Consider the following 115,343-nt stretch of genomic DNA (forward strand, 5'->3'; position numbering starts at 1 on the left):
CGATCGGCCTCGGCGACACGTCGGGCCTCTACCACGGCACGCAGCAGATCAATCAGGGCCAGATGGACCGCTGGTCGATCGTCACGACCCTGAACTATCTGGCGCATGACGAGGAGGTCGAGATCGTGCTGGCCAAGGCCAAGCACTATCAGAATGCGCAGGGCCGCGACACCGTCAACAAGATGGTGCGCCTCGCCGACCTCACGCGCAACGCCTTCGCGAACGGCGACCTGTCCACCGTGATGAGCCCGCGCACCGTGATCACCTGGGCCGAGAACTCCGAGATCTTCGGCGACATCGGCTTCGCCTTCCGCGTGACCTTCCTCAACAAGTGCGACGAGCTGGAGCGTCCGCTGGTCGCGGAGTTCTATCAGCGCTGCTTCAATGCGGAGCTGCCGGAATCGGCGATCAACGTGGCGCTGAGCTGATTGAAGGCGTCGTCCCGGCCTTGAGCCGGGACCCACGCCGTGACGTTTCGGCGATGCGCCGGAGTTGGCGTCGACGCGATGAGATGACCGCCGGTGGCTATGGGTCCCGGCGTTCGCCGGGACGACAGGCCGCAGGGACAAGATGACCACATCCAACAGCAAACTCCGTCCCGGAACCAAGGAAGCCCCGACCGAGCCGTTCAAGCGCTCGGTCACCGGCTGTCTGCGCGCGATCGCACGGGCGCCCGAGCTCGACGTTTCCTTCGCCGCCGAACGTCCGGGCCTCTCGCCAGGCAAGGCGCGGCTGCCGGAGCCGGCGCGCAAGATGACCAAGCGCGATGCCGCCATCGTGCGCGGTCATGCCGACTCGATTGCGTTGAAGCTCGCCTGCCACGATCCGAAAATTCACCGCAAGCTGATCCCCGGCAATCCTCAGGCGCGCGGCGTGTTCGAGGCGGTCGAGCAGGCGCGGGTCGAGGCCATCGGTGCGCGGCGCATGGCGGGCGTGGCCAAGAACCTGACGGCCATGCTCGACGACCACTTCCATCGCGGCAAATATGACGAGATCACCGACCGCGCCGATGCGCCGCTATCGGACGCGCTGGCGATGATGGTGCGCGAGCGGTTGACCGGGATGGCGCCGCCGAATGCGGCCCGCAAGGTCGTCGATCTCTGGCGGCCGTTCCTGGAGGACAAGATCGGCTCGCGCCTCGATGAGCTCAGCCGCTTCACCGAAAACCAGGCCAAGTTCGGCGACCTCGTCCACGATCTCTTGTCGGCACTCGACCTTGGCGACGAGCGCAATGCCGATTCCGAGGAGGACGAGGACAACGACGACAATCGCGATGGCGACAATGATCAGTCCGGCGCCGAAGGCTCGCCCGATTCCGACGCCGCGCAGGAGATGAGTGCCGACCAGGCGCAGACGACGTCGGACGAGATGTCGGAAAGCGCGATGGAGGCGGCGCAGGCGTCGGCCTCGGATACGCTCGACGATGGCGAGCTCGGCGACGACGAGACGCCGGGCGAGGCGACGCGGCCGAACCGTGGCGGCGCCAACGAGCCGCGCGGACCGGAATATCACGCCTTCGCACCGAAGTTCGACGAGATCATCGCCGCCGAGGACCTGTGCGATCATGACGAGCTGGAGCGGCTGCGCTCCTATCTCGACAAGCAGCTGGCGCATCTCCAGGGCATCGTCGCGCGGCTCGCCAACCGGCTGCAGCGCCGGCTGATGGCGCAGCAGAACCGTGCCTGGGAGTTCGATCTGGAGGAAGGCATCCTCGATCCCGCCCGGCTCTCGCGCGTCGTCATCGATCCCTATCAGCCGCTGTCGTTCATGCGCGAGAAGGAGGCGACCTTCCGCGACACGGTGGTGACGCTGCTGCTCGACAATTCCGGCTCGATGCGCGGTCGCCCGATTACCGTGGCCGCGACGTGCGCCGACATTCTCGCCCGCACGCTCGAGCGTTGCGGCGTGAAGGTCGAGATCCTCGGCTTCACGACACGCGCCTGGAAGGGCGGGCAGTCGCGCGAGGCTTGGCTCGCGGCCGGCAAGCCGGCCAATCCCGGCCGGCTCAACGATCTTCGCCACATCATCTACAAGTCGGCCGACGCGCCGTGGCGGCGCGCGCGAAAGAATCTCGGCCTGATGATGCGCGAGGGGCTGCTGAAGGAGAACATCGACGGCGAGGCGCTCGACTGGGCGCACAAGCGCCTGCTCGGCCGTCCCGAGCAGCGCAAGATCCTGATGATGATCTCGGACGGCGCGCCGGTCGACGACTCCACCCTGTCGGTCAATCCCGGCAACTATCTGGAGCGCCACCTGCGCCACATCATCGAGGAGATCGAGACGCGCTCGCCGGTCGAACTGATCGCGATCGGCATCGGCCACGATGTGACGCGCTACTATCGCCGCGCGGTCACGATCGTCGATGCCGAGGAGCTCGGCGGCGCCATCACCGAGAAGCTCGCCGAGCTGTTCACCGAAACCCACGCGGCGCCGCAGCCTGCGCGGGGGCCAAAGCGCAAGCTGCATTCGTAGACAAGAAGCGGATGCGTGCCTCCTCCGCATCGGAGGAGGTCGTGGGGAGGGGGCCCCGCTGACGATGTCGCTGCATGCGATCGCCGACCGCAGGCGCTTCCTTGCGCTGACCCTCGGCGGAGCGGCGGCTCTGGCATGGTCCCGCAACGTCTCGGCGCAATCGGCATCGCCGCCGGCCCGCAGGCGCGCCGCGGTCGATGAGCATTCCGTCACGTCGGCAGTCAGGATCGAGGTCAAGGCACGGCCCTTGCCGTCCTTCGACCTGCGCGATCGGACGCATCTGCGCTTCGGGATGCTGCAATACCGCAGCGGCGTGGCGCTGACCTCGCCGTTTCCGGGCTTCGGCGGCCTGTCCGGCATCCGCCTCGACGCCAAAGGCGAGCGCTTCCTTGCGATCAGCGACAAGGGCGGCTGGTTCACCGGCCGCATCGTCTATTCCGGCCGCGAGATCGCAGGGCTGGCGGATGTCGAGGCGGCGCCGCTGCTCGCGCCGGACGGACGGCCCATCACCGAACGCGGCTGGTATGATTCCGAATCGCTCGCGCGTGATGGCGACGTCGTCTATGTCGGCCTCGAACGCGTCAATCAACTGCTGCGCTATGACTTCGCCAAGGGCGGGACCGGCGCGCGCAGTGAGATCCTGCCGCTGCCGGCTGCGGCCAGGCGGTTGCCCAACAACAAGGGGCTGGAAGCCCTTGTGGCGGTACCCAAGGGCTTGCCGCTCGCCGGAACGCTGATTGCGCTCTCCGAACGCGGCCTGGATGCGAACGGCAATCTGCTGGCCTTCCTGATCGGCGGTCCAGCTGCGGGGCAGTTCAGCATCATCAGAAGCAATGATTTCGACGTCAGCGATGCCGTGCTGCTGCCATCGGGTGACCTGCTGGTGCTGGAACGGAAGTTTTCGCTGTTCAATGGCGTCGGCGTCCGGATTCGCCGGCTGGCGCTGTCGCAGATCGCGCCGGGCGCGCTGGTCGACGGTCCGGCGATCTTCTCGGCCGATCTCGGCCAGGAGATCGACAATCTCGAGGGCATCGATGCGCATGTGACGCCCGAGGGCGAGACCGTGCTGACCCTGGTCTCCGACGATAATTTCTCGATGATCCAGCGCACCCTCTTGCTGCAGTTCACCTTGGTGGAATGAGCCGCAACCGCGCCGCGATGGTTGCGTTGACCGCGGGCCGTCCTTCGCCGACACTCCCAGGCCTCAGATCACCGCGAAATCCGTCCAGCCTGGAAATCAGCATGAGCGCCCTGTTCACTCCGATCAAGCTGCGCAGCCTCGAGCTCGCCAATCGCATCATGGTGTCGCCGATGTGCCAGTACTCGGCCGAGAATGGCGTGGCCAATGACTGGCACTTCACCCACATCAACACGCTGGCGCTGTCGGGTGCGGCGATGTTCTGCATCGAGGCGACGCATGTCGAGCCGATCGGACGCATCACGCCCGGCTGCCTCGGGCTGTGGGATGATGCGACGGAAGCCGCGCTCGCGCCGATCCTGGCATCAGTGCGCACGCATTCGAAGACGGCGATCGCGATGCAGCTCGCCCATGCCGGACGCAAGGGCTCCAGCCACAAGCCGTGGGATGGCGGCCAGCAGATTCCGCTCGCGGACGGCGGCTGGCAGACGGTTGCGCCATCGGCCGTGCCGCACAAGGCCGGCGAGCTCGCGCCCGAGGCGCTCGATCGCGCGGGCCTGGCCCGTATCCGCGACGCGTTCGTTTCCGCAGCGCAACGGGCGGCACGGCTGGGCATCGATGCGATCGAGGTCCATGGCGCGCATGGCTACCTGCTGCACCAGTTCCTGTCGCCGCTCGCCAATCAGCGCAGCGATGCCTATGGCGGCTCGCTGGAGAACCGGATGCGTTTTCCCCTCGAAATATTCGATGCGGTGCGCAGCGTCTTCCCCGCAGACAGGCCGGTCGGCATGCGCGTCTCGGCGACGGACTGGGTCGAGGGCGGCTGGGATCTCGACCAGACCATCGCTCTCGCGCAAGAGCTCGGGCGCCGCGGCGCCGACTGGATCGACGTCTCCTCGGGCGGCGTCTCGCCCTTGCAGAAGATCACGCTCGGACCAGGCTATCAGGTGCCGTTCGCCGACGCGGTGAAGAAGGCGACAAGACTTCCCATCGTCGCGGTCGGCCTCATCACGCAGCCGCAGCAAGCCGAGCAGATCGTGGCGTCGGGCCAAGCCGACATCGTCGCGCTGGCTCGCGGCATGCTCTACGACCCGCGCTGGGGCTGGCATGCCGCTGCCGAGCTCGGCGGCCAGGTTGCCGCACCTCCGCAATATTGGCGCTCGCAGCCCTCGACGCAGAAGGAGCTGTTCGGCAAGACCAGCTTTGGCGCACGCTGACGTGCAATTGATGAGGCCGTGGCGCGGCTCAGCATTGCAAAAATCTCCGGGTCATCATTCCGCCAGCGACACAGCTGACGATTGTCGCTGTCCAACGAAGTGCTAGACTTCGTAGACCACGTGCGGCGTTGCCGACTCGGTTGGTCGTGTTTCGTCTCGCGTGACGATGAGCGCATCACAAAGATGCGCCGCACTATAAACGCGAGAGGAAAGCGCCATGGAAATCGGATATTTCACGATGCCCTCGCATCCGCCGGAGTGCGGATTGAAGGAGGGACAGGAGTGGGACTTGCAGGTCCTGCGCTGGCTCGATGAGCTCGGCTATCAGGAAGCCTGGATCGGTGAGCATCACACCGCCCCCTGGGAGCCGCATCCGGCGCCCGATCTGATCCTGGCGCAGGCCTTTCGCGAGACCAAGAACATCCGCCTCGGCCCCGGCGGCTTCCTGCTGCCCTATCACCACCCGGCCGAGCTCGCCAACCGCGTCGCGATGCTGGATCATCTCTCCGATGGCCGGCTCAATTTCGGCATCGCCGCATCGGGCCTGCCGAGCGACTGGGCGATGTTCAACGTCGACGGCATGAGCGGCCAGAACCGCGAGATGACCCGCGAGGCGCTCGAGATCATCCTGCGTCTCTGGACCGAGCCGGCGCCGTTCACGCACAAGGGCAAATACTGGACGGTGACCAAGCCCGACGTGATGTTCGACTTCCTCAAGCCGCACATCAAGCCGGTGCAGGCGCCGCATCCGCCGATCGGCGTCGCCGGCCTGTCGAAGAACTCGGACACTCTGAAGCTCGCCGGCGAGCGCGGCTTCATTCCGATGAGCCTCAACCTCAACCCGGCCTATGTGTCGTCGCACTGGGATTCGGTCGAGGCGGGCGCCGCCAAATCCGGACGGACTCCCAGTCGCAACGACTGGCGGCTGGTGCGCGAGGTGTTCGTCGCCGAGACGGACGAGGAGGCCTGGCGCCTGTCGACCGGCGACATGATGGGCCGGATGATGAGCGAATACTTCCTGCCCCTGCTTAGCCATTTCGGCTTCAAGGACTACCTGAAGCATTCGCCCGAGGTGGCCGACTCCGACGTGACCGTGGACTATTGCGCCAGGCGCAACTGGATCATCGGCTCGCCGGCCACGGTGACCGAGAAGATCGAGAAGATCTGGCACGAGGTCGGCGGCTTCGGGACGCTGTGCGTGTTCGGCTTCGACTACAAACACAAGCCCGAAGCCTGGCACAACTCGTTGCGCCTGTTGAAGCAGGAGGTGATGCCGAGGTTGCGCCATCTCAATGCCGACATGACCAAGGCGGCGTAACATTGATGATCGGACCGGCGCCGGCGCGCCGGTCCGATCAGAGAGGCCTCCCATGCGCATTCGTGTCCGCCAATCCGCCCATGTGCTCGAACGGTCGGGTCTTGCCCTGGCGGGAGCGGCCTGCGGCGTGTTCGTCGGCGCCCATGTCGGCTCCAGCGTGCCGTGGCTCACCACGCAGGGCTTCCTGGTGGTGATGATGCTGTCGGGCGCGTTCGGCTTCTATCTCGGCATCGATACGCCCCAGATACCGTTTCACCCGCATGAGGAGGGCACGCCGGCCGAGCGGAAGATCGACGCCGCCGAGTTCCTCAGCGCCGTCGGCACCTTCCTCGCCACCCTCACCGCCTTCTTCGCCGTCGGCATTATCATCCTGCGCGAGGATCCGCACATCGTCTGGACTTCGCTGATCATGGCGGGCTGGGTGATCGGCGTGGTGATGCAGATTGTCGCAGGTGCGATTGCGCGGATGCGGCGCTGATGGCGCCGAGATCGCGTCCTGAGCGGACGGCAAGGCAGGATGCCGCGATCTAACAACCTGTCCAATTTTTGAGCTAACGCTGTCGCGAGTTTCAGCTTGCGATGCTGTTTGCAGCCGTGTGAGCCTCCACGTCGGGGCTTGACCTGTGAGGACCGTCGACCGCTGCGCAACGCACGGCCGATGCAGGTCCTGGCGATGTTTCCAAAGCATCGTCAGTGTGAGGATCGAAGCCCGTTCCATAGCGCTGCGCATGGGCGATCCACCAGTCCATGCACGCAGAGCAGGCGTCACATCAGAAGCCGCATGGCAGGATCGAGCGCATTGGCGCGCTTGATGCATCGTGGCCGGTCGAAACATTTGGGAAGTTCATCATGCTGAAACGGGTATTGCTGGGTGTCGTCGTCGGCTGCGGGCTGTCCGCGGCGCATGCGCAGGAGCCGAAGACCGGTGGTGTGGTCAATGCGGTGATCCAGCCCGAGCCGCCTGGCCTGATGCTGGCAATGGTGCAGAACGGACCGACCCAGATGGTCTCCGGCAACATCTTCGAAGGCCTGCTGCGCTACAGCCCCAAGCTCGAGCCGCTGCCCGGCCTCGCCGAGAGCTGGACCGTCAGCCCCGATGCCAAGGTCTATACCTTCAAGCTGAAGAAGGGCGTCACCTGGCACGACGGCAAGCCGTTCACATCGGCCGACGTGCTGTTCTCGATCGAGATGCTGAAGCAGACGCATGCGCGCGCTCGCAACAATCTGGTGATGGTCGAGAAGGTCGAGGCGCCCGACGATCTCACCGTGGTGTTCACCTTGAAGGAGCCGTTTGGACCGTTCATCGGCATCTTCGAAGTCGGCTCGATGCCGATGGTGCCGAAGCATCTCTATGAAGGCACCGATTACAAGACCAATCCGAACAACAACGCGCCGGTCGGCACCGGCCCCTTCATGTTCAAGGAATGGCAGAAGGGCTCCTTCATCCGCATGGTGAAAAACCCCAACTACCATGAGAAGGGCAAGCCCTATCTCGACGAGGTCTACTGGCAGATCATTCCCGACGCCGCTGCGCGCGCCGTGGCGTTCGAGACTGGCAAAGTCGATGTGCTGCCGGGCGGCTCAATCGAGAATTTCGACGTGCCGCGCGTCTCCAAGCTGCCGGGCGCCTGCGTCACCGGCGCCGGCTGGGAGTTCTTCTCGCCGCTGTCCTGGATGTGGCTGAACAACCGCAACCCGATCCTCGCCAACAAGAAGGTGCGGCAGGCGATCATGTACGCCATCGACCGAGACTTCGCCAAGGACGTGATCTGGAACGGGCTCGGCAAGGTGGCCACCGGCCCGTCCGCGTCGACCATCAAGTTCTACAGCGACGACGTGCCGAAATATCCGTACGATCCCGCGAAGGCCAAGGCGCTGTTGAAGGAGGCGGGCTACAAGGGCGAGAAGATCCGCATGCTGCCGCTGGCCTATGGCGAGACCTGGCAGCGCTGGGGCGAGGCGGTGAAGCAGAACCTGCAGGACGTCGGCATGACGATCGAGACGATCGCGACCGATGTCCCCGGCGGCAACCAGAAGATCATGGAGTGGGACTACGACATCGCCTTCACCTATCTCTACCAGTACGGAGACCCCGCACTCGGCGTCTCCCGCAACTACATCACCTCGGCGATCGCCAAGGGCCAGCTGTTCAACAATGTCGAGGGCTACTCCAATCCGGAGGTCGACAGGCTGTTCGCCGAGGGCGCGACGGCGCCGACCGATGCCAAGCGCAAGGAGGCCTACGACAAGGTGCAGAAGATCCTTGCCGAGGACGTGCCGGTGGCCTGGCTGCTCGAGCTGCAGTTCCCGACCATCACCAAGTGCAAGGTGAAGAGCCTCATCACCACCGGCATCGGCGTCAACGACGGCTTCCGCGACGCCTGGCTCGATAAATGATTGAGGGGCTGTTGCGACGTGTGATCCTGCAGTTCGTTACTCCGTCATGCCCGGGCTTGTCCCGGGCATCCACGTGGTTCTCAGCATGCCGGCCGACGTGGATGGCCGGGCCAAGCCCGGCCATGACGATGTCGAGACAGATGAGCGCAAAGCTTTGATCACGAACGATAGCCCTGTGGGCGCAGCGGTGTGCGCTGTGCCCCCGGTGCTCCACCTGCTTCTTGAGCCGACCACCACGGGCCATTCATGCTCTCCTTCATTGCCCAGCGCGTCGTGAAGGGCGTCATCGTCCTTCTCGCCATCATCGTGCTGAACTTCTTCCTGATCCGGCTGGCGCCGGGCGACCCTGCCGTGGTCATGGCCGGCGAGGCCGGCGCCTCCGACCAGATCTTCGTGGCGCAGCTCCGCGAGAAGTTCGGTCTGGACCGGCCCTTGCCGGAGCAGTTGCTCATCTACGTCAAGGGCATCGCCAGCCTCGACCTGGGCTTCTCGTTCCGCCAGCAGGCCCCGGTCGCCAAGCTGATCGCCGAGCGGCTGCCGGCGACCCTGCTGCTGACGCTGACGGCGTTCGCGATCTCGCTTGGTCTCGGCATCCTGTTCGGCGTGCTCGCCGCGCGCTTTGCCGGCACCATCCTCGACACCGCGATCACGGTGCTGGCGCTGATCTTCTATGCGACGCCGCTGTTCTGGATCGCGCTGATCGCGATCCTGCTGTTCTCGGTCTGGGCCGACTGGCTACCGAGCTTCGGCTATGAGACCGTCGGTGCCGGCTACACCGGCTTGCGCCACGCGCTCGACGTCGGTGCGCATCTGGTGATGCCGGCCGCCACGCTCGGCCTGTTCTTCATGGCCACCTACACCCGCATGACCCGCGCCTCGATGCTGGAAGTCAATCGGCTCGATTTCGTCAAGACCGCGCGCGCCAAGGGCCTGCGCGACGGGATCATCCTGCGTCGTCACGTCCTGCGCAATGCGTTGCTGCCGGTGGTGACCCTGGCCGGCGTTCATGCCGGCACGCTTGTCGGCGGCGCGGTGCTGACCGAGACCGTGTTCGCCTGGCCGGGCATCGGCCGGCTGATGTACGATGCGTTGATCCAGCGCGACTACAATCTCCTGCTCGGCGTGTTCGTGGTCTCCTCGGCGATGGTGCTGATCTTCAATCTCGTCACCGACCTCGTCTATCGCCTGGTCGATCCGCGCATCGAGTACGCGTCATGAGGCAGTTCTGGCGCACCATGCTGCGCAGCCCGAGCGGGATCATCGGGCTGATCATTCTCGTGCTGGCGATCGTGATCGCGGTGGCCGGGCCGTTCTACTTTCCCAATTCGCCGTGGCGGATGGTGCAGCGGCCGTTCGTCCCGCCATTCACGCTGGCGAAGGTGCCGCTCGGCACCGATGCGCTGGGGCGCGACGTGCTCGCGGGGCTGATCTTCGGGGCCCGCGTCTCGCTGCTGGTCGGCCTGGTGTCGACCCTGGTGGCCCTGGTGGTGGGCGTTCCGCTCGGCGCCATCGCCGGCTATTTCGGCGGCCGCGTCGACGACGCCTTGATGCGCTTCACCGAGTTCTTCCAGACCATCCCGAGCTTCGCGCTCGCCATCGTGCTGGTTGCGATCCTGCAGCCTTCGATCTATTCGATCGTTGCCGCCATCGGTCTCGTCAGCTGGCCGCCCGTCGCGCGTCTCGTGCGCGGCGAGGTGCTGAGCCTGCGCACCCGCGAATACGTCCAGGCGGCCGTCGTCACCGGCCAGAGCAATGCCTGGATCATCTGGCGCGAGATCCTCCCCAACGCATTGTCGCCGGTGATCGTGCTGGCCTCGCTGATGGTCGCCACCGCGATCCTCCTGGAATCCTCGTTGTCGTTTCTCGGCCTCGGCGATCCCAACCTGATCTCCTGGGGCTACATGGTCGGCGCCGGTCGCACCGTCATTCGTCAGGCGTGGTGGATCACGGTGTTCCCCGGCGTTGCCATCCTGCTGTCGGTGCTCGGCCTCAACCTGATCGGCGAGGGCCTGAACGACGCACTCAACCCGCGCCTGTCGCGGGAGGGCAGGTGAGGCATGGGTGATCCCGTCGTTTCGATCAAGAATCTCCGCATCGCGCTGCCCAAGGGTGCCGAGCGCACCCACGCCGTGGACGGCGTCTCGTTCGACCTCACCGCGGGCAAGATCGTCTGCGTCGTCGGCGAGTCCGGCTCCGGCAAGTCGATGTGCGCGCATGCGCTGCTCGGCCTGCTGCCGGATACAGTGAAGGTCGAGAGCGGCGAGATCGCCTTCGAGGGACGCGATCTGCTCTCGGTGGATCAGGACGGCTGGCGCGACCTGCGCGGCCGCCGCATCGCCATGGTGTTCCAGGAGCCGATGACGGCGCTCAATCCGTTGATGCGGATCGGCGAGCAGCTGATGGAGGTGTTCGAGGCGCACGATCTGTTGAGCCCGAAGGAGCGCCGCGCCAAGGCGCTGGCGCTGGTGCGCGAGGTCGGGCTACCCGATCCCGAGCGCATCATCCGCGCCTATCCGCATCAGCTCTCCGGCGGCCAGCGGCAGCGCGCGATGATCGCGATGGCGCTCGCGCTCGAGCCGGCCGTGCTCGTCGCCGACGAGCCGACCACGGCGCTCGACGTCACCACGCAGGCGCAAATCCTCAAGCTGATCCGCAACCTGCAGGCCAGCCACAACATGGCGGTCATGTTCATCACCCATGATTTCGGCGTCGTCGCCGATATCGCCGACCAGGTCGTGGTACTGCGCCACGGCAAGGTGGTGGAGGAGGGCACGGCGGAGGCCGTGCTTGGCCGGCCGCAGCACGACTACACCAAGGCGTTGCTCGCCGCCGTCCCGTCGTTCGATCCGCCGTCGCGTCGGTCACGTGAGGATGCGCCGCGGGCGCTGGAGGTGGTCGGCCTCGACAAGACCTACGTGACCCCGACCGGCTGGTTCCGGCCGAAGCGCGAGACGCGCGCCGCGCATGCGGTGAATTTCGCGATCCATCAGGGCGAGACGCTCGGCCTCGTCGGCGAATCCGGCTCGGGTAAGTCATCTGTCGCGCGTCTCGTGATGCGGCTGATCGAGGCCGATCGCGGCACCGTGCGCATCGGCGACGTCGATCTCACGGCGCTGGACGGCCGTGCGCTGCGGACGCAGCGCCATCGCATCCAGATGATCTTCCAGGATCCATTCGCCTCGCTCAACCCGCGCCGCAAGGTCGGCCGCATCATCGCCGACGGCATGGTCGCGCGGGGCACGCCGCTCGAGGCCGCGCTGAAGCGCGCGCAGGAATTGTTAGGTCTGGTCGGACTCGATGCCGGCGCCATCGGCCGCTACCCGCATGAGTTCTCCGGCGGCCAGCGTCAGCGCATCGGCATTGCGCGGGCGCTGGCGCTGGATCCGGAGATCATCGTCGCGGACGAGGCGGTGTCGGCGCTCGACGTCTCGGTGCAGGCGCAGGTGCTGCGCCTTCTCGAGGATCTGAAGGCGCGCCTCGGCCTGTCGATGCTGTTCATCACGCATGACCTGCGCGTCGCTGCGCAGATCTGCGACCGGATCGCGGTCATGCAGAAAGGCGAGATCGTCGAGCTGAAGCCGACGGCCGCCCTGTTCGCCGATCCCGAACATGCCTATACACGCGAGCTGCTCGCCGCGGTGCCCGGCCGCAAGCAGGAGGTGGCGTGAGTGTGCGCCGGCGCCGGCGGGAGGGAGCGACGAAGAAGCACGCCGAATGACTTGCAACATAATCGGCGTATTTGGGTTATAAGCACGGGAGACCATGAGCACGCGGCCGGGCAATCGCAGAGCGGCCGCGTCGACCCCGGGGATCGGGTCCAAGGCAGTCTGGTCCAAGAAAGCCTGGTCCAAGAAAGCCTGGTCCAAGAAAGTTTGGTCCAAGAAAGTTTGGTCCCAGAATTGGCTCAAGAACTCGGCTGGCGACAACGGATGTGCTCCGTCGATCGAGGCCGTCATGGAACCGTGGCTCTCCTGTGCCAGTCTCGCCAGGATGTCGCTGCCGTATCGATCATCTAACGAGGAAGCTCATCATGTCAGAGCGCAAGCCAACGGCTGCCGTGCTCGAGGCTCACAAGGCCTTCAAGACGGCTGCGGTGCAAAGGAATGACTATGAGAAGGCGCAGAGCGCTTTCGATCAGAACCGGGAGCGGCTGAAGGCCGAGCGTCTGGCGCGTGAAGCGGCTGTTCGCGAGAGCAAACAGCCGAAAAAGCTGGCGTGACTGCGAGCTTGATTCGCGGCCGCATCGGCGAGCCGCCGCCGCTAGTTCAGCTGCGCGGAGCTGCAAAGGCCGGCTGACCCTGGGGTCTGTCGCGGTCGGGTCGCGTCGGCGTCGTTGAGGGCAACGCGCCCGGCCGGGCCACGGGGACCTTCTTCACCGGCGCCGGCAGCAGCCCTTCGCGGATCGCCTGCTTGCGCGCAACCTTGCGCTGACGCCGGATCGCATCGGATTTCTCGCGCGTCTTGCGCTCGGATGGCTTCTCGTAGGATCGGCGGCGCTTCATCTCGCGGAAGACGCCCTCGCGCTGCATCTTTCGCTTCAGGATGCGCAACGCCTTCTCGACGTCATTGTCACGAACAAGAACCTGCAAAAGCGTCCTCCTTGTCTTCATCGAGATCGATGAGATCTTGCCGAAGCGTCGTCGACCGTCGCAACGCCGCGGACGGCAGCGCGCACGACAACGCTTCAATGTGATGAGTTGCTCAGATTGTCATGAGACATGGTGATCCCCTCCATGGGAAGGCGGGAGCACGAGACGTCTCTCAGCCAGCGGTGGCCAAGCCGTTACCGATGGTCCTTTGAAGATAAGGGTGATCGGCTGACATTGCCAGCGCGCTGACGCGCTGCGTCGGCTACCGCAAACTATATTTCCCTCGCGGCCTTGTAATTCCACGGAAAGTCTCTACCTTCAGGAGGTTCGATTAGCCGCTGTGCCTTTCTGAATGTGCCTGTGGGCTATTTCCAAAGTCATCGCTCAGTTGAATGAGATCGCGTGATGGTCGCGCGATGAATGATTGGAGATAGACATGCAGGGTACCGTTAAATGGTTCAACGGCCAGAAGGGCTTTGGTTTCATTCAGCCGCAGGACGGCGGGAACGACGTGTTCGTTCACATCAGCGCCGTTGAGCGCGCTGGTCTCGCCGGTCTGGCCGAGGGCCAGAAAGTTACTTTCGACGTCAAGACCGACAAGATGCGCGGCAAAACCAGCGCGGAAAATCTCGCGCTGGTCTGATCGTCCTGATCTGACGTCTTGTTGAATGCCTAGGGCCATTTCACGGATGTACTGAAATGGCTGGTTTGCCCGCTCGATCCTGTATTGAGCGGGCTTTCTGCGTCTCGACGATAACCTGCAGCTTCGAAAGGATCAGTCGCGATGGCCACCAAGAAGACGTCGGAGCGCTCTCCCGAAAGCTTGGCACGTGCAGAGCGCCAACGCGTTGCCGCCGAAGATGGAGCAAAGGCGCGCGCCGAATGGGATCAGCGCGCCGTTGCCGTCCGCAAGAATATGGAGCGGCTGCGCGTGCTGCGGCTCGCGAAGGAAGCGGAGGCAGCGCAAGCCCCTCCTGATGCCGCACCGAAGCGGCGAAAGAAGGTCGCGCGCTGACAGGGCTGATTGGTTCCGATCGGCTGCGTCGTTGTGGTCGGAACTTTCAATCCGCTGCGCGATTTCGAACAGTGTTCCGCGTACAGATCCGACCTTCCGACCGAGGAGGCTGACGTGGCCAAGTCGACCGCAACAGACGTTCGCATTGCCAAGGACAACACCCCAGACAGAGGCCATACGATCGCATTTGCGCTTGCGATCGGGGCAACGCGGCAGGTCTGTCACCTGGAGACCTGCTTCTGCACGCGCAATCAGGCATTCGCCTATCTGCAGAGAAACCGCACGACGTTCGAGCAGATGGCGCGCGAGCAGTTCGCCCGCGGCGAGGTCAAGGACGGCGTCATTCATCTGCGCATGATCTGACGCGATCCGCGTCGGTGGCGTGCGCCGGCGGCTGTGCGGCGCTGACGCGTCTGCGCTGTTAGTCCGCCTTCTGCTTGGCCGGCAGCGCCACACGCTCATAGGACGACGGCAGATTGACCGGACGATAGTCCTTCGACTCGGCGATCCGCATCAGCACGCTCTCGTGGACGAAGGCACCATCGGGAATGAAGCGCGGCTCGCAATTCGGAATGTAGAAGCCGAAATGCACCTTGCGCTCCGGCCATTCCTTGTATTTCGCGCTCTTCGGAACATATTCGAGCAGGCGCCAGGCGGGCGTCATCGAGTTGTGCAGCGGGCCCTGGACGCTCGGCGCCACATAGGAGAACGGGCTTCTCTTGCGTTGCACGCCCCAGGCCAGCTGGTTCACGGTGCGCGGATTGACCGCGAGCCCGGCCTCGACGGCCTCGTCGAGCATCCACAGCAGCGGATATTTCGAGGCGGCCGACTGCGCCTCCGGGTAGCCGCCGCCAACGTCGGAATGCACACCCGCGAACCACACCTGCTTCGCGTCCTGCGGTCCCGCCTGCGCCTTGTTGAAGCGGTTGGGTGTGAAGGTCTGCGGCATGTCCCAGGGTTTCAGCCGGAACATGCAGCGCCGTTCGTCCATCGCCGCCGCCTGGCGGAAGATTCTGACGCTGGGATTCTGAATCGTGAAGGCGAGCTCCTCGAGGCTCGGCAGTGCGAACAGCCGGTCGGTGCGCGGCACGATCACGCTCGCCACCGTGTCCCACACGCCGACGAAATGAATGGTCGGCCAGCGCGTCGAGGTGATGCGCGCGAACTGCGCGGCCTGATCGTCGCGGCTCTCGGGGATCGGGCCTTCCTCCTCGGTGCTCTCGACCTCGGTGGTGATGCCGCGCCCGGCCTTCGGATTGTCGGAGGAGTATTTCTTGTAGGCGATGACGCCGGATCCCGCGAGGTTGATCTGATCGGGCGAAATCAGCCCGACCTTGTGGATCAGTCCTGCCAACACGCGCACGGTGTAGGCGCCGCGCGAGAAGCCGAACAGGAAGATGCGGTCGCCGTCCTGATAGTGCGTGGTCAGGAAGCAATAGGCGTTGATGACGTTGTCATCGAGCCCGTATCCGGTCGCGAGCCCCAGCACGAGATTGAAGTTCGCCTTGAAGCGGTGCCAGCTGTCCGGCTGCGTCAGGGTGCCGACGCCGGGATCATAGAACACGGCCTGATGCGGCGTCGTCTTATCGGTCTTGCGCAGGCAGCGATACAGCTTGAGGACGTTCGAGATGTTCTCGCTGATCTCGTTGCCTGTGCCGTCGCAGCAGATGACAATATTCTTCATGGCAAAGGAATGTCCGCAATAATGCTACCGCAGCGAGTGTAGAGTATCCGGCTGGCGTTGGGGAGGCCGGTCGGCATGACACTTCGTCTCTATTGTCGACGCCGATAAAGCATTCCCTGTCGGCGCGCATCGTTGACCGATGTGCGAACGCTTGATCACGAAGCGCATCGGGAATTCCGCCGAGTACGCGACATCTCCGACGCAATGCAATCGCGTCAGCCGCAAATGAGCGCGTCAGCCGCAAACGAGAAAGGCCGGATCTTGCGATCCGGCCGTTTCGTCGTCTCAATTCGCTAAGCCTGACGCAGGATGCGCCGAGCTTTGGCGATGAAGCTATCGCCCTTCAGCTCGCCTTGGCAACCGGAGCTGCGTCGGCGGCCTTCTTCTCGATGGCGCGCTTCAGCTCGAGGGCACGCGGCGACAGGGCCGCGGCGTTGGCCTTCAGCAGATAGGCGTCGAGGCCGCCATTGTGGTCGACGCTCTTGAGCGCGTTGGTCGAGACGCGCAGGCGCACGTTGCGGCCGAGTGCATCCGAGATGAAGGTCACGTTGCACAGGTTCGGCAGGAAGCGCCGCTTGGTCTTGATGTTCGAATGGCTGACCTTGTGGCCAACCTGGGGGCCCTTGGCCGTCAGTTCACAGCGCCGCGACATGGCAATAAATCCTCTCTCATCCCCGCACCCTTCGTCCGCTCGTGTCGGCGGGCCGCGGGGGTCCAAAACTCGTCCAGCTCGTCTCTGGGAGATGCGGTCCTATAGGGGGGATGCGGCTTTTCGTCAAGGTTTTGAAGGTCGCGGCAAATACAGACGTTCTGACCCGTCGAACCCGGGGGGACCTGGGCCCTGCAGTCGCCCGATCGGGTCCGGGATCGCGGATCAGCACAAAAGCAGGCGTATAATCAACGGTGTAGCCGGCAGTTTAGACCATATAAAGGGCGCATTCGGACGGGATGGATGGTGTCCCGCGGCAGCCCCGAATGCCAGAACGGCGGCATGCTGGCGCGGTCCGGCGGTCGGCGCGTGATTCCGGCAGATTTCGGAGGACCGCTTTCGGAGGCAGTTCTGGCGCAAAGCGCTGGACAAACCGCCATTGTCGGACGGTTCGCGTTGTTCGAAGGCGTTTTTGGCTTAAGTAGCAAGGACGGCGCGCCGGAGGCATCCGGCGCTCAGGCAGGCGGATCGGCAGGATCAATCCTCACGTGACCATCATCTCGGCTTCCTCATTCCTCCCCCGTCGTCTGGTCGCGGCCGGCGCCGCGCTCGTCGTTGTGCTGGTGGCGCAAGACGCACAGGCGCAATCCCGGCTGGATGCGCAATACACGGCTTCGCTGGCCGGTATCCCCGTCGGCAAGGGCACCTGGGCCATCGAGATCGGCGACGAGCAGTACGGCGCCTCGGCGCAGGGCGGCACCGCCGGGCTGCTCAAGAGCTTCTCGCAAGGCTCGGGCTCGGGCTCGGTGCAGGGGCGCGTCGTCAACGGCGCGCTGGTCGGCCAGAGTTACCAGGCATCGACCACTGCCGGGAAGAAGTCCGAGCAGATCCGTATCAATCTGCAGAACGGCAATGTGAAGGATTTCGCCATCGAGCCGGCACCGCCGGTCGATCCCGATCGCATTCCTGTGACCGATGCGCACAAGCGCGGCGTACTCGATCCGATGACGGCGTCGCTGGTGCGCGTGCCCGGCAATGGGGAACTGCTGTCCCCGGACTCGTGCCGCGGCGCTGCGCCGGTGTTCGACGGACGCATGCGCTACGAGCTCAAGCTCGATTACAAGCGCATGGAGAACGTCAAGGCCGACAAGGGCTATCGTGGTCCGGCGCTGGTCTGCGCCGTCTACTTCACGCCGGTCGCGGGCTACATTCCGGACCGGCCCGTCGTGAAATACCTGGCGCAGGCCCGCAACATGGAGATCTTCTTCGTGCCGCTGGCGGGCACGCGCATCCTGGTGCCGTTCCGGGTGGTGATCCCGACCTCGTTCGGCACGGCGATGCTCGAGGCGACCTCCTTCATCACCCAGGCCGCGCCGCACGTCGCCAAGACGCAATAGTCGCGCAGCGCCGGCTGCGATCCTTCTTCACGTGACGGGCCAGCGCGGCACATGCCGGCACGGCCGTGACAGGTCGGCGTTCACGGCTTGCGCCCGTGAATCCGTTTGACTCTTCGCCGATTCTGATTCGACTCGGGACTCACGACAATCGGCCCCAGTTCCCTCGCGAAAGCGTTGCTTGTCGAGCCCGCGAAAACTTGATCTAGTGCCGACTTGATCGCAGAGCGCGAGATGTTGCGGTGAACGAAGCCGGAAAGACGATGGAGTCAGCGATTCCTTCGTGATTCGTTCTCAAGGCGTTCCGAAGCTTAAGCTGCGGCACTATATGCGTCACAATGTGAGACAGGGGTCAGCATCGCAGCCTCTCCAGACACCGCCAAAATTTGCCTTCATCGCGCGTGAACCGCGCGCTTCCAACGCCGGCTTCGAGACCCACATTTAACGAATGGCTTTTTCGTCTTCTTCGGCTGCCTCGCCCTTCGAGCGCATGTCCGACCGTGCCCCTGGAAGCGGCGTCACTGCCGTGCTCGGTCCCACCAACACCGGCAAGACCCATCTCGCGATCGAGCGCATGCTGGCGCATTCGTCCGGCATCATCGGCCTGCCGCTGCGGCTGCTCGCGCGCGAGGTCTACAACAAGATCGCCGATCGCGTCGGCAGCGAGGCCGTCGCGCTGATCACCGGCGAGGAAAAGATCAAGCCGAAAAATCCGCGCTACTGGGTCTCGACCGTCGAGGCGATGCCGCGGGACCTCGACGTGTCCTTCCTTGCCGTCGACGAAATCCAGATCGCATCCGATCTCGAGCGCGGCCACGTCTTCACCGACCGCATCCTGAACCGCCGAGGCCGCGACGAGACGCTGCTGCTGGGAGCGGCGACGATGCGCCCGATCATCGAGCGGCTGTTGCCGGGAGCCTCGATGGTAACGCGACCCCGGCTGTCGCAACTCGAATTCGCCGGCGATCGGAAGATCACCCGACAACCGCGCCGGACCGCGATCGTCGCCTTCTCGGCCGACGAGGTCTATGCGATTGCTGAGTTGATCCGCAGGCAGCATGGCGGCGCGGCGGTCGTGCTCGGATCGCTGTCGCCACGCACGCGCAATGCGCAGGTCGCGATGTTCCAGAACGGTGACGTCGACTATCTCGTCGCCACCGACGCGATCGGCATGGGCCTCAATCTCGACGTCGATCACGTCGCTTTCGCTTCCGATCGCAAGTATGACGGCTATCAGTTCCGCCGCCTGACGCCGTCCGAGTTTGCCCAGATTGCAGGCCGGGCCGGGCGCGCAACGCGCAACGGCACCTTCGGCACTACCGGGCGTTGTGGCCCATTCGAGCCCGAGCTGGTCAATGCGCTGCAGAACCACGCCTTCGATACCGTGAAGATGCTGCAATGGCGCAACTCGAAGCTGGATTTCGCGTCCCTCAGCGCGTTGCAGGTGTCGCTGGCGGTCGCGCCCGGGCATGAGGCGCTGACGCGCGCGCCGATCGCCGAGGATCTGCGCGTCCTCGATCACGCCGCGCGCGACGCCGAGGTGCGCGACATGGCGCATGGCGCCGCGGCGGTCGAGCGTCTATGGGAAACCTGCCAGATCCCGGACTATCGCAGGCTGTCGCCGGCCGCGCATTCGGAGCTGGTGACCACCGTGTTCGGCTTCCTGATGCAGAAGGGGCGTATTCCGGACGCCTGGTACGCGGCCCAGGTCGATCAGGCCGACCGCGTGGACGGCGATATCGACACGCTGTCGGGGCGGATTGCACAAATTCGCACCTGGACCTTCGTGGCCAACCGGCCGGATTGGCTGCGTGACCCGGATTATTGGCAGGGGATTACCCGCGAACTCGAAAATAAATTGTCAGACGCCCTTCATGAACGGCTCACGGAGCGTTTCGTTGATCGTCGTACCAGTGTATTGATGCGGCGCCTGCGGGAGAACAGTGTTTTGAATACGGAAATCGGCAAGACCGGCGAAGTGATCGTTGAAGGGCACGCGATCGGCCGCCTCGATGGATTCACCTTCGCGCCCGACGCCGCCGAGGCCGGCTCCGAGGCCAAGGCCTTGCAGGCTGCTGCCCAGAAGGCGCTGGCCGGCGAGATCGAGGCCCGTGCCGAGAAGCTGTCCAATGCGCCGGACGAGCACATCGTGCTGACGGCCGATGGCACCATCCGCTGGACCGGCGACGCCGTCGCCAAGCTCGTCGCGGCCGACGACGCCCTGCATCCGCGCCTGCGCATCATTGCCGACGAGCGGCTCACCGGGGCTGCCCGCGACAAGGTGCAGGCCCGGCTCGATCTGTGGCTCAAGACCCATATCGAAAAGCTGCTCGGGCCGCTGTTCGAACTGTCGAAGGCCGAGGACATCACCGGCATCGCCCGCGGCATCGCGTTCCAGCTGGTCGAGGCGCTCGGCGTCATCGAGCGCACCAAGATCGCGGCGGAGATGAAGGATCTCGACCAGCCCTCGCGTGCGGTCCTGCGCAAATATGGCGTGCGCTTCGGCGCCTATCACATCTACGTTCCGGCGCTGCTCAAGCCGGCCGCGCGCGCACTGGCCGCGCTGCTGTGGGCCGAGAAGCAGGGCAATGTCGACATGTCGGCGCTGACCGGAGCGCAGCATCTGGCGAGCTCGGGACGCACATCGTTCCCGGTCGACAAGGCGCTGCCGCGCGACGCCTATCGCGTGCTCGGCTACAAGCAGGCCGGTGAGCGCGCGGTGCGCGTCGACATCCTGGAGCGGCTTGCCGACCTGATTCGTCCTGCTCTGGCCTGGCGCGAGAATGCGCAGGGCGAGAAGCCGGCCGGCGCGTTCGACGGCCGCGGTTTCGTGGTGACCCAGGCGATGACCTCGCTCACCGGCTCGGCCGGCGAGGATTTCGCTTCGATCCTCCGCGCGCTCGGCTACCGCATGGACAAGCGCCCGCCGCTGCCGCCCAAGCCGGTCGATGAGAAGCCCGTCGACGAGAAGCCCGTGGCTGAGGCGCCCGTCGAGGCTGCCGTTCAGGTGACTGCGGCTGAGCCGGCGGAACACGAGAACGCGCCCAGCGATGAGGTCGCAGCGATTGCCAGCGAGCCGGCCGACGAGCAGGCTCCCACCGTCGCAGAGGCCGCCGTTGCTCCGGTGATCGAGCAGGTCGTCGCTGTGCCGGACGCTGCCGGTGAGGAGCAGGTCGAGACCGCGCCGGCGTCGGCTCTGGCCTCGCTGCCGACCGTGGATTTCGTCACGCCGGACGCGGCCGGTGAAGCCGCTGCGGCCGAGCCGGTCCCCGCGAGCGTCGACGCTGCGGCCGAAGCCGTGGTGGCGGACGCGCCGCAGCCGGAGACCGTTGAAGCTGCTCCGAGCGAGCCTGCGAGCGCGGGCGATGCTCCGGCGACCGCGCCGGTTGCCGAGTCTCCCGCTGCCGAAGCGGCGCCCGCGGCCGAGCCGGTCCTGATCGAAGTCTGGCGGCCCGGCGGACGCTCGGAGGAGCGCAGGCCGCGTCACGATCATCATCAGCGGGGCCGGCACAATCGTCCGCAGCACGAGCGCGGGCAGGCTGCTGGCACGCCAGCGCCTGCAGGGGCAGCTTCGGCCGAAGGCGGCGAGGCACGCGAGCGTCAGCATCGCGGCCATGGCCGCCGCGACCGGATGAAGGAGTTCGGCAAGGACTTCCGCAAGGGCCCGCCGGAGAGCGGTGCGGCTCCCGCCGAGGGCGCAGCAGCGCCGGCACGTGAGGACCGCGGCCCGCGCCGCGATCACGATGCCAAGGGGCGCGACCAGAATCGCGACCGCAACAAGGGTGGCAAGTTCGGCGGTGATCGCGAGGGACGCGGCGGCCGCGACTTCGGCAAGGGCGGTCGCGACAAGCGCGACAGCGGCCCGGCGCTGCGACCCTATGCGTCGAGCGGCGGGGGCGGTCGTGATCGCGACCGGCCGGTCGATCCGAACTCGCCGTTCGCCAAGCTCGCCGCGCTCAAGGAGCAGCTTGCGGCGAACAACCGCAAGGACTGACCGGCAGTCCGGTTGGCCGTATCGATCGGAAGGACAACGCCCACGTCTGACACTCCGTCAGAGCGCCAGCGTCTCGACAAGTGGCTGTGGCACGCGCGGCTGGTCAAGGCTCGCACCAGCGCCGCGGCGCTGGTGTCGTCCGGCCACGTCCGTGTCAACGGCGTGCGCGAGACCTCGCCTGGACACGGGGTCAAGACCGGCGACGTGCTGACCATCGCGCTCGATCGCAGCGTCCGCGTGCTCAAGGTGACGGGGTTCGCCGCGCGCCGGGGTGACGCAGCATCGGTGCGTGGGCTGTATGATGATCTCGACGGCGCTGAACGAAGCTGACGGGGTTGCGCCTGCGCAACTCCGGTTCAGTTCTTGGTCCTGCTTCCCTTGCGGCACACCACATCCTGCGCTAGTGCAAGCCTGCCGATTTATTGATCCGTTCCGGAGCCCTGGATGACTTACGTCGTCACCGAAAACTGCATCAAATGCAAATACACCGATTGCGTTGAGGTCTGCCCGGTAGACTGCTTCTACGAGGGCGAGAACATGCTCGTCATTCATCCGGACGAATGCATCGATTGCGGCGTGTGCGAACCCGAATGCCCGGCGGACGCGATCAAGCCCGATACCGAGCCGGGGTTGGAGAAGTGGCTGGGCGTCAATGCCGAATACGCCAAGTCCTGGCCCAACATCACCCAGAAGAAGGATCCGCCGGGCGATGCCAAGGAGCACGACGGCGAAGGCGGAAAGTTCGAGAAATATTTTTCGTCGAAGGCCGGCGCCGGAGACTAGCGGGTCGCGTGGCAACCGGCGCTCGCCGAGCGCCGAGCAGGCTGGCCGCGGGACGTCAGCCGGATCGGAATGCCACGCGGAAACAATGGCCTAGGAGGCATCCTGCGGTGCGGGAACAGCCCGTGCAGGAGTGTTCGATTCTGGCACGCTTCACTTAACCCTAACTTCGCGGATCCGTCACAATACCGCCCCTGGAGCCTCTAAATCATTGATTTTTGCGGGAAATGTGCTATATATGGCACATTCTCAGAGCCGAACCCGGCCATGCGTATACTTTTTTGGCCGCCCTTTTAGGTTCCCGCAACATCAAACAGGGGCGTGGCAGTTCCGCGCGCAGGCTGTGTCACAGAAAACGCGTAAAAAGAGTGCTTCCAAGAGTACAAAAAAAGCCGCCGCGGCGAGCCGCAGCGTTTCCAAGGGCCGTGCCCGCGCTCCTGTAAAGGAGATTCGGGCTGCCGCAAAGGCCTCGGCTGCCAAGTCCACCAAGAACAAAAGAAGCGCAATGCCTGAAAAGACTGCCAAGACTGCCGCGAAAGCATCCGCCGCGAAGACCACTCTTGCAAAGGACTCGGCTGCGAAGGACTCTGTGACGAAGACCGTGACTGCCAAGGCGGCGGCTGCGCCGAAGGCCACCAAGACCGCGGTACCGGCTGCTCCTGCCCCCGCCGCCAAGCCGGCGGCTCCCGCTGCGGCCGCGCCGCGCGTCGAGGAGAAGAAGCTGCCGACCCAGCGCCAGGGCTTCAAGACCAACGAATTCGTCGTCTATCCCGCTCACGGCGTCGGCCAGATCCTGGCCATCGAGGAGCAGGAGATCGCGGGCGCCAAGCTCGAGCTGTTCGTCATCAACTTCATCAAGGACAAGATGACGCTGCGCGTGCCGACCGCCAAGGTCGCCAATGTCGGCATGCGCAAGCTGTCCGATCCGGCGCTGGTGAAGAAGGCGCTGGAGACCCTGAAGGGCCGTGCCCGCGTCAAGCGCACGATGTGGTCGCGCCGCGCCCAGGAGTACGAAGCGAAGATCAATTCGGGCGACATCGTCGCGATCGCCGAGGTCGTGCGCGACCTCTATCGCTCGGAGTCGCAGCCGGAGCAGTCCTACAGCGAACGCCAGCTGTATGAAGCCGCGCTCGACCGTCTGTCGCGCGAGATCGCGGTGGTTCAGCACTCGACCGAGACCGAGGCCGTCAAGGAGATCGAGACGCAGCTCGCCAAGAGCCCGCGCCGCGGCGCCAAGACCGAGGCCGACGCGGTCGCCGAGGGCGATGCCGACGCCGAGGGTGACGACATCGACGGCGACGACACCGCCGTGGCGGATGAGGCGGCCTGATCGACCGTTCCAGCGTTTTCCAATTAGTTGCTTACGAAAGCCCGGCCGCGAGGTCGGGCTTTTTGTTTGGTTGTCGGTTTGGTCCGTCTCTGTTGGCGGAGACCGCGCCGCTTCCAATCTCTCCGCTGTCGTCCCGGCGAACGCCGGGACCCATAACCACAGGACGTTGTGGTTTGCGACGGCGGCCGCTCCAGCGTGCTCAGCAACGGAAAACGGCGGCTATGGGTCCCGGCTCAGGGCCGGGACGACACCCTCTCTGAGGCGCAGTCTGCGCCATGCATCTGATTTGTCGCGCAGGCGAGCGCCCGAAGGAGCGTCACTCCACCACGATCTTCACCCGGTCGCGAACCTTGACCTGCGCGCGGGCATCGAGCCCGTTCAGCACCCGGAAGCGTTCGACCGGCCGGTCGACGCCGGTCATGCGGTGAGCGAGGGACTCCACCGTGTCGCCCGGCTGCACGGTGATGACCTTGATGCGCAGCGGCCGGGCGGACTGGATCTCTTCCAGGCTGAGCCGGCGGAACGAGTTGACGGTCTCGCGCGCGTTGCGCTCGCTCTCGGTGGTCTTCTGGCGCGAGGCGAAGATGAAGCGGTAGACGTCGCTGCCAACGCGCAGCGCGTAGACCTTGAACTGCCAGGGATCGCCGCTCGCCGTCGTCGCAGCCGCCGGGAAGCCATTGATGGTGAGCTCCTCGGTCGCCGACTTGTCGACGTTCTCCATCCAGCCCGAATTGAGATAGTCGCCGAGCGTCTGGCGGGCGGGCACGCGCACCACGTCGAAGCGCATCGCCTGGGCGCCACCCTCGCGCACGCCGATGACGGCCTGCGCGGTGTTGTCGAGCGTGAAATTCTCCGGTGCCTGGAACGTGAAGCCGAGCTTGGGGTGCAGGAAGCGCCGGCCGCGCACGAAACCCTCGCTCGGGTCCTCGCCGTAGACGATGTTGTCGACGGCGGCGAGATAGGTCTCGCGATCATGCTCCCGCGCTTCCGGCGAGACGTACTGCTTGGCGATCGCCGCGGCGTTCTGCACCCGCTCCGGCGTCGCCGGATGCGACGACAGGAAGTCCTGCGCGCGCGGGTCGAGCGCGACCTTGCCGGCCTTCAGCTCGGCGTTGCGCTCCATCGAGGACAGGAAACGCGCTGCGCCGTAAGGGTCGAATTTGGCCTTGGCCGAGATGCCGACGCCGATGCCGTCGGCCTCGAACTCCTGGGTGCGCGAAAAGCTGGCCATCGTCATCTTGGTCTTGGCCAGTGCCAGCGCGGTCAGGTCGGGATCGTTGCCCATGTCGGAGACGACGCGCGTCACCACGGCGGCCTGGCGTGCCTGGTCTTCGCGGATTGCGGCGTGCCGCGCCAGCACATGCGCCATCTCGTGGCTCAGCACCGACGACAATTCCGAGGTGTCGTTCGCCAGCGCGATCAGGCCGCGCGTGACGTAGAGCTGACCCGTCGGCAGCGCAAAGGCGTTGACCGCGCCGGAGTTCAGGATCGTGACCTTGTAGCCCTGGTCCGGGCGATCGGACGCCGCGACCAGCCGGTCGACGATCTTTCCGATCAGTCCTTCGAGCTGGGGGTCCTCATAGGCGCCGCCATAGGTTGCAAGAATGCGCTCGTGCTCGCGGTCGCTGGCCGGGGTGGTCTGCACCATCGCCGGCTTCGGTCGCGGCGTCGGCATCGGCGCCGTCGCCTGCTGCAACTTGCCCATGTCGCTGCAACCAGCCAGAGCCAGCCCCAGGCACAGCAAGGCCGGTGCGATCCGCGAACCGCAGTTCATCGCCGTCATGCGCCTTCGAACAGACAGGTTCACGTCGCTACTCACGTACCACCGCGGTCAATTTCCGCTCAAAATCTCGATCTGCGCGATCTGCGTCAGTTCCAGTCTCGGACCCGCATGCGCCTCGATCCAACCGCGCACGCGAACTTGTCGATTCGCAAGTGATTTGACGTCGATGCCGGCACCTTCCAATACCGCGATCATACGCTTTGGAATAATCACAGCGAAGCCCCGTGTCCAGCTACGAGCGAAGTTCAGATAAGTTGTTGTCCCTGTCTGTCGTACGGACAACACCTTCCCTTCGACAACCGTAAATAGCCCAACGCCAGCCAAAATATCGTCTGGACTTTCCGCGTTTTTTATGACGGTCCCCGTCTTCCAGACGCCACGCCGCGACGTGCGCGCGTCGGCCTCCGCCGCGCCCAGGTTGAGGGCGCAATCGCGGTCCGGCAGGTCGATGCCGCGAAGGACGAGGCCCTGCCGGAGCAGCTCGCTCTGCACCGGCTGGTCACCCCCGGGCACGAAGGCAAAGGCCCGCTGCCGGCCGTAGCGGTCGGGGGCATCGTCCTCACCGCGGAGCACGACGTCGCGGCCGCGCAGCAGCGTGCCGAGCGCCTCCATCGCCGCTGCGCTCTGCTCCGGCGGCGCCTCGATGCCGGCGAGCCTGACCTCGCGGCCGTCGCTGAGGCGGACGCTGCGCGCGTCGACGATCTCGCCGACATGCCCTTCGCCGAGCTCGGCGAGCACGCAGGATGCGGCATGGCTCGTCGGCGCAGTCGCGCAGGTCGCGAGCAGCATCAGGCAGAGCCGATGGAGCGAGTGTCTGCAGTCGATCTTGCGTGCACGCGTCATGCTGCATCATCGCACGAAATGTCCATTCCACTCAGCGGAAAACAGCAGCGTGCAACGCCTGTTGCAGGCGCTTGCCGCTGACGTGCGCGTGCGCCATGATGCGAACTATCAACGAGGCCGTCGCCATGTAGCGGCGTTGCCCGGCAGGGAGGTAATCGATGAGCAGGTCCATCTGTGGCGCAGCGGCGTCGCTGTTCATGCTGGCTTCAGCGCTCACGCTGTCCGCGACCGCAGCCCATGCGCAGAGCAAGCCGCCACTGAAGATCGGCGGCATCCTCGACATGTCCAGCCTCTACGCCGACATCACCGGGCCCGGCAGCGAGGCCGCCGCGAAGATGGCGGTGGAGGATTTCGGCGGCGAGGTGCTGGGGCGCAAGATCGAGGTGATCGCGGCCGACCATCTCAACAAGGCCGATCTCGCCGCCAACATCGCCCGCGACATGCTCGACAACCAGGGCGTCGAGATGATCTGGGACGTCGCGGCCTCCGCCACCGCGCTCGCGGCCGGCGAGATCGCGAAGGCGCGCAACAAGATCGTCATCTTCAACGGTCCGGGCTCTGTTCGGCTCACCAACGAGGCGTGCGGGCCCTACACGGTGCACTACGTGTTCGATACGTTCGCACAGGCCAACGTCACGGGCCTTGCCGCGGTGAAATCCGGGCTCGATAGCTGGTTCTTCCTCACCGCCGATTACGCGTTCGGCCAGGATCTGGAGAAGGACACCACCAATGTCGTCGTGAAGTCGGGCGGCAAGGTGCTCGGCAGCGTGCGCCATCCGCTCAACACTTCGGACTTCTCGTCCTTCCTGCTGCAGGCGCAGGCGTCCAAGGCCAAGGTGGTCGGTCTCGCCAATGCCGGCGGCGACACCATCAATGCGATCAAGCAGGCCGCCGAGTTCGGTCTCACCAAGAGCGGACAGAAGCTCTCGCCGCTGCTCGCCTTCGTCTCCGATATCGACAGCGTCGGACTGGAGACTGCGCAGGGGCTGCTCGTCGCGGAAGCGTTCTACTGGGACCTCAACGACGACACGCGCGCCTTCGCCAAGCGCTTCATGGAGCGCACCAAGCGCGTGCCGACCTCGGCGCAGGCCGGCGTCTACTCCTCCGTGACGCACTATCTCAAGGCCGTGAAGGCCGCCGGCACGACCGATGCGGACGCCGTTATGAAGCTGATGCGGTCGACCCCGATCAACGACATGTTCGCCAAGGGCGGCCGCATCCGCGAGGACGGCCGCATGGTGCACGACATGTATCTGTTCGAGGTCAAGAAACCGTCGGAGTCGAAGGGCAAGTCCGACGACTACAAGCTGCTGGCGACGGTGACCGGCAATGACGCGTTCCAGTCCCTGGAGGCCTCGCGCTGTCCGCTGGTGAAGAAGTGACGGTTGAAAGGCCGCCGCGCGGACGCGCCCTCGGCCTCCGTCGTTCCGGGGCAACGCGCAGCGTTGAACCCGGAACCTCGATGTGAGTCCATCATCGCCAGATTCCGGGTTCGACGCTGGGGCGTCGCCCCGGAGTGACATCAAGCATCGACGAACAAGGAGTGCCGGCCATGACCACCAACACGACGGTTCTGCAGCATCTCGACTCCGGCCTGCTCACGATCACGATGAACCGCCCGGAGCGGCGCAATGCGCTGAACAGCGATATGACCAAGGGCCTCGTCGAGGCTGCGCAGCGGGCCGCCAATGATCCGGACGTGCGTGCGGTGCTGCTGAAGGGCGCCGGCGGCACGTTCTGCGTCGGCGGCGACGTCAAGGCGATGGCGGAAGCCAAGACGGCGCCGTCGTTCGAGACCAAGGTTACGACACTGCGCGAGCGCATGGAGGTGTCGCGGCTGCTGCACCAGATGCAGAAGCCGGTGGTGGCGCAGATCGACGGCGCCGCGGCCGGCGCGGGCCTGTCGATCGCGCTCTCCTGCGACCTGCGCGTTGCCGGCGAGTCGGCCAAGATCACCACCGCCTTTGCCAAGGTCGGACTGTCAGGCGATTTTGGCGGCACCTATTTCCTCACCCAGCTGCTCGGAAGCGCCAAGGCGCGCGAGCTCTATCTGACGTCCCCGATCCTGAGCGCGCGCGAGGCACTCGCCCTGGGCATGCTGACGAAGGTCGTGCCCGATGCCGAGGTCGAGGCCGCCACGCGCGAGCTGGCGATGTCGCTGGCGCAGGGGCCGAGCGTCACGCTCGGCTACATCAAGCGCAACATCAACAACGCCGAGACCATGACGCTCGAAGCCTGCTTCGACGCCGAGGCGATGCACCACTCGCGGTGCAGCGACACCGAGGATCACAAGGAGGCGGCGAGGGCCTTCGTCGAGAAGCGCGCGCCGGTGTTTCAGGGACGTTAGCTCCGTACTCCCCGTCATTGCGAGCGAAGCGAAGCAATCCAGGGTTATTGCCTGAGCTCTGGATTGCTTCGCTTCGCTCGCAATGACGACGGTGAGGCCGACGGCTTGCGTCAACAGGTGATACTTCAAAGAGACCTGCCATGCCTTACCTCTACCTGCGCCAGATATGCCTGGTGGCCCCAGCGCTCGAGCCCGTCGTCTCGGATATCGCGGCGATCATGGGCCTGGAGGTCTGCTATCGCGATCCGCATGTCGGCAAATACGGGCTGGAGAATGCGCTGCTCCCGGTCGGCCCGATCCTGCTCGAGGTGATCGCGCCGACGGTCGAGGGCACCGCGGCGGGACGCTTCCTCGACAAGTCGGGCGGCCGCGGTGGCTACATGGCGATCTTGTCCTGTGATGATCCCGACGGCCGCGCGGCGAGGGCCAATGCGCTCGGCGTGCGCACCGCCAACGTCATCGACCATCCGCCCTATCACGGCGTGCAACTGCATCCCCGCGACTGCCGTGCGGCCTTCATCGAGCTCAACCACACCGAGGGCAGCGACGACGTGCTGGGGCCGTATCCGCCGGCAGGGCCGGACTGGACGCGGGCGATCCGCAGTGATGTCACGACGGCGCTGACGGAGGTCGTGCTGCAAAGTCCCAATCCAACAGCGCTCGCCGCGCATTGGGGAAGCATCCTCGATCTGACGCCGACAGCCGAGGATGACGGCGGTTGGCGATTGAGGCTGCCGAATGCCTCAATCCGTGTGACGCCCGGCGAGCGCGAGCTGATGAGCGGCTTGACCTTCCGCGTCACGGATGCCGCGGGCATCATCGACGCCGCGCGTGCGCGCGGCTACGCAGTGTCGGATGTTGGGTTCGAGATGGCGGGCGTGACGTTCACACCGACCACGTAGACTTATGAGCCGAGTCTCGGCTCTCGCGCAGTCGACGCTGCGCTCCCTCTCCCCGTTCTTACGGGGAGAGGGTTGGGGTGAGGGGCAGCCGCACGGGAGGTGCTGATGGTGAAACCTGTATCCCCTCACCTGGATGGCATCCGTCGATGCCATCCGACCTCTCCCCGCGAGAGCGGCAGGGCTATCGCATAGGAAAATACGGCTGTCGCGACAAACAATCCCGACTGTTAGTTACTCCGTCATGCCCGGGACAAGCCCGGGCATGACGATGTGGAGATATACGAACGCGCCACTCCCATCGCAAAATGCGATAGCCCTGGCGGGGCGAGGTGCACTGCGCGCGCCGCAACAGACTACGCGATAGCGTAACCGCTCACCGTCCCTTGAAATTCGCGAAGCGGCGCTCCTCGGTGGCCTTCACGCCTTCCTTGAAGTCCTCCGTCGCGCGCAGTCTTGTCTGCTCCGCGAGCTCGTGCTCGGTCGCGGCCATCACGCGGTCGGCGAGGCCGGCGCGCATCGTGGCGCGGGTCGAAAGCAGGCCGAGCGGCGAGCATTCGGCGATTTCTGAGGCGAGCTTCATTGCAGCGGTGCGCACCTGGTCCTGCGGCACGCATTCATTGGCGAGGCCGATCTTGTAGGCCTCCTCGCCGGTGACGCGGCGGCTGGTGTAGAACATCAGCTCGGCGTTGTTCTTGCCGATCAGCTCCGGCAAGGTCACCGTCAGGCCGAAGCCCGGATGGAAGCCGAGCTTGGTGAAGTTGGCGGAAAAGCGCGCCTCCGGGCAGGTGACGCGGAAATCGGCCGACACCGCGAGCCCGAGTCCGCCGCCGATCGCGGCGCCATGGACGGCGGCAACGACCGGCTTCTTGCAGCGGAAGATCCGCACCGCCTGCATGTAGAGATGGTTGATCGGCCCGAGGCTGTCGGCCGGATCGCCTTTGGCGCTTGCGGCTTCCTGGGCCTGCCGCGCCGGGTCGCCGAAATTGGCGCCGGCGCAGAACGCCTTGCCCTGCGCGGCGAGCACAGAGGCGCGGATCTCGATGTCGCGATCGAAGCCTTCGAGCGCATCCGCGATCTGGTTGATCAGTGAAATGTCGAAGAAATTGAGCGGCGGCCGACGGATCTCGATCAGGCCGACATGGCCATGGATCTCGACGCCGATGTCAGGGAAGTGGGTCATGTGGATCTCCGATGAGCGTCTCAATGATTTCGCGCTGCGTTTGTGACCAGGCTGCCGCGCAGTCGCCGGTCTGCTCCCTCTCCCCGTTCTTCACGGGGAGAGGGTGGGGTGAGGGGCAGACGCACGGGAAGTGTCCGTGGTGAGACCTGTACCCCCTCACCCGGATTGCATCTGACGATGCAATCCGACCTCTCCCCGCAAGCGGGGAGAGGTAAGAAGCACCATCACCGCAGTCCCAGCCCGCGCGCGATGATGCCGCGCAGCACCTCCGTGGTGCCGCCTTGGATGGTCAGCTTCGGCGCGGTGCGGATGGCGAAGGTCAGCTGGTTCTCCAGGGTCTCGCGATTGCCGGCGTCCTCCTCGACGAAGGCGGCGAGGTCGCGGACACGATGCGGCAGCTGCTGCTCCCACACCGTGCCGACGTCCTTGACGATCGAGGCCTCGACCACCGGCTCCTTGCCGGCGTGCAGCATGCCGGCGACCGACACCGACATGCGCCGCATCGCATGCAGCTGCGCCACCAGGCGCCCGATGCCCTCGGCGCTGCGTGTGTCCGGATCGGGACCCACCGCGCGCACCAGCTCGGTCAGCACGTAATAGGTCTCCAGGAAGCGCTCCGGTCCGGAGCGTTCATAGGCGAGCTCGGACGTCGCCTGCTTCCAGGCGCCGTCGATCTCGCCGAGCTGATGATCGTCCGGCACGAAGGCGTCGGTGAAGACGACCTCGTTGAATTCCTTTTGTCCGGTGATCTGCGGAATCGGATTCACCTTGATGCCCGGCGATTTCATGTTCACCAGGAACTGCGTCAGGCCGTGCCGCCGGTTCTCCTTGGTGGCCGGCGACGTGCGGAAGATCGCAATCATGTAGTCGGCCATGTGCGCCGACGTCGTCCAGATCTTGGAGCCGTTGATCAGCCAGCCGCCCTCGGTCTTGGTCGCCCGCGTCTTGGCCGCGAACAGGTCGGAGCCGGAGTTCGGCTCGCTCATGCCGATCGCGAAGCACAGCTCGCCACGGCAGATGCGCGGCAGGATGTCCATCTTGATGTGCTCGGGCGCGTAGCGCAGCAGGATCGGACCGCTCTGGCGGTCGGCGACGAAGAAGCGGCGCACGGGCGCGTTGGCAACGCGCATCTCCTCGGTTACGACATAGCGCTCCAGGAAGGTGCGCTCGTGGCCGCCATATTTCTTTGGCCAGGTCATGCCGATCCAGCCACGCTCGCCGACCCGCCGCGAGAACTCTCGGGCATCGGCGTCCTCGCGCAACGGCTGGAACGGATTGAAGGTGCCGGCGGCGATCTCCTCGGCGAGGAACGCGCGCACCTCCTTGCGCAGCTCCTCGCATTCCCCAGGCAGGCGGATCGGATCGAAACGGAGCGCGGTCATGGGCTATCCTTTTCGTGCAGCTCTCAGCGTGAGGCGACCAGCGGCCACAATTCGTCGGCGCCGCGGGCGGCGACGCGTTGGCCGAGGGCCACGGCCCAATGGCTCTCGGAGCCGAAATCGTCGCGCCAGGCGAGCGCCCGCAAGGAGAAGCGGTGCAGGATGTGCTCGGTGGTGAAGCCGATCGCGCCATGCACCTGATGGGCGATCGCCGCGCCCCTCTCGGCGGCTTCGGCGCAGCGGATCTTGGCTGATGCAGCTTCGAGGAATATCGCGTCGTCAAACGCCTCTCCGCGCGCGATCGCATCCGCGGCGGAGGTCGCGGCAGCGCTCGCCGCAGCGCTCTCGCCGGCGAGGCGCGCGAGATTGTGCTGCACCGCCTGGAATTTGCCGATCGGCTTTTCGAAGGCGACGCGCTCGCCGGCATAGCGGACGCTGATCTCCAGCAACGCATCCAGCGCGCCCGCGATCTGCAGGCCCCGCACGACGCCGCCCATCAGCATCAGGCGGTCCTGATCGAAGCCGGCCGGCGCGCGCTTCATCGCCACGGGTGCGACCTTGTCGAAGGTGACGGTGTCGCTGGGATCATTGGCGAGCGACAGGCCGGCATCGATGCGCAGCCCGGCCGCTTCGACCAGGGCAATCGAGACGTCGTCTCCGTCATGCGCGACCACGGCCACATGCCTTGCATTCTTCGCGAACGGCACGCCGCGCGCGCGGCCGGACAGCGTGCCGTCGGCGTTGCGCGTGATCCGGTCGTTCGGGCGCGCCGGCGCGATTGTCATGACGCCGTCGGGCGAAGCGATTCCGCCCTGCTGCAGCAGCCAGCCGGCCAGCAGCGTCTCGGCGAGCGGCACCGCCACTGCGAAGCGCCCGGCGGAATTGATCACGGCGAAGCCGTCGGCGAGATCGACGCCGGCGCCGCCGAGCTCCTCGGCGACCCAGGCCAGCGGCAGACCGGCCTCGCTCAGGGCCCGCCACAGCGGCGCCGCCCAGCGTCCGTCCTTGTCATGATTGATCGTCTGCGGGTCGGCGAGATCGGCGAAGATCTTCTCCGCGGTCGCAACCACGATGTTGTCAGCGTCCGCCACGGCGTTCCTCGTGCTGATTGTTCTGCCGCACGGCGTCGCAGTTGCGCGCCGCGCCGGATGTTTGCGTCGCATGATGAGCGCAGTCACGGGTCCTGACAAGCGCTGCGCATCGCAGGGCGCCGTCCGTTCGCCGCATGGACCCGGCGATTTCCGCAGCGCGGAGATTGCTTGGATCTTTCAGTCGCGATGGTCTGATCCCTTTGTTTGAACGTGATCTTTTCGGAAAACCGGTTTCCACTTTTCCGGATCATGCTCTAAGAAGCAACGATCTGAGAATGAGACGCGGGAAAGCAGGGAGAAGCGGAATGGCGGTGGAAGGTCTGTGCGCGATCGTGACGGGTTCGGCCTCCGGCCTGGGTGCCGCGACTGCACTGCTGCTGGCCAAGGCCGGCATGCGCATCGTCGTGAACTATTCCAACAGCAAGACGGAGGCCGAGCAGACGGCCGATCTCTGCCGCAAGGAAGGCGCGGAAATCGTGGTCGTGCAGGGCGACGTGTCGCGCGACGAGGATTGCAAGAGGATCGTCGCGGCCGCGGCGCCGTGGGGGCGTCTCGACGTGCTCGTCAACAATGCCGGCACCACCAAGCACGTCCCGCATGCGGAGCTCGATGGCCTGTCGGCCGAGGATTTTCAGCGCATCTTCGCCGTCAACACCATCGGACCGTTCCAGATGGTGCGCGCGGCGCGGCCGCTGCTCGAAGCCGCTGCCAAGCAGACCGAACGCGCCTCCGCCGTCGTCAACGTGTCGTCGGTGGCCGGCATCAGCGGCGTCGGCTCGTCGATCGCCTACGCCGCGAGCAAGGGGGCGCTGAACACCATGACCCTGTCGCTGTCGCGCGCGCTGGCGCCTGCGATCCGCGTCAACACGGTATGCCCCGGCTATATCGATACGCCCTGGTTCACCAAGGGCCGTGGCGAGGCCGGCGCCAAGCAGGTCCGCGACGCCGTGGTGGCGCGGGTGCCGCTGCGTACGGCGTCATCGGCCGAGGACATCGCGCAACTGGTCGTCTTCCTGGCCAGCCCCGCATCCGGGCAGATGACCGGCGAGGTCGTGCGCATGGATGCGGGGATGCATCTGCTGGGATGAGATCGCCGTCATTGTGAGACCTGCAAACGACGACGCAATCCAGACCTCATCTGTAGGCCATGGATTGCGTCGCGGCGCTCGCAATGACGGGGTGAGGGCTGCTACCGGTTGAAGTCGCGGATCGTGCCGCTGGCGACGAGCCGGTTCCAGATGAACAGCACCGCCACCGCGCCGATCGTGGCGGTGATGAAGCCGGCGCCCTGGTTCGGACCATAGTGTCCGATCGCCTGTCCGATCGCGGTGGCGAGGAAGGCGCCGACGATGCCGAGCACGGTGGTCAGGATGAAGCCTGAGGGATTGTTCGGCCCGGGTGACAGCAGCCGCGCCAGCAGGCCGGCGACGAAGCCAACGATCAAAATGTAAATCATGAGATCATCCTTGCCTGAAGGTCGCGCTCAGATCCGGCCCGAGAGCTCGTGCTCGGTCGGCAGCCGCCCGTCCGGCGTCAGCTGATCGATCACCTTCGGCAGATACTGGCTCAGCCCGCTGAGCAGCTCATCGCGCGACAGGCCGCTCTGCGCGGTGAGCTGATCGATCTGGTCGGCGCCGAGCGCGTTGGCGAGATCACCCGGCGAGATCGGCTTGTTCTCGCCGGGACTCACCCACGAGTTCGCCGTGTCGCCATGACCCTTCTCCTGGAACTGGCGCAGGAGATCGCCGAGTCCGCCGGACAGCACGCTGCCGGCTGCGCCGCCTGCGAGCAGGCCGCCGAGACCGCCGGCAATGATGTTGCCCAGGCCGCCACCGAGCGCGCCGCCGAGCGGCCCGCCTTGTTGGCCGGTCGGCTGGGGCGGCGGAACTGGCGCTGGAGCTGCATTCGGCTGCCGGCTGCCTTGCGAGAAGTGCTTCACGGCTTTCCAGGCCAGCAGCGCGAGGATCGCCATCGTCATCGGCGACATGCCGTCGTTCTTCTGTGTCGTCGGATGATCGGGCCCGTTCGGGCCGTTCTGCATGCCGTTGAGAATGTCGAGTAGACCCATGACCTGCCTCCTGCGCCCCACGCGCGTAAAGCTATGGCGTTGCTCGGATCGTTACAAGCGGCGGCCAGACGCCGCAGACGGGGGAATGCATACGCCATCGCGGCCGCCGCTGTCGGAACTCCGCGTGCGCATCATGTTGTGGCGTGGCGCAGATGACGGCGCGATGAACGGGAGCGGGCAGGCACACGCCGCCGTCGCAGGCGGCCGGTGTCCGTTCTCCGTGTCAGGTTCTTGGCGTCAGTTCTTGGCGTCGGCGCGCTTCGGCGACTTCGCGGCCGGTCCCGCCGCCGTCTGGCTTGGGCCGGTGAACATCCGCTTCAGCTCATCGAGCTTTTCGGACAGGACTGGAAAATTGCACGAGAACGAATCGCGCCTGCCGCCATCCTTGGCGCAGTGGGCCGCCTTGATCCGGGCGCGCGCCTCGGCGGTGGCGCCGGGCGGCACCTGGCCGGGCTGCGCTGCCGCAGCAGGCGGCTTGCTCGGTCGGGGCAGCGGTGGCGGCGCCGGCATCGCCGGCTTGGGCGGCTCGATCGCGGCGCGCGCCGTCATGTCCCTGAGCGAGGTCGACTGCAGGCCCTGCGGCTGCGGCCGCGGCATCATGGCCGAGCTCATATTGGCGTGGCGCTGCCGCTCGAGATATTGCGTGTATTGCTGATCGATGAACTTCTGCTCTTCCGGCGTCGGATTGGGACCGGCGATGTCGAAGCTGCGGTCCTGCATGAAGTCGTAATAGACATAGCCGCCGCCCGGCTTCCGTCTCCCGGCAAATTTGGCGTTGCATTGCGCCATCGCCGCAGTCTTCTCTTCCTTCGTGGCGGATTTCTCCGCTGCGTCGGCGCATTCCTCGAAATCAGTCGGGGAGCGGCTCCACCACTCCGCATGCGCGCGTTGTAGTTGAATGGCCGACACGCAGCTGATGGCAGCAAAGACCAATACTGGCAGTTGGGGTCGGTACACGAACGGCAATCCTCAGCGTCTCCTCGCCTCAGATGACCGCAGATTGTCGCCAATTTGCGGCGGTGTGTGACTCCTATGCTGCGCAATTTTCGACTTTGTTCGTTCAACGCCCGGGTTCCGTGATCCCATTGCCACAGTCGGGCCGGCTTTGGCGGCTTGGCGGTGCGCGAATCGCACCTTGCTGTGGCGTCCGGACGATAGGCTGTGGCCTTCGCGTGATGACGGGCATCATTCTACCACTTTCGTCCCGTCGAGGTTGACGAATCTAATCTTGACGCTGGCAAGATCATCGTTGACGCAGGCGGGGCGATGCCGTTATGCTTTATCTTGACACTGGAAAGATGGCGGCGCGCTTGGCGCGGAGGAGGCAGGTATGAAGGTGTTCCTGACGGTCAAGCTGGCGCTGCTACCCTTCGTGGTGTTCTGGGCTTTGCTCGGCTGGCATCAGCCGAGCTGGGCGGTGTGGTCCGCGCTCGCGCTGTCTCTCGGCGGCAATCTGTGGCGCGCGACGCGGTCGGAACTCGCGTTGCTCGAGCTCGGCAGCCTCGCGCTGTTCGTCCTGCTGGCCATCGCCAACGATGTCGCGCCGGGCTGGACCGCGATCAACTCGCTGTGGCTGTCTTTCGCGGCGCTCGGTGTGATCAGCTTCGGCTCGCTCGCCGTCGGCCGGCCCTGGACGGCCGACTATTCCCGCGGGAGCTATGCCGACAGCGCGTCGACACCGCAATTCCAACTGATCAACATGTTGATGACGGGGCTGTGGGGCGCCTTGTTCCTGGTGCTCGGCCTCTGCCGCTGGGCCGGCGTGTCATCCTGGATCACGACTGCGATCGTCGTCGGCGGAGCGCTCGTCTCGATCTTTGGCCCGCGCTTCGCCATCCGGCAGGCCTTGCAGCGGATCCGGGCGTCCCGCGAGGATCATCATTGGCCGGCGCCGGACTTCTCCGGTGCCGCGAGCGCCGATTGCGACGTCGCGGTGATCGGCGCCGGCATCGGCGGTCTTACCGCCGCGGCGCTGCTTGCCGAATCCGGACTGAAGGTGAAGGTGTTCGACCACCACGTCGTGCCCGGCGGCTTCTGCCACAGCTATCTGCGCAAGGCGCATCACGACAACAAGCCGGTGCTGTACCGCTTCGATGCCGGACCGCATGATTTCTCCGGCGTCTGGCCCGGCGGCCCGGTCGACTGCGTGCTGCGCCGGCTCGGTGTCGCCGATCGCATCCAATGGAAGCGCGTCACCCATTCCTACCGGCTTGCCGGCCGCCGCATCGACGTGCCCGAGGATTGGAGCGCCTATGTCCGGCTGCTCTGCGAGGCGTTTCCTGCCAGCGCCGACGGGCTCGTCAAGCTGTTCGATACGATTCATGCGATCTTCCAGAGCATGTATGCGACCGGACAGGGCCGCAGCGGCATTCCCGGGATGCCGGAATCGATCGAGGAGATGCTGGCCTTCCCGCGCAAGCATCCGCAGGCGTTCCGCTGGATGAACCGCCCGTTCGACGAGCTGGTCGCCGCGCATGTCTCCGATCCCGAGCTGATCGCGTATCTCAATGCGCTGTCGGGCTATCTCGGGGACGGCAGCGAGCGGCTGAGCTGTGCGCAGATGGTCCCGATCTTCGGCTACTACTTCAAGGGCGGCTTCTATCCGGTCGGCGGCTCCGGTCACCTCGCCGACATCATGGCCGAGGCGATCACCGCGCGCGGCGGTGAGGTGCATTTGAAGTCCAAGGTCGCGCGGATCCTGGTCGAGCAGGGCCGTGCCGCCGGCGTGGTGCTCGGCAATGGCCGCACGATCCGCGCGCGCGCGGTGGTCTCGAACGCCGATCTCGGCCGGACCTTCACCGAGCTCCTCGGCCCCGACGATCTGCCCTCGGCCTTCCGTGAGCGCACCCGCAGCCTCACGCCGGCGACGTCGTGCTTCTCGGTGCATCTCGGTCTCGACGTCGTGCCGGACATCGCTCCCGCCACCCATCTCGATGCGCCGATGGGGATCGGTCTCGCCGTGATGTCCAAGCTCGATCCGTCGGCGGCGCCCGAGGGACACGCGACGATGACGATCATCACGCTCGTTCCTCACGACGAGGCCAAGGGCTGGTTTCAGGCCGAGGGCGGCGACGACTGGAAGGCCTGGCGCCGCTCGAAGGACTACGAGGCGCGGAAGCAGCAGCTCGGCGATGCCATGGTCGCCGCCGCCGAGACCGTCATTCCAGGCCTGTCACAGCACATCGTCTATCGCACCGACGCCAGCCCCGTGACCTATGCGCGCTACGACCTCGCCAGCGCCGGCTCGATCTATGGCGTGGCGCGCTCGGGGCGGCTCAAGGGTGCCAAGGCGCCGCTGCGCAACCTCGTCATCGCCGGCGGCGGCAATGCCGGCGCGGGCGTCGAGGCCGTGGTGATCTCGGGTGCGGAGGCGGCCGAGGCGCTGGTGCCCGGGCTGCTGTCGCGCAAGCCGATGGCTGCGGTCAAGCCGCAGCCCGAGCTCGCGGTGGCCTGAAGGAGCGCAGCGCGGAGGGCGGTTTCGGAGAGACGATCGCCTCGTCGCGAGAGCATGACACCGGCCGGCCTGCTCGCCTGCGCTGACGGTGGGGGGCTGGTAGAGCCATTGCGACGGGCCCGGGCGTGCGTCCGTCCGGTCCCAGCCGTCGGAGCGTGCGGATCGAAATACCTCGTGATCGTGCTATGCGTCAGTGCTCGCAGCGCCGAAGTGAGCCCATCCGGCCACGGTGGCTGCGTTGCCCGTCTCGAAGATGGGCAAGACCGGTCGGTGTCGGCATGTTAAGAGGGGACATTCTTGCAGTGACCCTCGGAAATGGGCATGGCCATGGGGTTTATTTTGTCGATGGGCGCGATCCTGCGCCTCTTCGTGATTCTGACGTTGATTTCAGTCTGGTCGGCATCGGCGAGCGCCGAGAAGCGCATCGCGCTGGTGGTGGGCAACTCGAACTATCAGAACGTCACGCCGCTCGGCAATCCACGCAACGATGCCCGGCTGATGGCTGAGACATTGCGCTCGCTCGGCTTCTCGCTCGTCGCTGGCGGCCCGCAGATCGATCTCGACAAGGCGGCCTTCGACGCCGCGCTGCAGAAGTTCGGCAACGCGATCATGGGGGCCGACGTCGCGCTGTTCTACTATGCCGGTCACGGCGTGCAGGTCGCGGGCCGCAATTTCCTGGTGCCCGTGGCGGCGAACCCGACCAAGGAGGCCGACGTCTACCTGCAGATGGTCGACACCAACGTCGTTCTCAGCCAGATGGATGGCGCCGGGACCAAGCTCAACATCGTCGTGCTCGATGCCTGCCGTAACAATCCGTTCGGCGGGCGCGGCTTCCGTGCGACCGGCGGCGGGCTTGCCCAGATGCAGGCCCCCGAAGGCACGCTGATCTCCTATGCCACCCAGCCCGGCAACGTGGCGCTGGATGGCGAAGGCGGCAACAGCCCCTATTCCAGCGCTCTCGCCGCGACCATCCGCAAGCCCGGGCTTGGCCTGTTCGAGGCATTCAACGAAGTCGGACTCGCCGTGAAGAAGTCGACCGGCGGCGCGCAGCAGCCCTGGGTGTCGTCCTCGCCGATCGCTGGCCGATTCTATTTCACTGGCCGATCCGAAGCCGAATCCCCGGCCGCGCCGGCGCAGCCGCCGGTCTCCGCCGCCGATCGCATGCGGGAGGATTTCGAGCTGGCGCAGAAGCTCGGAAAGCGGGAGGTCTGGGAGGCCTTCCTGAAAACCTATCCGGACGGCTTCTATGCGAGCATTGCGCGGTCGCGCCTGGACGAGATCAAGTCGAAGGTCGCATTGGCCGCGCCGTCCGAGTCCCTGCCGCCGCCCCCGACACCGCAGCTGCGGTCGATGGCCGGCGTTTGGACGGGCAGCTATTCCTATGCGAATGGCAGCCAAGTCCCCTTCACCTTCAACTTCGGCACGGCTGGTTGTGCCGGACGGGCCGAAGAGGTGAACACGTTCGGCAACCGCAGCGCGCCGAAGCTGTTCGCCAATCTCGCCTGCTCGTCCGCGTCCCTGGTGCCGGGCCAGACCGTCACCATCACCAAGACCTACGACGGCACCGGCGGCGTCTCGCACGCGGTGAGCTATGTCGGCAGGATCTCTGCCGATCTACGCAGCATCAGCGGACGCTGGTCCCTCAGCGGGGCGAGCGGCACGTTCACGATGTCGCGGTGAGCTACGGCCGCTGGCCGCTCCGAATCCGCGCTTGCAGGACGATTTGTTTGAAGCGATCATCCTCGCGGTATTTGTCGATGTCGACCTCCTGGTCGATCCAGGTCAGCGTGGCCTGACGGTTGATCTGCAGCGATCGTTCCAACGCTGCATAGAAATCGTCGTCCCGGCCAGCGACCGCATAGAACCAGGCGATGTTCGTAATGAAGCTGTCCCGTGGCTGCAGGCTCGGTTCAAGCGCCGCAAAAAGCCGCAGCCCCTCATCGCGCTGCCCATTGTGAATGAGGTAGCCCGCCGTAACGAGTTCGATCTGCCTCGACGTGTCCGGATCGTCGTCACTGAGTTCTGCGGCACGTTTCAGGCTTTCCAGCGCCCGTTGAACCTGCCGGTCGTTCTTTTGCATGATTGCAAGCCGGAAAAGGCTCTCTGCGGTGGGGGCGAGATCCACGGCCTGCTGCATCACCGCCCGGGCGCTGGAGAAGTCGTGAAGCGCCCGGTAGGCTCCCGCGAGACGCGCGAGGAAGTAGGGCTTGACCGTCTTCGGTATCCGCTCCATCGCGCCAAAAAGCAGATCGCGCTCGCGCTCGTAGTCTCGCGCGCGCTCGGCGGCAGCCGCATCGTCGTAGATGCTTTGAAAGTCGAAATAGTTCTCCTTGAACGTACCGTAGCGCGACTTGTCCAGCGCTTCCTGCGTCGTATAGAGCTCGGCGTCGATACGCTGCAACTTTTCGACCAGCGGGCCGACAGTCGAATCCGACGGTTTCAAGATCACCGCATTGAGTTCGGTGGCGGCATCCTTCTTTTGATTCTTCAGGCGTTCGATCTTCTCTTGATGCTCGGCCTGCCGTTTGCTCAAGGCGGCGTAGTACTTCTCCCAGATCTCCTGAAGGGTCTTCGATAGCGCGACCGATTTCATGTAGTCGGCGAAATCCACGCGGACGGTGATGTCCTTGTCCATCGCCATGGTCTGGAACTTGTGAAGGTATTCCACTTCGACCTGCTTGTCCTGCAGGCCGAGCGCATGGTCGCTCTTGGCGCGCTCCAACTCGAGCTGTGCGGTTCGGTATTGCTGATTGAGCACAAGGGTGATCAGGCCAAGCGCGAACGTGCCGAACAGGAATTTGGCCAGTCCGATGTAGATGTTGAGGCGCTCGAGAGACGGATCCTTCTTGGCGCCGGAAGCCTTGGGCCGAGCGCCGACCTTTTCCAATTTCTCAACCAAAGTCATCAGCGTCTCCACCAGTAACAGTGGCTCAGACACAATAAATCCTGCAATGATTGTATTGTAGCTTCGGTGGCACCGCCGCGCAACCGCGGAACGACGTTGCAACTAAGAAGAAGCCCGGCGCGCTCTCCGCGGCCGACCTGAAATTCGGGACCCGGGTTGCGGCTTGGCGTTCGGGCAAAGAGGACTAAGGCGTGAGCAGATACATCAGCAGCGTCCGGCCGACCGCCTGAAGGCTGTCGGCCGAGCATTTGTCGAGCGTGTCCTGCGTCGTGTTGAAATGGGGTTCGTAGTCGAAATCGATGACGAGGAAGCTCGGAATACCGACCTGCGCGAGCGCCGTGTGGTCGTCGCTGATCGGGTACGCGGTCGGCTTGGTGAGAAAAGCCTGGGAAGCGATGCTCTGGCCGATGCTCCAGAACTTCTTGACCTCGGCGGGCGCCGATCGCAGCGACATCGGCTCGGGCATCAGTGCGAGATCCTTGTCGCAGACCATGTCGAACACGACCGCCTTTTCGGGTTTGCGGTCGGGATAGTACTCCTTCAGGTTCGCCGCGAAGTGCGGTGAGCCGAGCGCTCGCCACATGGGATCACCTGCGCCCAGCGCGCGGGGCCCTTCCTCGCCGTCGAAGAAGATCATGTCGATGCCGACCTCGGCCTTCGGCAGCAGGGACAATACGCGTGCGGTTTCCAGCAGCACGGCGACGCCCGATGCGGAATTGTTGGCTCCCGGCATCGGCTCTTTCGGGTTGTTGGCGTCGCGATAGGCGTGGATGATGCTGTCGTAGTGGGTGGCAACGATCACGCGGCGCGGATTCTGCGGCTGAAAGCGGGCGATAATGTTGGTCAGCCGCAGGACCCGCCCGTCGTCGCTCTTGAAGGCGAAATTCTGGGTCTTCACCACCTCGGCCGCCGTCTTTGCCATGGCCGCCTTGATGTAGTCGATGGTCTGCTGATGCCCCCGCGTCTCGATCGCGCGGGGGGTGAAGCGCAGCTGGTCGGCGATGTGCTCCATCGCCCGGCGTCCGTCCCACTGCTCGATCCGCGCATCGGAGGCCGTGGCGGCGCTGACGCCGAGCACGGCCGCGGCAATCGCCGCGAGGGCGCAGCTGAGGACAGAGCATACACGGATATGGGCTGCCTTGCTCCCGGTCACGGCCGCGGGCTCTTCCGTTCGAACGGAATGAACAGGATGCCGGCACAGCCCGCCAGCGCCACCGCGAAGTAATAGGTGATGGCACGCGAGCCGATCGTCGGGATCAGCATGAAAGTCGTGACCAGCGTGCCGACGACGTTGCCGATGGTCGAGACGCCATAGACGAGACCGGCAACGCGGCCCGCCTCGGCGGCCGAGCGGGTCAGCAGGCTGACGGCGATCGGCGAGAATGTCCCCAGCAAGGTCAGCGGCACCAGCAGCAGCGCGGTCGAGGCGAGCAGCGTCGCGGCAGGACCGTCGCCGATGGTGTCGAGGATGTCGGCCATGACCGTGTCGGCGGTCGCCGGCACCACCGCCATATAGGCGGCGGCGATCAGGATCATGACGCCGATCGTGCGCGTCGTCGGCTGGCGGTCGACGATGGCGCTGCCGGCGAAATAGCCGATCGCGAGCGCGCACAGCACGGTCGAGATCAGGCTCGCCCAGGCGCCGATGCCGCTGCCGAAATAGGGATTGAGATAGCGGCTGCCGAGCATTTCGAAGCCCATCAGCACGCAGCCGACCAGGAACGAGCAGACGTAGATCGCCAGCAGGCCGGCGCGGGAGACCGGCGCGCTCACGGCAGCTTCCTGTTGTGGCGTTCGATCGTCTTCAACGCCTCGACCGGCGCGAAGTCGTCGGTCAGCACCTTGGCCTTGGCGTCGATGACCTGGCCATTGTCGATGTCGATGCGCTTGCGCTGCGCCAGCATGTCGGCGAGCTTGTAGCGGAAGCCGAATTCCTTGTCGCGCTCCTGCGCGACGGCGGCGAGATCCTCCGCCTTCCGCTCGTCGCCGGGATAGCCGACCATGACGATGTTGCCGCCGGCCTCGTAGAAGTCGACCTGCGGGAACACGCTGTGAATGGTCTTCACGGCGGCATCGAACAGCATTGTCGAGGGCTCGACGTTCTGCGCCACCACGCCGCCCTCGGCGAGATGATCCTTGACGAGCTGATAGAATTCCTTGGTCAGCAGGTGGAACGGCACGAACGGGCCGCGATAGGCGTCGATCAGGATGATGTCGTAGCGCTCTTTCGATTCCTGCACGAACAGCCGGCCGTCGCGGTTGGCGACGTGGAAGTTCGGCTCCTCCTTGATGCCGAAATATTTCTTGGCGAACTCCAGCACGGTCGGGTCGAGCTCGACCGAGGTCACCTGCACCTTGGGCAGGAAACGGTGCAGGTACCAGGCCGTGCGGCCGCCGCCGAAGCCGATCTCCAGGATCGAGCTCACGTTCTTGGCGTACATCACGCTGGCGGTCATGAAGCGGGTATAGTCGACCGGCAGGTCGAGCTCGTCGCGGGTGTTGTAGACGCTCTCGGTATAGATGCGCCGGTTGTGACCGAACGTCATGCTGCGATAGGGGCCCTGCTCATAGACATAGATGTTGTTGTAGAGCGACTCCTTGGACTCCAGCAGATTGCGGGTATCTTGCGCCTGGCTCGCGGCGACGGAGAGGCAGCCCGCAAGCATGCCGAGAATGACCGACCGGATGAGCATCACGAATCTGCTTCCTCAACGCTGGATCTGCCGCCGGAACATCCGGAGCGGATCCGGCGGCGGCAATGTTTGTGGTGGCGACGGCAGGGGACTATCCTGGCGCCTGCCGGGCGCCCGCTCTCTTAGACCATCGGGCGGCGGACGGATAGAGTGGGCTGCGCGCGGAAACGAGGGTGTGATCGTGTTGAAAAGGCTCGCGATTGCGCTCGCCTTGCTGGCCGGCTGCGGCGCTGCTGCGGCCGCCGAGATCGCGTTGCCGCTGGCGGCGCAGCGACAGACGATGGCGGCAAATCTCGCCCGGCAGGTCGCGACGTGCAGCCGCCGCGAGGACACCAACCACCCGGCGTTCAGGGGATGTGTCGACTGGCATTCGGCGGTCCACGGCGTCTGGGCGCTCATCGCCTATCAGCGGGCAACGGGTGACCGTCAATATCAGCCCCTCGTGGCTTCCATCCTGGCGCCCGACAGGCTCGCGTCGGAGCGCCGGTTGCTGCGGCAATCGCCGCAATTCGAAATGCCGTATGGCCGCGCCTGGTTCCTGCGGCTCGCGATCGATCACCGGAAGCTCACCGGCTCCGACGATCTCGTGCCGTTTGCGGACGAGGTTGCGGGGACGCTGCGACAATATTACCGGGGCCGCCGCATCGATCGCTTCGCCGGGGAGTATCGCAGCGACAGCTGGGCCCTGACCAATCTGCTCGACTATGCGCGGGCCCGCGGTCTTGCCGATCTCGAAACCGAGGTGATCGGCTGGATCCGCCCCAGCTTCGTCGACGCCGACCCAGAATGCTCCTATGGGCGGGAGCAGCGACAATTCATGGCGATCTGCAGCAACTGGGCGGCGCTGGTCGCCAGGGTGCTGAGCCGGGCGGACTATGCCGCCTGGCTATCGCGCTTCGTCGCCACGAACGGGCTGCCGAGCCCGATCGAGCGTCCGGCGACCGACCACGAGTTTGGATTGAATTTCAGCCGGGCCTGGGGGCTCTGGGACATGTACGAGGCGAGCGGGCGCCCCGACATCGCCGCCGCGTATGCAGCCCACGTCGAGAATGGCTACCGGCCGGCGTCGAACTGGAGCGGCTCTTATCTGGCGGTCGGTCACTGGGTCGCCCAGTTCGGCCTGTACGCCGTGCAGCCCCTGTTCGGAGTGACGGCCGGGCGATCCCTGAACGGCGGTGAGCGGAACTGAAAGCATGGATTGCCCCCGGGGCCGGGCTGTTCGGCGGTCTGCTACGGTGCTGGTCCGGGGCAGGGCCGACCTGGCGGCCGGAGAGGCTTCCGGTCGGTGCCCGGGTCTGCTATGGAGGCATCGAAGCAGTTGCACGTCGGTGCAGGCTCCGGTCCCGTAGCTCAGCTGGATAGAGCGGCGGTTTCCTAAACCGTAGGTCGCATGTTCGAGTCATGCCGGGATCGCCATCTGCCGCTGTCCAGATGCTGTCGACATTTCCTTCTTCCGTGAGGGAGCACGTCCGCCGCCACCGCTCCTGTGGCACTGCAGCTCTCGTCGTTGGTCTTGCGCTGCCGAAGCGTAATCGGCGTGCCTGTGAAGGTCGCTTATCGAGATCGTTGGTAGCGCCCTGCGCATCATCCTCGTTTTAATTGAAGCGCACCACCGCGCGTGGTAGCCTTGGCTTTTATATCATTGGCTCGCCGTGATCTCCGGCGTGCGCAAATCGAAATTTCCGATGAGCGATTCCCTTGATGCCCGTGCAAAGTCCCGTGGCCGCTCCAGGAAGGGGACGCCGGAAGAGCGGCATGAGCAAGCCGTGCTGCGATGGGAGAAGCGGAAGCTTGCGGACACCCACGTCCGCCGCATCGGGCAGGGCGAGAGCGATGATTGGAAGGGCATCGGTCTTTCAGGCGGCGGGATTCGCTCCGCGACCTTCAGTCTCGGCGCGCTTCAGGCGCTGGTCGCCCACGGACTGCTCGCCAAGTTCGACTACATCTCGACGGTCTCGGGCGGCGGCTACATCGGCTCCTCCCTGCAATGGTGGTGGAGCGAGGCGCGGGCGAAAGAAGCTGCCGCTCTCGCGCAGGCCCCTGTCGCAGCGCAGGCAGCCGGTGGAGCGTCGCCCCCCGGCACGACGGTCGCTGCCGGGCCAAGAATCTATGGCGTGGACCGTGACAATTTCCCCTACGGTTGCGACCATCTGTCCAATCCGAACCTGTCGGACAGTCCTGACCAGAAGTGCAACCTCGCCTTCCTGCGCAATCACGGCAACTACTTGGTCTCCGGCCAGGGCATCACCGCCTTGTCGGGCATCTACGTCGTTCTCAGGACGCTGCTGATCAGCCTGATCGTGTGGCTGCCGTTGATCTTCTTTCTGTTCCTGATCGTCCAGGTCATCAACCTCGGGCTCACCTTCGTCATCGAGCACGTCTTCCCTGCGCTCGACCGGCCGCTGCCCGGATTTCCGGAGTCGTGGTTCACGTGGACCTGCATGGCCACCAAGCCGCAATGTCCGTTCGCGCTGCCTCCGCTGTATACGCTGGCGCTGGTGGCCTATGCGGTGGGGGTTCTGTTCTTCGTCTTCATGTCGTTGCTGTTCGCTCTCCTGACGCGCGTTCCGAGTGAAGTCGGCCAGGGTCCACGAGTCAGCATGGCTGCCGTGCTATCCGCCGCAGCGGGTGCTGCGATGATCATCGTGCCGATCTTGCTCTATTGGCGTCTGATCAGCTTCACCACGCTCGCGGTCATCGTCGCTTCGAGCCTGTTCGGGATCGTGCTGATTGCTCGATTCGTCTTCGAGTATTTCTTTCGCGGCTCCTCCGTCACGGCAAGCTATTGGTGGCGACGAACGCTCGAGGAATGGTTCGGCGTCATCTTCGCGATCGGCCTCGTGGTGCTGGTCGTCGGTTCGTTGCCCGTGCTGCCATTTTTCCTCGCTCAGAAGATCACCGCTTCCAGCGGTCCTTCGATCGTGTTCACGGCCTTCTTCACCGTTCTGAGCGGCGCGGCATCGGCGCTGTATGGCTACTATTCCTTCGTCAAGAAGATCGATGAGACCATCGCGGCGCGCGTGTTCGTGCCGCTCGGGGCCGCCATCTTCCTGTATGGCACGCTGACATTCGGCTATATCGGATCCGTCTTCGTCTTCGACGTCTTCTCTCAGAAGAACTCGCCGCTTCTCCCCGGCGGTCTTGCCTCCTACAAGTCGTTGATCGCCTATGCGTCGACGGTTTTCATCATCGTCGGTGTCGTCCTGAGCATTCGCGCCAACGTGAACCAGATCGGCTTGCATCGCTTCTATCGCGACCGTCTCATGGAAGCATTCCTGCCGTCGACGCTGGCGGTGAAGATCGGCCGGGCGACCTATTCACCCGTGGCCGACAGCCTCAATCTCGTCGACCTTCGATCGTCGTATTCGCCGTCCGCCCGCCAGGGATCCCCCGTTCCGTATCCCCTCATCAACACCTTCGGCCGGATCGTCAGGGACGTGGACCCCAGGATCGTCAATCGGGGCGGGGTGAACTTCATCCTGTCGCCCTTCTATATCGGCTCGCGTTCGACCGGCTGGGAGGACACCAAGTCATACACGGATGAGGACCGGTACGGTCCGCTGACGCTGGCGACGGCGATGGCGGCGTCGGGGGCGGCGGTCAACTCCAACGCCGGCTACATCGGCACCGGCTTCACCCGCAATCGTCTCGTCTCCGCCGTCATGACGATCCTGAACATGCGGCTCGGCATCTGGGTCGGCAATCCCTGGCTCAAGGGCAAACGACGCAGCCAGCCCGCCTATTGGAGCCCGACCCTGACGGCGGGTCTCCTGGGATATGGTCGGGCGCGGACCGGCGCCTTCATCGAGATCTCGGACGGCGGAAATTTCGAGAATCTCGGACTGTACGAGCTCGTGCGGCGCAAGCTGGGGATCATCGTCCTGATCGACGGTGAGGCTGATGCGACCATTGCGCTGCCCGCATTGGTGTCGGCTGCGGTCCGCATCAAGGAGGACTTCAAGGCAACCCTGACCTTCGAGCCCGCCGCCGGGGTCGATCGCCTGCTGCCGGTCGACAAGGAGGTCGGCTATCCCGCCGGCGCGCATTTCGCCAAATCGCCTTATGTGGTCGGACGCGTCCGCTATGAGGACGGCTCGCCGGACAGCATCGTGATCTATCTGAAGGCGACGTTGATCCGGGATCTCGACTTCACGACCGCGGGCTATCGCGCCGGCAGTCCGGATTTCCCGCACGAGACGACCCTGGATCAGTTCTTCGACCCGAGCCAGTTCGAAGCGTATCGCGATCTCGGCTTCCGCAGCGCGTCCATCATGATCAGGGAATTGGGGCTCGCGGGCTCCGGGTCCCATCGATTTCCGAGCCGGGATGAACTCTGGAGCAGCTATTCCAATCCTGGCGCCGCGAAGCCTGGTGCCACGGAGCCTAGTGCCAAGACAGCAGCAGGCTCGCCATCCCCGTCATGAGGATGATTGCGGCGAGCGTGCCGATCGCGAGCCGGAACCTGTCACCGGCTTCGGCGACGAGCTTCGTCATCGTGATCATCGCGGCGAGGGCCGCGAACAGCAGCGCAACGACGGCCTCGGCGGCGCTGCGGCCGAGCTGTGCGACCGTCTCGACGGCATCGCGCAGGCCCTCATAGATGTGGAGATCCTTGCTGATGCAGAACAGGATGAGCGTGACGATCCAGGCCGCAATCAGCCGCCGGGCCACGGCATCCCGCCTGGCTTCGGGCGTGGCGCGTGCGATCAGCAGGGACAATCCGTAGAGCAGGGCGACGGGCACGACCCCGACGATCCAGTACTCGACATCGTCGATATGCACCCGGCCGCCGGTGGCGATCGACTTCGCGATCACGAACAGCGCGCAGGCGGCAACGACCAGGCCGGTCTGCAGGATCGCGGGCCCAAATGAGGGAAGATGTTTCCGGCCCCCGGCCTCCTTCAGATCAGGCCGGCCTTCCGACGTCATGGTCAGTCCGTCCGTCATCGCCGCAAGCCTCGAGCCCGTTCGCCGTCCACCGAGCCGAAAGAATACTAAACAAGTACGGCTAAAGACGGATTAACGCGTGAGCTGGCGCGACAGTTCGTCCGCCCGGATCAGCCGGCCGCCCTTCGGCGCTCCCTCCAAATCATTGACACGAATGAAGAAATTTCTGCCGGTCGGTTTCACGCGAAGGGCGATGCAGGCCATCTTCTGCGCGTTCGTGCGATATTTGATGATGTCCACCCGCTGGTCGGCGAGGCCGACCGATCCGACCGCGGCGGCTCCACGGATGCTCAGACCGGCCATGATCTGGCTATGGAACCCGCCGCTCACCACGCTCGGGTCGAACGAGAACTGCGACCGGTTGCTGCGCCAGTCCCAGCGCAGCGGGGCGTCGAAAGTGGTGCTGTCGGTCGCGGCGTCGCATCGACCGCTGCGGCTGACATATCTGGTGTGAAATTCACCGAGGCTGCGGCCATCCTCATTGTCGGACGCGTCATAGCCGTAGTCGTGGTACCGGTCATATTCCAGCGCCGAGACCCGCCCGTCGAACGAGGACGGCTCCCTGCCCCGGCAGGAGTCGAATTCGGCCTGTTTGGCGCGATCGAGCTTGATCTTCTTGCGGGCGGGCTCGGGATCTTTCTCGCTGGTATCGATCTTGCGGCCGGTCTTGACGACGATCGCGCCCGACCGCGGCTCGTCCTGAAAAAATTCCCGCGTGACGTAGATCAGCTGGGCTTCCCTCCCGGAGAGCGAAAGGCCGCCGTCCGGCACGGCGGCCCATGTCTTGGTGTCCGGGTCCCAGTAGAACAGCTCCTGCGCAGCAAAGTCACTCATGAGCTGCGCCACAGGGGTGCAGAAATCGGCTTCGGCCGACGCATGTCCGCTCGGCGCAACCCATGCCAACGCAACAGCAAACAATTGGAACGACGTCGCCCTCGTGAGCTTCCTCATCACAACAGAGCCTCCCTGCCCGCAGCAGGAGCATATCGCGTCAACCATCGGATGAGAAGATGCGTGCGGCAACCATCGGGCTCGGCGGTGGCTGGACGAGGCGAGGCGGCTGCGACGGCCGGGATCGCCGCCTCTCCATTGCGACGTCTCATCCGTTCGCACGCCAAATCCGACCGGCTCGGGAATCGGGTGGAGCGCGGGGCCGCCGCATCGCAAATCTTCCGGGGCGCGACGGACGCATGCGCCCGTCCGCGCGGCGCGCGAAATTTGCCGCCGGCATGCATCACCCTGGAGAGCTTTCCCATGCACACGACCATCGAGCCGGGCATCCTCTATTTCGGGACGCCGGTCGTCCTGATCAGCACCGTCAACGAGGACGGCAGCTTCAATCTCGCGCCGATGTCGTCGGCGTTCTGGCTCGGCTGGCGCTGCATGCTCGGCCTCGCCGCGGGATCGAAGACGCCGCAGAACATGCGGCGCAGCCGCGAATGCGTGCTGAACCTGCCGTCGGCCGATCTCGTGGCCGCGGTCGATCGCCTCGCGCTCACCACCGGATCGGATCCGGTGCCGCCGATGAAGCAGCGCGGCGGCTATCGCCATGAGGCCGACAAGTTCGGCGCAGCCGGGCTGACGGCGATGCGATCCGAAACCGTCGCCGCGCCGCGCGTCGCCGAATGTCCCGTGCAGCTCGAGGCGCGGGTCGAGGCGGTGCACGGCATCGCCGACGACGATGCCGTGCTGAAGGGCCACATCCAGTGCTTCGAGGTCCGGGTGCAGCGCGTCCACGTCGACGGCTCCATCCTGATGGAGGGCGCGCGCGACCGCATCGATCCCGACAAATGGCGGCCGCTGATCATGAGCTTCCAGCAGTTCTACGGCCTCGGCTCCAGGCTCCACGATTCGCGGCTGGCAACGATCCCGGAGGCGGCCTATCGCACGCCGGATATCGTCCGCGCCCGCACCACCGCAAGCCTCGAGGCGGCCGCGAGCTGAGCGCTTCGTGCCGCGCGTCTCGCCTGAAATCGTCCGGCCGCACGTTCAAGCCTGCATCCGGTGCGAGACGTCGAGGACATCATGGGGGCTGTTTCTGTCGAGAGACTGCTGATCGAGGCAGCCGATCACTACAATGCAGGGCGGGCCGGCCTGGCCCAGGTCGTCTGCGGCGAGATTCTCCAGGCCGCGCCGGATCATCTTCCGGCGCTGCATCTCTCCGCGATCCTCGCCTTTGCCGATGGCCGCATGGCGGAGGGCGCAGCGCTGCTCGGACGCGTCTTCGCCAGGGATCCCAACCACGTGCCGGCCTATGTCACGCTGGGCGATGCCCTCGCTGTGAAAGGCGAGCGCGAAGGCGCTGCGGATGCCTTCGCGCGCGCCGCGGCGTTGCGGCCGCACGACGCCGCCATTCACAGCAAGCTCGGCACGGCGCTGCTCGAGCTGTCGCGCCTCGCCGACGCCGAGGCCGCCTACCGCCATGCCATCGAGCTCGACCCGGCACTGCTCCGCGCCCGCTGGAATCTCGCGCTCGCCCTGGCGCGGCAGGGCCGGCTCAGCGACGCCGAAGCCGCGTATCGCGCGCTGCTCGAACGCGACCCATCCTATCCCGAAGCCTGGCGGGCGCTCGCGCATGTGCTCGCCGAGCAGGCGAACGACGCGGCGGCCGTATCGGCCTATCAGCAGGCGCTCGCTGCGCGCCCGGGGGATGCGGGCCTGCATCTCAGCCTGGGCGATGTGCTCTACAAGCAGCGCGCCTTCACCGAGGCTGCGCTTCATTACCGCCGCGCTGCCGATCTCGCGCCCGGCGATGCCAGCGCGGCGCGGCTGCTCGGTCATGCGCTGCACGAGGCCGGCCGTTCAGCCGAGGCGGTCGACGCCTATCGCCGCGCGGCGGCGCTCGACCCCACCGATGTCGTCGTGCTCAGCAATCTCGGCGCCTGCCTGTGCGGCGCCGGGCAGCTCGACGCCGCCATCGCCGCCTGCGAGCACGCCCTGGCGCTCGCGCCCGATCACGCTCCGGCGCACACCAATCTCGGCATCATCCATGAGCTGCGCGGCGAGACCGGGCAGGCCGTCGCGGCGCATCGCCGCGCCGTCGCCGCCGATCCGTCCTACGGAAAGGGCTACGCCAATCTCGCGGTGGCGCTGCGCAATGCCGGCGACATCGACGATGCGTTGGCAGCGTCCCATTGGGCGGTCGCCCTCGCGCCCGGCGACGCGCTGGCGCGCTACAACCACGCGCATTTTCTCCTGATGTGCGGCGACCTCCCGGCCGGCTTCGCCGAGCACCGCTGGGGCCGCGACTGCCCCGATCTCTCCGCGGGCATGCCGCGCTTCGATGTGCCGGAATGGCAGGGCGAGCCGCTCGCCGGCCGCACGCTGCTGCTGTTCGCCGAATACGGCATCGGCGATGCGCTGCAATTCGTGCGCTACATCGACCGCGTGAGGGCGATGGGCGGCCAGATCGTGCTGCAGGTGCAGCCGGCGATCGCGCCGCTGCTGCGCTGTCTGGAGGCCGTCACCGTGGTCGCGCGCGGCGCGCCACTGCCGCCGTTCGATCTGCAGCTGCCGCTGATGGATCTGCCGCGCATCTTCGGCACGACGCTGGAGACGATTCCCGGCGACGTGCCGTATCTCACCGCCGATCCGGTCAAGGTCGCGGCCTGGCACAACGTGCTCGGCCGCGCGCCGCAGCTCAAGGTCGGCGTGGTCTGGGCCGGCAATGTCAGGCACAAGGGCGACCGCCAGCGCTCGCTCGCCGCGCGCGACGTGCTGCCGCGGCTGGTGATGCCGGGCGTGCAGCTCTATTCCCTGCAGAAGGAGCCGCGGCCGGACGATGCGCCCGCGTTGCTCGACCTCGGCAGCGATGTCATCGACCTCGCGCCGCTGTTGAATGATTTCGCCGAGACCGCCGCCGCGGTCGCCGCGCTCGATCTGGTCATTTCCGTCGATACGTCGGTGGCGCATCTGGCCGGCGCGCTGGCGCGCCCGGTGTGGGTGCTCTTGCCCTACGCACTCGACTGGCGCTGGCTGCGCGACCGCGCCGACACGCCGTGGTATCCGACCATGCGGCTGTTCCGGCAGGAGCAGCCGATGGCGTGGGACGGGGTGCTGATGCGAGCGGCGGCAGAACTCGCGCGGGTGGCGGCAGGAGAGCGCGGGTTGCTGTTGCCCGCCACGATGGACGTCTGCTGAGCGATGTGAGGGTGCTCTATCCATCCCACCGCTGTCGTCCCGGCCTCCGCGCCGGGACCCATAGCCCCGCGCCGCTGTTTGGCGAAGAGCGACGCTCAGCGTGCCTCACAGAACGATCACGCGGTATGGGTCCCGGCGTTCGCCGGGACGACGGCGGTGGGTGTCGGTCGACCGATGCTCACCAAGGCGCCGTCACGGCACCGCTGATCAGGACGCCGGCACCGCTTCCTGCGCCAGCAACTCCCGCACCCGCGGCACCACCACGCGGCCATACAGCTCGATGCTGCGCATCAGTTTGACGTGAGGCAGGGGCCCCGCCGAGTACTTGAGCTGAAAGCGCGACAGGCCGAGCGCCTTGACGGTCGCGGCGATCTTCTGCGCCACGGTCTCCGGCGAGCCGACATAGAGCGAGCCGTGATCGGCCTCCTGGACGAATTCGTCGCGGCCCATCGGCGGCCAGCCGCGCTCGCGGCCGATGCGGTCGCGCATGGTCTTGTAGTCCGGCCACAGCTCCTCGCGCGCCTGTTCGTCGGTGTCCGCGACGTAGCCCGGCGAATGCACGCCGATCGGCTTCACCTCGCGGCCGAACTGCTTGATGGCGCGATGATACAAATCGACATAGGGCGCGAACCGCGCAGGGTCGCCGCCGATGATCGCGAGCATCAGCGGCAGCTCGTAATGCGCGGCGCGCACCACCGATTCCGGACTGCCGCCGACGCCGATCCAGGCCTTCAGCCGGCCGTGCTCGATCGGCGGATAGACGAGCTGCTCGCGCAGCGGCGGACGCAGATGGCCCTGCCAGGTCAGCGGCTGCTGCGGCAGGAGACTGACGAACAGATCGAGCTTCTCCTCGAACAGCGTCTCGTAGTCCTTGAGGTCGAAGCCGAACAGCGGGAAGGATTCAGTGAACGAGCCGCGGCCGAGGATCACCTCGGCGCGGCCGTTCGACACCGCGTCGAGCGTTGCGAACCGCTGGAACACGCGGATCGGATCATCCGAGCTCAGCACCGTGACCGCCGAGCCGAGCCTGATGCGGCTCGTCCGCGCCGCGATCGCCGCCAGCGCGACCTCCGGCGCCGAGATCGCGAAGTCGCCGCGGTGGTGCTCGCCGAGCCCGATGAAGTCGAGCCCGAGCTGGTCGGCGAGCACGGCTTCCTCGACCACGTCGCGGATCACCTGAGCATGCGCGGCCATCGCGCCGTCAGCGCCGCGGGTGACGTCGCCGAAGGTGTCGAGGCCGAATTCGATTGCTGCGGTCATGTCTCGTTCCAATGCGTCGGGCCGTCATACGGCGTCCGTGCGTCAGCTGGAAGGGGCGGAGCCGGTTTGCAAGCGGGCGGTCGCGAAACACAGGGTTTCAGGCCGCGGAGGCCCCGTCTGCGAACGCGGGTCCACAGCCTCACCCCGTCATTCCGGGGCAACCGTCATGTGCGACTGCACATGACGGTTGAACCCGGAATCTCGATGTGGCGAAAAAAGAATCCAGGGAATCTCGAGATTCCGGGTTCAAGGCCTTTCGGCCTTGCCGCGGAATGACTGCGCCATACAGGCTCGATCGCTTCGGCCACGCTCAAAAATTCATCTTTCGTTTTTCCGAAAACTATGCTCTATTGCGCGCATCCCGCCTCATCGATGAGGGGCGTACGCGCGGTCGTCACGAGACGCGAGGCGGGGATGCGGTGGCCGTGGCGGGTCGCAGCGCGACGCAAGTCGCGCCGACGAACGATCTGCTGCGGACGGTCAAGCCGTGTGGTCCTGGCCTCCCGACGCTGAGGCCAAGTCCGTGATCTCTGCTCCAGGGCAGGCGCGGGCGATGGGGGCAAGAACGCCCGGTCCCCAGGGAGAGCACGGAGCAGCCGTAAGCCCATCGCGCAGGGAATGCCGGATTGTCGGCTGAACCTGTGGTTCCTGCCGCCTGCATTTTTTTCGCAGGCGGGCCATGGGTGAGGCCTTCACCCGGCATTCCCTGCGCCCTCATTCTTTCGAGGGTGTTGCATCCAGCCAAACTCGGGCGAAACCGGCCGCGAGAACGCGGGCGCTTGGCCGCTGCGGACACGATGCCGCGTGCGCCTCTCGCGCGGTCATGCCATGCCAAAAAATGGGCGTGTGGGTCGGTCGCGCATCACCTAGGCTCTCCTCATTGACCACGGGATCACGCGCATGGCGACAGGCAGCGATTATCGGATCTTCGAGGCGGGCGATGTCGTCCTGCAATCCGGCGCGACGTTCCCGTCGCTGCGGCTGGCCTACAAGACCTACGGCACGCTGAATGCGGCCAAGGACAACGTCATCCTCTATCCGACGTCGTTCGGCGCCCAACACACCGACACTGAATGGCTGATCGGATCAGGCGGCATTCTCGATTCCGACAGATATTTCATCATCATCCCGAACCTGTTCGGCAACGGCCTGTCGTCCTCGCCGTCCAACACGCGCGAACTGCTCGGCGGCGTGCCGTTCCCGGCGATCAGCTATCACGACGCGGTCGCGGCGCAGCGGCAGCTGCTGGAGGAGCAGTTCGGCATCGGCAGGATCGCGCTGGTCTATGGCTGGTCGATGGGCGGCATGCAGGCCTATCACTGGGCTGCTCTCCATCCGGATATGGTGGAGCGCGCCGCGGTGGTTTGCGGCAGTGCGCGCTGCTCGCCCTACAATCACCTGTTCCTCGATGCGGTGAAGGCGGCGCTGACGGCCGATCCCGCCTTCCAGAACGGCCGCTTCGTGGAGAAGCCGGTGGCCGGCCTGCGCGCGATGGGACGTATCTATGCGGGCTGGGCGATGTCCTACGAGTTCTATCGCGACGAGGTCTGGCGCGAGCAGGGCTTCGCCTCGCAGGAGGATTATCTCGCTGCCACCTGGGACACCGCCTTCGCGCATCGCGACGCCAATAATCTGCTGGCGCAGATCGCGATCTGGCAAGGCGGTGACATCAGCGCCTGCGCGGCGTTCTCAGGCGATCTCGACCGGGCGCTTTCCGCCATCACCGCGCACATGCTGCTGATGCCCGGCCAGACCGACCGCTATTTCGACTGGCGCGATAATGAGCGCGAGCTGCCGAAGCTGGTCAACGCCCGCTCCGCCACGTTGCGCCCGATCCCATCGGTCCACGGCCACCGCGCCGGCAATCCCGTCCGCATCCCGGCCGATCGCGACTTCATCAAAGCCAACGTCTCCACCCTTCTCCAGAGCTGATCCAGAGTTCGACATGACCGACGTGCCCACCGACGAATTCGCGCCTCGCCCGAAGCTGCTGACACCAGCAGTGCTGCAGCAGCTCTGCACACGCTCCAACCTGAAGGGCGCGCTGCGCACGCTCAGCCACTACGGCGCAATCATCGCCGTGGGTGCGCTGATCGGAACGATCGCATCGACGCATGGGATGCTGTGGGCGCTACCCTTGCTGCCGGTTCAGGGCGTGCTCATCGCCTTCCTGTTCATGGCGGTGCACGAGACGGCGCACAAGACCGCGTTCGACAGCCGCCGGCTGAACGTGGCGGTCGGCAATCTCTCCGGCTTCCTGATCGGGCTGCCTTACGAATATTACTGCCTGTTCCACTGGGAGCATCACCGCCACACCCAGGACCCCCAGCGCGATCCGGAGCTGATCGTCGGCCCCAAGCCGCGCTCCGAGACGCAGCTCGCGATCGCCTATTCCGGCCTGGTCCAGGTCGCCGGCCGTCTCAGACTGGTGCTGAAGCATGCCGTGACCGGCGAGGTCACCGTGCCCTGGGTGCCCGCCGGCCGTCGCGCGATCATCGTGCGCGAGGCCCGTTTCTATGTCGCCGGCTACGCGCTCTTGCTGTTCGGCTCGCTCGCGCTGCACAGCGCGCTCCTGCTGTGGGTCTGGGTGCTCCCGCTGCTGCTTGGGCAACTGATCCTGCGGCCCTATCTCTACGCCGAGCACACCGGCTGCGATCACACCAGGAGCGCCTTCCACAACACCCGCACCACCTTCACGACGCAGGCCGTGCATTGGCTCGCCTGGAACATGCCCTATCACGTCGAGCATCACGCTTATCCGGCGGTGCCGTTCCATGCACTGCCGAAGCTGCATGCGATCGTGGACGGCGAGATCAAATATCGCGGCGAGGGTTATGTCGCGGTGACCCGGCAGACCTGGGCGTGGTTTTGCGCGCACTTTGATGCAGCGAAGCCCTGAGCAATGAGTTCGCGCTTAAGCCATCGCCACGCAGACGGTGCGCTCCCTCTCCCCGTTCTTCACGGGGAGAGGGGTGGGGTGAGGGGCAGCCGCACGGGAAGTGGTCGTGGCGAGACCTGTACCCCCTCACCCGGATTGCATCTTCGATGCAATCCGACCTCTCCCCGCAAGCGGGGCGAGGTAGGGGACCGCGACCGCCGCAAGACCGAGGCTCACCGCCACCGCTCGCGCATCCGCGCACCCAGGTCGATCCGCGGCCCCGAGTTCGCAACCGCCGTAGCCCGTGGCAGCCGCGGCCAGCCGATCCGTTCGAATAGCGGCACCAGCGCTTCCGGAATGAACCGCGTGCGCGAGGCATAGACGTGACGATCACCGCGCACCGGCTGGCCATGGACGAAGAAGCGCTGCGGTACCAGCAGGTGCAGATCGTCCTTGGCGCGGGTCATCGCGACATAGAGCAGCCGGCGTTCCTCTTCCAGCTCGGCGCTGGAGCCGGCGCCGAGGTCCGAGGGCATGCAGCCGTCGACGACGTTGAGCACATGTACCGAATTCCACTCCATCCCCTTGGCGGAATGGATGGTGGAGAGGATCAGATAGTCCTCGTCGAGCAGGGGCACGCCGGCCTGGTCGGAGGTCGCGTCGGGCGGATCGAGCGTCAGCTCGGTGAGGAAGCGCTCGCGCGAGGGATAGCCGCTGGCGATCTGCTCGAGCTGCAGCAGATCGGCGCTGCGCACCTCGGCATCCTCGTGGACGCGCTCGAGATGCGGCTGATACCAGTGCCGGACGCGCGCGATGTCCGCGGGCCAGTCCGACAGCCGCAGCTGCTCCAGCATGCGCACGAACGCCGTCCAGTCGTCGCCGGCGCGCGCGGGGGCCGGCTGCGCGCAGAGACGTGCGATCGGATCGGCGCTGTCGCTCGCAGCATCGAGCAGCCGCTGTGCCGAGGCCGGGCCGATGCCGGGGATCAGGTGCAGCACGCGGAAGCCGGCGATACGGTCGCGGGGATTCTCCACGAAACGCAGCAGCGCCAGCACGTCCTTGACATGCGCGGCGTCGAGGAACTTCAACCCGCCGAACTTCACGAACGGAATGTTGCGCCGTGTCAGCTCGATTTCCAGCGGCCCGCTATGCGACGACGTCCGAAACAGCACGGCCTGCTGCTTCAGCACGATGCCTTCCTCGCGCTTGGCCAGCACCTGCTCGACGACGTAGCGGGCCTGATCGGCCTCGTCGCTGATGGTGACGAGTTGCGGCTTGCGCGAGGCCGTGCGGTCGGTCCACAAATTCTTGGTGAAGCGCTCGCGCGCCAGCCCGATCACCGCATTGGCGGCGGAGAGGATCGGCTGCGTCGAGCGGTAGTTGCGGTCGAGCGTAACGATGTCGGCGCGCGGGCTGAACTGATCGGGGAAGTCGAGGATGTTGCGCACGGTGGCGGCGCGGAACGCGTAGATCGACTGCGCATCGTCGCCGACGACCGTGAGCCCCGTTCCGTTCGGCTTCAATCCCAGCAGGATCTGCGACTGCAGCCGGTTCGTATCCTGGTATTCGTCGACCAGCACGTGATCGAAGCGGTCGCCGATCTCGCGCGCGATGGTCGCGTCCGCCATCATCTGCGCCCAGTAGAGCAACAGGTCATCATAGTCGAGCACGGCGTTCGCCTGCTTCGCTTCGACATAAGCTGCGAACAGGCCTTTCAGCTCGCCTGCCCATTCCGCGCACCACGGGAAATGCCGCACCAGCGCTTCGTCCAGCGGCATGTCGGCATTGACGCAGCGCGAGTAGATCGCAAGGCAGGTGCCCTTGGTCGGAAAGCGCTTCTGCGTGTTGGACAGGCCGCGTTCGTGCCGCACCAGATTCATCAGGTCGGCGGAATCCTCGCGATCATGGATCGTGAACACGGGATCAAGTCCGATGCGCTCGGCGTATTCGCGCAGCATCCGTGCACCGAGGCCGTGAAACGTGCCGGCCCATGTCAGCCCCGACGTGATCGCTTCGGCCTGGCCGCTCAGCACTTTTCGCGCGATGCGCTCGACCCGCCGGCTCATCTCGCTGGCCGCGCGGCGCGAGAACGTCATCAGCAGAATTCGGCGCGGATCGGCGCCGTTGACGAGCAGATGTGCGACGCGATGCGCGAGCGTGTTGGTCTTGCCCGAGCCGGCGCCGGCAATGATCAGCAGCGGCGGCCCCGGTGCGGCCAGCGCACCGCCATGCTCGACGGCGCGGCGCTGCTCCGGATTGAGATCGTCGAGATATGTCGCGGCCGCTGCCTGCACGAATCGTCCCTCAGTCCACGAGAATCCGCGATTTGCTTCGCGCGCGCAACGAGATGGCTCGGCTGCGACAGCGTTTTACATGATTCGCAACCGGTCTTTTTTGTCACGGTTGCCCACAGAGCGTCCGCCACCCGCTTGCGCCGGCGCGCGGGGACTCCTATCCAATCAGCCCCGTCACGAATCTCGGAAGAACACCGTGTCGAATTTTGCCTCCATCATCGCCGCTGAGCTGTCCGTCAGGGATGCCCAGGTCCAGGCCGCGATCGATCTGCTCGACGGCGGCGCGACCGTTCCGTTCATCGCGCGCTACCGCAAGGAAGCGACCGGCATGCTGGACGATACGCAGCTGCGTACGCTGGAGGAGCGACTGCGCTATCTGCGCGAGATGGATGCACGGCGCACCGCGATCATCGAGAGCATCAAGTCGCAGGGCAAGATGACGCCGGAGATCGAGCTGGCACTGGCGACCGCCGACACCAAGGCGCGTCTGGAAGACATCTACCTGCCGTTCAAGGAGAAGCGCCGCACCAAGGCGCAGATCGCCAAGGAGGCCGGGCTCGAGCCGCTCGCCGACATGCTGATCGGCGACCCCATGAAGAATCCGGAAGACGAAGCCAAGGCGTTCATCAAGAAAGACGGCGACAATCCGGTCAAGGACGTCAAGGCCGCGCTCGACGGCGCCCGCGCGATCCTGGTCGAGCGTTTCGCCGAACATGCCGATCTCGTCGGCTCGCTGCGCGAGGAGATGTGGACGCGTGGCGCCGTCAAATCCTCGGTGCGTCACGGCAAGAAGACCGAGGGCGCCAAGTTCGCCGACTACTTCGATTTCTCCGAGCCGTTCACCAAGCTGCCGTCGCACCGCATCCTGGCGATGCTGCGCGGCGAAAAGGAAGAGGTGCTGCAGCTCGATTTCGGCGATGGCGAGCCGGAGGATTCGAAGGATCCATCGCTGTATGAGAACCGCATCGCGGTGACCTTCGGCATCTCGCGCCAGGGCCGCCCGGCCGATCAGTTCCTGTCGGACTCCGTGCGCTGGGCCTGGCGCACCCGCATCAAGACCTCGCTCGCGCTCGATATCCGGATGCGGCTGTGGCAGGAGGCGGAGAAGGAAGCGGTGCGCGTGTTCGCCGCCAACCTGCGCGATCTGCTGCTCGCGGCTCCGGCCGGCGGCCGGCCGACGCTGGGCCTCGATCCCGGCTTCCGCACCGGCGTCAAGGTCGCGGTGATCGACCGCACCGGCAAGTTCGTCGACCACGCCACGATCTATCCGCACGAGCCGCAGCGGCAGTGGAACGAAAGCATGCTGACCTTGGCGCAGCTCTGCATCAAGCATCGCATCGAGCTGGTCGCGATCGGCAACGGCACGGCGTCGCGCGAGACTGAGAAGCTGGTCGCCGACCTGATGAAGCTGAAGCCGGACCTGAAGCTGACCAAGGCGATCGTGTCGGAAGCGGGCGCGTCGGTCTACTCGGCGTCGGAGTTCGCGGCGAAGGAATTCCCCAATCTCGACGTCTCGATCCGCGGCGCGGTCTCGATCGCTCGCCGCCTGCAGGATCCGCTCGGCGAGCTCGTCAAGGTGCCGCCGGCCTCGATCGGCGTCGGTCAGTATCAGCACGATCTCAACCAGTATGAGCTGGCGCGTGCGCTCGACGCCACCGTCGAGGACTGCGTGAACGCGGTCGGCGTCGATCTCAACACCGCCTCCGCGCCGCTGCTGGCGCGCGTCTCCGGCATCGGCGAGACTCTGGCGCAGAACATCGTCGCGCATCGCGACGCCAACGGTCCGTTCCCGACCCGCGACAAGCTCAAGGACGTGCCGCGGCTGGGGCCCAAGGCGTTCGAACAGTGCGCCGGCTTCCTGCGCATCCGCGACGGCGACAATCCACTCGATGCCTCCGGCGTGCATCCGGAATCCTATCCGGTCGTGAAGAAGATTCTCGAAGCGACCAAGAGCGACATCAAGGTTCTGATCGGCGACAGCAAGACCTTGAAGACGCTCAATCCGACCAAGTTCGCCGACGAGCGCTTCGGCGTGCCGACCGTCTCCGACATCATCAAGGAGTTGGACAAGCCCGGCCGCGATCCCCGCCCCGAGTTCAAGACCGCGACGTTCCAGGAGGGCGTCGAGAAGATCACGCATCTCAAGCCCGGCATGATCCTGGAGGCGACGATCACCAACGTCGCCGCGTTCGGCGCCTTCGCCGATATCGGCGTGCACCAGGACGGCCTGATCCACATCTCGGCGATGTCCGAGAAGCGCATCAACGATCCGCGCGAGGTGGTGAAGCCGGGCCAGGTCGTGAAGGTGAAAGTGCTCGACGTCGACGTGCCGCGCAACCGCATCTCGCTGACGCTTCGGCTATCCGATCCGCTGCCGGCCAAGGGCGAGAAGCGCACCAGCGCGCGGCCGCCGGCGGCGGCGCGCATGACCACGCGCGAGGAGAAGCCGTCGGGTGGCGGCGCGTTTGCCGCGGCGATGGCCAAGGCGGCGGAGCGCCGCAAGGGCGCGTAAGCGCTCCGACGCCGATCATCAGTCGCCGTCGCGGAATGGAGCTCCCTTCCGCGGCGGTGAACGAAAAGGACGACGCCACCTTCCGAACCGGGCTCGCAATGCCTACCTTCTTCGAGCCTGCTGGCCGGGGGAGCGGAGATGTCAAAGCGCACCGTGATCATTGCCGGAGCCACCGGCCTCGTCGGCCGTGAGCTTCTGAGCGGCCTGCTCGCCGATCCGTCCGTCGATCATGTGCACGCCGTCGGCCGCCGCGCCCCAGCGGTTGTTTCCGCCAAGCTGACCGCCCACGCCGTAGACTTCGCCGCACTCCCGGCTCTGCCTGCCGCCGATGAGCTGTATCTGGCGCTCGGCACGACCATCAAGGTCGCCGGCAGCCAGGCCGCCTTTCGTGCCGTCGATCACGATGCGAACCTCGCCGTTGCCAAGGCCGCGCTTGCGAGCGGCACCAAACGGGTCGGGCTCGTCAGCGCAATGGGCGCCGATGCGAAATCGCGCGTCTTCTACAGCCGCGTGAAGGGTGAGCTGGAGCAGGATCTGACCGCGCTGCCTTTCGCGGGCCTCGTCATTGCCAGGCCTTCGCTGTTGGTCGGCGCGCGGGCGGAACTGGGACAGCCGGACCGGCCGGGGGAGGAATGGGGCAACAGGCTGAACAAGCTCATCGGCTTCCTGATCCCCGCGAACTACAAGCCGATCATGGCCGCGGATGTCGCACACGCGCTGCTCGAGACCGTTCCGTCGGTCGATGGAGTCAGGGTGCTTCTGTCGGGTGCGATGCGCCGCTGACGGCGCCTCCTCTTGCGGTGCCCCGCTGTGAATTCTATTTATCAGAAGTCACTTGCGGTCGTGGCTACGAGCCAGGCGACCTTTTTGGGCGACCATTGATGATTAGCCCGTATTTCTACGGGCTAATCACTCCGAAGGCGCCGCAGAGAGACGCGTCACGGCAAGAACCACTGATCTTGATCTACGATAGTCGAAATGTCGACGACATCGGCATGAGCTCGCTTCTTAACGCCTTAACCATACCTCCCTCCTAGACTGCGTCGAGAACAACGAGCTCAGGAATCTCATGCGCAAACAGCTACGAGAGATTTTATTCGCCGGACTGATGACAGCGGCCTTGCTCGGCCCACATCACGCCGCGGCATCACCGCGAATGGTCTCGTTGGTCTTCAATTCGCAGCCGCAGAACCCGCAGCAGGTCGGGTCGGACGAGTTCCGGGTCAAGCTGCAGGCGCTTGCCGGCAAACGGCTCATCATCGATGAGCGCGCCGGGAATTCGTTCGGCAGCGAAGCAGCCGTGCTGGCTGCCACACGGACAGGCGCGGTCGATATCGCGGTCGTGTCCGGAGGCATCGCGAGCGCTGTCGTTCCCGAGCTCGGCGTGTTTGACATTCCCTTCCTGTTTCGCGACACGGCCCATGCCAAGGCCGTCGCCACGGGGCCGGTCGCCGCCGCGATCGGCGCGAAGTTCGCCGACAAGGGCTTGGTGCTGCTGGCGTTGGGCAAGCAGGGCTTCCGCAACCTCACCAATTCGAAGCGACCGGTTCGCTCCGTCGATGACGTCAAGGGTCTGAGGATTCGTGTGATCCCCAACCCGGTCTATCAGATGACCTTCAAGGCGCTGGGTGCCGAAGTGGTGCCGATGGACTTTCCCCTGGTCTATGCCGCGCTCAAGGATGGACGTCTCGATGGGCAGGAGAATCCCGTGCCGACCATCGCGGCCAATCGCTTCGAGGAGGTACAGAAGCATCTGACGCTGACCGGCCATTTCTTTGCGCCGATCGTCTTCGTCGCCAACCGCGCGATGTTCGATCATCTCGATGCGAGCGAGCGCGAGGCGCTGATCGCAGCCGCGAGAGTCGCGGCGGAGGTGACCTGGAAGGCCGAGCTCGATGCCGAGAAGCTGGCCGATCTGCGCAAGGGCGGCATGGACGTCATCGAGACGTTCGATCGGAAGTCCTTCGTCGATGCGGTCAAGCCGCTCGATCCCGAATTCGAGAAGCGCTTCGGCAAGGAGCTGCTCGCCACCATCAGGTCCACTCCGTAACAGCCGGGCAATCCCATGAAACTCTCTTCCCTGATGTCGTTGATCGGCGTCCGCCCGCGAATCTTCGGCGGCTTTGCGCTGATCCTGAGCTTCCTCGTGTTGCTCGGCGGCTTCGCCATGATCCAGGTCGGCCGCATCGGCGGCACCGTGGATGAGCTCGTCGCGAGCGCTGCGGGTGATGCCGGCATGTCGCGGGTCCGCGCCGCGCTGCTCAGTGCCAACGGTGCGGTCGAGAGGTTCATCCGCACCTGGAGCGTCGGCGACAAGGATATCGCCGGGAAGGCCATCGACGCGGTCGGCGGACTCGCCGAGGAGGTCGAGAAGCAGTCCGGCAAGCTGAAGGTCATCGCCGATGGCGTCGGCGCGGTCCGGACCGAGCTCGCGGCCTATCGGGCCTCGTTCGCGGCCGCTGCCGGAGCTGTCGACCGGCTCCGTGCAGCGACGAACAAGACCGAGGCGCTAGGCGCCGTTGCCGGTGTCAATGTCGGTGGAATCCAGGTCGCGCTCGCCAATCGAGCGGGCAGCGAGCCGCTGCTCAACCCGTTGCGTATTGCCAGCGTCGTGGACGCGGCGCGCGTCGCGGTCATGCGCTACACGAGCACGCTGTCCCCCAACGATGCCGAGGACGCCAGGCTCACCTTCGTCTATGCGAGGCTGGCGATCGCCGATTCCGAGGCTGAGCTCGCTGCTGTCGACGACGCCAAGCTGAAGGGGCTGGTCGCGTCGCTCAAGGAGGCCATGACGGCCGACGCCGCGGCTTTCGAAGAGGTCATCAAGATCGCAGCTGATCTGCGTGCCAAGCAGGCCGAGCTGGTCAAGGCGAGTGCGGCGATCGACGGGCATGTCGGTCGGATCAACCAGCAGCTGGGGACGGCGCGCGTGGATCAGGGAGCCCGGACGGCTGTCGCGGTCGAGGACACGAGGCAGACCGTGATCGTCACCGCGGCCGGCGCCCTCGTGCTCGGCGCAGTGCTGGCCTGGCTGATCGGCGCCAGCGTGTCGGGCCCGATCCGCAGCATGACGGATCGCATGCAGTCGCTGGCAGCAGGCGAGCTGGAGCAGCCGATCCCCGGCGGCGAGCAGCGCAACGAGATCGGCCGGATGGCGCGGGCCGTTGAGGTGTTCCGCGACAATGCGCTTGCGGTGCGGCGAATGGAGCAGGAGGCCGCGGCCCAGCGCGAGGCGGCGGAAGCCGAGCGCACCCGGATGATGTCCGACCTGGCCGGGCGCTTCGAGCAGGGCATGCAGGGCGTCATCACCGGTGTCGGCGGGCGTGCGACCGAGATGGGCCAGAGCGCGAGCGAGTTGGCACGCGTGGCCGAGCGTGGACGTGGCCTTGCGGAGGCGGTTGCCAACCGGGCCGAGCAGGCCTCCGTCAACGTGCAGACCGTGGCCTCGGCGACACAGGAGCTGGCGGCCTCGATCCGCGAAATTTCCGCGCAGGTGCAGCGTTCGGTTGCCGTGTCGGGTCGGGCGACGCAGGAAACCCAGCGGACCTCCGAGTTGATCGACGGCCTGTCGAGCGCCGCCGAGCGGATCGGAACCATCGTGCAGCTGATTCAGGCGATCGCGAGCCAGACCAATCTTCTCGCGCTGAACGCGACCATCGAGGCGGCGCGCGCCGGCGAAGCAGGCCGAGGATTTGCGATCGTCGCGAGCGAGGTGAAGAACCTCGCCTCGCAGACTGCGCAGGCCACCGAGCAGATCTCGAGCCAGATCGCGACCATCCAGAGCGCGACGGAGGAGACGGTCGGCGCGATCGCGCAGTTCGGCACCACGGTGCGCGAGATCGCCGAAATCTCCAACGCGATCGCGGCTGCGGTCGAGCAGCAGGGGGCTGCGACCAGCGAGATCGCGCGCAATGTCGAGCAGGCGGCCAGCGGCACGGCGGCGGTCACGCAGGAGATCGGCGACGTCCGCAGCGTGGCCGGACAGACCGATGCCGGCGCGGAAGCAGCGTTGGCGGCAGCCGCCGCTCTCCAGCAACAGGCGGCGTCGCTGAAGAGCAACGTCGATGATTTCCTGCAGACGATCCGGACCGCGGCCTGATCGTCACCCCATCAAAGCCAGGCGAGACGGCGTGACTCCGCCGTTCGCCGTGATGACGATGAGAGTTGACGCGCGGCGGACCGCAACTGCAAGCATGACGCCATGAACGCCTCGCGGTCTCTCAGCATTCCGGTCGCAGGCGCGGGCCCGGTGTCCGCGCTGCTGCTCGCCCCGCCGCAGGCGCGCGCCTGCTTCGTGTTCGCGCATGGCGCCGGCGCCGGCATGACCCACGCCTTCATGAACGATGCGGCGGAAAGCCTCGCCCGCCGCGGCGTCGCAACGCTGCGTTTCCAGTTTCCCTACATGGAGAAGGGCAGCAAGCGGCCCGATCCACCCGCGCTCGCGCAGGCCACGGTGCGGGTGGCCGTGGCGGAGGCGGCGCGGCTCTGCCCCGGGCTGCCGCTGATTGCCGGCGGCAAATCGTTCGGGGGGCGCATGACGTCGCAGGCGCAATCCGTCCTGCCGCTCCCCGGCGTCGCAGGCCTGGCCTTCCTCGGCTTTCCCCTGCATCCCGCCGGTAAGCCCTCGGTCACGCGCGCCGATCACCTCGACGGCGTCGCTTTGCCGATGCTGTTTCTGCAGGGCACGCGCGACAAGCTGGCGGAGACGGAGCTGCTCGAGCCCGTCGTCAAGCGGCTGGGGCGGCGCGCGGCGCTGCATCTGATCGCGCAGGCTGATCACGCCTTTCACGTCCCTGCGCGCTCGGGCCGGAATGATCTGGCCGTCATGGACGAGCTTACGCAGACGTTTGCGTCATGGGCCGATGGACTGGGTGTGCGCGACTCCTGACGCCCTCGGGCGAGCCTGCGCCCGGGCTTGCGAAAAATCGAACGGGAACAAAAAAAGAACTTTGCTGCCATCAGAGGTTGGGACATAGTCGTCAGGAAGGGGCCGGATGGGGGCTGACGATGAGATCAACAGCGCTGGCGGTGGCAGTGTTTGCTATCAGCTTCATCTCGATGCCGGCAGATCCGGCGCTTGCCGACCCTCGCCTGACGGGCATGGCGATCGTGAAAGGAACCTGCAAGAAGCTCGTGATCGCGGGCAAGGACCGTAGCGCCGACTGCAAGGGGGTCCTGCTCAACACCGACTACGACGACCAGCGGACCGGTTTCTATTTCACTCTGCTGGACGGCGGCGTGATCACGTTCTCCAATCGTGGCGATCTGGAGGAGAGGCCCGGACCGGACGACATCGTTACGCCGGTCGACCTGATGATCATCGGCCAGAGCCCGAAGCAAAGCATCAATCGGCTCAAGGCCAAGGGCCGCTGCCGCCATGGAAACCCGTTCAAGGGGCCGTCACTGCTGGAGTGCACGGCCGATAGCGAACTCGGCCGGTTCGAGGGGACCTTTCTGTCAAATGGCGAGAAGCCCGAGCTCAAGACGTTCTGATGCCTCCGGCGCGTACTGCGACGACGCGGACTGGCGAACCGGTTTCGACTTCGTGACGCTCGACGGACTGATGATCACTTTCTCCAGTCCGGGAGATCAGCCGCCTTCTATCCAGTCGACATGGATGATCTCGAAGCTCGATGGTCACATCCCGCAAGCCGACAGCACGGGGGCGTCGCCGGTCGGATAATCCCTCGATCGCACTTGCGAAAGAGCTCGGCCGCCGAGCCGAACCCGAACGGGGCCGGCTTGAAGGAGAGATCGTGCCGGGCGCGAGCAGGCCTCAGGGCTCCTCGGCCGCCGGTCTCTCCGAAAATTTGCGCGACATCCGGTTCGAAATATTGCAACAAGTCTGCGGACACCGCCGGGCTGAAGCCGTGAGGGTGGCCGGATCTTGGAGAGCTTGATGTTCCGATACCTGAACCTGGTCTTGGCGGCCCTTTGGACATTTGCGTCGATCACCGCCGCGCAGGCCGACGACGCCAAGCTTCGGATCGGCGTGCTCAGGTTGTCGTCGTCAGCCCCGGTCTTCATCGCGCTCGACAAAGGCTATTTCCGCGAGACCGGGTTGGATGTCGAGCTGAAGTTCTTCGATGCGGCGCAACCGATCGCGGTGGCCACCGCAACCGGCGATGTCGACGTTGGGGTCACCGCGTTCACGGCCGGGCTCTATAATCTTGCGGGCAAGGGCGCCTTGAAGATCATTGCAGGCATGAGCCGCGATCGCCCCGGCTATCCGCTGATCGGCTATTTCGCGAGCAACAAGGCCTATGAGGCCGGACTCAAGACCCCGAAGGACATTGCCGGCAAGCGCGTAGCGATGACGCAAGTGGGGTCGAGCTTTCACTACTCCGTCGGACTCCTCGCCGACAAATACGGCTTCAAGCTCGCGGACGTGAAGATCGTGCCGCTGCAGTCGATGTCGAACATGGCGGCTGCCATCAAGGGAGAGGCCGTCGATGCGGCGCTGATGCCGGTCTCTGTCGCGCGCAAGCTGATGGAGGAAGGCGCCGTCAAGCATCTCGGCTGGGTCGGAGACGAGACGCCCTGGCAGGTGAGCGGCGTCTTTGCTGGACCGAAGACTCTCGCGAACACGGCCGCGGTCGCGAAGCTGCTCGGCGCGCTGCAGCGGGCCGAGCGCGAGTATCACGACGTGGTGCTTGCCTCGGTGAAGGACGGCAATGCCGCAATCGACGATAGAACGAAGCCGCTGCTCGAAATCATCGGCAAGTACACCAACCTGCCGGTCGAGCAGGTGGTGGGCAACTGCGCCTATATCGATCCCGACGGCAAGCTCGACGTCAATAACATCGACAGCCAGATCAAGTGGCTTCAGGCGCAGGGTTTTGCGGACCAGGGCTATGACGCGGCCGCGATCATCGCCAAAGACCTGGTGAAGCCGGATTGAGCGGAGATAAGCAGGGCCAGAGTTGGGCCGGAACCGTCTGACATGGATCTGATCGCCGAGACCATCAGTCACCGCTTCGATGCGCTGGACGTGCTCCATGATGTGTCCTTCACGGTGGGGGCAGGCGAGGTGGTCGCCATCGTCGGCCCCTCCGGCTGTGGCAAGAGCACGCTGCTCTCGATCCTCGGCGGGCTCTTGCAGCCGACCGCGGGAAGGGCGCTGCTCCGCGGCGCACCGCCGCCCGGCAGCCTCAATCCCCTGACCTTCGTCTTCCAGGACTTTGCACTGCTGCCCTGGGCGAGCGTCGCGGAGAATGTCGCGTTCCCGCTGCTACATACGTCGCAATCGGCGCTACAGCGGGCCGCAGCCGTCGACGACGCCCTGGGGCGTACGAGGCTGCTCGACTTCCGGGCTGTCTTTCCCAAGCAGCTGTCCGGCGGCATGCGTCAGCGTGTCGGCATAGCCCGGGCGCTCGTGGTGCGGCCTGCCATCCTGCTGATGGACGAACCGCTGTCGGCTTTGGACTCCCAGACCCGCGAGCTGCTGATGGAGGATTTCGTCGATCTGCTCGCCGACGGAACGATGGGCGCCGTCTACGTCACGCATAATCTCGAAGAGGCCGTGCGGCTCGCCGACCGCATCGTCGTACTGTCGCGCCGTCCCGGCCGCATCCGGAAGGTCGTGAGCGTTCCTGTCAAACGACGGGAACGCGACGAGGCATCGGTGCGAACCCAATTGCTGGAGCTGCAGAACGAGCTGTGGTCGCTGATCCGGACCGAGGCCATCGATGCCGAGCGCGAGGTCCAGCATGCTTGATTGTGCGACGGGCGAAGCGGTTCGCACCACCGACGGCGCGACGACGAGACCGGTGCGCTTCCGCGGCGGCGGCTTCACGCCGGCCGCGAGCCGCTGGGCAGGCCTGCTCGCCCTCGCTGCTGCGCTAGGCCTGTGGCAACTGATCGGCAGCCTCGCGCTGGTCAATCCCTTGTTCCTGCCGACCCCGCTCGGGATCCTGCGCGCGCTCTATCGACTCGCCGAGAGCGGGGCGCTGTGGCAGCACGTGTCGGTATCGCTGCTGCGCATCCTCTCGGGCTGGGCGCTCGGCACCGCCTCAGGCATCGTCGTCGGCTTCGCCATCGGACTGTGGCGGATCGCGCGCAGCGTCGGCATCACCTTCGTCTCGGCGCTGTTCCCGATCCCGAAGATCGCCGTGCTGCCGCTGCTCATCCTCTGGCTCGGCATCGGTGAGCAGCCGAAGATCGCAACCATCGCGCTCGGGGTGTTCTTCTCGACCACGATCTCGGTCTACAGCGGCGTCGATGCGGTGCCGCGCAATCTGATCCGCATGGCGCAGAGTTTCGATGTGCCGTTCGCGACCATCGTCCGCAAGGTGATCTGGCCCGGCGCGCTGCCGTCGATCCTTGCCGGCTTCCGTATCACCGCGTCGGTGGCGCTGATGCTGGTGGTCTCGGCGGAGATGATCGGCGCCGAAACCGGCATCGGCACGTTCGTGCTGCAGGCCGGCAACCTGATGCAGACGGATCAGCTGATGGCGGGAATCCTGATACTGTCGCTGTTCGGGCTCGCCGTCGGCCGGCTCATCAGCATGCTCGAGGCGCGGCTGCTGCACTGGCGTTGAGCGCGCTCAGGCATTGCCGCGATCCTCGCGAAACAGGTCGAGCTTCTCCTGCACCGGCCGATCCGAGAACGAGAACAGCACGGCATCCTCGTCCGGCTCGTGGCTGACCCATTGCCAGCTCGGCACCACGAACAGGTCGCGCGGGCCCCATTCGAACGTCTGGTCACCGATGCGGCTGCGTCCCCGGCCCTCGATCGCGGTGAACACCGCGGCATCGGTCGAGCGATAACGCGCGGTCTTGAAGCCCTTCGGCAGCAGCTGGATGAAGGTTCCGATCGTCGGCATGGCGAAGTCGCCGGTCTCCGGGTTGGAGAATTTCAGCTTCAGGCCGTGGCACGCATCCCATTCCTCGCTGCGCTTGGCGCTCTCCAGCGCCTCGCGCGTGTAGGAATAGGGATAGTTGAAGATCGGCGACGTGCGCGATCTACGCTTGGCGTCGACCGGCAACAGATTGTGACCATAGCGGGCGAAGCTGTCCCCCGAGGGACGCGCCACCTTCTGCTGATCCTCCTGTGATCCCTGCGCGAACGAGGCGTCGAGAAACTGCACCAAGGGAATGTCCAGACCGTCGAGCCAGAACATCGGATCCGACGTTTCGTTGCCGTGATCATGCCAGGTCATCGACGGCGTGATGATGAAGTCGCCCGGCTGCATCAAGGTGCGCTCACCCTCGACGGTCGTGAACGCGCCCTTGCCTTCGAGCACGAACCGCAGTGCCGACTGGCTATGACGGTGGGCGGGCGCGACGTCTCCCGGGATCACCATCTGGACCCCCGCATAGAGCGAGGTGGTGATCTTGGACTGGCCGCGCAGTCCCGGATTTTCCAGGATCAGCACGCGCCGCTCCGCCTCCTTGGCCGTGATCAATCGCCCGGCCTCGATCATATAGTCGCGAATAGCGGCGAACTGCCAGAGATGCGGGCGGCACCCGCTTTTCGGCTCCGGGGTGATGAGATCGCTCATCACGGTCCACAGCGCGGTCATGTTCTCGCCGTCAATCTTCTTGTAGAATGCCTCGCGCTCCGGTGTCGAAACTGCGGCCATGCACGCCTCCCGCGATCAGGTATCGTTATTAATTGACAGTATACTGTCAATTACGCTAGCGTCAATTGCAACCAGAGATGTCGTTTCGGGAGGAGTGCCATGATGAAGCTGCACGGCTATTTCCGCAGCAGCGCGTCCTATCGCGTCAGGATTGCGCTGAACCTCAAGGGGCTTCGAGCCGAGCATCTGACGCATCACCTTCGCAAGGGCGAGCAGCGCGCTCCCGGCTATCTCGCGCTCAACCCGCAGGGCTTCGTTCCGACGCTGGAGGACGACGGCGGTGCCGCGCTGATTCAGTCGCTCGCCATCATCGAATGGCTCGACGAGACGCATCCCGAACCGCCGCTGCTGCCGGAGGATCCCCTGCGCCGAGCCCAGGTCCGGGCCTTCGCGCAGGTGCTCGCCTGCGACACCCATCCGGTCCAGAATCTCAAGGTGTTGGCGCGCCTGCGCGAGCTCGGCCTGCCCGAGGACAAGGTCACGGCCTGGGCCGGCTGGGCCAATCGCGAGGGCCTGGCCGTGTGCGAGGCGCTGGTCAAGCATGAGCCCGGTCCGTTCTGTTTCGGCGCCACGCCGACTCTGGCAGATCTCTGCCTTGTGCCGCAGCTCGGCAATGCGCGCCGTTTCGGCGTCGATGTCGCGGCCTTCCCGCGTCTGTTGCAGGCGGAAGCCGCCGCCAAGGCGATGCCGGCATTTGCCGATGCTGCTCCGGAGCGCCAGCCCGATGCCGAGTAAGTCGCCCGAGATCACGATGGACGCGGTCTACACCAAGCCCGGCTATCTGTTCCGGCGCATGCAGCAGATCGCGGTCTCGATCTTCATCGAGGAATGCCGTGAGTTCGATCTCACGCCGGTGCAATATGCCGCGCTGGTCGCGATCCAGAACCATCCCGGCATCGATGCCACCAGGCTGTCCGCCGTGATCGCGTTCGACCGCTCCACGCTCGGCAGCGTGATCGAGCGGCTCGAGAGCAAGGGCCATGTCGAGCGCAAGCCCTCGGTCGAGGACAAGCGCGTCAAGTTGCTCTATCTGACCAAGGCTGGCGGGGCGTTGCTGCGAAACATCATGCCGTTCGTCGACCGGGCACAGGCGCGCATGTTGGCGCCGCTGAAGTCGACAGACCGCAAGATGCTGATGGCCCTGCTGTCGCAGCTGGTCGATCTCAACAACGAGGTGTCGCGTGTGCCGCTGCGCGCCGAGGACGCGCTGGAGCATCTCGGCAAGGGAGGCTGAGCACCGACGCGCGTGCATGCCCCGCGGACAGCCTTTGCTCATAGCCGCATCACCGCCTGGCGGTCGATCTTGCCGGTGCCGGTCTTCGGCAGCTCGTGGATGAATACGATCTCACGTGGATATTTGTAAGGCAGCAGCCTCGCCTTGACGTAGTCCTGCAGTGCCCTGCTCAGGCCGGGCTCGTCATGGGGCCCGCCATTGGTCACCACCACCGCCTTCAGGCTCATCCGCCGATCCGGCAGCTCATGTGCGAACACGGCGCACTCCCTGATGTCCGGGTGCTCGGCGAGGCAGAGCTCGACCTCCAGCGGATAGACCCATTGTCCGGAGATCTTCACGAGGTCGTCGGCGCGGCCGCGGAAGAAATGGAAGCCGTCGGCGTCGCATACGAAGCGGTCGCCGGTGTAGATCCAGCCGCCGTCGCGGATCGTCTCCGCAGTCTTGTCCGGCCGGTTCCAGTACAGCGGCGTGTTGGAATCGCCGCGCACCCACAGAATGCCTTCTTCGCCGGCCGCGACGTCGCGCCCCTCGCTGTCGCGCAAGGCGATCTCATAGCCGGGTACGCGCAGACCGGCGGCCCCGAGCTTCTTCCGGTCCTCACGATTGGAAAGATAGACATGGAGCACCTCGGTCGAGCCGAGACCCTCGACGATCTCCAGATCCGTCAAGCTCTTCCAGCCATTGAAGACCTCCGCCGAGAGCACCTCGGCCGCCGAGACGGCAAGCCTCAGTGACGAGAAGTCCGCCTGCTTCGCTCCCTCGGCCTTGGTGAGCGCCGTATAGAGCGTCGGCAAGCCGAAGAACACGGTGGGGCGGAAGCGGCTGATCGCATCAAAAATCGCGGCCGGCTTTGGCTGGCCCGGCAGCAGCAATGTCGTTGCCCCGGCGCAGAACGGAAAGGTGATGGCGTTGCCAAAGCCGTAGGCAAAGAAGATCTTCGGTACCGAGAAGCAGATGTCGTCCGGCTTCAGCCGCAGCACGTTCCTGGCGAACGCCTGCTCGCTATAGGCCATGTCGTGCTGCAGATGGACGATGCCCTTCGGCCGGCCGGTGGAGCCGGACGAGTACATCCAGAACGCCATCTCGTTGCGGTGGGTGTCGGCTTCGGCCAATTGATCTGCGAATGCCGGCAGCCAGCGATCGACCGCGACCGTGGACGGCGCCGCAGTGGCCGGCGCATCGCCGTTGACGACGATCAGCGCCTGCAGCGCCGTCTCTGCGCAGGCCTGCGCATCGAACCGCCCTGCGAATTCCGCATCCGCCACCGCAACCTTGGCAGCGGAATCGGCGAGATAGAATTGCAGCAGGTCCGACGGTGTCAGCGTGTTGATGAGAAGCGGCACCAGTCCCGCGCGCACCGCGCCGAAGAAGGCAGCCGGATAGGCCGGCGTGTCGTCGAGGAACAGCAGGACGCGGTCGCCGCGCGTGAGTCCGAGCGACAAGAAGCCGTTGCCCCAGCGGCAGGCATCGGCGCACAGCTCGGCGTAGCTGCGCTCACCGGCGGGGCCGATCAGCGCGGGCTTGCGTGCATTGCCGTTGACGAGATTGTCGAACAGCACGCGGCTCGCATTGTAGCGCGCCGGAATCGCGAAGCCGATTTCGCGGGCGCCGGCGCTGTCGCTCGGCACCTGGTCGGCAATCTCTCGCGTCATGCGCGCGCTCCCTTGTCGCGAGATGCCTCGTAGCGGGCCGTGAACTGGGGCGCCATCAGGCGCAGCCTGTTGTCATCGATGCGGCCGGACCGGGTGATGTAGCTGTAGGCGAAATCCATCAGGCCGAGCTTCATATGGCCGGGAAACGACTCGTACCACTCGGCGCTGGTGCGCGCCGCCGTGACCAGTTTCTTCACGATCGGCTGCCGTTCCGCCTGGTAGCGGGCGAGCCCGTCGGACAGATTGCCTTCAGCCTCGAGTGCCTTCGCGAGCGCGATCGCATCCTCGATGGCCAGCCGCGTTCCGGAGCCGATCGAGAAATGCGCCGTGTGCAGGGCGTCGCCGATCAGCACCATGTTCCGGTGCCACCAATGCTCATTCCAGACCCAGGGAAAATTGCGCCACACGGACCGATTGGAGACCAGTGCATGGCCTTCGAGCGTATCGGCGAACACCTGCTCGCAGATGCGCCGCGATTCGTCGACGGACATTTCGGCGAAACCATAGGCTTGCCAGGTTGCGCGATCGCATTCGACCAGAAACGTGCTCATGTCGGGCGCGTAGCGATAATGATGCGCGTTGAAGGAGCCGCGATCGGTCGCGACGAAGGTCTGCGACAGCGTTGGAAAGGTTTTCGACGTTCCATACCAGGCGAATTTGTTGCTGGAGTAGGAGACCGAGAAGCCGAAGTCGCCTTCGAAGCTGCGTCGTACCAGCGAGTTCAGTCCGTCGGCGGCGACGAGGAGATCGTAGCCTGCGAGCTGATCGAGCGATTGGATGGCCGTGCCGTAATGGGCGACGACGCCGACGCCCTCGGCGCGTGCCTGCAGCAGTTTCAGCAGCTCGAGCCGGCCGATCGCAGCGAAGCCGACGCCGTCGATCTCGACGCTCTCACGATGCAGATTGAGCGTGATGTTGCGCCAGCTCTCCATCCGCGGCGCAATGGCATCCACGGTGTCGGGATCGTCGGCGCGCAGAAACTCCAGGGCCTGGTCGGAGAACACGACTCCGAAGCCCCAGGTCGCGCCGGCCGGGTTCTGCTCGAACAGATCGACCACGGCGGCCGGATGCCGCTTCTTCCAGAGATAGGCGAAATACAGCCCGCCAGGGCCGCCGCCGAGCACGGCGATGCGCAAGGACGCTCTCCCAATTGACAGTATACTGTTTATTTTGGATCGGAGACTAATCCCTCATTCCGGTCGAGGCTAGAGAAATCTTGTTGCCGGATGGCTGGCGTGCCCGGCCGGTCGTCACCGCCGCGGAGGGCCTCCAAAGATCGCATCGAGTGCGGCGAAGCAGGCACTCTCGACCAGCCCGGGCGCATGCCGGCCGAGCGCTTCCATCTTCACGCCCGAATTGATTTCGAGCACCTGCCAGCATCCGTCGACCAGCACGAGGTCGACCGATGCGTAGCGGATGCCGATGGCCTGCGCCGCTTCTCTGGCCAGCGCGGCGCAGACGTCTCGCGGCGGTCCCGGCCCGAGCATTACGGGGCGTGCTCCGAATTCGAGATTGTGTCGCCAGCTCAGCAGCCGCACCTCGCCAGGTGGCACGATGGCGCGCAAGGCTGCTGCACCGAATTCCGCATCGAGCCGTCGCAGCAGGCGTTCGTGCTCTTCCGAAAGCACGGTCGCCAGCGCGAGGTCGCGCAGCGAGCGGACGCCGTCGCCGGTCACGGTAGGGCGTTGCTTGCGATAGACGATCAGCGCCGCGTCATCGAGTTGCACGACGCGGACCTCGTCGGCGATATCCAACAGCGGCGATATCGCAACGTTCGCGCCGGTGTCGAAGATCTTCTTCGCCGCGCCCAGCGCTTCGTCCAGCGTGGTCGCCCGGGTGACGGACCGCCCCGAAGTGCCTTCATTGGGCTTGACGACGACCCCGTGGAGATGCGTTTCGAGCAATTCCACGACCGTCTCTGGAGCCAGGCCCGGCCGGCCTCCCAGAGCCGGCGCAAGACAGAACACATGGGGAATGGCGGGAACTCCGGAGGCCCGCAGCAGCGCGGCCGTCGCCGCCTTGTCGCAGGCCAATCTGTGCGCCACCGCACTGTTCAGGCCGAGATCATAGCCAAAGATGAGATGGCGCCGGGTCGCATTCTCCAGCACCAGCAACCAGCCGTCCTCCCGGACCTCGAGGCGGATGCCGCGGTCGGTGCAATAGCGGGTGACGGCTGCAAGCTGGATGTGCGGAGCGTTAATCATTGCTCAAGGATTGGTCGAATGTTGCGGAATTAAAGTGCTGGAAAAACGGAATCTCGGCAAGTAAATTACCCATATCGTTTGTGTACGAACGAACAGCCGATCGATGCGATCCGGCACGGGCCGGCATGCGTTTGATCGTGATCAATGGTGCATCCATGCGGGTTGATTATTCGCTGTTTTCACGTACATCAGGCGCCGAAAATCGCTGTGATCCATAGGGTTTTTGCGATCCTGCCTCCGTCACGACTTGTTTCTTCCAACTTCAGCCCACGTGAAAAAACAAACGACATGAGCGCGTTCTATAAAGAGAAAGTTCTTTCCGTTCATCACTGGACGGACACGTTGTTCTCCTTCCGGGCGACCCGCGATGCGGGCTTCCGTTTCCAGAATGGCCAGTTCGCGATGATCGGTCTCGAGGTCGAGGGCCGCCCGTTGCTGCGCGCCTACAGCATGGCGAGCGCCAATCACGAGGAAGAGCTCGAGTTCTTCAGCATCAAGGTGCAGGACGGTCCGCTGACCTCCCGGCTGCAGAAGATCAAGGAGGGTGACACCATCCTGGTCGGCCGCAAGGCGACCGGCACGCTGATCCCCGACAACCTGCTGCCCGGCAGCCGGCTGCTGCTGCTGTCGACCGGCACCGGCCTTGCCCCGTTCGCCAGCCTGATCAAGGACCCCGACGTCTACGAGCGCTTCGAGAGCATCGTGCTGGTCCATGGCTGCCGCCAGGTTGCCGAGCTCGCTTATGGCGAGAGCGTCGTCGCCAAGCTGCGCGAGGACGAGCTGTTCGGCGAGCTGCTCGAGGGCAAGCTGCAGTATTATCCGACCGTTACCCGTGAGCCGTTCCGGAACCGCGGCCGCATCACCGACCTGATCACGTCGCAGCAGCTGTTCAACGATCTCGGCCAGCATGAGCTCGACATTGCCAAGGACCGCATCATGATGTGCGGCAGCCCGGCGATGCTGGAGGAGCTCAAGACCATGTTCGAGTCGCGCGGCTTCCTCGAAGGCAGCGGCAACGAGCCGGGGCACTTCGTGATCGAGAAAGCTTTCGTCGAGCGCTGAGCCGTCGATCTCCCGACTTTGACATTTTCGAAAGAGCGCCTCGACGCAATCGGGGCGCTCTTTTCGTTGGCAATATCCTCCTTGCACGCGTCGTTGCGGCCGTGCGATTTTCGGCCGCAACATCGGACCGCCAGATGTCCGGAACGAAGCAGGGAGGGGACATGGACTGCCTGAACGGCGGCCATCCCCGCGACAACAAGGGGAACGGCCATGGATTCCATCGTCCGCAGGCAAACGCTCGGTGACCTCCTGCGCAGGAGCGCGGCGCGAACGCCGGGCAAGACGGCCGTGATCTGCGGCGACACCAGCTGGACCTACGCCGAATTCAATGCCGTCGTCGATCACCTCGCGGCAGGCCTTGCCGCTCGCGGTGTCGGCAAGGGCGAGCGCGTCGCGATCCTCGCCCGCAACTCGCATGCATTCGCCGCCCTGCGCTTCGCGCTGGCGCGGCTCGGCGCCGTGCTGGTGCCGATCAATTTCATGCTCAAGCCCGAGGAGGTCGCCTACATCCTCAAGCATGCCGGCGCGCGGCTGCTGGCCACCGACAGCGGCTTTGCCGGTGTGGCCCGCGCCGCCAAGGCGCTGGCGCCCTCGGTCGAGCAGATGATCTGGCTGCCATCGGAAGCGCCGAGCGAGCGGCAAACAGACATGATCGATTTCGCGGAGCTCGCGGCCTCGACAGCGGCGGTGCCTGCCGTCGAGATCGCCGGCAGCGACGTCGCGCAGATCGTCTACACCTCGGGCACGGAATCGCTGCCGAAGGGCGCGATGCTGACCCATGACGCCGTGATCTGGCAGTATGTGAGCTGCATCGTGGACGCCGGCATCGCTGCCGAGGACGTCACCCTGCATGCGCTGCCGCTGTATCACTGCGCTCAGCTCGACGTGTTCTTCGGGCCGTCGATCTATGTCGGCGCCACCAACATCATCACCGCGTTTCCGACGCCCGACAATCTGCTGCCGTTGATTGCCAAGTATCGCATCACCTCGTTCTTCGCACCGCCGACGGTGTGGATCTCGATCCTGCGCTCGCCATCGTTCGAGACCACCGATGTCTCGACCTTGCGCAAGGGCTATTACGGCGCCTCGATCATGCCGGTGGAGGTGCTGCGCGAGCTGGCGCAGCGGCTGCCGAAGGTGCAGCTGTGGAATCTTTACGGGCAGACCGAAATCGCGCCGCTGGCGACGATGCTCGGACCAGAGGATCAGCTGCGCAAACCGGGCTCCTGCGGCCGTGCCGTGCTCAATGTCGAGACGCGGGTCGTCGACGACGACATGAAGGACGTTGCGCCCGGCGAGGTCGGCGAGGTCGTGCACCGCTCGCCGCATCTGATGCTGGGCTACTTCCACGACGACGAGCGGACCGCCGCCGCCTTCCAGGGCGACTGGTTTCACTCCGGCGATCTCGCGACCATCGACGAGGAGGGCTACATCACCATCGTCGACCGCAAGAAGGACATGATCAAGACCGGTGGTGAGAACGTCGCCAGCCGCGAGGTCGAGGAGGCGCTGTATCTGATTCCGGAAGTGTCGGAGGTCGCCGTGGTCGGCCTGCCGCATCCGCGCTGGGTGGAGGCGGTCGTGGCGATGGTCGTCGTGAAGTCCGGCTGCGAGCTGACCGAGGAGGCGCTGCTCAAACAGGCCTCCAGCCGCCTGGCCTCGTTCAAGACGCCGAAGCGCGTGGTGTTCGTTGACGCGCTGCCGAAGAACCCCAGCGGCAAACTGTTGAAGCGGCAGTTGCGCGAGGCGCATTCCGGCCTGTTCGCGGACGGCTGAGGCATAGCGGAGCGGCCCGGTCGCGTCCTCACCTTGGTAGGCCCGTAGGGGCGACCGAGGCGCTAGAAGGACACGTCGCTGTCGCGCGCCGGGCCGATGGATATCGGGCTCATGGACATCTCGGCATCCGGGTCGATAGCCGCAGGCTATCGACGATGTGATATCCTCGATGGCCGATTGCGCGCGCTTGTGTAACGATTGCTTCGCGATACCCGTACTATCGTGACGATCGATCCTCCACGAGCCGCCCCGAGGCCTTCCATGGATACGCTGCTGCTCCCGTTCTCGCCGCGCTTCATCGTGCTGACGATCTGTTCCACGGCGACAGCCCTGTTGCTGATCCTCGGCATCTACGACCGCGAGATCTTCGATCTCGTTCTGATTCCGCTGTTGATCTTCGGCGCGCTGACCCTGCTCGGGGTGCGGGATCTGATGCAGAAGAGCCATGCGGTGCTGCGCAATTACCCCATCGCGGCGCACCTGCGTTTCCTGCTCGAGGAAATGCGGCCGGAGATGCGGCAGTACTTCTTCGAGAGCGAGAAGGACGGCATGCCGTTCTCGCGCGACACCCGCGCGGTGGTCTATCAGCGCGCCAAGATGGTGCTCGACAAGCGCCCGTTCGGCACCCAGGAGGATGTCTATCGCGAGGGCTACGAGTGGATGCACCATTCGATGTCGCCGAAGCCGCACGCGGAGGAGAAATTCCGGATTACCATCGGGGGGCCCGATTGCGCGAAACCGTACTCGGCCTCGGTGTTCAACATCTCCGCCATGAGCTTCGGCGCGCTGAGCCCGAACGCGGTCCGTGCGCTCAATGGCGGCGCCAAGCGGGGCGGCTTCGCCCATGATACCGGCGAAGGCGGCTTCAGCCCGTATCACGCCGAAATGGGCGGCGACATCATCTGGGAGATCGGCTCCGGCTATTTCGGCTGCCGGCACCGCGACGGCACCTTCGATCCCGACGCCTTTGCGCGCGTCGCGGCGGCCGAACAGATCAAGATGGTCGAGCTCAAGATCAGCCAGGGCGCCAAGCCCGGCCATGGCGGCGTGCTGCCGGCGGCCAAAGTATCCGAGGAGATTTCCAAGATCCGTGGCGTCGCGATGGGGGAGGACTGCATCTCGCCGCCGGCGCATCGCGCGTTCTCGACACCGATCGGGATGATGCAGTTCATCGGCGAGATGCGGCGGCTGTCGGGCGGCAAGCCGGCCGGCTTCAAGCTGTGCATCGGCCATCCCTGGGAATTCCTGGCGATCTGCAAGGCGATGCTGGAGACCGGCATCTACCCCGACTTCATCGTCGTCGACGGCAACGAGGGCGGCACGGGTGCGGCGCCGCTGGAGTTCATGGACCATCTGGGCATGCCGATGCGCGAGGGTGTCAATTTCGTGCACAATGCGCTGGTCGGGCTGAATATCCGCGACCGCGTCAAGATCGGCGCCTCCGGAAAGATTGCCACCGCCTTCGACATGGCGCGGGCGATGTCGATCGGGGCCGACTGGTGCAATTCGGCGCGCGGCTTCATGTTTGCGCTCGGCTGCATCCAGTCGCTGAGCTGCCACACCGACCGTTGCCCGACCGGGGTCGCGACGCAGGATCCGACGCGCGCCCGCGCGCTGGTCGTCCCGCACAAGATCGATCGCGTCTACAACTATCATCACGCGACCTTGCATGCGCTGACCGAGCTGCTCGCCGCCGCGGGTCTCGAGCATCCGCAGGATCTGCGTCCCATCCACTTCTCACAGCGGACGTCGACCACCGAAGTGTCCTCCTTCGCCAAACTCTATCCGTCGCTGCGGCCGGGCGAGTTGCTCGATGGTACGCAGGATGCCCGCTTCCGTGACGCCTGGGCGATGGCGCGGCCGGATACGTTCGCGGCGGCGTGAGGCCGTCGTACCGGTCCGAAATGAGGCGGTAAGCAGTGTCCTCACCCTCGCTGTCATCCCCGCGAACGCGGGGATCCATAACCACAGGCCTGTGTTTGTGGCGCGGAAGGTTCAACGCGCCACCTGCCTCAAGCGAGATCACGCGGTATGGGTCCCGGGTCGGCGTCCGCCAACGCTTCGCGTTGCCGGACTTGCCCGGGACGACGGCGGTGGTTGGAGTCATCAGCGAGCTAATGCGGGTTCTCCAGGCTGAAGGTCTCGGACTGTTCGTCGTAGGCGAACAGCTCGGCGTAGCGGCCCCATGACACGATGGTCTGCAGCGTCTCGTCGGCATATTGCTCGGACATGTAGTCCTCGAGCTCGATGCGGAAGCGCGCGGCGGGGGCGGCGTGCGAGGGGCGATCGTCGAGCACGCGGCGGATCAGGCCCATCAGCGGCACGTTCTCCATGAGGTGCGCGGCGAACAGCTTCTTGCGATCGTCGGTTTCGAGGTCGGCGAAACGGCGGCCAGCCTCGGTCAGGGTGAGATCGCCTTCGCTGAGATGCGCGAAGCGTAGCAGTTGAAGTGCCTCGGCCAGAGGGAAGATCTCGTCGACTTCGAGCTGCAGGTGACCTGCCAGCACGGGAAGGTCGGCGTGACCCTTGTAGGGCTCGCCGGCCAGCGCCTCGATCAGGCCGGAGATCGAGTTCGAGGAGACGTGGCTCAGCACCATGCCGACGCCGGCGCTGGCGGTGCTCGGCAGCTTCGGCTCCGGCCGCTGCGTCATGCGGGCATAGAGACTGTCGACGAGCTGGCGGAACGCCGGATCGAGCCGGTTGCGCGGATGGGCTAAGTCGATCCTGAACTCGGCGGCGACGCGGCCCGGATTGGACGAGAACACCAGCACGCGGTCGCACATCAGCACCGCCTCCTCGATGTTGTGCGTCACCATCAGCACCGATTTGATCGGCAGCCTTCCGTCGGTCCAGAGGTCGACGAGGTCGGTGCGCAGCGTTTCCGCGGTCAGCACGTCGAGCGCCGAGAACGGCTCATCCATCAGCAGCAGGTCGGGATGCACGACGAGCGCACGGGCGAAGCCGACGCGCTGGCGCATGCCTCCGGACAGCTCCTTAGGAAATGCGGATTCGAAGCCGTCGAGGCCGATCAGGTCGATCGCCGCGAGCGCGCGCTTGCGCCGCTCGGCACTGTCGATGCCGAGCGCCTCCAGGCCGAGTTCGACGTTCTGCAGCACGGTCAGCCAGGGAAACAGCGCGAACGACTGGAACACCATGGCGACACCAACAGGCGGGCCTGCGATGATCTCGCCGCGGCATCTCGCTTCGCCCGAGGAGGGTGACACCAGCCCGGCGATGATCCGCAGCAACGTTGACTTGCCCGAGCCGGAGCGTCCGAGCAGGCCGACGATCTCGCCGGCGCGGATCGTGAGGTCGACCTTCTCGAGCACGACGAGATCCTCGCCGCTGCCCTTGGGAAACAGCCGGCTCACGCCCTTGATCTCGATCAGCGAGGTGTCCTTGACCTGGTCGCGCATGATGATCTCTCCCGGTCAGCCGAGCCGCAGCCGGCGTTCGCCGAAGGCATAGAGCGGCCGCCACAGCAGCCGGTTGAACAGGGTGACGAGAATGCACATCACGGCGATGCCGAGCACCACGCGGGGGAAGTCGCCGCGCTCTGTTGCAGCCGCGATGTAGGCTCCGAGCCCTGATGCGGTCAGATGCGTGTCGCCCCAGCTCGCGACCTCGGCCACGATCGCTGCGTTCCACGAGCCGCCGGAGGCCGTGATGGCGCCGGTGATGTAGTACGGGAAGACGCCGGGCAGCACGACCTTGAACCACCAGCGCCAGCCGGTGAGATGCAGGCTCGCAGCCGCCTCGCGCAGGTCGGTCGGGAAGGCGCTGGCGCCGGCGATGACGTTGAACAGGATGTACCACTGCGTGCCCAGGATCATCAGCGGGCTGAGCCAGACATTGGCGTCGAGGCCGTAGCGCACGATCAGCACGACGAACACCGGGAAGGCGAGGTTGGCCGGGAAGGCGGCGAGGAACTGCGCCAGCGGCTGGATGCGCTCGGCGAGTTTGGGCCGCAACCCGATCCAGACGCCGACCGGGACCCAGATCAACGAGGCCAGCGCGATCAGCACGGCGACGCGGACCAGCGTGATCAGGCCGTAGCCGATCGCGGTGACCACGTCGGAGGGCGCGAGGGTGGTCGAGAGATAGAGATAAGTCTTCCAGCCGGCATAGGCGCAGCCGAGGATGACCACGGCGAGCCACAGACCGTCGACCAGCTGCGACGGTGGCGCATGACGCGCCGGACCGCTCCAGGCTTTCGGCCAGTTGATGCGCAGGTTGGAGAAGCTGCGGTTGATCGCCGCGAACGGGATCGACAGCGAGCGCAGCGCGCGGGTGCGGCGGAACAGGTCGAGCATCCATGAACCAGGCGGATCGCCTGACGCCGTCTGCTCGAAGCGGAATTTGTCGGCCCAGGCGACGATCGGGCGGAACAGCAACTGGTCATAGGCGGTGATCACCAGCAGCATCGTCAGCAGCGCCGCGCCGATCGCGGCGAGATCCTTGTGCTGGATCGCGAGCGCGACATAGGAGCCGATGCCGGGCAAGGTGACGGTGGTGTTGCCGACGGTGATCGCCTCGGACGCCACGACGAAGAACCAGCCGCCGGACATCGACATCATCGCATTCCAGATCAGGCCGGGCATCGCATAGGGGACGTCGAGCCGCCAGAAGCGCTGCCAGCCGGAGAGGTGGAAGCTGCGCGTCGCTTCCTCGAGATCCTTCGGAACGTTGCGCATCGACTGGTACATGCTGAAGGTCATGTTCCAGGCCTGGCTGGTGAAGATCGCGAACACGCAGGCGAGCTCGGCGCCGAGCACCTTGCCCGGGAACAGGTTCATGAAGAACACGACGGTGAAGGTGAGGAAGCCGAGGATCGGCACCGATTGCAGGATGTCGAGCAGCGGGATCAGCACGATCTCGGCGCGGCGGCTCTTGGCCGCCAGCGCGGCGTAGACGAAGGTGAACACCAGCGAGCAGACGATCGCGAGCAGCATGCGCAAGGTGGTGCGCAGCGCGTAGAGCGGCAGGTTGGCCGGATCGAGCGACACCGCGGGAGAATCGAGCGCCGATAGCGGCAGCGTGGTCTGCTCGCCGCCATAGACGATCAGCACCATCGCCCCGACCACGATGATCAGCGCGACCACGTCCCAGACGTTGGGGCGCACGGCGTCGCGCAGCACGGTGGTCCTGATATCCCGGAGCAGCATCGGCGTGTCTCGTCTCATCGGCCGCAGCCATCATGGTGGCTGCGGACGTGTCCTCGTCATGGGTTGGGAGCTGGACGCGCCGGCTGGGCCGCCGGCCGATCCGCACCCTAAGTGCCCTCTGTGATGGTTTGATTTCAAGCGGCCGGGCCGGGGATCCGGTTTCCGGGCCCGGCCTATCAAAGGATACGCCGCCCGCGTCTTCACGTTCCCGCGACATGTCATGTCCGGGGTGTGCTTGTCGGTGGCCCTCATGGATGTGAGGGCGCAGGGAGAGCCGGACCTCGACTGAGGCCCGTGGCCCGCCTGCTCAGAAAATGCAGGCGGCAGGTACCACAGGTTCAGCCGGACAGACCCGGCCCTCCCTGCGCGATCGGTTTTAACGGCTTATACGAGCTCTCCCCGGTGCGCCGGCTTTTGGCCACCGTGGCGACAATACGCCGTCAGCGCATTGCCGCGGACCTCAGCGTCGGGAGGTCAGGACCACACGATTTCGCCGTCCGTGACTGCAGCGCTCGTCCAGCGCCGCCGTCCCGTCCATCGCATTGCCGGCCCAACGTTCGTGACGACGCGTACGCCCCTCATCAGGACCGGAATGGGGGGAGGATAGATCAGGAGTTATGATTTTCGGAAGCAGTTTATTTTGCGTGGGGGCTCTTGAATTGGGGCGTCCTGTTGAGCGCGCAGGGGAAATGAGTGTTTCGGCGCAGGCTTTCGAAATTCGGATCGGCCATCTGCTGGCGCATTCGACACCAGCCCTCTGCCCGACGGGCGAATCGGTCATCGCTCGTTTGTAAATGTAGAGCGCAGCGGCACGGTGCACCTCTCCCCGCTCTTTGCGGGGAGAGGTCGGATTGCGAAGCAATCCGGGTGAGGGGCATGGCACAAGCGGGGCCGCATCAAGGCTCCATCGGACTCGTATGCCGGTGCTCGAGGGCGGCACCACCCGTGTGGTTGCCCCTCACCCCGACCCTCTCCCCGTGAAGAACGGGGAGAGGGAGTGCACCGTCCGTGCGGCGAGAGAAGGAACTCAGCTACCCCACATTCGGCTCGCCGCCCTCGGGCGCGAGCTTCGTCGCCAGGATCTTGTCGATGCGGCGGCCGTCGAGGTCGATGATCTCGAAGCGCCAGCCTTGCAGCTCGAAGCTGTGGCCGACCTCGGGCACGCTGCCGAAGTGCTGCAGCACGAGGCCGGCGACGGTGTGGTAGCCGCGATGCGGCGGGACCTCGATGGCGAGAACGTCGGCGAACTCGTCGAGCGGCATCCAGCCGGAGACCAGCAGCGAGCCGTCGTCGCGGCGGACGCAGGCGGGCTCGGGCGGGCCTTCCTCGGAGGAGAATGCGCCGACGATCGATTCCAGAATGTCGGCCGCGGTGACGACGCCTTCGAACGCGCCGTATTCGTCGTGAACCAGCCCCATATGCACGGGCGCCACTTTCAGGATCGCGATCACGTCGCGCGCATCGACGGTGGAGGGAATGATCGGCACCTCGCGCACCAGGCTGCGCAGATCCGGCGTCTCGTCGCGCAGATACGCGGCCAGCAGATCCTTGGCCTGGAGCACGCCGATGGGGCGGTCGCGCTCTCCGTCGGAGACCGGCAGGCGCGAATGCGGGCTCTTGGCAAGCAACTCGCGGATCACCTTGGGATCGTCGTTGAGATCGACCACGTCCACCTCGGGCCGCGGCGTCATGATCGCGCCGACCGGGCGATCGCCGAGCCGCATCACGCCGGCGATCATCTCCTTCTCGCCGGGCTCGAGCACGCCGGCGGTCTCGGCCTCGCGCACCAGATGATGGATTTCCGCCTCCGAGACCTTCTCCTCGGCGTCGCCGGAGCGGCCGAGCAGCGCCAGGATCAGCTTGCCGGAGAGATCGAGCAGCACGACCAGCGGTAGCGACACTTTGGCCAGAACCTGCATGGCCGGAGCAACGCGAACCGCAATCGCCTCGGGATCGCGCAGCGCCAGCTGCTTCGGCACCAGCTCGCCGACGATGAGGGTGGCGTAGGTGATGATGGTGACGACGAGGCCGACGCCGACGATGTCGGCGGCGGAGGCGCTCATTCCGAGTTCCAGCAGCCATTGCGTCAGGCGCTGGCCCAGCGTGGCGCCCGAGAAGGCGCCGGAGAGCACGCCGACCAGGGTGATGCCGATCTGCACCGTCGACAGGAACCGGCCGGGATCGGACGCCAAGGTCAGCGCGCGGCGGGCGCCGGAAATGCCCTTCTCGGCCAGCATCGCCAGCCGGGCCGGCCGGGACGACACGATCGCGAGTTCGGACATCGACAACAGGCCGTTGACGACGATGAGGACGACGATGATCGAGAGTTCGACGGACAGCATTGCGACCTGGTCTGGCGCCCGAAACGGGCGGGATGGGGACAGGTCCTAGCATATGGGGAGGGCGGCCGCCCATTGCTGCGTTGCGGCGGGAGCGTGGGGGAACGCGCGGACGGCGGGTCAGTTTGGCGCACCCGTGGTGCTCAGTCCTCCGTCGTCGTCCCGGCCTTGAGCCGGGACCCAGAGCCACCGGCCCGGATGAGGCAGGCAACTGGCAGTGGCGTTCCCTCGATCGCGTCCGCGGTATGGGTCCCGGCTCAAGGCCGGGACGACAGCGATTGTGCCGTGCGATGGGGGGCGCTAACTCGCCTTGAGCCTGGTTTGGCTGACCGGCTCAGTCCGCCGCTCAAAAATCCCCGTGCAGCCGGCCCGAGAAGATCGACACCGGGCCGCGGTCGGCGTTGTAGGCGGGGTTGTTGACGAACTGATAGTCGGCCGTGAAGGTCAGGTATTTGCTGATCGAATAGGAGTAGTAGGCCTCGATGATGCTCTCGCGGCGATAGTTCAGCGCGCCGTCGCCGATCAGCGGGCCGAGGCCGCCGGCGGCGAGGAAGGCGCGGTGGTCGCGCGACAGGCCGTTGCTGACACCGGCGATGCCGATCGTGTCGTCGGGGCGGCCCCAGCGGGTGCCCTTGATCGAGCTGCCCAGTGACAGGCTGGTATCGATGTCGGTGAACGCCATGATCTCGGTCTTGCCGTCGTTCCAGCTCCAGCGTCCGAACAGGCCGACATCGTCCGTCAGCGCCTGGTCGAAGCTGACGACATAGCCGTATTTGCTGCGACCGCGGCGGGTCTGGCTGATGTCGAGGTTAACAGCGGGATTGTCGAGCGTCTCGCGATAGCTGCCGGAGAAGCTGTTGTTGAACCAGCCGATGGTGCGCAGGTGGCCGGGCTGCGAGAACAGCTGGTAGCGCGTCTCCAGCTCGACGACGTAGCTGCCGCGGCGGAAGACCCGCTGGTCGAAACTGTTCGAGTTCGATTCGGCGCCGACCATGAAATAGCCGGCGCGCAGCGCCCAGTTCTTCTGGTTCAGCTCGGCGGTGGCGCCGTAGGTCAGGCCGAGCTTGTCGGCGGCATAGTCGAAGGCGCCGGGCGCCCAGACCGACCAGTTCATGAAGTCCTTGCGGGCGTCCTTGGCGTAGGCGTTGCCGTCGAACACGTCGAGCACGGCGAACTTGCCGATCTGGAAGGTGAGCCGCGAAATGTCCTGCTTGCCGGAGAGCTGCAGCTGGCCGGAGCCGAGCAGCTCCTGCTCGCCGCCGAAGCCGAAGGTCTGGCGCAGGAACAGGCGCGAGGTGTTGTAGTGCGGATAGGGGAAGTCGGACTTCTGTGCCTCGCCGTTGGCAAAGCCGCCGAGCCCGACCGTGTTGCTGAGGCCGAAGCCCTGCAGCAGCTCGGGATTGTAGTAGACCTCGCCGCCGTCCCACAGCCGCGCGTTCAGATAGAGGCTGTTGCTCCAGGTCTGCTGGAACTGCCGCGCGGGGGTGAGGCTGTTCTGGCCGGTATAGGCGGCACGGAACGCGGGATAGCCCTGGCCGATTACGGTCGCCTGGCCGTGAATCTCCCAGCGGTCCGATTCCGTATCGGACGGATCGTTCTTGAGCTTGAGCTCGGGGCCATCAGCGAAGTCGAGCTTGCGGTTGAGCCCGACGCGCAGGGTCTGGAAATCGAGCTGCGAGTTGTAGCTGGCCCCGTTGGAGAAGCGGACGCCGCCGTTCTCGAAATGGCTGTAGAGATATTCGAGGCGCCAGCTCCAATGCGGCGCAAAGCTGCGCTCGATGCCGGCGCCGACGGCCCAGCCGAGCCGCGTCGTCAGCAGCTTCTCGGTGTCGCCGGCCGCGTTGCTGTTGAGGAAGCGGCCGCCGGTCCAGGCGAGGCCGCCGGTGGCATAGAGCAGCCAGTCGCCTCTGACGTAGCCGACGCGGCCGCGCGCGGTGGCGACATAGTCCCACAGCTCCGACACGTTCGAGCCGGGCGTGCCGAGCATCGCGACGGTGTGGTTGGAGGTGAGATAGTTCGGAAAGCTGAAATCGCCCTCGAGCCCGAGCAGCAGCCCGGAGCGGGTGACCCGGTTGTAGCCGGCTTGGACGCCGCCGGTGAGGCCGCTGAACGGACTGCCGGCGCTGACCGCACCGGTCGGATCGGTCAGCGTGGCCTGGGCATGATCCCGGGTGTAGCCGGCGTGGACGCCGACATAGAGGCCGGTCCAGTCGAACACGGCCTGCGCGATGCGGGACTTGACCGGGAGGTCGGCCGCAACGGCGGGCGAGGCGAGCGACACGATCACGGCGCCGGCCCCAATCATCTCTCTCGTACGGTTGGAGCGGATCATGGCGGCGGGGTCTCCAAAGGCAAAGCACACGACACGGAATGAAGTCAGAACCTCATTGCCCGCGCACAGTCACGATAAGATTACGGATTCGTCCATGCTCGATCGGAAGTGTGGACGAGGAGCGGCAATTTGTGGATGATTTCTATTGCAATTAATTTGCAACAGCAAGATTGGCGCCGGCTCCGTGTCATCCTGTCCAGCGGGTGTGGCGTTCATGCAACAAACAGCCCGCCCGGGGCGGCCGGGCGGGCTGTGGTGGGGCAGATCGGTTGCGGAGGGGACCCCGCCTCAGCGCCGAGGAGCAAGGCGGATCGGCGGGGCTCTGTCGCGGGCCGGGGCGAGCGGCTCGCGACGGCGACCGCCCCGACATCAATAGCCGCAGGCCCGGGCGCGGCCGACATACTGGCCGTAGATGTCATACTGCGGCACCCAGCGGCAGTAGCGATAGCCGCCCTGATAGTAGCCGTCATTGCTGGCGGCGATCGCGCTGCCGACGACGGCGGCTCCGACGAGGCCTGCACCGACGCCCCAACCCCAGCGATGATGGAAGCCGTGGGCTTCGGCGGGAGAGGCGGTGGCGGCGATGCTGCCGGTGACGGCGAGAGCGGCAATTGCGAGGGCGGCGAGCTTGGTCTTGATGGACATGGAAGGCTCCGTTTTGCGTTGGGGCGGCCGGTCCTGGCCGCTTGCACAATTGGACGGAGCCTTTTCGAAAGCGGTTCGAATCACCCGGCAATGGCTGGGCCGCCTTCGTAATCGATGAGGAAATCCAACGGCTTGGGTTCGATTCAGCGGCCTGCCAGAGGGCCGCCGCCGAGCGCGTTCACGTCGAAGTTATCGATGTCCTGCAACAGCGCACAGAAGGCGCGGGCGCCGTGGTCGAGGATGCGCTCGCCCTTCTCGGCCGACGCCTGCGTGGCATCGCCGACCGCGCCGCTCGCATTCAGATCCTGCGTCTGCCAGGCCATCGGCGCCGGCCGCTGCGTCGACAGCACGCGATTGGCCTGCTCCATCACGAGGCCCGACGATGCGAAGTCGGTGATCGCTTCGCTGCGCACCAGCTGCGGATGGCGGGCCAGCATGATCGAGGTCTCGACCGCGCCGCCATGGATGCCGTGGCGCAGCTCGTCGGCCGAGAACAGGCCGTCGGGCGCGCCGAAGCGTGACCACGACGTCGTCACCACCAGCATGCGATGCGCGGCGCGCAGGTCCTGCGCCACCAGACTCATCGCGGCGCTGTTGCCGCCGTGGCTGGTGACGATGACGAGCTTTCTCAATCCGGCGCGCGCGACGCTGTCGCCGAGCGCACGCCAGCTCTGCAGCGCGACCTCGGTCGGCAGGGTCAGCGTGCCCGGATAGTCGATGTGCTCGGTCGAGAGTCCGATCGGCTGCACCGGCAGGACCGTCACCGGCAGCGCCGGCGGCAGCAGCGCGCGGACACGCGCAAGATAGGCTTCGGCGATGTGGACGTCGGTGCCCACGGGCAGATGCGGCCCGTGCTGCTCGGTGGCGGCAAGCGGCAGCACCGCGATCCAGCGCGCGGTCTCCGACGTTCCCGGATCTGACGTTCCCAGATCAGGCCAATGCAGCTCGGTCCAGTCGCGGGGCGGCGGGGTCATCGCGCGGGCCATTTCCTTCGTCCGTCGGGCAGGGTAGTTATCGCTCCATTGATCTTAACATTGTTCAGCCAGAAAGAACCGGGGAGACCAGACATGGCGCAGTCGCTTCTGTCGCGAACGTTAATGGCGGCATCGCTGGTCGTAGCCGGACTGATCTCGGGGGCCCAGGCCCAGACGCTGGACAAGGTCTCGTTCGGCACCAATTGGGTCGCCGAAGCGGAGCATGGCGGCTTCTTCCAGGCGGTCGCCGACGGCACCTACAAGCGCTACGGCCTCGACGTGACGATCGTGCCCGGCGGCCCCAACGAGAACAACCGCATGCTGCTGATCTCCGGCAAGATCGAGTTCTTCATGGCCGCGAACACGCTGATGGCGTTCGACGCCGTCGCCAACAACGTACCTGTCGTGTCGATCGCCGCGATGTTCCAGAAGGACCCGCAGGTATTCCTGACGCATCCGGAATCCAGGATCACCAAGCTCGAGGAGCTGAAGCCGCTGACGCTGTTCGTCTCCAAGGAAGGCATCTCCAGCTACTATCAATGGCTGAAATCGGAATACGGCTTCTCCGAGAAGAACGTCCGGCCCTACACTTTCAATCCGCAGCCCTTCATCGCCACCGCGCAGAGCGCCATGCAGGGCTATGTCACGTCCGAGCCCTTTGCGGTCGAGCGCGCCGCCGGCTTCAAGCCCGGCGTGATCCTGCTCGCCGACAACGGCTTCAACACCTATTCGACCCTGATCGAGACGCGGCGCGACCTGATCGAGAGCAAGCCCGATCTGGTGCAGCGCTTCGTCGATGCCTCGATCATCGGCTGGTACACCTACATCTATGGCGACAACTCCGCGGGCAATGCGCTGATCAAGAAGATGAACCCGGAGATGACCGACGACCTGCTGGCCTATTCGGTCGCCAAGATGAAGGAGTACGGCATCGTCGATTCCGGCGACAGCATGGACAAGGGCATCGGCGCCATGACCGAGGAGCGCGTCACCAGCTTCTTCGACAAGATGGTGCGCGCCGGCGTGGTCAAGCCGACGCTCGACTATCGCAAGTCCTACACGCTGCGCTTCGTCAACAAGGGCGTCGGCATCGATCTCCGGCCGAAGAAGTAGGACGCCTCGCAGCGGCGCGGTCAGCAGATGAGCTTGCCCCCTTCGTCCGCGCGCGCCGCCGATATCGCCGTGCGGCTGCGCGCCGTCACCAAGGTCTACGAGTCCGGCGTCGCGGCGCTGGGGCCGATCGATGTCGCGATCGGCAGGGGCGAGTTCGTCTCCCTGCTCGGCCCCTCCGGCTGCGGCAAGTCGACGGCGCTGCGGCTGATCGCGGGGCTGGCCGGGCCGACTGCGGGAACAGTCGAGATCGCGGCGGCGTCGTCCGAGACGCATCCCGGCCATCGCATCGGCTTCGTGTTCCAGGAGCCGACCTTGATGCCCTGGACCAGCGTGCGCGACAATGTCGGCCTGCCGCTCAAGCTCGCGCATGTGCCGGCCGCCGAGGCCCGGCCGCGGGTCGATGCGGCGCTGGCGCAGGTCGGCCTTGCCGATTTCGCCGACGCCTTCCCGCGCGAACTGTCCGGCGGCATGAAGATGCGGGCGTCGCTGGCGCGGGCGCTGGTGACTCAGCCGGACATCCTCTTGATGGACGAGCCATTCGCAGCGCTCGACGAGATCACGCGCTTTCGCCTCAATGACGATCTGCTCGACTTGTGGCGGCGCCTCAACATGACCGTCCTGTTCGTCACTCATTCGGTGTTCGAGTCGGTCTATCTGTCGCAACGCGTGCTGGTGATGACGGCGCGGCCCGGCCGGCTCGGCGACGAAATCGCGATCGATGCGGATGTGCGCGATGATGCGTTCCGCGCCTCGCCGGACTATGCCGCGTATTGCCGCCGCGTCTCCGATGCGCTCGCGCCGGCCTACACCGGAGTGCATGCGCTGTGAGCGTGCAGGATCGGGCATCGGCCGTCTCCGGCGCGCGGCTTGCGAGCCTCGCCGTTCCCGCGATCGTCTTCGTCGCCGCGATGACCGCGTGGGAGCTCGCCGTGCGCATCAACGGCATCCCGCCTTACGTGCTGCCGGGTCCGCTGCTGGTGCTGAAGACGCTGGTCGCCGACTGGGACATTCTGGCGCAGTCGCTGCTGACGACCTTGATCACGACGCTCGAAGGCTTCATCGCCGCCGCGCTCGGCGGCATCGCGCTGGCGCTGCTGTTCAACCAGTCGAGATGGCTGCAATGGGCGCTGTTTCCCTATGCCGTGGTGCTGCAGGTCACGCCGGTCATCGCGATCGCACCCTTGCTGCTCATCTATCTTCCGCAGCAGACGGCGGTGGTCGTGTGCGCCTGGATCGTCGGCTTCTTCCCGGTGCTGTCCAACACCGCGCTCGGGCTCAACTCGCTCGACCGCAATCTCGCCGGACTGTTCCAGCTCTACGGCGCCTCGCGCTGGCAGACCTTGCGCTATCTGAAGCTGCCGGCCGCGCTGCCCTACATTCTCGGGGGCCTGCGCATCGCCGGCGGCCTGTCGCTGATCGGCGCCGTTGTCGCCGAGATCGCGGCCGGCAGCGCCGGTGCCGGATCGGGTCTTGCCTATCGCATCGCGGAATCCGGCTATCGTCTCAACATACCCCGCATGTTTGCCGCGCTGGTGCTGCTGTCGGTTGCCGGGATTGTCATCTATGGCTTGCTGGCGCTAGTTTCGCACCTCGTTTTGCGGCGCTGGCACGAGAGTGCTCTTGGAAAGGATAACTGATGGCGGCCACTTCGTCTGACAAGGTCGATGTTCTGATCTATGGGCCGCTGCGGCCGATCCTGGAGAACGGGTTCCCGGACAGCTTCAACGTGCACCATGCGACGACGCAGGCCGATCTCGAAGCGCTGCCGGCGGAGGTGAAGGGCCGCATCCGCGGCGTTGCCGTCACCTTCCACACCGTCAAGACCGATGCCGCCGTCATGGCGATGCTGCCGAAGCTCGAGATGATCGCGAGCTTCGGCGTCGGCTACGATCACATTGCGGCTGCGCACGCCGGACAGCACGGCATCGTCGTCACCAACACGCCTGACGTGCTGACCGAGGAGGTCGCCGACGTCGCGATGGGTCTGTTGATCGCCACCTGCCGCGAGTTCATCAAGGCCGACCGTTTCGTGCGTTCGGGCGAGTGGACCTCCAAGCCTTATCCGCTCAGCGTCGGCTCGCTGCGCGACCGCACCGTCGGCATGGTCGGCATGGGCCGCATCGGCCAGGCGATCGCACGCCGGCTGGAAGCCTCGCTGGTCCCCGTCGTCTATCACTCGCGCAACCCGGCCGCCGGCGTCGCCAACAAGCATTATCCCGACCTGCTGGCGATGGCGAAGGATGTCGACACGCTGGTCGTGATCGTGCCCGGCGGCGCCGGCACCAACAGGATCGTCAACGCCGAGGTGCTTAAGGCGCTGGGCCCGCGCGGCGTCGTGGTCAACGTCGCCCGCGGCTCGGTGATCGATGAGCCCGCGCTGGTGGACGCGCTGAAGTCCGGCACGATCCTCGCGGCCGGTCTCGACGTGTTCGAGAAGGAGCCGGCGGTGCCCGATGCGCTCAAGGCGATGGACAATGTCGTGCTGCTGCCACACATCGGCTCGGCTGCCATCGTAACCCGCAACGCGATGGATCAGCTGGTGGTCGACAATCTCAAGGTCTGGTTCGCCGGCAAGCCGCCGCTGACGCCCGTTCCGGAAACGCCGGTGAAAGGCCGCTGATGACACGTGCGCTCCCGCTCCTGATCGCGCTGCTCGCAACGGCGGCAAGCATTCCCGCCATTGCGCAGGATGCGACCAGCCTGAAGAAGGCGATGATCGGGCAGTGGGAGCTCGCGACCACCGAGCGCAGCAAGACCTGCGTCGTGACCTTGAAGCCGGATGCGGCGCCGCACGGGCAGAAGCTCGAGCTGGAGCCGAGCTGCGCCACCGCGCTGCCCTTCACCAAGGACATCGCCGGCTGGAACGTGAAGGGTCTCGACATCGTCAGCCTGCAGGCAGCCAATGGCGAGTCGGTGCTCGACTTCACCGAGGTCGAGGCCGGCATCTTCGAAGGCCTGCGCCAGGGCGAGGGTGTCTACATCCTGCAGAACCTGGCGGCGGCGCGGTCGCTGGCCAAGTCAATGGACCAGATGATCGGCGACTGGGCCATGGTCCGCGGCAATGGCGTCACGATCTGCAGCCTGGTGCTGACCAACACCGAGGCCGGCAATGACAATTTCCAGGTGTTCGTGAAGCCCAAATGCGATGCCGCGATCGCGGCTTTCGCGCCGACGCAGTGGCGGCTGGAGCACGGCCAGATGATGCTGATGTCGGCTCGCGGCGAGACCTGGCGGTTCGAGGCCGACGACAATGCGCAGTGGCGGCTGGTGCCGGACAGCGCCAATCCCTTGATCATGCTGCGGCAGTGAGGCGGAGCGCTGCGCCGCCCGGCAGCGGCGTTAACGATTGCGCAACCCCGGGTTAACGTTTCGTTGCGTCCAATCGCTGCGCTTGGAACGTGTTGTTTACGGATACTGCGTGTGATGGTTGTCCCAGAGCCGGGAGCCAGCCATGCAGATGCCGTTGCGCAGGTTCACCACGTCGCTGCCATCGTTCAGCCTCAACGACACGATCTCCGCGGCCGCCGCCGCCTTCGCCGTGCTCGTGATGCTGTCGACATTGGGCGCGCTCTCGGCGCTGCGTGAGCAGCGGCTGTTCTACGAGCGGCTCGAGCAGCTCGCCGTCGCATCGCGCAACATCGAGCGCACCAATGCGCTGATCTACGCCGTGGTGATGGAATCGCGCGGCATCTACATGTCGCTGGATCGCAACGTCGCGCGGCGCTACGCCGATGCGCAGCTCGGAAAGCTCGCGCAGCTGGCCAAGGTGGTCGAGGAGTGGGAGGCCCAGGTCACCGAGGCGGATGCCGCGCTGTTCGCCCCGTTCAGGATGCGGATCGACCAGTTCATCGCCTTCCGCACCGAAATGGCGCGCCGGACCATCTCGATCGGCTCGTCGGCGGCGCGTGAGCTCGGCGACAACGACGAGAACCGCGCGGTGCGCACCGCGCTCAACGAGGATCTCGAGAAATTGTCCCGGCTCTACGCCGCCCGAACCCGCGAACTCGGCGAGACCGCCGACGCGCGCGGCGTGGCGTCGTACTTTCTCGGCGGGCTCGGCCTGCTCATCGTGGCGCTGATCGCCGCAGCCGCGCTGGCGCTGCGCTGGGGCGTGCTGATGCCGCTGCTCGACATCGCCCGCGTCACCGACCGCATCGCCGCCGGCCGTATCAAGCTGAAGATTCCGCATGCGCGACGGCATGACGAGATCGGTCGGGTCGCGCAGGCGGTCGAGACCTATCAGAACGGCGCCTTCCGCCTCCAGGAGCTCGAAGAGCACGAGGTCGAGATCGAGCGCCAATACACGGACATCCTGCGCCAGCACGAGCAGCTGGAGCAGGGCGCGATCAGCAGCCAGCAGCGCCTCGACGCCGCGGTCGCCAACATGGCCCAGGGCCTGATCATGCTCGACAGCTTCGGCTACGTGCTGATGGTCAACGAGCAGTACCGCAAGCTCTACGGCGTGCCCGCTTCGATTGCGAAGCCCGGTGCGCATGTGCGCGAGATCCTCGCGCATCGCGCCAAGCTCGGGCTGTTGCGCGAGAAGCCGTCCGATTTTCTCGCCGCCCTGAGACAGCGCATGAAGGAGGGCAGGGCCGAGATCGTGGAGGTCGAGCTCGCCGACGGTCGCATCATCCGTATCTCCGAGCGTCCGATGGCTGGCGGCGGCTGGATCGCCACGCATGAGGATTTCACGGCGCAGCGGCGCAACGAGCGGATCCTGGCGCGGGCCGAGTACTTCCTCGCCGCGCTGCTCGAGAACATCCCGCAGGCGGTGGTGGCGAAGGACGCGCAGTCGCTGCGCTATGTGTTCGTCAATCGCGCCACGGAGGTCCTGTTCGGCCTGCCGCGGTCCGAGATCATCGGCCGCGCGGCGCGCGACCTGTTTCCCGAGCCGACATGCACCCTGATCGAGACCTTCGATCGTCAACTGCTTGCCGATGAGACCGATCAGACTCCGAAGGCGCACAGCGTCGAGATGCCGGGTAACCGCATCCGTGATGTGGTGGTGCGCCGGCTGCCTATCTCGATCGGCGAAGGCGAGCCGAAATTCCTGCTCAACATCATCGAGGATCGCACGGCGGATCAGCGCGCCGCGGCATGACGGCCGAGCCGCAGGAACCCGGAATCCCCTGCCTTGACTGCGCCTTGATCTGCATCAAGAACGGCCCGGCCGGGCGGAATAGCGTGTCCGGAACGGAGGCCTGTTCATGACCCGACGTCTGGGGATTTCCTTTGCCACCCGCTGCAGTGCTGCGGCGCTGCTGACCTTGGCAACCATCGCGCCGCTGCATCAGGCGGCTGCGCAAGACGTGCTCGGCGGCGCGATCCTCGGCGGTGCGGGAGGTGCGATCCTGGGCGGCGCGATCGGCGGCGGGCGCGGGGCTGCGATCGGCGCGGTCATCGGCGCCGGGACCGGCGCTGCGATTGCGGCCGACGGCGAGCGGCGCCGCGGCGGCTACTACGCGTATCGCAACGGCTGCTATCTGCAGCGCGGCGACGGCTCCTGGGTCCGCGCGCATCCCCGCTACTGCTACTAAGCGCCGCTCACCGGCCAGACATGATCGCTGCGCGCCGCCGCGCAGCCGATCAAGTCATCGCGCGCTCCAGCGCGGCCATGATGCGCGTATCCTCGCAATGGGCGACGTTGAAGCGCATCATCGCGCCAGCTGATTGCGCGGCGCTGAACGCGTTGCCCGGCGCCAGCACCACGTCGTCGGCCAGCGCCGCCTGGGCGATGTCGGTCGCCACGCATTCCTCAGGCAGCCTGCACCACAGATGAAAGCCGCCGCGCGGCATCAGCCATGGCGTGATGCCGAGGCGTTGCAGCCGTGCCGCCACGCGCGGCCGCGCCCGCGCCAGACGCGCGCGCAGCTCCTCGATGTGCTTGCGATAGCTGCCGCCGGTCAGCACCTGCGCCAGGGTCTCCGCGGCGAATTGTCCGGGGCCGCCGAAGCCGGTCGCAATCTGCAGGTCGATCAGCGGCTCGATCCAGTCCGGCCGCGCCGCGATGTAGCCTGATCGCACCGACGCCGACAGCGTCTTCGAAAAGCTGCCGATCAGGATCACCCGCCTCAGCCCGTCGAGCGCGGCAAGCCGCGGCGACGGCTCCGGCTCGAAGTCGCCATAGATGTCGTCCTCGATGATGGTCATGTCATGGGCGGCGGCGGCGTTGAGCAGCCGGTGCGCGGTCTGCAGCGACAGCGTGGCGCCGGTCGGATTGTGCAGGCCGGAATTGGTGATGTAGAGCCGCGGCCGCTCGGTCGCGAGCACGGCCTCGAACTGCGCGATGTCGGGCCCGGTCGGGGTCATGGGCACGCTGACGATCCGAGCTTGATGCGCGCGCAGCAGCGCCAGGAAGTTGAAATAGCAGGGGTCGTCGACCAGCACCGTGTCGCCGGGCCGCAGCAGCATGCGGCAGATCAGGTCGATCGCCTGCGTGCCCGATGCCGTCAGCAGCAATTGCTCGCTGAAGGCGTCGATGCCGAGACCGGCGAGCCGGGCCTGCAACACCCGCCGCAGCGCAGCCGATCCGCGCGTGCCGCCATAGTCGCTCAGGACGGGACCGTCGCGGCGGGCCAGGCTCCTGATCGCACGGCGCAACGCGTCCTGCGGCATCCACGCCGCCGGCAGCCAGCCGCAGCCTGGCGTGAGCGTCCTGGCATCGGCATCGAGCGACTGCCGAGACACCCAGAACGGATCGATCGCCCGCGGCCGGCGCGACTCGGTCCCCGCGAGCGCCAGCGGCGGCAGCGCGCTGTCGGCCACATAGAAGCCCGAGCCGCGCCGGGCGCGGATCACGCCCTCGGCGGCCAGCCGGTCATAGGCCTCGACGACCGTCGCCGGCGACACGCCCATGGTCGCGGCAAAGGCGCGGATCGACGGCAGGCGCTGGCCTGGACCGAGCGCGCGCGTCGCCAGCCGGTGCCGGACGGCCGCGATCACAAGGGCGGTGCGGGGGCCGCAGGGGTGCGATTCGGCGCTGCTCATCGTCAAGTGTATTGCCCACTTAGTCAGTACAGTTTGACCAAATTGTATTGATCCGTGCCTCCCGCGGCAAGTCGGCGCCGGCTATGCAGACGGTGCCTTGAAGGAGGAATCACCATGAAGGGATCGGTCGAGGGCTGGGGCAGCGGCGCCATCGGGATGACGATCTTCAGCGGCTCGCTGCCGGCGACGCGGGCCGCGCTGGACGGCTTCCCGCCGCTGTTCCTGACCGGCGCGCGGGCGACGCTCGCGGCCGTGCTGGCCGCGCTCTGTCTCGCTCTGCTGCGGCAGCCGCGTCCGGCCCGGCGCCATCTGCTCCCGCTCGCCATCGTGTCGCTCGGCGTCGTCGCAGGCTTTCCGCTGCTGACCGCGCTCGCGCTCCAGCACATTACCTCGGCGCATGCGATCGTGTTCGTCGGGTTGCTGCCGCTGTCGACCGCGCTGTTCGGCGTGCTGCGCGGCGGCGAGCGGCCGCGCCCGCTGTTCTGGCTGTTCGCGGCGCTCGGCGCCGCCGCCGTCTCCGGCTTCGCGCTGTCGCAGGACGGCGTGGCCTCACCGATCGGCGACGTCGCGATGATCGCGGCGATCGTCGTCTGCGGAATCGGCTATGCGGAAGGCGCGATGCTGACGCGGCAGATCGGCGGCTGGCAGGTGATCTCGTGGGCGCTGGTGCTGTCGTCGCCGCTGATGCTGCTGCTCACCGTGCTGACATGGCCCGGCGCGTCTCGTGACATCACGGCGGCAGCTTGGCTCGGCCTCGCTTATGTCTCGGTCTTCAGCATGTTCATCGGCTTCGCGTTCTGGTACCGCGGCCTCGCGCGCGGCGGCACCGCGACCGTCGGGCAGCTGCAGCTGCTGCAACCGTTTCTCGGCCTCGCCTTTGCGAGCCTGCTGCTGGATGAGCCGGTGTCCGCCGGCATGATCGGCGCAGCCGCGATCGTCGTGCTGTGTGTCGGGATGGCGCGCCGCTGGGCATGACGGCATCGCGATCGTCCGCGCGACGTCACATCACCCCGATGCTCTTCAGGCTGGTATGGCCGTTCCTGCCGACGATGATGTGGTCGTGCACGGTGATGCCGAGCGGCTTGGCGATGTCGACGATGGTCTTGGTCATGCGGATGTCCGCCTGCGACGGCGTCGGGTCGCCGGAGGGATGGTTGTGCATGAGCACAGCGCTGCAGCTAAATAACTGACAGAACGAGAACTTTGGAAGATCCCCCATCAACGGGGGACGGAGAGTGGGGACGGTAGCGCGCGACAAATCGTGATCATCACGCCTGATCATGCCCAGTCACCGGCGACCGTCCTGGCGCACGGCAGGACACCGTGTTTCTCTTGTCCCACGCGTCGAGTTCACCAATCGGATATAGGACCGCTTTCCCGATTTTGACGAAGGCCGGCCCAACGCGCATTGCTCGCCAGTTCCGGAGTGTTCCGACGCTCACTGCGCCACGGTAGCGATCCGAAACTTCCTCCGGTGTCAGGTATTTTCGATCCTCCATTGCATCACTCCCGATCACGCGACCATGAATGCAGTATTTTCCGGTCCCAGCGGCGCTCGATAGCCAGACGCACTCGTGGATAGTGAAAGAGAAAGCGAACGGCGGTACAAAGGCGTATCGTCCACTTCGATCTAGCGTCGCGATGTCCGTTGTGCTCAAGAAACCGCATCTCATTTCGATGAGTGATATCGTCAGCTTCAGGCCAGAAGCACACCTCAGCGATCGATTGACGGGTCGCAAAGCTGCGCTCTCACTCCGGCAGGCCCGCCAGCCGCAGCCCCTTCTTGAACGTAGCCCGATGCTCAGGCCGCTGGATCGGTATCCAATTCTCCAGATTGGACATCCGAAACGCGGGATGCAGCTTGAGCAAATGCGCGGCTGCGTCTTTCGCCTGCTCCATCCGCCCGGCAAGCGCGTGCGACGCGATGATGATCAGCACGACGAACCCTGAACTCGGCAATTGCCGGAACGATCGTTCGGCCCAGGACAGAGCCAGCTCGAAACGCTCCGCGAACAAATGCGCCATCGCCATCCCGGCCTGCATCCGGAACATCTCTGGATCGAGCGGGCTGAATCGCATCGCACGTGTGAAGAAATCGATAGCGCTCTCGGGATCACCGCGCAAAACCCGCAGGAAGCCGCCCAAGAACCAGGCCGCCGCCAGATTGGGGTTGAGCAGCAGCGCCCTGTCGAGCAATGCAACCGCGCCCTCCAGATCACCGTCCAGATGGGCCAGCGTATGCCCCGCGCGGGTTAGCGCGACGGCGTCATCCCTGCCCAATTCGATCGCCGAACGAGCCAGCCGGATCCCTTCGGCGAACTCCAGGGACTGATCGGTCATCCAGCCGTTGATCTTTCGCAGGCAATAGCACCACGCCGCCATCGCATGGGCCGAGGCAAAACTGGGATCGAGCGAAAGCGCTTTCTGAAACAGAAGCGAAGCCTCGTCGATCGCGTCGCGCGTCCCGCGGTGCAGATGCGGCATCGCGCGCAAATAGTAATCATACGCGCTCAGATTCCCCGTCGGCTTTCGCCGGGCGCGGTCGATTTCCGCGCGCTCGAGTTGTGAGGCGATCACGCCGACGATGCTGGTTGCGATCTGGTCCTGAAGCTCGAAAAGGTCGTCGATCGTCTCTTCAAACCTATCCGCCCACAGATGAGTGCCGGTGGTCGCGTCCACGAGTTGCCCGGTGATGCGTACCCGGTTCGCGGACTGTCGCACACTGCCTTCGACGACGTAGCGCACGCCGAGCTCGCGGCCGACCTGCTGCTCATTCACGGTGCGTCCCTTGTAGGTGAAGCTCGAATTGCGGGCGATCACGAACAGCCAGCCGATCCGCGACAACGCGGTGATGATATCTTCGACGACGCCGTCCGCAAAATAGTCCTGCCCGGGATCGCCGCTGAGGTTACGAAACGGCAGCACCGCGACGGAGGGAGCATCCGGGAGTGACAGCGTCGGCCGCTGGTCGCCCGCCGAAGAATGCGATCGGGCGTCTACGGCGGTGGCGGACACCTCGTCCTGCCGGACCTGCCCGATGAAGCGCATTCCCTTGCGCGAAATCGTCCGGATCAGGCGCTGCTCCTTGCCGCTATCTCCGACTGCCCGGCGCACGGCGTTGACGTGACTCGTCAATGTCGATTCGGAGACGATGCGACCCTGCCAGACGGCGGTCAGCAGATCGTCCCGTGTCACCACCTGATCCCTGTTGCGGACCAGGTAGAGCAGAAGGTCGAAAACTTTCGGCCCGACCGCGATGAGCTGCGAGCCACGGGTCAGCTCGCGCCGCTCCGCATCCAGGCAAAAATCTTCGAACAGGAAACGCAAAGCCGCTCCGCTTGGACGACAATCCAATGAGAATTGAAGGCCGATTCAGCCCGTCCGCAAGGCTTTCCTGCCCGCATCAGCTCATCCTCGCCGTCGCAATAAGGCCGTCTCCGGCTGGAAAAGTCGAGGAAGATCAGCATGAAGATCGTTGTCGTCGGGGGCACAGGCCGGATCGGGACCAAGCTTGCCGGCTTGCTGCGCCGCAAGGGGCACGATGTTGTTCAGGCCTCCCCCCGCACGGGTGTCGACGCCGTCACCGGTGACGGGCTCGACCTCGCGCTGTCGGGCGCGGACGTTGTCGTCGATGTCGCCAATTCACCGTCGTTCGAGGACGGCGCGGTTCTGGAATTCTTCATGAGGTCCACCCGCAATGTCCTTGCGGCCGAAATCGCCGCGCGCGTACAGCACCACGTCGCACTGTCCATCGTCGGGACCGATCGCCTTCCGGATTGCGGTTACTTCCGCGGCAAGCTCGCCCAAGAGCGTCTTATCCGGAATTCGGGGCGTCGTTACAGCATCCTCCGCGCCACACAGTTTTACGAATTTGCCGACGATATCGTCGCGACCTCCACGCATGGACAAGTCGCCCGGCTGTCGCCGGCGCTGTTTCAGCCGGTCGCCGCGGACGATGTCGCTGCCGCGCTGGCCGCCGTGACGCTGGCCCCGCCGATCGACGGCATCATCGAACTGGCCGGCCCGGAGCAGCTCAGCCTCGACGACTTCGGCCGCAGATACCTCGCCGCGATCAACGACCCGCGCAAGGTCGTCGCCGATATCCACGCCCGCTATTTCGGCGCGGAGCTGGACGACCGATCGCTCACGCCGGGCGACCATCCGCGGCTCGGCGTCATCCGCTTCGCCGATTGGCTTTCCTCCCTTCGCCAGTAACGCAGCGCGGCCGGCGGTGCTCTCCGGCAACCGCCACGCCGCTCCTCGTGCGAGATGAACATGACCAAGGCCGTTCCACACGATCTTGAGGGAGAGGAGACGGCGGCAGCGCCCGAACCGCGCGAAGCCGTTCGCCCGTCGGCCAACCGCCCTCTCGCGGACGCCGAGATGGCCCGCGTGCTCGGCACCGAGCCATTTCGCATGGCACTGGACGCGACCGGCGGCGGGGTGACGCACTGGAAGCACGACCCGCTCCACGACGTCGTCGAGCCGATGACCCACCACGTCATCATGGCCTACAACGGCGTGGTTCAGCGCATGGAGCGGCGGTCGGGACGTTTCGTCTCGGCGGGCACGTTTCGTCCCGGCGTCGTGATCATCATTCCCGAGGGCGCGAGCTCGCGATGGGACATCCCGAAGCCGGTCGATGTCGTGCAGCTCTATCTTCCGCACAGCACGCTGGTGCGTGTGGCCGACGAAGCCGAAACCAACAGGCCGGCCGATCTCCTGGAACGGACCGCGCATCCCGACCCGATCACGTCCCGCCTGCTGCTGAGCGCGGCGGACGTCCTGGAAGGCAGCGAGGCCCTCGATTCGCTGTTCAGACAGCAACTCACCGACCTCCTCGCCACGCGTCTGCTGGCCGCGCACACCGGCGCGCCGACCGCGGTCCAGCCCATCGTCGGCGGTCTGGCGCCGAGAGTGCTGATGCGCGCAATCGAGCGGCTTCACTCCGAGAGCGACGCGGACGTCTCGCTTGCGGCGCTCGCCGCGGACGCCGGCCTGTCGCGCTTCCATTTCTGCCGCGCCTTCAAGGAAAGCACCGGGCTCTCGCCGCACGCCTGGCTCCGCCAGCGCCGGCTCGAGCAGGCGATGCAGATGCTGCGCGACCCGGACGTGTCCGTCGTCACGGTCGCGGCCGCGCTCGGCTACGCCTCGCAGACCGCGTTTGCTGCTGCATTCAAGCGGCTGACCGGGGACACCCCTACCGATTGGCGCCGGCGGGCGCGTTAGCAGCAATTGCTCTTTAGTCGCCGCAACCGCGCTGGGGCACCAGCACACAGGGTTCGTTAGATCATCATCGTGTCCAAGCCCACCAATCGGAGATGACCAATGCCCTTGAACAAGCCGCTCAATCGGATTGTGAACACCACGCGCCGGAAGATCCTCGCGACCTCGGTGATGTCCGCGGTCTCGCTCAGCGTCCGTTCCACGACCGCGATCGGCGAGGAGTCAAGAAGCTCGACCTTCGCCGCGCAAGCGGTGGATCCGACGGCGTTCGTAACGACGAAAGACGGCGTGAAGATCTTCTACAAGGACTGGGGGCCGAAATCGGGTCAGCCGATCGTCTTCCATCACGGCTGGCCGCTCTCGTCCGACGACTGGGACACTCAGATACTGCATTTCGTCGGCAAGGGGTTTCGCGTGATCGCCCATGACCGCCGCGGTCACGGCCGTTCGAGCCAAGTCGGCGAAGGCCACGACATGGATCACTACGCGGCCGATGCTGCCGCGGTCGTCGACCATCTGGACCTGCGAAATGCGGTCCATGTCGGACATTCCACCGGCGGCGGCGAAGCCGCGCGCTACGTCGCGCGTCACGGCCGCGGCCGTGTCGCGAAGCTCGTGCTGATCAGCGCCGTGCCGCCGCTGATGGTCAAGACGGAGAACAATCCCGGCGGCTTGCCGATCGCCGTTCTCGACGATGTGCGCCGGCAGCTCGCCGCCGGCCGGGCGCAGTTCTATCTGGAATTCGCGAGCGGTCCGTTCTTTGGCTACAACCGCCCCGGTGCCACGGCGTCGCAGGCCGTGATCTGGAACTGGTGGCGTCAGGCCATGAGCGGCGGCGCCAAGGCGCATCTCGACGGCATCAAGGCGTTCTCCGAAACCGACTTCACCGAAGACCTCAAGGCCATCGCGGTGCCGACCCTCGTCCTGCACGGCAGCGACGACCAGATCGTGCCCGTCGCGGACTCGGCGCCGCTTTCGGCGAAATTGCTGAAGAACAGCTCGCTGAAAATCTACGACGGCCTGCCGCACGGCATCTGTACCACGCATGCAGCGATCGTGAATGCCGACCTGTCGGCCTTCATCGCCGGCTGATCCTCTGCATCGATCCAATCCAATCACAGGAGACACAAAATGCGACTGGTCGTCATCGGTGCCGGCTTCGCCGGTTTGTATGCAGCATTGTCCGCCGCCCGGCTGCGCGACATCCACGGCGTTTCGCCCGAGGCGCTGGAGATCGCGCTGATCGCGCCGGAGCCGACCTTGGTTGTCCGTCCGCGGCTTTACGAACCAAACCCCGAAACGCTGACGGCGCCGCTGCTGGATGTGCTCAAGGCGATCGACGTGGTCTATGTGCAGGGCACCGCCGAGGCGATCGATGCTGCCGCGCGCGAAGTGAGCATAGCGGCACCCGGGGGCAAACGAACGCGGCTCGCCTACGATCGCCTGGTCGTGGCCACCGGCAGCCGGCTGTTTCGTCCGAGCATTCCCGGCCTTGCCGAGTACGGTTTCAGCGTCGACTCGCTGGACGACGCGGTGGCCCTCGACAGGCACCTGCACGGACTGGCCGGCCGGCCGGCCGGGAATGGCCGCGACACGGTCGTCGTCGCCGGCGGCGGGTTCACGGGCATCGAGGCAGCCACCGAGATGCCCGCGCGGCTCCGCGCCATTCTCGGCCCCGATGCGCGGCCGCGCGTCGTCATCGTCGAGCGCAATCCGGTCATCGCCCCCGACATGGGCGAAACCGCGCGTCCCGTCATCGAGAACGCATTGAAGCGGATCGGCGTGGAGACATGGCTGGGAGTCGGCGTTGCGTCGCTCGACCAGTCCGGCGTGACCTTGTCGGGTGGCGAGCGCATCGCAGCCGAGACCGTGATCTGGGCTGCCGGCATGCGTGCCGCGCCCCTGACCGCGCAGATTCCAGCCGAGCGCGACAGTTTCGGCCGGCTGCTGGTCGACCGCGACTTGCGCGTGCCGAGCGCGGCGGGCATCTTCGCGACCGGCGACGCTGCGCGCGCCGCCTGTGATGATGCCGGCAACTACGCGCTAATGTCGTGCCAGCACGCCACGCGGATGGGCGCTTTCGCCGGCAATAACGCCGCCGCCGAACTGCTCGGCGTTCCGACCGCGCCTTATCACCAGGCGGCCTACGTCACCTGCCTCGATCTCGGCGAGGCCGGCGCTTTGTTTACACGCGGCTGGGATCGGACGATCGAGATGGTCGGCGACCAGGCGAAGAAGACCAAACGCGAGATCAACACCGTCTGGATCTACCCGCCGCTTGCCGAACGTGCCGCCGCGCTCGCCTCCGCCGATCCGGAACGCGTCACCGATCTCTGACCGCCTCACCGAACGAGCCGGACGTCTTCAGGGATGAAACCAGCCTTCAATAATCTGCAACAGGAGACCAACATGAATCTGCAAAACACCTCACACCTCGTCACACCGAAGCCGGATGAACTGGTGCCGTCCCGCTATGCCCTGAAGGTCGGCGAGATCGACGTGCTGGTGATCAGCGACGGGGTGCTCCCGCTGCCGACCACGATGCTCGGGCACAACGCTGCGCCGTCGGCGCGGGCCGCTTGGTTCAAGGACATGTTCCTGCCGACCGACGCCTTCGATTGGGCCCTGAATGCCGTCGTCGTCCGGAGCGGCGGCAAGACCATCCTGATCGACGCAGGGCTCGGGTCGGATCCCGACCTGAACCTGCCGCGGGCCGGACAGCTGATCAAACGCCTCGACGCCGCCGGCATCGATCTCGCGTCCGTCACCGACGTCGTGCTGACCCATATGCACATGGATCACGTCGGCGGCCTGCTGGTCGAGGGCGTGAAAGACCGGCTGCGGCCGGACCTGCAGATCCATGTTGCGGCCGCCGAAGTCGAATTCTGGCGGGCGCCGGATTTCTCGCGAACGGCGATGCCGGAAGGTTTCCCGGACGCGCTGCGCGCAGCCGCGAAGCGCTTCGCAAGGGAGTACCACAACCAGATCCGGCAGTTCGACGAGGAGCACGAAGTCGCGCCGGGCGTCGTCGTCCGCCGCACCGGCGGTCACACCCCGGGACACAGCATCGTCCGCCTGACGTCCGGCGGCGAAGCGATGACCTTCGCGGGCGACGCCGTGTTCACGGTCGGCTTCGACCATCCCGACTGGCACAACGGCTTCGAGCACGACCCGGACGAGGCAACGCGCGTTCGCGAGGGATTGCTGCGGGACTTGGCGAAGACGGGCGAGCTACTGGTCGCCACCCATATGCCGTTCCCGTCCATCGGACGCGTCGGGCGCGAAGGTAACGTGTTTCGGTTCGTGCCGATCTACTGGGACTACTAATCGTTCACCGGATTGAAGCCGGGCTGCGGCGCAGGACATCACCAACGGAGTGTGCCTGCGCCGCAGTCTGCAAGGCTGGTCAGCCGGCTTCGCCGATCGCGCTTAGGCGCGAGCTCTAACTGGTTCCGGTGATCCGGCAGCGGTACTCCATGGGCTCACGGCTAGGTCTTCCCAATTTTGCGAACCGGTTCGCTAGGCTGCGATTGGTGCCATCCAGCACGTTGATCTCTCAGGTCTTTCTTCTTCTAGCAACACTGTGGGTGTCGGAGCAGTGCCATACTGCAACAAGTGAGCAACAGAACTTACGACCGCCGAATCTACGACGCGGAGAGGCGCTTTTATCTTGCCGTTGAACCCGCTCTACGGTCTCTCCTCTCGAATTCCAGGCTGAACTGCGCTCAGACACCGCGCGGTGGCTACACGGGTGGTGAGTCTCAGGCTGCATCTTTGCTGCGGCTCCGGTCGGGCCATTGGCATCCGAGCGCAGGGTCTTAGCGATCTATCGAGACAGACCAGAGTGACCGAACTGCATCGGCGATGCTATTCGTCCACAGATCCGAGATGGGCAGTCGGACTGCCCTCCAGCATCAATTCAACACGCATCGGTGCAGCATCGAGGAAAGCTGGTGTGAAAATCGCCGATATGGCCGGCTCAGATCGATGTCGATCGGCGGCAGGTCGGCAGCAACAGCGCATCGTGGCTGTTAAGGGGAGGGCTGTCGCGCGCGACGTCGTGCAATTTGGCCGTTCCGCTTTGGCTTCCGACATGCCACCTTTGCAGGACACCTACGCGCAGGCCATGGCTCGCGAGGCTCGGTCCGCTTTCGCCAAGCAGTGGTCAGAATCGCCCACCATCTGGCGCCACTACGCCCAGGGCCTCTCTGTATCTCTCTCCACGGGGGCGAGCAGGAGGGATGGCCGATCCCGGACTGGGTAGGCAGCTCCCCGTTCCGGCCACTTTGGTCAGCGTCATCGTTTTTCAGCAGCCGGCCTTTCGCGTGCCTCCGATGGCGCGGGGCCGAGACGCAAGGAGTAGCATCTGATCATGACCGAGTCCTTTCCGCCCCATCCATTCGATGACATGGAGGCGCTGGCCTGGCTGCGCTCCCAGCCCAAGGGATACGTGACGGTCAGCGCCGCTGAGCTCGGGCGCCAATGGGGCTGGAATAGGATGCGGACCAGTCGTCGCCTGAAAGCCTGGGAGCGCGGCGGCCTGATCAGTCGTAACGCTGAAGCGATCATTGTAACGGGGACCGTAACACCGACCGTTACAGATGGTACCGCTGGCGTTACGGACGCCGCCGACGTCACAGGGACATCCGGAGCGGCGGAAGCCCAGCGTTCCCCGAGACGCGTCAAGCTCGCTGCTTTGATTGTAGCTCTGGCGCTGGCTTGTGTATCGGCTGCCTTTTCCATCGACGGCCTGACCGCGATCTTTGCCGGAGCCTTCTGGCCTGTCATCATCATGGGCGCCGTGCTGGAGGCCGGAAAGCTCGTCGCGGCAGCCTGGCTGACGGAGCATTGGAGGTCTGCGCCGTCTCTCCTGAGGTTCGTCCTCGTCCTGATGATTGGCGTGTTGATGGGCCTGAACGCCGTTGGCGTATTCGGCTTCCTCACCCGCGCTCACCTCGACCATATGGCATCCATAGATCTCACCCTTGCCGACAGGACCGCAGACGTTGAGGCCCGCCTCGGAATGCAGAGCCGAGTGGTCACCGACATTGACCGGCGCATTGCCCAGATCGACGCGGCCATCGACGAGGCGACGCGCCTTGGCCGGCCGGTCGGAGCGATGACGATTGCTGACCAGAGGCGCCGCGAACGTGCCGACATTGCGGTAGAACGCCTTCGTGAGTCCCAGGCTCTCGCTAATCTACAGATCGAAAAAGCCAAGGTTGACGCGCAACGCAGGCGTGCCGAGACCGAGGTCGGACCAATACGATATCTCGCCGAGCTGATTGGCATACCCGCCGCGGACTTTGAGCGGGCGGTCCGGCTGCTCACGCTGGCGCTTGTTGCCGTCCTTGATCCGATGGCAGTGGCGTTGCTGCTCGCTGCCGGAGTTCACGCCAGGCGCGCGGGTTCATTCTGACCGTTGCCGCTTCCTCTCCAAGCAAGCTCATTGCGCGATAGGGGCCTTGACCAAATCGGTGACAAGCAAAACTGATTCCGCGCAAACTTGCAGCTGAAGGCCAGAAGAACGAAGCAAGGAGTTTCTCACACTCTATGCACCTGTGGTGCTAACGGTTAGCGAGCTGTGCGCGGCTATGTCATTTGAGCGGGTCAATTTTCGTTCTCAAGCATCTAGCCTCTGAACGAACAGGATCGAGCCTGCCTCGATGCCGTGCGCGGCGTGCTTGGCGGTTCGATTGCCTCGATCGTTTCGGAGCCAATCTCCTGCACGAGCATTTCGAGATGGCCAGCGACAAAATTGGGGGCGAGTAGAGCCCGGTCCGCCATGCCGACGCGCCCATAAGCTATAGAGTTTGCCTCCATAACTCCTGCCTCAACCGCTGATCCCGCACGATTTCCCGTTACAAACTCGTAGAACTTGGGCAAAGTGCGGCTTTCAGAGGCAAGGATTTTCTCGTGGACGAACGTGTCGCCCGAATCATTGGCAACATCGCGAGCATCGCGGACCTGGCCCAGTTCGAGAAGAACGCCGAAAAGCGCGGTGCCTTGGATGACGATTTGCGGCAGGCGATCAGGGTGCGCTCAGCCACGCTTGGGCGCGTCCTTATCACGCAACGGACCGGTCTCGATCTGGCCGATCTAACACCCGCTGAGGAGAAAATCGTTCAAGCGGTCAGTGAGTATGTTGGAGTGATGAAACGCGAGGGTAAGGATGCAACGCGGACCTTCCTGCAGCTCCGCAATCGCGGCCTCATTGACTCCGCCGAAGCTGCGGTCGCAAAATTTAAGCCCACGCAAGGTTTTCAGGCGTTAGCCGATGCCGATCTCACTGAACTCTCCTATGAGCAGATCATTGTGGATCATCCCGATGAGTTTTCAGCACGCGCACTTTGGTACGCACGACGCACACTGGGACTGCCAAATGACAGCGAAAGGCCGCCCGCCAAGGCGATAACGCCTGTTCAAACCAGGACAGAAAAATTGCTCGCTTGGTTGCGGGAGCGGAGCAAGGCTAACAACGGCCATCTGGCACCACACACGAATGCAGAAGCGGCGGCGGTGCTGGACATGTCCGACATGCACCAGTTCGGACGGGTTTTTGGGAATATCCAGTCGCGCATAGACTTCGCATGTTACCTGGCCGGGTTGCCCCCGTTGGGCCTCGCTGCGGATGAACCGTTCGCGATGGCCTGGAACCAACAGGATCGAGACTGGGGTTTCCCTGTCACATCGATGCAAGCCGCGACCCGCGCAAGGGCGTGGACTGACCGCGACTTTGACAATGTTCTCGACGAGACCGAAGGCCTTCCCGGTCAGGCACATGTTTCTTGGAAGGCGGAAATCGCCGCGAACGAGGAGAACGTTCGCGTTTGGGCGTTTGGCCTAAATGAGGCGAAGATCGCCCTCGTGGCGGATGATCCCGACCCGCAGACACCCAAAGGCCGAAATCCTGCATGGTCCCGCGCTGAGCTTATCCTGGCGTTGGACCTCTATTTGCGCTTCCGGAATGCCCCGCCGGGCAAAGATAGCGATGAAGTCGCTGAGTTGTCGGCCTTTCTCGGACGAATGGGACGTGGCCTTGGTCTCACTGACGTAGAGACGTTTCGAAACGCCAACGGCGTCTACATGAAGATGATGAACTTTCGGCGGTTCGATCCTGAGTACACCACCGGAGGAAAGGTGGGATTGACGCGGGGCAACAAGGAAGAAAAAGTCGTATGGAACGAATTCTCATCCGACGCCCCAGGACTTGCCATTGCTGTCGCCGCGATACGTTCCGGCGTCGATGGCGCGGGCGGTGCGCCCGCCATTGTTAAAGCCGAGGACGACACGCCTTATTGGGTTTTAGTATGCAACCCTAAGAAATGGGCGATTGATCGGTTCCTTGAGCAACGTATTGAACGCGACACCTGGGGAATCCGTCCCTCGGATCGCGGTCGCTTCGCACCAGGGCAGTTGGGCATCGTACGCGTCGGCGTTGACCAGCGCACTATTTCAGAACGCGATGGTAAGCCTGCCCTAGAGGCAGGTATCTACGCGCTTTGCGAAGTTGAAAGCGAAGCCTTCGATGGTACCGGTGCTAGCAGTGAATTCTGGGCGCCGGGTGCCGAGCGTGCGCCCGGTTGGCCCGCCGTCAACATTCGTTACCTGCATGCATTCGTGACGAATCCTCTGACAATTGAGCGATTGCGAGCTGAGCACCCCGATGTTTCGGGCCTTCTGCTCAACGGGTTTCAGGCAGCTTCTTTCCCGATCACCGCGCGTGATTTCCACGCGGTGATGGAGCTATTGGGTGAAACGCTTGATGAATTGCCGAGGCCAGCGGATGACGAGGACACCACGGCGGACCAGCTTGCGGCACTTGAGCGCAAATATCTTCGCGCAAGCCCTGAGGTGAAAAACAGACTCAGCAAATCTATTGAGAGAGGGCCTGTTGGCCGTTTGGTAAAGAAGATGACGGGTTTTAGGTGTCAAGTCTGCGCGGCGCTTGGTCGTGACCCAATCGGCTTTCTCAAGGAGAACGGCGAGCCATATGTGGAAGCGCACCACGTAATGCCGGTTTCAGCAAAACAGGTCGGTTCACTGTCGGCCTCGAATGTGATGACAGTTTGTGCCAACCACCATCGTCAACTGCACTTTGGTGGCATCGACGTCACCATTGGCGATGAAACATTCGATCTCGTGGTTTCGGAGACACCACTGAAGATTCCGCGCTTGGTGATTGGCAATCCGGACGACAGCCAGGCAGCGGTCCCGGCGATGTCAGCGGTGTCTTGAAGCGGGCATTCAAGGCGGGAGGCGGCAAAACGGAGCGCGAGCAAAGCGTAGTAACCGACATGACCGGATCTCAATGGTGCCTCCGGCGAGCAGCACAAAATGCCCTTGCGCGAAGATCGTCAGCCGGATGGCAGAGACGGCCGTTCCGTACCTTCGCGGCAATTGGCCGCCTCGGCGAGCGTAACTAGAGGTTGGGCGCTCGCCGTCACCGGTTCGAGAGCCAGGGCTGGCGGGCCCGAGCGCGAGCGACAACACGGGCCCCAAGCTTTCGCCCGAAGGGCTTGGCCTTGACGCTAGGGGTGGCAAGCCCCCAATTGAAAAGGGAGAGCGAAATGGCGCGAGCAATACCGAGTTTAGCTTCTTACATTTTCGAGTCAGCGAGCCCGGAACTACATCTTGTTTTGCGAGGCCACCTGCATCTTGAAGCGGTCCTGAATGAAATTCTTTTCCGCAAGAATGTATCAGAAAGCCGCCGAAGCATGTTTGCTAACAAAGTTCGCGCGGCCTTTGAAGAAGGATGTATCGACGAAAAGCTGAAGGGCGCATTGCTCGCCATCAACAGGCTACGCAACAAGCTTGCCCACGAACTTCATTTCCGGGTCACATTCGATGATGCTTTTACGCTCGTGAAGGAGGCGGCACGTGCCGGAATCGACTTTAGCGACGATACGATTCATATAGATCGGACGAAAAGTGAGGAATGGTACGGCACCCAAGGCGTCTTGACCGAAGTGATCTCCAATACGTTTCAGCATCTGGTCTGGGAAAACGAAGCTACTTTCACCAAAGATGAAATTGGGTCTTTTCTCGGCTAGTGCGCCAGGATCGTCACTCGGATGTGACGATACGGATGTTCGCCGCCTTTGCGGCTATTAGCCAGGCTCGGTGAGCGCCTGCGCAAATAAGAGCACATTCGGGGCTCCCGACGCGCCACCCACCAAAGACAGTTGTATTGCGTAGCGCCACACGCTACGCTTAGTCCGACTCGAGTGGTGTGGTTTTTGCCACTGGAAACGGTCAGATTGTATGCATAAACCTGATGATGTTCCTCATCCGGGAACGCGTATCAAGACCGAAGTCATCCCGGCTGGGATGTCCGTGACCAAAGCTGCCCAGCAAATTGGGGTGGGTCGGCCCGCTCTATCGAACCTGCTGAATGGGAATGCGGCGTTGTCCGCAGATATGGCGGCTCGCCTTGAGAAGGCGTTCAAGTACCCGCGCAAGGATCTCTTGGAGATGCAGGCGCGATACGACGCGGCGCAAGCCAAACAAAAAAATGCGCCCGCTGATGCCAAGGCGTATGTGCCGCCGTTTCTAGCAATCAAGGCCAATGATGTTGAGCGTTGGGTCTCGCACAACATTCCGGCGCGGAGCCGACTTTCCGTTTTCTTGCGGAGTTTAGTGCACTCGACCGGAATTGGCCTGACGAAAGTTGATTTCCCCGGCAATGACGATGCCGAGCGGCCGGGCTGGGACGGGTTTGTGGTGGCAAGCGAAGGAACGCCTTGGGTGCCCGTTGGGCGCTCTGGTTGGGAGTTCGGCACCAACGAGGACGTCAAGGCAAAAGCCGATAAGGATTTCGACAAGAGCGTAAGGGCGCTCGACAGGAAAGAACGCGCGGACACGACCTTTGTGTTTGTAACCCCCCGCCGCTGGCCCGGAAAGGACGCTTGGGGCGCGGGCAAGCAAGCGAAGAAGCTTTGGAAGGACGTTCGCGTCTATGACGCGAGTGACATCGAGCAATGGCTGGAGCAGTCGTTGCCGGCGCAGGCATGGTTTGCCAACGAAACGCGCGTTCCTGCCCACGATGTTCGGTCCTTGGACAAATGCTGGGCCGATTGGGCCAACGTCTCCACCCCGCCGCTGACGGGAGCTTTGTTCAGTTCGGCCATCGATGCTGCCAAGCGCACTATGCTTTCGCGACTTTCCAAACCTCCGGAAGGACCCATCGTGATCGCAGCAGATTCGACCGAAGAGGCGCTTGCATTCCTCGCCCAATTGCTTGGGGAGCTGGGCGGCGATGAGCTGGCTGCGCACCGCGACCGCGTTCTCGTATTCGACAAGCCGGGTGTGCTGTCGCGTTTGGCGGAAGGCGCGCAGACTTTCATTCCGGTAGTGTTCACGCGCGAGGTTGAGCGGGAACTCGCTCCTTACGC

At 65.4% G+C, this 115,343-nt stretch carries 95 protein-coding genes, 1 tRNA gene and 1 pseudogene (2 of these 97 running past the window's edge); 63 read left to right on the plus strand and 34 right to left on the minus strand.

Annotated elements, in window-relative coordinates; genetic code table 11:
* From cobS to QXZ94_RS28385, 11 genes are all read left to right on the plus strand, one after another.
* Nucleotides 1–428, plus strand: partial view of a cobaltochelatase subunit CobS gene (gene cobS, locus QXZ94_RS28335; RefSeq protein ID WP_172114496.1) — the end only. Its footprint begins 571 nt before the window's first position; the window shows 428 of its 999 coding nt (coding positions 572–999); its start codon lies off the left edge, out of view; it ends in the stop codon at nucleotides 426–428.
* A gap of 142 nt (nucleotides 429–570) precedes the next feature.
* Complete coding sequence (gene cobT, locus QXZ94_RS28340) at nucleotides 571–2,472, plus strand: cobaltochelatase subunit CobT (protein ID WP_315723969.1); 1,902 nt, start codon at nucleotides 571–573, stop codon at nucleotides 2,470–2,472.
* Between the two features lie 64 nt (nucleotides 2,473–2,536).
* The gene (locus QXZ94_RS28345) at nucleotides 2,537–3,613 is read left to right on the plus strand and encodes an esterase-like activity of phytase family protein (RefSeq protein WP_315723971.1); all 1,077 of its coding nucleotides are present in this window, start codon (nucleotides 2,537–2,539) and stop codon (nucleotides 3,611–3,613) included.
* 101 nt (nucleotides 3,614–3,714) lie between these two features.
* A complete protein-coding gene (locus QXZ94_RS28350) occupies nucleotides 3,715–4,827 on the plus strand; it encodes an NADH:flavin oxidoreductase/NADH oxidase (protein WP_315723973.1) in 1,113 nt (370 codons plus the stop codon).
* 217 nt (nucleotides 4,828–5,044) lie between these two features.
* Nucleotides 5,045–6,145 (plus strand): LLM class flavin-dependent oxidoreductase, encoded by a 1,101-nt coding sequence (locus tag QXZ94_RS28355; protein WP_315723975.1) that lies wholly within the window; start codon nucleotides 5,045–5,047, stop codon nucleotides 6,143–6,145.
* A gap of 52 nt (nucleotides 6,146–6,197) precedes the next feature.
* The gene (locus tag QXZ94_RS28360) at nucleotides 6,198–6,623 is read left to right on the plus strand and encodes a hypothetical protein (protein ID WP_315723977.1); all 426 of its coding nucleotides are present in this window, start codon (nucleotides 6,198–6,200) and stop codon (nucleotides 6,621–6,623) included.
* A 371-nt stretch (nucleotides 6,624–6,994) separates the two neighbouring features.
* Nucleotides 6,995–8,542 (plus strand): ABC transporter substrate-binding protein, encoded by a 1,548-nt coding sequence (locus QXZ94_RS28365; protein WP_315723979.1) that lies wholly within the window; start codon nucleotides 6,995–6,997, stop codon nucleotides 8,540–8,542.
* Nucleotides 8,543–8,788: 246 nt separating this feature from the next.
* Entirely contained in the window at nucleotides 8,789–9,760 is a 972-nt protein-coding gene (locus tag QXZ94_RS28370) for an ABC transporter permease (RefSeq protein ID WP_315723981.1), read from the plus strand.
* Nucleotides 9,757–10,596 carry an ABC transporter permease gene (locus tag QXZ94_RS28375; RefSeq protein WP_172114503.1) on the plus strand — a complete coding sequence of 280 codons (840 nt, stop codon included), beginning with the start codon at nucleotides 9,757–9,759 and terminating at the stop codon, nucleotides 10,594–10,596. Before QXZ94_RS28370 ends, QXZ94_RS28375 begins: the two co-directional genes overlap by 4 nt.
* Before the next feature lie 3 nt (nucleotides 10,597–10,599).
* Complete coding sequence (locus tag QXZ94_RS28380) at nucleotides 10,600–12,210, plus strand: ABC transporter ATP-binding protein (protein WP_172131426.1); 1,611 nt, start codon at nucleotides 10,600–10,602, stop codon at nucleotides 12,208–12,210.
* Between the two features lie 362 nt (nucleotides 12,211–12,572).
* On the plus strand, nucleotides 12,573–12,761 hold the full coding sequence (locus tag QXZ94_RS28385; protein ID WP_315723984.1) for a hypothetical protein: 189 nt from the start codon (nucleotides 12,573–12,575) through the stop codon (nucleotides 12,759–12,761).
* Nucleotides 12,762–12,807: 46 nt separating this feature from the next.
* Here the strand turns inward: QXZ94_RS28385 and rpsU are convergent, their stop codons facing one another.
* Nucleotides 12,808–13,131: a 30S ribosomal protein S21 gene (gene rpsU, locus QXZ94_RS28390; RefSeq protein WP_315723986.1), complete on the minus strand. Its 324-nt coding sequence runs from the start codon at nucleotides 13,129–13,131 to the stop codon at nucleotides 12,808–12,810.
* 436 nt (nucleotides 13,132–13,567) lie between these two features.
* Here rpsU and QXZ94_RS28395 point away from each other — a divergent pair, with 436 nt between their 5' ends.
* From QXZ94_RS28395 to QXZ94_RS28405, 3 genes are all read left to right on the plus strand, one after another.
* A complete protein-coding gene (locus tag QXZ94_RS28395; RefSeq protein WP_172114507.1) occupies nucleotides 13,568–13,774 on the plus strand; it encodes a cold-shock protein in 207 nt (68 codons plus the stop codon).
* 141 nt (nucleotides 13,775–13,915) lie between these two features.
* Nucleotides 13,916–14,146, plus strand: coding sequence for a transcriptional regulator (locus tag QXZ94_RS28400; protein WP_315723989.1), 231 nt, complete (start codon nucleotides 13,916–13,918; stop codon nucleotides 14,144–14,146).
* Nucleotides 14,147–14,260: 114 nt separating this feature from the next.
* Nucleotides 14,261–14,509, plus strand: a complete 249-nt coding sequence (locus QXZ94_RS28405) for a hypothetical protein (RefSeq protein WP_315723991.1) — start codon at nucleotides 14,261–14,263, stop codon at nucleotides 14,507–14,509.
* 58 nt (nucleotides 14,510–14,567) lie between these two features.
* On the opposite strand, the gene QXZ94_RS28410 is transcribed toward QXZ94_RS28405, so the two are convergent.
* Both QXZ94_RS28410 and rpmB read right to left on the minus strand, forming a co-directional pair.
* Nucleotides 14,568–15,830, minus strand: a complete 1,263-nt coding sequence (locus QXZ94_RS28410) for a DUF2235 domain-containing protein (protein WP_315723993.1) — start codon at nucleotides 15,828–15,830, stop codon at nucleotides 14,568–14,570.
* Between the two features lie 343 nt (nucleotides 15,831–16,173).
* The gene (rpmB, locus tag QXZ94_RS28415; RefSeq protein ID WP_315723995.1) at nucleotides 16,174–16,482 is read right to left on the minus strand and encodes a 50S ribosomal protein L28; all 309 of its coding nucleotides are present in this window, start codon (nucleotides 16,480–16,482) and stop codon (nucleotides 16,174–16,176) included.
* A gap of 545 nt (nucleotides 16,483–17,027) precedes the next feature.
* On the opposite strand from rpmB, the gene QXZ94_RS28420 reads away from it, so the two are divergent.
* From QXZ94_RS28420 to QXZ94_RS28440, 5 genes are all read left to right on the plus strand, one after another.
* Nucleotides 17,028–17,876, plus strand: coding sequence for a DUF3108 domain-containing protein (locus QXZ94_RS28420; RefSeq protein ID WP_409998565.1), 849 nt, complete (start codon nucleotides 17,028–17,030; stop codon nucleotides 17,874–17,876).
* 445 nt (nucleotides 17,877–18,321) lie between these two features.
* Nucleotides 18,322–21,867, plus strand: coding sequence for a helicase-related protein (locus QXZ94_RS28425; RefSeq protein ID WP_315723997.1), 3,546 nt, complete (start codon nucleotides 18,322–18,324; stop codon nucleotides 21,865–21,867).
* Nucleotides 21,868–21,891: 24 nt separating this feature from the next.
* Nucleotides 21,892–22,197: an RNA-binding S4 domain-containing protein gene (locus tag QXZ94_RS28430; RefSeq protein WP_311976457.1), complete on the plus strand. Its 306-nt coding sequence runs from the start codon at nucleotides 21,892–21,894 to the stop codon at nucleotides 22,195–22,197.
* Nucleotides 22,198–22,311: 114 nt separating this feature from the next.
* Nucleotides 22,312–22,650 (plus strand): ferredoxin FdxA, encoded by a 339-nt coding sequence (gene fdxA / locus QXZ94_RS28435; RefSeq protein WP_172114514.1) that lies wholly within the window; start codon nucleotides 22,312–22,314, stop codon nucleotides 22,648–22,650.
* A 502-nt stretch (nucleotides 22,651–23,152) separates the two neighbouring features.
* Entirely contained in the window at nucleotides 23,153–23,977 is an 825-nt protein-coding gene (locus QXZ94_RS28440; RefSeq protein ID WP_315724000.1) for a CarD family transcriptional regulator, read from the plus strand.
* 316 nt (nucleotides 23,978–24,293) lie between these two features.
* Here the strand turns inward: QXZ94_RS28440 and QXZ94_RS28445 are convergent, their stop codons facing one another.
* The 3 genes from QXZ94_RS28445 to QXZ94_RS28455 are packed head-to-tail and all read right to left on the minus strand — an operon-like array spanning nucleotide 24,294 to nucleotide 26,775.
* Nucleotides 24,294–25,760 carry a M48 family metalloprotease gene (locus QXZ94_RS28445; protein ID WP_315726581.1) on the minus strand — a complete coding sequence of 489 codons (1,467 nt, stop codon included), beginning with the start codon at nucleotides 25,758–25,760 and terminating at the stop codon, nucleotides 24,294–24,296.
* Between the two features lie 48 nt (nucleotides 25,761–25,808).
* The gene (locus QXZ94_RS28450) at nucleotides 25,809–26,603 is read right to left on the minus strand and encodes a thermonuclease family protein (RefSeq protein WP_409998773.1); all 795 of its coding nucleotides are present in this window, start codon (nucleotides 26,601–26,603) and stop codon (nucleotides 25,809–25,811) included.
* A 31-nt stretch (nucleotides 26,604–26,634) separates the two neighbouring features.
* Nucleotides 26,635–26,775 (minus strand): hypothetical protein, encoded by a 141-nt coding sequence (locus tag QXZ94_RS28455; protein ID WP_315724002.1) that lies wholly within the window; start codon nucleotides 26,773–26,775, stop codon nucleotides 26,635–26,637.
* A 25-nt stretch (nucleotides 26,776–26,800) separates the two neighbouring features.
* On the opposite strand from QXZ94_RS28455, the gene QXZ94_RS28460 reads away from it, so the two are divergent.
* From QXZ94_RS28460 to QXZ94_RS28470, 3 genes are all read left to right on the plus strand, one after another.
* The gene (locus QXZ94_RS28460) at nucleotides 26,801–27,985 is read left to right on the plus strand and encodes an ABC transporter substrate-binding protein (protein ID WP_172114527.1); all 1,185 of its coding nucleotides are present in this window, start codon (nucleotides 26,801–26,803) and stop codon (nucleotides 27,983–27,985) included.
* Nucleotides 27,986–28,155: 170 nt separating this feature from the next.
* Nucleotides 28,156–28,950, plus strand: a complete 795-nt coding sequence (locus QXZ94_RS28465) for an enoyl-CoA hydratase (protein WP_315724004.1) — start codon at nucleotides 28,156–28,158, stop codon at nucleotides 28,948–28,950.
* Between the two features lie 140 nt (nucleotides 28,951–29,090).
* Entirely contained in the window at nucleotides 29,091–29,852 is a 762-nt protein-coding gene (locus QXZ94_RS28470) for a hypothetical protein (protein WP_315724006.1), read from the plus strand.
* Between the two features lie 373 nt (nucleotides 29,853–30,225).
* On the opposite strand, the gene QXZ94_RS28475 is transcribed toward QXZ94_RS28470, so the two are convergent.
* From QXZ94_RS28475 to QXZ94_RS28485, 3 genes are all read right to left on the minus strand, one after another.
* On the minus strand, nucleotides 30,226–31,032 hold the full coding sequence (locus QXZ94_RS28475) for an enoyl-CoA hydratase/isomerase family protein (RefSeq protein ID WP_315724008.1): 807 nt from the start codon (nucleotides 31,030–31,032) through the stop codon (nucleotides 30,226–30,228).
* 224 nt (nucleotides 31,033–31,256) lie between these two features.
* Nucleotides 31,257–32,414 carry an acyl-CoA dehydrogenase family protein gene (locus tag QXZ94_RS28480; protein ID WP_172115471.1) on the minus strand — a complete coding sequence of 386 codons (1,158 nt, stop codon included), beginning with the start codon at nucleotides 32,412–32,414 and terminating at the stop codon, nucleotides 31,257–31,259.
* A 23-nt stretch (nucleotides 32,415–32,437) separates the two neighbouring features.
* Complete coding sequence (locus tag QXZ94_RS28485; protein ID WP_315724011.1) at nucleotides 32,438–33,502, minus strand: acyl-CoA dehydrogenase family protein; 1,065 nt, start codon at nucleotides 33,500–33,502, stop codon at nucleotides 32,438–32,440.
* 305 nt (nucleotides 33,503–33,807) lie between these two features.
* On the opposite strand from QXZ94_RS28485, the gene QXZ94_RS28490 reads away from it, so the two are divergent.
* Nucleotides 33,808–34,590, plus strand: coding sequence for an SDR family oxidoreductase (locus tag QXZ94_RS28490; protein ID WP_315724013.1), 783 nt, complete (start codon nucleotides 33,808–33,810; stop codon nucleotides 34,588–34,590).
* Between the two features lie 101 nt (nucleotides 34,591–34,691).
* On the opposite strand, the gene QXZ94_RS28495 is transcribed toward QXZ94_RS28490, so the two are convergent.
* From QXZ94_RS28495 to QXZ94_RS28505, 3 genes are all read right to left on the minus strand, one after another.
* Nucleotides 34,692–34,958, minus strand: coding sequence for a GlsB/YeaQ/YmgE family stress response membrane protein (locus tag QXZ94_RS28495; protein ID WP_172115465.1), 267 nt, complete (start codon nucleotides 34,956–34,958; stop codon nucleotides 34,692–34,694).
* Nucleotides 34,959–34,985: 27 nt separating this feature from the next.
* A complete protein-coding gene (locus tag QXZ94_RS28500) occupies nucleotides 34,986–35,570 on the minus strand; it encodes a YidB family protein (protein WP_315724016.1) in 585 nt (194 codons plus the stop codon).
* A 237-nt stretch (nucleotides 35,571–35,807) separates the two neighbouring features.
* Nucleotides 35,808–36,536 (minus strand): hypothetical protein, encoded by a 729-nt coding sequence (locus tag QXZ94_RS28505; protein WP_315724018.1) that lies wholly within the window; start codon nucleotides 36,534–36,536, stop codon nucleotides 35,808–35,810.
* A 364-nt stretch (nucleotides 36,537–36,900) separates the two neighbouring features.
* Here QXZ94_RS28505 and QXZ94_RS28510 point away from each other — a divergent pair, with 364 nt between their 5' ends.
* Both QXZ94_RS28510 and QXZ94_RS28515 read left to right on the plus strand, forming a co-directional pair.
* Nucleotides 36,901–39,024 (plus strand): NAD(P)/FAD-dependent oxidoreductase, encoded by a 2,124-nt coding sequence (locus QXZ94_RS28510; protein ID WP_315724020.1) that lies wholly within the window; start codon nucleotides 36,901–36,903, stop codon nucleotides 39,022–39,024.
* 321 nt (nucleotides 39,025–39,345) lie between these two features.
* Nucleotides 39,346–40,704 carry a caspase family protein gene (locus QXZ94_RS28515; protein ID WP_409998774.1) on the plus strand — a complete coding sequence of 453 codons (1,359 nt, stop codon included), beginning with the start codon at nucleotides 39,346–39,348 and terminating at the stop codon, nucleotides 40,702–40,704.
* Nucleotide 40,705: 1 nt separating this feature from the next.
* Here QXZ94_RS28515 and QXZ94_RS28520 read toward each other — a convergent pair whose 3' ends face one another.
* The 4 genes from QXZ94_RS28520 to QXZ94_RS28535 all read right to left on the minus strand — a co-directional run bounded on the left by QXZ94_RS28520 (nucleotide 40,706) and on the right by QXZ94_RS28535 (nucleotide 44,622).
* Nucleotides 40,706–41,929, minus strand: coding sequence for a hypothetical protein (locus QXZ94_RS28520; protein WP_315724022.1), 1,224 nt, complete (start codon nucleotides 41,927–41,929; stop codon nucleotides 40,706–40,708).
* A gap of 184 nt (nucleotides 41,930–42,113) precedes the next feature.
* The gene (locus QXZ94_RS28525) at nucleotides 42,114–43,082 is read right to left on the minus strand and encodes a M28 family peptidase (protein ID WP_315724024.1); all 969 of its coding nucleotides are present in this window, start codon (nucleotides 43,080–43,082) and stop codon (nucleotides 42,114–42,116) included.
* A complete protein-coding gene (locus QXZ94_RS28530) occupies nucleotides 43,079–43,702 on the minus strand; it encodes a fused MFS/spermidine synthase (RefSeq protein WP_315724026.1) in 624 nt (207 codons plus the stop codon). Before QXZ94_RS28530 ends, QXZ94_RS28525 begins: the two co-directional genes overlap by 4 nt.
* Entirely contained in the window at nucleotides 43,699–44,622 is a 924-nt protein-coding gene (locus QXZ94_RS28535) for a fused MFS/spermidine synthase (RefSeq protein WP_315724028.1), read from the minus strand. The genes QXZ94_RS28530 and QXZ94_RS28535 overlap by 4 nt, the downstream gene beginning before the upstream one ends.
* On the opposite strand from QXZ94_RS28535, the gene QXZ94_RS28540 reads away from it, so the two are divergent.
* The 3 genes from QXZ94_RS28540 to QXZ94_RS28550 all read left to right on the plus strand — a co-directional run bounded on the left by QXZ94_RS28540 (nucleotide 44,603) and on the right by QXZ94_RS28550 (nucleotide 49,046).
* Nucleotides 44,603–45,811 (plus strand): DUF2891 family protein, encoded by a 1,209-nt coding sequence (locus QXZ94_RS28540; RefSeq protein WP_315724030.1) that lies wholly within the window; start codon nucleotides 44,603–44,605, stop codon nucleotides 45,809–45,811. The genes QXZ94_RS28535 and QXZ94_RS28540 overlap by 20 nt on opposite strands.
* A 150-nt stretch (nucleotides 45,812–45,961) precedes the next feature.
* A tRNA-Arg gene (locus QXZ94_RS28545) sits at nucleotides 45,962–46,038 on the plus strand.
* Nucleotides 46,039–46,307: 269 nt separating this feature from the next.
* Nucleotides 46,308–49,046 (plus strand): patatin-like phospholipase family protein, encoded by a 2,739-nt coding sequence (locus QXZ94_RS28550; protein ID WP_315724032.1) that lies wholly within the window; start codon nucleotides 46,308–46,310, stop codon nucleotides 49,044–49,046.
* On the opposite strand, the gene QXZ94_RS28555 is transcribed toward QXZ94_RS28550, so the two are convergent.
* Nucleotides 49,006–49,569, minus strand: coding sequence for a hypothetical protein (locus QXZ94_RS28555; protein ID WP_315724034.1), 564 nt, complete (start codon nucleotides 49,567–49,569; stop codon nucleotides 49,006–49,008). The two genes, QXZ94_RS28550 and QXZ94_RS28555, sit on opposite strands and share 41 nt — an antisense overlap.
* Nucleotides 49,570–49,641: 72 nt before the next feature.
* Nucleotides 49,642–50,520, minus strand: coding sequence for a hypothetical protein (locus QXZ94_RS28560; protein ID WP_315724035.1), 879 nt, complete (start codon nucleotides 50,518–50,520; stop codon nucleotides 49,642–49,644).
* 303 nt (nucleotides 50,521–50,823) lie between these two features.
* Here QXZ94_RS28560 and QXZ94_RS28565 point away from each other — a divergent pair, with 303 nt between their 5' ends.
* Nucleotides 50,824–51,513, plus strand: coding sequence for a flavin reductase family protein (locus QXZ94_RS28565; RefSeq protein WP_315724037.1), 690 nt, complete (start codon nucleotides 50,824–50,826; stop codon nucleotides 51,511–51,513).
* Nucleotides 51,514–51,594: 81 nt separating this feature from the next.
* Nucleotides 51,595–53,709, plus strand: a complete 2,115-nt coding sequence (locus tag QXZ94_RS28570) for a tetratricopeptide repeat protein (protein WP_315724039.1) — start codon at nucleotides 51,595–51,597, stop codon at nucleotides 53,707–53,709.
* 207 nt (nucleotides 53,710–53,916) lie between these two features.
* Here the strand turns inward: QXZ94_RS28570 and QXZ94_RS28575 are convergent, their stop codons facing one another.
* Nucleotides 53,917–54,969, minus strand: coding sequence for an LLM class flavin-dependent oxidoreductase (locus tag QXZ94_RS28575; RefSeq protein WP_315724041.1), 1,053 nt, complete (start codon nucleotides 54,967–54,969; stop codon nucleotides 53,917–53,919).
* A gap of 900 nt (nucleotides 54,970–55,869) precedes the next feature.
* Between QXZ94_RS28575 and QXZ94_RS28580 the strand changes: the two genes are divergently transcribed.
* Entirely contained in the window at nucleotides 55,870–56,901 is a 1,032-nt protein-coding gene (locus QXZ94_RS28580; protein WP_315724043.1) for an alpha/beta fold hydrolase, read from the plus strand.
* A 13-nt stretch (nucleotides 56,902–56,914) separates the two neighbouring features.
* Nucleotides 56,915–57,868 (plus strand): fatty acid desaturase, encoded by a 954-nt coding sequence (locus QXZ94_RS28585; protein WP_315724045.1) that lies wholly within the window; start codon nucleotides 56,915–56,917, stop codon nucleotides 57,866–57,868.
* Between the two features lie 212 nt (nucleotides 57,869–58,080).
* Here the strand turns inward: QXZ94_RS28585 and QXZ94_RS28590 are convergent, their stop codons facing one another.
* Nucleotides 58,081–60,141 carry an ATP-dependent helicase gene (locus tag QXZ94_RS28590; RefSeq protein WP_315724047.1) on the minus strand — a complete coding sequence of 687 codons (2,061 nt, stop codon included), beginning with the start codon at nucleotides 60,139–60,141 and terminating at the stop codon, nucleotides 58,081–58,083.
* 196 nt (nucleotides 60,142–60,337) lie between these two features.
* On the opposite strand from QXZ94_RS28590, the gene QXZ94_RS28595 reads away from it, so the two are divergent.
* From QXZ94_RS28595 to QXZ94_RS28635, 9 genes are all read left to right on the plus strand, one after another.
* On the plus strand, nucleotides 60,338–62,653 hold the full coding sequence (locus QXZ94_RS28595; RefSeq protein WP_315724049.1) for a Tex family protein: 2,316 nt from the start codon (nucleotides 60,338–60,340) through the stop codon (nucleotides 62,651–62,653).
* A gap of 138 nt (nucleotides 62,654–62,791) precedes the next feature.
* Nucleotides 62,792–63,436, plus strand: a complete 645-nt coding sequence (locus QXZ94_RS28600) for an NAD(P)H-binding protein (RefSeq protein WP_315724051.1) — start codon at nucleotides 62,792–62,794, stop codon at nucleotides 63,434–63,436.
* Nucleotides 63,437–63,722: 286 nt separating this feature from the next.
* Nucleotides 63,723–64,703: a TRAP transporter substrate-binding protein gene (locus tag QXZ94_RS28605; protein ID WP_315724054.1), complete on the plus strand. Its 981-nt coding sequence runs from the start codon at nucleotides 63,723–63,725 to the stop codon at nucleotides 64,701–64,703.
* Nucleotides 64,704–64,736: 33 nt separating this feature from the next.
* On the plus strand, nucleotides 64,737–66,752 hold the full coding sequence (locus QXZ94_RS28610; RefSeq protein ID WP_315726587.1) for a HAMP domain-containing methyl-accepting chemotaxis protein: 2,016 nt from the start codon (nucleotides 64,737–64,739) through the stop codon (nucleotides 66,750–66,752).
* A 102-nt stretch (nucleotides 66,753–66,854) separates the two neighbouring features.
* Nucleotides 66,855–67,541 (plus strand): alpha/beta family hydrolase, encoded by a 687-nt coding sequence (locus QXZ94_RS28615; RefSeq protein WP_315724056.1) that lies wholly within the window; start codon nucleotides 66,855–66,857, stop codon nucleotides 67,539–67,541.
* 77 nt (nucleotides 67,542–67,618) lie between these two features.
* On the plus strand, nucleotides 67,619–68,146 hold the full coding sequence (locus tag QXZ94_RS28620; protein ID WP_315724058.1) for a hypothetical protein: 528 nt from the start codon (nucleotides 67,619–67,621) through the stop codon (nucleotides 68,144–68,146).
* Nucleotides 68,147–68,552: 406 nt separating this feature from the next.
* Nucleotides 68,553–69,554, plus strand: coding sequence for an ABC transporter substrate-binding protein (locus tag QXZ94_RS28625; RefSeq protein ID WP_315724060.1), 1,002 nt, complete (start codon nucleotides 68,553–68,555; stop codon nucleotides 69,552–69,554).
* Nucleotides 69,555–69,596: 42 nt separating this feature from the next.
* Nucleotides 69,597–70,370, plus strand: a complete 774-nt coding sequence (locus tag QXZ94_RS28630) for an ABC transporter ATP-binding protein (RefSeq protein WP_172111718.1) — start codon at nucleotides 69,597–69,599, stop codon at nucleotides 70,368–70,370.
* Nucleotides 70,363–71,193 carry an ABC transporter permease gene (locus QXZ94_RS28635; protein ID WP_315724062.1) on the plus strand — a complete coding sequence of 277 codons (831 nt, stop codon included), beginning with the start codon at nucleotides 70,363–70,365 and terminating at the stop codon, nucleotides 71,191–71,193. The genes QXZ94_RS28630 and QXZ94_RS28635 overlap by 8 nt, the downstream gene beginning before the upstream one ends.
* A gap of 6 nt (nucleotides 71,194–71,199) precedes the next feature.
* Here the strand turns inward: QXZ94_RS28635 and gtdA are convergent, their stop codons facing one another.
* Nucleotides 71,200–72,237 (minus strand): gentisate 1,2-dioxygenase, encoded by a 1,038-nt coding sequence (gene gtdA / locus QXZ94_RS28640; RefSeq protein WP_315724064.1) that lies wholly within the window; start codon nucleotides 72,235–72,237, stop codon nucleotides 71,200–71,202.
* Nucleotides 72,238–72,339: 102 nt separating this feature from the next.
* Between gtdA and maiA the strand changes: the two genes are divergently transcribed.
* Together maiA and QXZ94_RS28650 are read left to right on the plus strand one after the other, a co-directional pair.
* A complete protein-coding gene (gene maiA / locus QXZ94_RS28645) occupies nucleotides 72,340–72,972 on the plus strand; it encodes a maleylacetoacetate isomerase (protein ID WP_315726589.1) in 633 nt (210 codons plus the stop codon).
* Nucleotides 72,962–73,471 carry a MarR family winged helix-turn-helix transcriptional regulator gene (locus tag QXZ94_RS28650; RefSeq protein ID WP_315724066.1) on the plus strand — a complete coding sequence of 170 codons (510 nt, stop codon included), beginning with the start codon at nucleotides 72,962–72,964 and terminating at the stop codon, nucleotides 73,469–73,471. The genes maiA and QXZ94_RS28650 overlap by 11 nt, the downstream gene beginning before the upstream one ends.
* Nucleotides 73,472–73,509: 38 nt before the next feature.
* On the opposite strand, the gene QXZ94_RS28655 is transcribed toward QXZ94_RS28650, so the two are convergent.
* From QXZ94_RS28655 to QXZ94_RS28665, 3 genes are all read right to left on the minus strand, one after another.
* Nucleotides 73,510–75,123, minus strand: a complete 1,614-nt coding sequence (locus tag QXZ94_RS28655) for a benzoate-CoA ligase family protein (RefSeq protein WP_315724068.1) — start codon at nucleotides 75,121–75,123, stop codon at nucleotides 73,510–73,512.
* Nucleotides 75,120–76,259, minus strand: coding sequence for an FAD-dependent monooxygenase (locus QXZ94_RS28660; protein ID WP_315724070.1), 1,140 nt, complete (start codon nucleotides 76,257–76,259; stop codon nucleotides 75,120–75,122). Before QXZ94_RS28660 ends, QXZ94_RS28655 begins: the two co-directional genes overlap by 4 nt.
* Nucleotides 76,260–76,373: 114 nt before the next feature.
* On the minus strand, nucleotides 76,374–77,231 hold the full coding sequence (locus tag QXZ94_RS28665; protein WP_315726591.1) for a RimK-like protein: 858 nt from the start codon (nucleotides 77,229–77,231) through the stop codon (nucleotides 76,374–76,376).
* A 384-nt stretch (nucleotides 77,232–77,615) separates the two neighbouring features.
* Here QXZ94_RS28665 and QXZ94_RS28670 point away from each other — a divergent pair, with 384 nt between their 5' ends.
* From QXZ94_RS28670 to QXZ94_RS28680, 3 genes are all read left to right on the plus strand, one after another.
* Nucleotides 77,616–78,389: a ferredoxin--NADP reductase gene (locus tag QXZ94_RS28670; RefSeq protein ID WP_315724072.1), complete on the plus strand. Its 774-nt coding sequence runs from the start codon at nucleotides 77,616–77,618 to the stop codon at nucleotides 78,387–78,389.
* A gap of 210 nt (nucleotides 78,390–78,599) precedes the next feature.
* Nucleotides 78,600–80,165 carry an acyl-CoA synthetase gene (locus QXZ94_RS28675; RefSeq protein WP_315724074.1) on the plus strand — a complete coding sequence of 522 codons (1,566 nt, stop codon included), beginning with the start codon at nucleotides 78,600–78,602 and terminating at the stop codon, nucleotides 80,163–80,165.
* Between the two features lie 261 nt (nucleotides 80,166–80,426).
* Complete coding sequence (locus tag QXZ94_RS28680; protein ID WP_315724076.1) at nucleotides 80,427–82,049, plus strand: FMN-binding glutamate synthase family protein; 1,623 nt, start codon at nucleotides 80,427–80,429, stop codon at nucleotides 82,047–82,049.
* 230 nt (nucleotides 82,050–82,279) lie between these two features.
* Here QXZ94_RS28680 and QXZ94_RS28685 read toward each other — a convergent pair whose 3' ends face one another.
* The 6 genes from QXZ94_RS28685 to QXZ94_RS28710 all read right to left on the minus strand — a co-directional run bounded on the left by QXZ94_RS28685 (nucleotide 82,280) and on the right by QXZ94_RS28710 (nucleotide 91,632).
* Nucleotides 82,280–83,581: a nitrate/sulfonate/bicarbonate ABC transporter ATP-binding protein gene (locus QXZ94_RS28685; RefSeq protein ID WP_315724077.1), complete on the minus strand. Its 1,302-nt coding sequence runs from the start codon at nucleotides 83,579–83,581 to the stop codon at nucleotides 82,280–82,282.
* Nucleotides 83,582–83,596: 15 nt separating this feature from the next.
* Nucleotides 83,597–85,330 carry an ABC transporter permease subunit gene (locus tag QXZ94_RS28690; protein ID WP_315724079.1) on the minus strand — a complete coding sequence of 578 codons (1,734 nt, stop codon included), beginning with the start codon at nucleotides 85,328–85,330 and terminating at the stop codon, nucleotides 83,597–83,599.
* Between the two features lie 1,031 nt (nucleotides 85,331–86,361).
* The gene (locus tag QXZ94_RS28695) at nucleotides 86,362–87,672 is read right to left on the minus strand and encodes a hemolysin family protein (RefSeq protein ID WP_172111709.1); all 1,311 of its coding nucleotides are present in this window, start codon (nucleotides 87,670–87,672) and stop codon (nucleotides 86,362–86,364) included.
* Nucleotides 87,673–88,015: 343 nt separating this feature from the next.
* Nucleotides 88,016–90,001, minus strand: coding sequence for a carbohydrate porin (locus QXZ94_RS28700; protein ID WP_315724082.1), 1,986 nt, complete (start codon nucleotides 89,999–90,001; stop codon nucleotides 88,016–88,018).
* Nucleotides 90,002–90,370: 369 nt separating this feature from the next.
* A complete protein-coding gene (locus QXZ94_RS28705; RefSeq protein ID WP_172111707.1) occupies nucleotides 90,371–90,646 on the minus strand; it encodes a hypothetical protein in 276 nt (91 codons plus the stop codon).
* Nucleotides 90,647–90,789: 143 nt separating this feature from the next.
* A complete protein-coding gene (locus tag QXZ94_RS28710; protein WP_409998775.1) occupies nucleotides 90,790–91,632 on the minus strand; it encodes a creatininase family protein in 843 nt (280 codons plus the stop codon).
* Between the two features lie 81 nt (nucleotides 91,633–91,713).
* Here QXZ94_RS28710 and QXZ94_RS28715 point away from each other — a divergent pair, with 81 nt between their 5' ends.
* The 7 genes from QXZ94_RS28715 to QXZ94_RS28745 all read left to right on the plus strand — a co-directional run bounded on the left by QXZ94_RS28715 (nucleotide 91,714) and on the right by QXZ94_RS28745 (nucleotide 98,273).
* Nucleotides 91,714–92,733, plus strand: coding sequence for an ABC transporter substrate-binding protein (locus QXZ94_RS28715; protein ID WP_315724087.1), 1,020 nt, complete (start codon nucleotides 91,714–91,716; stop codon nucleotides 92,731–92,733).
* A 27-nt stretch (nucleotides 92,734–92,760) separates the two neighbouring features.
* A complete protein-coding gene (locus tag QXZ94_RS28720) occupies nucleotides 92,761–93,561 on the plus strand; it encodes an ABC transporter ATP-binding protein (RefSeq protein WP_315724089.1) in 801 nt (266 codons plus the stop codon).
* 2 nt (nucleotides 93,562–93,563) lie between these two features.
* Entirely contained in the window at nucleotides 93,564–94,370 is an 807-nt protein-coding gene (locus tag QXZ94_RS28725; protein ID WP_315726593.1) for an ABC transporter permease, read from the plus strand.
* Nucleotides 94,370–95,353, plus strand: coding sequence for a 2-hydroxyacid dehydrogenase (locus QXZ94_RS28730; protein WP_315724092.1), 984 nt, complete (start codon nucleotides 94,370–94,372; stop codon nucleotides 95,351–95,353). Before QXZ94_RS28725 ends, QXZ94_RS28730 begins: the two co-directional genes overlap by 1 nt.
* A gap of 92 nt (nucleotides 95,354–95,445) precedes the next feature.
* Nucleotides 95,446–96,042 carry an AprI/Inh family metalloprotease inhibitor gene (locus QXZ94_RS28735; protein ID WP_172111767.1) on the plus strand — a complete coding sequence of 199 codons (597 nt, stop codon included), beginning with the start codon at nucleotides 95,446–95,448 and terminating at the stop codon, nucleotides 96,040–96,042.
* Between the two features lie 148 nt (nucleotides 96,043–96,190).
* Nucleotides 96,191–97,837, plus strand: a complete 1,647-nt coding sequence (locus tag QXZ94_RS28740) for a PAS-domain containing protein (protein ID WP_315726595.1) — start codon at nucleotides 96,191–96,193, stop codon at nucleotides 97,835–97,837.
* Between the two features lie 106 nt (nucleotides 97,838–97,943).
* Entirely contained in the window at nucleotides 97,944–98,273 is a 330-nt protein-coding gene (locus QXZ94_RS28745) for a hypothetical protein (protein WP_315724094.1), read from the plus strand.
* A 49-nt stretch (nucleotides 98,274–98,322) separates the two neighbouring features.
* Here the strand turns inward: QXZ94_RS28745 and QXZ94_RS28750 are convergent, their stop codons facing one another.
* The gene (locus QXZ94_RS28750) at nucleotides 98,323–99,723 is read right to left on the minus strand and encodes a PLP-dependent aminotransferase family protein (RefSeq protein WP_315724096.1); all 1,401 of its coding nucleotides are present in this window, start codon (nucleotides 99,721–99,723) and stop codon (nucleotides 98,323–98,325) included.
* Nucleotides 99,724–99,837: 114 nt separating this feature from the next.
* Between QXZ94_RS28750 and QXZ94_RS28755 the strand changes: the two genes are divergently transcribed.
* Nucleotides 99,838–100,698: a DMT family transporter gene (locus tag QXZ94_RS28755; protein ID WP_315724098.1), complete on the plus strand. Its 861-nt coding sequence runs from the start codon at nucleotides 99,838–99,840 to the stop codon at nucleotides 100,696–100,698.
* A 25-nt stretch (nucleotides 100,699–100,723) separates the two neighbouring features.
* Here the strand turns inward: QXZ94_RS28755 and QXZ94_RS28760 are convergent.
* The 3 genes and pseudogenes from QXZ94_RS28760 to QXZ94_RS28770 all read right to left on the minus strand — a co-directional run.
* Nucleotides 100,724–100,912, minus strand: a pseudogene (locus tag QXZ94_RS28760) (JAB domain-containing protein); the annotation flags it as partial.
* A 79-nt stretch (nucleotides 100,913–100,991) separates the two neighbouring features.
* Nucleotides 100,992–101,222, minus strand: a complete 231-nt coding sequence (locus QXZ94_RS28765; protein WP_315726599.1) for a helix-turn-helix domain-containing protein — start codon at nucleotides 101,220–101,222, stop codon at nucleotides 100,992–100,994.
* Nucleotides 101,223–101,472: 250 nt separating this feature from the next.
* Complete coding sequence (locus QXZ94_RS28770; protein WP_315724100.1) at nucleotides 101,473–103,050, minus strand: winged helix-turn-helix domain-containing tetratricopeptide repeat protein; 1,578 nt, start codon at nucleotides 103,048–103,050, stop codon at nucleotides 101,473–101,475.
* 138 nt (nucleotides 103,051–103,188) lie between these two features.
* On the opposite strand from QXZ94_RS28770, the gene QXZ94_RS28775 reads away from it, so the two are divergent.
* From QXZ94_RS28775 to QXZ94_RS28815, 9 genes are all read left to right on the plus strand, one after another.
* Nucleotides 103,189–103,938: an SDR family oxidoreductase gene (locus QXZ94_RS28775; RefSeq protein WP_315724102.1), complete on the plus strand. Its 750-nt coding sequence runs from the start codon at nucleotides 103,189–103,191 to the stop codon at nucleotides 103,936–103,938.
* Nucleotides 103,939–103,998: 60 nt separating this feature from the next.
* Nucleotides 103,999–104,952: an AraC family transcriptional regulator gene (locus QXZ94_RS28780; protein ID WP_315724104.1), complete on the plus strand. Its 954-nt coding sequence runs from the start codon at nucleotides 103,999–104,001 to the stop codon at nucleotides 104,950–104,952.
* 99 nt (nucleotides 104,953–105,051) lie between these two features.
* Nucleotides 105,052–106,041, plus strand: coding sequence for an alpha/beta hydrolase (locus QXZ94_RS28785; protein ID WP_315724106.1), 990 nt, complete (start codon nucleotides 105,052–105,054; stop codon nucleotides 106,039–106,041).
* Between the two features lie 39 nt (nucleotides 106,042–106,080).
* Nucleotides 106,081–107,286, plus strand: a complete 1,206-nt coding sequence (locus tag QXZ94_RS28790) for an NAD(P)/FAD-dependent oxidoreductase (RefSeq protein ID WP_315724108.1) — start codon at nucleotides 106,081–106,083, stop codon at nucleotides 107,284–107,286.
* A 72-nt stretch (nucleotides 107,287–107,358) separates the two neighbouring features.
* Nucleotides 107,359–108,276 (plus strand): MBL fold metallo-hydrolase, encoded by a 918-nt coding sequence (locus QXZ94_RS28795; RefSeq protein ID WP_315724110.1) that lies wholly within the window; start codon nucleotides 107,359–107,361, stop codon nucleotides 108,274–108,276.
* A 1,045-nt stretch (nucleotides 108,277–109,321) separates the two neighbouring features.
* Nucleotides 109,322–110,368: a hypothetical protein gene (locus QXZ94_RS28800; RefSeq protein ID WP_315724112.1), complete on the plus strand. Its 1,047-nt coding sequence runs from the start codon at nucleotides 109,322–109,324 to the stop codon at nucleotides 110,366–110,368.
* Nucleotides 110,369–110,865: 497 nt separating this feature from the next.
* Nucleotides 110,866–113,187 carry an EVE domain-containing protein gene (locus QXZ94_RS28805; protein WP_315724114.1) on the plus strand — a complete coding sequence of 774 codons (2,322 nt, stop codon included), beginning with the start codon at nucleotides 110,866–110,868 and terminating at the stop codon, nucleotides 113,185–113,187.
* Between the two features lie 332 nt (nucleotides 113,188–113,519).
* A complete protein-coding gene (locus tag QXZ94_RS28810; RefSeq protein ID WP_315724116.1) occupies nucleotides 113,520–114,002 on the plus strand; it encodes a hypothetical protein in 483 nt (160 codons plus the stop codon).
* 211 nt (nucleotides 114,003–114,213) lie between these two features.
* A protein-coding gene (locus tag QXZ94_RS28815) for a HigA family addiction module antitoxin (RefSeq protein ID WP_315724118.1) crosses the window boundary here: on the plus strand, nucleotides 114,214–115,343 show its beginning. Its footprint extends 2,998 nt past the window's final position; 1,130 of the gene's 4,128 nt are visible here — the first part of the coding sequence; its start codon is at nucleotides 114,214–114,216; its stop codon lies off the right edge, out of view.

Source organism: Bradyrhizobium sp. SZCCHNS2022 (assembly GCF_032377575.1).
Lineage (GTDB): Bacteria > Pseudomonadota > Alphaproteobacteria > Rhizobiales > Xanthobacteraceae > Bradyrhizobium > Bradyrhizobium aeschynomenes.

Excerpts from the sequence above, each read along its gene's own strand:
- QXZ94_RS28735 (WP_172111767.1), top strand. The coding sequence starts at position 95,446 with ATGATCGGGCAGTGGGAGCTCGCGACCACCGAGCGCAGCAAGACCTGC.
- QXZ94_RS28755 (WP_315724098.1), top strand. The coding sequence starts at position 99,838 with ATGAAGGGATCGGTCGAGGGCTGGGGCAGCGGCGCCATCGGGATGACG.
- QXZ94_RS28765 (WP_315726599.1), bottom strand. The coding sequence starts at position 101,222 with ATGGAGGATCGAAAATACCTGACACCGGAGGAAGTTTCGGATCGCTAC.
- QXZ94_RS28515 (WP_409998774.1), top strand. The coding sequence starts at position 39,346 with ATGGCCATGGGGTTTATTTTGTCGATGGGCGCGATCCTGCGCCTCTTC.
- QXZ94_RS28350 (WP_315723973.1), top strand. The coding sequence starts at position 3,715 with ATGAGCGCCCTGTTCACTCCGATCAAGCTGCGCAGCCTCGAGCTCGCC.
- maiA (WP_315726589.1), top strand. The coding sequence starts at position 72,340 with ATGAAGCTGCACGGCTATTTCCGCAGCAGCGCGTCCTATCGCGTCAGG.
- QXZ94_RS28555 (WP_315724034.1), bottom strand. The coding sequence starts at position 49,569 with ATGACGGACGGACTGACCATGACGTCGGAAGGCCGGCCTGATCTGAAG.
- QXZ94_RS28775 (WP_315724102.1), top strand. The coding sequence starts at position 103,189 with ATGAAGATCGTTGTCGTCGGGGGCACAGGCCGGATCGGGACCAAGCTT.
- QXZ94_RS28510 (WP_315724020.1), top strand. The coding sequence starts at position 36,901 with ATGAAGGTGTTCCTGACGGTCAAGCTGGCGCTGCTACCCTTCGTGGTG.
- QXZ94_RS28695 (WP_172111709.1), bottom strand. The coding sequence starts at position 87,672 with ATGCTGTCCGTCGAACTCTCGATCATCGTCGTCCTCATCGTCGTCAAC.
- QXZ94_RS28605 (WP_315724054.1), top strand. The coding sequence starts at position 63,723 with ATGCGCAAACAGCTACGAGAGATTTTATTCGCCGGACTGATGACAGCG.
- QXZ94_RS28680 (WP_315724076.1), top strand. The coding sequence starts at position 80,427 with ATGGATACGCTGCTGCTCCCGTTCTCGCCGCGCTTCATCGTGCTGACG.
- QXZ94_RS28745 (WP_315724094.1), top strand. The coding sequence starts at position 97,944 with ATGACCCGACGTCTGGGGATTTCCTTTGCCACCCGCTGCAGTGCTGCG.
- QXZ94_RS28610 (WP_315726587.1), top strand. The coding sequence starts at position 64,737 with ATGTCGTTGATCGGCGTCCGCCCGCGAATCTTCGGCGGCTTTGCGCTG.
- QXZ94_RS28580 (WP_315724043.1), top strand. The coding sequence starts at position 55,870 with ATGGCGACAGGCAGCGATTATCGGATCTTCGAGGCGGGCGATGTCGTC.
- QXZ94_RS28730 (WP_315724092.1), top strand. The coding sequence starts at position 94,370 with ATGGCGGCCACTTCGTCTGACAAGGTCGATGTTCTGATCTATGGGCCG.
- QXZ94_RS28460 (WP_172114527.1), top strand. The coding sequence starts at position 26,801 with ATGCTGGCTTCAGCGCTCACGCTGTCCGCGACCGCAGCCCATGCGCAG.
- QXZ94_RS28780 (WP_315724104.1), top strand. The coding sequence starts at position 103,999 with ATGACCAAGGCCGTTCCACACGATCTTGAGGGAGAGGAGACGGCGGCA.
- QXZ94_RS28710 (WP_409998775.1), bottom strand. The coding sequence starts at position 91,632 with ATGGCCCGCGCGATGACCCCGCCGCCCCGCGACTGGACCGAGCTGCAT.
- QXZ94_RS28810 (WP_315724116.1), top strand. The coding sequence starts at position 113,520 with ATGGCGCGAGCAATACCGAGTTTAGCTTCTTACATTTTCGAGTCAGCG.
- QXZ94_RS28625 (WP_315724060.1), top strand. The coding sequence starts at position 68,553 with ATGTTCCGATACCTGAACCTGGTCTTGGCGGCCCTTTGGACATTTGCG.
- QXZ94_RS28550 (WP_315724032.1), top strand. The coding sequence starts at position 46,308 with ATGAGCGATTCCCTTGATGCCCGTGCAAAGTCCCGTGGCCGCTCCAGG.
- cobT (WP_315723969.1), top strand. The coding sequence starts at position 571 with ATGACCACATCCAACAGCAAACTCCGTCCCGGAACCAAGGAAGCCCCG.
- QXZ94_RS28355 (WP_315723975.1), top strand. The coding sequence starts at position 5,045 with ATGGAAATCGGATATTTCACGATGCCCTCGCATCCGCCGGAGTGCGGA.
- QXZ94_RS28690 (WP_315724079.1), bottom strand. The coding sequence starts at position 85,330 with ATGCTGCTCCGGGATATCAGGACCACCGTGCTGCGCGACGCCGTGCGC.
- QXZ94_RS28385 (WP_315723984.1), top strand. The coding sequence starts at position 12,573 with ATGTCAGAGCGCAAGCCAACGGCTGCCGTGCTCGAGGCTCACAAGGCC.
- gtdA (WP_315724064.1), bottom strand. The coding sequence starts at position 72,237 with ATGGCCGCAGTTTCGACACCGGAGCGCGAGGCATTCTACAAGAAGATT.
- QXZ94_RS28750 (WP_315724096.1), bottom strand. The coding sequence starts at position 99,723 with ATGAGCAGCGCCGAATCGCACCCCTGCGGCCCCCGCACCGCCCTTGTG.
- QXZ94_RS28490 (WP_315724013.1), top strand. The coding sequence starts at position 33,808 with ATGGCGGTGGAAGGTCTGTGCGCGATCGTGACGGGTTCGGCCTCCGGC.
- QXZ94_RS28685 (WP_315724077.1), bottom strand. The coding sequence starts at position 83,581 with ATGCGCGACCAGGTCAAGGACACCTCGCTGATCGAGATCAAGGGCGTG.
- QXZ94_RS28470 (WP_315724006.1), top strand. The coding sequence starts at position 29,091 with ATGCCTTACCTCTACCTGCGCCAGATATGCCTGGTGGCCCCAGCGCTC.
- QXZ94_RS28800 (WP_315724112.1), top strand. The coding sequence starts at position 109,322 with ATGACCGAGTCCTTTCCGCCCCATCCATTCGATGACATGGAGGCGCTG.
- QXZ94_RS28345 (WP_315723971.1), top strand. The coding sequence starts at position 2,537 with ATGTCGCTGCATGCGATCGCCGACCGCAGGCGCTTCCTTGCGCTGACC.
- QXZ94_RS28445 (WP_315726581.1), bottom strand. The coding sequence starts at position 25,760 with ATGACGGCGATGAACTGCGGTTCGCGGATCGCACCGGCCTTGCTGTGC.
- QXZ94_RS28705 (WP_172111707.1), bottom strand. The coding sequence starts at position 90,646 with ATGTCCATCAAGACCAAGCTCGCCGCCCTCGCAATTGCCGCTCTCGCC.
- QXZ94_RS28655 (WP_315724068.1), bottom strand. The coding sequence starts at position 75,123 with ATGACGCGAGAGATTGCCGACCAGGTGCCGAGCGACAGCGCCGGCGCC.
- rpmB (WP_315723995.1), bottom strand. The coding sequence starts at position 16,482 with ATGTCGCGGCGCTGTGAACTGACGGCCAAGGGCCCCCAGGTTGGCCAC.
- QXZ94_RS28720 (WP_315724089.1), top strand. The coding sequence starts at position 92,761 with ATGAGCTTGCCCCCTTCGTCCGCGCGCGCCGCCGATATCGCCGTGCGG.
- QXZ94_RS28535 (WP_315724028.1), bottom strand. The coding sequence starts at position 44,622 with ATGCTCATCCGGTCGGTCATTCTCGGCATGCTTGCGGGCTGCCTCTCC.
- QXZ94_RS28635 (WP_315724062.1), top strand. The coding sequence starts at position 70,363 with ATGCTTGATTGTGCGACGGGCGAAGCGGTTCGCACCACCGACGGCGCG.
- QXZ94_RS28650 (WP_315724066.1), top strand. The coding sequence starts at position 72,962 with ATGCCGAGTAAGTCGCCCGAGATCACGATGGACGCGGTCTACACCAAG.
- QXZ94_RS28465 (WP_315724004.1), top strand. The coding sequence starts at position 28,156 with ATGACCACCAACACGACGGTTCTGCAGCATCTCGACTCCGGCCTGCTC.
- QXZ94_RS28795 (WP_315724110.1), top strand. The coding sequence starts at position 107,359 with ATGAATCTGCAAAACACCTCACACCTCGTCACACCGAAGCCGGATGAA.
- QXZ94_RS28675 (WP_315724074.1), top strand. The coding sequence starts at position 78,600 with ATGGATTCCATCGTCCGCAGGCAAACGCTCGGTGACCTCCTGCGCAGG.
- QXZ94_RS28560 (WP_315724035.1), bottom strand. The coding sequence starts at position 50,520 with ATGAGGAAGCTCACGAGGGCGACGTCGTTCCAATTGTTTGCTGTTGCG.
- QXZ94_RS28380 (WP_172131426.1), top strand. The coding sequence starts at position 10,600 with ATGGGTGATCCCGTCGTTTCGATCAAGAATCTCCGCATCGCGCTGCCC.
- QXZ94_RS28395 (WP_172114507.1), top strand. The coding sequence starts at position 13,568 with ATGCAGGGTACCGTTAAATGGTTCAACGGCCAGAAGGGCTTTGGTTTC.
- QXZ94_RS28585 (WP_315724045.1), top strand. The coding sequence starts at position 56,915 with ATGACCGACGTGCCCACCGACGAATTCGCGCCTCGCCCGAAGCTGCTG.
- QXZ94_RS28450 (WP_409998773.1), bottom strand. The coding sequence starts at position 26,603 with ATGACGCGTGCACGCAAGATCGACTGCAGACACTCGCTCCATCGGCTC.
- QXZ94_RS28785 (WP_315724106.1), top strand. The coding sequence starts at position 105,052 with ATGCCCTTGAACAAGCCGCTCAATCGGATTGTGAACACCACGCGCCGG.
- QXZ94_RS28630 (WP_172111718.1), top strand. The coding sequence starts at position 69,597 with ATGGATCTGATCGCCGAGACCATCAGTCACCGCTTCGATGCGCTGGAC.
- QXZ94_RS28365 (WP_315723979.1), top strand. The coding sequence starts at position 6,995 with ATGCTGAAACGGGTATTGCTGGGTGTCGTCGTCGGCTGCGGGCTGTCC.
- QXZ94_RS28375 (WP_172114503.1), top strand. The coding sequence starts at position 9,757 with ATGAGGCAGTTCTGGCGCACCATGCTGCGCAGCCCGAGCGGGATCATC.
- QXZ94_RS28480 (WP_172115471.1), bottom strand. The coding sequence starts at position 32,414 with ATGACCGCGCTCCGTTTCGATCCGATCCGCCTGCCTGGGGAATGCGAG.
- QXZ94_RS28475 (WP_315724008.1), bottom strand. The coding sequence starts at position 31,032 with ATGACCCACTTCCCTGACATCGGCGTCGAGATCCATGGCCATGTCGGC.
- QXZ94_RS28700 (WP_315724082.1), bottom strand. The coding sequence starts at position 90,001 with ATGATCCGCTCCAACCGTACGAGAGAGATGATTGGGGCCGGCGCCGTG.
- QXZ94_RS28360 (WP_315723977.1), top strand. The coding sequence starts at position 6,198 with ATGCGCATTCGTGTCCGCCAATCCGCCCATGTGCTCGAACGGTCGGGT.
- QXZ94_RS28440 (WP_315724000.1), top strand. The coding sequence starts at position 23,153 with ATGCCTGAAAAGACTGCCAAGACTGCCGCGAAAGCATCCGCCGCGAAG.
- QXZ94_RS28670 (WP_315724072.1), top strand. The coding sequence starts at position 77,616 with ATGAGCGCGTTCTATAAAGAGAAAGTTCTTTCCGTTCATCACTGGACG.
- QXZ94_RS28500 (WP_315724016.1), bottom strand. The coding sequence starts at position 35,570 with ATGGGTCTACTCGACATTCTCAACGGCATGCAGAACGGCCCGAACGGG.
- QXZ94_RS28615 (WP_315724056.1), top strand. The coding sequence starts at position 66,855 with ATGAACGCCTCGCGGTCTCTCAGCATTCCGGTCGCAGGCGCGGGCCCG.
- QXZ94_RS28455 (WP_315724002.1), bottom strand. The coding sequence starts at position 26,775 with ATGGACCTGCTCATCGATTACCTCCCTGCCGGGCAACGCCGCTACATG.
- QXZ94_RS28425 (WP_315723997.1), top strand. The coding sequence starts at position 18,322 with ATGGCTTTTTCGTCTTCTTCGGCTGCCTCGCCCTTCGAGCGCATGTCC.
- fdxA (WP_172114514.1), top strand. The coding sequence starts at position 22,312 with ATGACTTACGTCGTCACCGAAAACTGCATCAAATGCAAATACACCGAT.
- QXZ94_RS28740 (WP_315726595.1), top strand. The coding sequence starts at position 96,191 with ATGCCGTTGCGCAGGTTCACCACGTCGCTGCCATCGTTCAGCCTCAAC.
- QXZ94_RS28715 (WP_315724087.1), top strand. The coding sequence starts at position 91,714 with ATGGCGCAGTCGCTTCTGTCGCGAACGTTAATGGCGGCATCGCTGGTC.
- QXZ94_RS28790 (WP_315724108.1), top strand. The coding sequence starts at position 106,081 with ATGCGACTGGTCGTCATCGGTGCCGGCTTCGCCGGTTTGTATGCAGCA.
- QXZ94_RS28520 (WP_315724022.1), bottom strand. The coding sequence starts at position 41,929 with ATGACTTTGGTTGAGAAATTGGAAAAGGTCGGCGCTCGGCCCAAGGCT.
- QXZ94_RS28400 (WP_315723989.1), top strand. The coding sequence starts at position 13,916 with ATGGCCACCAAGAAGACGTCGGAGCGCTCTCCCGAAAGCTTGGCACGT.
- QXZ94_RS28570 (WP_315724039.1), top strand. The coding sequence starts at position 51,595 with ATGGGGGCTGTTTCTGTCGAGAGACTGCTGATCGAGGCAGCCGATCAC.
- QXZ94_RS28565 (WP_315724037.1), top strand. The coding sequence starts at position 50,824 with ATGCACACGACCATCGAGCCGGGCATCCTCTATTTCGGGACGCCGGTC.
- QXZ94_RS28495 (WP_172115465.1), bottom strand. The coding sequence starts at position 34,958 with ATGATTTACATTTTGATCGTTGGCTTCGTCGCCGGCCTGCTGGCGCGG.
- QXZ94_RS28410 (WP_315723993.1), bottom strand. The coding sequence starts at position 15,830 with ATGAAGAATATTGTCATCTGCTGCGACGGCACAGGCAACGAGATCAGC.
- QXZ94_RS28540 (WP_315724030.1), top strand. The coding sequence starts at position 44,603 with ATGACCGACCGGATGAGCATCACGAATCTGCTTCCTCAACGCTGGATC.
- QXZ94_RS28575 (WP_315724041.1), bottom strand. The coding sequence starts at position 54,969 with ATGACCGCAGCAATCGAATTCGGCCTCGACACCTTCGGCGACGTCACC.
- QXZ94_RS28600 (WP_315724051.1), top strand. The coding sequence starts at position 62,792 with ATGTCAAAGCGCACCGTGATCATTGCCGGAGCCACCGGCCTCGTCGGC.
- QXZ94_RS28370 (WP_315723981.1), top strand. The coding sequence starts at position 8,789 with ATGCTCTCCTTCATTGCCCAGCGCGTCGTGAAGGGCGTCATCGTCCTT.